Origin of the sequence: Magnetococcus marinus MC-1, from assembly GCF_000014865.1 — a bacterium.
Taxonomy (GTDB): domain Bacteria; phylum Pseudomonadota; class Magnetococcia; order Magnetococcales; family Magnetococcaceae; genus Magnetococcus; species Magnetococcus marinus.
This window is the reverse complement of sequence record NC_008576.1, coordinates 2,580,446-2,695,788: the sequence shown is the minus strand read 5'-3', so window position 1 is coordinate 2,695,788 and position 115,343 is coordinate 2,580,446. Positions and strand designations below refer to the sequence as shown.

Genomic DNA, 115,343 nt, shown 5'->3' with positions numbered 1-115,343 from the left:
GTGATTGGCGACCGGGCCGCGCTGGATTTTGATAGCAGGGGCCGCTTGCTTGAGATCGACAATAGCACCCGCAGCGAGGGGGGTAGTGACACCATTACCGCGCTCAATGGCAACCATCTCATCTTTGGTGGCGCCGGTGGGGATAATATCACCTCGGGTTCGGGTAACAGCACCATCGTTGGGGATGTGGGCAAACTGAGCTTTGATGCTTCGAGCCGTCGCCCAATCGAGGTGGATACCGGCTTTGACATTGGCGGTGCAGATACCATTAACGTGACCACCGGTAGCAATGTGATTATTGGGGGTGTGGCGGGGGATCAAATTACCGCCACCGACGATCAAGCCAGCCGCAATGTGGTGTTGGGGGATACAGGTACCATCAGCTATGCCTCACCGGATGTGCTCTCTAGCCTGATCGCCGCCCCGCAGACCGACACCAGCGGCGCGGCTGACACCATCTCCCTGGGTAATGGCGATAGTATTGTGGCCGGCGGTTTGGGTCAGGATGTCATCACCATCAGCGCGGGGCTCTCTACCGCATCCAACTATCGTTACATCCTTGGCGACCATGGTGCCATGACCTTTGATGTGGCCGGTGAGCTTGTACAGTTAGAGACCACCGACAGCGACAGTGCCAATGGGGATAATGATACCGTCACCATTGCGGGTGTTGCAGACAGCCATAATATTGGCCTGAACATGATGGCTACGGGTATGGGGGATGACAGCGTAACCATCGCCGGAACCACCACCAGTGTCGATTTTATCCTGGCCGATAACGGTACCATCGTGCGTAACGATGGTTCGACAGCGGCTAACTATGCGCTGCGCAGTGTGACCTCTACCCAGTTGGATCTGGGCGGAAACGACACCATCCGCACCGCCAATGGTGACAAGGTGATTGTGGGTGGTTTTGGTCAGGACAGCATCACGGTGCAGGCCACCAGCAACTCCAACCGCCATATCGGCGGGGATAACGTGGCCATTGCCTATGACACCATGGGCGGCATTATCCAGATGGAGACCACCGACACGGTGGCTACCACAGGGGCCGAGGATAGCATCACCATCGGTCTGGATGGAGACAGTTCCGATCTGGGCATTAACGTGGTGATCGCCGGTATGGCCGACGATACGGTGAACGTATTGGGCAGCACCACCAGCCGCGATATATTGCTGGGGGATAGTGGTCTGATTACCTGGAACAGCTACGACATCACCCAAGGCCAAGCGTTGCGCAGTGTCACCTCCACGCTACGGGATCTGGGCGGGAACGACACCATCCGCACCGCCAATGGTGACAAGGTGATTGTGGGTGGTTTTGGTCAGGACAGCATCACGGTGCAGGCCACCAGCAACTCCAACCGCCATATCGGCGGAGATAACGTGGCCATTGCCTATGACACCATGGGCGGCATTATCCGGATGGAGACCACCGACACGGTGGCTACCACAGGGGCCGAGGATAGCATCACCATCGGTCTGGATGGAGACAGTTCCGATCTGGGCATTAACGTGGTGATCGCCGGTATGGCCGACGATACGGTGAACGTATTGGGCATCACCACCAGCCGCGATGTATTGCTGGGGGATAGTGGTCTGATTACCTGGAACAGCTACGACATCACCCAAGGCCAAGCGTTGCGCAGTGTCACCTCCACGCTACGGGATCTGGGCGGGAACGACACCATCCGCACCGCCAATGGTGACAAGGTGATTGTGGGTGGTTTTGGTCAGGACAGCATCACGGTGCAGGCCACCAGCAACTCCAACCGCCATATCGGCGGGGATAACGTGGCCATTGCCTATGACACCATGGGCGGCATTATCCGGATGGAGACCACCGACACGGTAGCTACCACAGGGGCCGAGGATAGCATCACCATCGGTCTGGATGGAGACAGTTCCGATCTGGGCATTAACGTGGTGATCGCCGGTATGGCCGACGATACGGTGAACGTATTGGGCAGCACCACCAGCCGCGATGTATTGCTGGGGGATAATGGTCTGATTACCTGGAACAGCTACGACATCACCCAAGGCCAAGCGTTGCGCAGTGTGGATTCGACCCTCTATGTGGAGCTGTTTGGGGGCAATGACACCATCCGTACCGCCAATGGCGACAAGGTGATTGTTGGCGGTTTGGGGCAGGATGGGATCACTGTTGAGACCAACAGTGACTCTAAACGTCAGATCAGCGGCGATAACGTTAGTCTAACCTATGACACCTATGGGGAACTCTACATCCTACAAACGCTGAACCAGAAAGACGACCACGGCGATAACGATACCATTACGGTGGGTATCGAGGATGACACCAGCACGTTGGGTGAGAACATCATCACCGGCGGTATGTTTGATGACATCATCAAAATTTGGAGTACCACCACCAGCGAGGATATGATCTTTGGTGACAACGCCTATATCCTGCGTGCGCAAAATGAGGCGAGCAGCAGCGATCAAAACTGGATGTTGCAGGCTAAGACCTTGGTCAATGACAAGGGGGGTGACGACACCATCATCACCGGCAGTGGTGGCAAGGTGTTGGTGGGGGGCTTTGGGGCAGATTCCATCAGCGCCATAAATGGTGATCATCTGGTCATTGGTGATAATGGTCAGTTGGATTATGACAAGGATTCCGAGAACGGCATCCTGCGCAAGATGCAGAGCTTGGATAATGTGATCGGCGGCGAAGATACCATTACCCTGCGTGAGGGCTTTAAGGTGGTGATGGGGGGTTACGGGGATGACGAAATCACCGTCTACACCGAAACCGTAGCAGCTGCCAGTGGGGTCAAGGATCTAACGGGTATTGTCAGTGTGGCATCGGTGAGTGAGCTAGAGGCCAAAGGGCGCACCGGTCGTTATATTACCGGGGATAACATGGAGGTGGATTTTGACCTGCATGGTGGCCTGTATAAGATCCAGAGCAATGATGCGGTAGCGGCCATGGGTGGGGATGACACTATCTCCATCGGTAATCGTGCCACCACCAACGATCTTGGCTATCAGGTGCTCATTGGGGGTATGGCGGCCGACACCATAACGGTGGAAGATACCAGCACCTCGCAAGATGTCATCTTTGGGGATAACGTCTATTACGAGCGCTCTACTTCCAGCTATTTCCATATGGATATCAACAGCACCCTGACCAATCAGGGTGGTGGCGATACCATTGTGACGGGCCAAGGGGAAAAATGGATCGTGGGTGGTATGGGGGCTGACACTGCTGAGGTGGTCTCCATTAATCTGACCGATGAGACTCTATTCGCCGGGGATTCGGTGGATATTACCTTTAGCCGCGCCAAGACTGGCAACCTCACCTCGATTACCAGTACCGGGCTCTATTTTGGTGGTAATGATGCGCTGGTGGTGGGGGATGGGGATGTCACCTTTATTGGGGGTAAAGACAATGACAGCCTGATTGTGGATAGCACCGGGGCGACAACGGCTGAGGTGCTGGCTGGTACGGCGGGGGATCCGCCCAATCAGCGTTTTGCCTTTGGTGATAACGTCTATCTGGAGTACAGCCTGGATGATGCGGGCAAAGAGGCGCTGATTACCATCAATAGTGAGGATACCACGGCCAGCACTGGCGGTGATGACAGCCTGCTTATTGGTCCAACGGGCTCGTTGGCCGGGGTGATGGGTGAAGTCATTGCGGTGGGGGGTATGGGTGCCGATACCATCAATGTTTCGGGATTGACGGCGGACACGGTGGCGGCGGGGGATAATATCAATATTACCCGTAGTACCGAGGGTTATTTAAAAACCATGCGCAGCTTGCTGCCGGTTGAGGGTGGTGTGGATAACATCTCCCTTTCGGCGGGGGATCATGTGGTGATTGGCGGGATGAGTGGGGATACCATCCTCACCGGTAGCGGCAATACCATCGCCATGGGGGATTCTGGTTCGCTGGTCTTTGATTCGGACACTGCGCCGGTCTATTGGGGCTCGGTGGACAGCTACGACGATCCCACCCTGACCGAGGCCCAAGAGCAGGCGGTAAAGCGGGTTAATCGCTGGGGTATTTTGCAGACCCTCAGCAGCTTAGGCACCACCAATGGTGGGCATGACACCATGACTTTGGGCCAAAAGGGAACCTCTTTTGATGGCAACAAGGTAGCGGTTGGCGGTATTGGTAATGATACCATCACTCTCTATGGGACCCGCTCTTATGTGGAGACGGATGCGGCGGGTAATGCGGTGGAGAATGTCGATGGTTCCAACACCATTGTCGTGACTGAGCGGGCGGTGGCGGGGGATAATGCTACCATGAGTTTTGGGGCGGATGGTCTGATTACCGACTTTGCCACCGGCGATAGCAACATTGCCACGGCGGGGAACGACACCATTAAGGTGGATGTTTCTAATGATCCGGTGATTGATCCCGACTATGTGGATGGCGATATTGGTACCCTGGATATGTATTTGACCACCGAGTTTAACGTGTTAGCCGGTGGTTTGGGGAATGATGTGCTGGAGGTGGTGGGTTCTACCGGCATGCGCGAGGTTATCTCTGGGGATAACTTGCTCTATCAACGGGGCACCGCCAGCCAGAATTATAACCATCTGTATGCCGAGGTAAAAAGCTCCAGCAGTGGTGGAACGGACACCATTAAAACCGGCAATGGTGAAAAGCTGATTTTTGGTGGGGTTGGCAACGATACCCTGACCGTATTGACCACGGCGGTGGACCATTCCATTGTGTTTGGTGATGCGGGCAAGGTGGCTTATGACACCAACGCCACGGGGGCGGTGTCGTTGATTGCCTCAATTCCTGAAACCGATGATGGCAACGACACGGTTACGGTTAAGAATGGTGATCTTTATCTGTTTGGGGGCGGCGGTACGGATGCTTTGACCGTCAGTGCCAACGATACGGCAACCCGGGTAGTGATGGGGGATAGTGGTCAGGTCAATATGACGCTCTACAGCTACACCGATGCTGATGGTGTTACCCAGACCATAGGTGTACCCAACTTTATCCAGGTTAATGACGCCTCGACCACCAATGAGAGCACTCGTATTGATACCTTCACCTTACCCAGCAAGGGGGATAACCTGATCATTGGGGGCTTGGGAACGGATCTGTTAAGTGGTGCTCAATTAGGGGTGGATTCCATCATTCCGGGCACCGGCTCGATTCAGGTTTCGTTGGCCAACAGTGCGGATCCTACCGGGGCGTGGAGCAAGGTTGTTAGTGTGGTGGTGTTGGGCCAATACAATGAGATGGGCATAACCGACGGTACCTATGTATTAAGTCAGGATGGGGTGGATACCCGTCCGGAGACCACTGCCACCGGCAGCGGTGAGGTTACCGAGGATGGCACCCAGAGTGTGACGGGCTATCTAGGGTTGGATGCCTTGAATGGAGGTAAAGCGATCTTTACCGAAGCCACCACCACGCTGCTGTATGGCACGTTAACGGTTAAGAGTGATGGGGGTTGGACCTACACCCTCAACAATAGCAGCAGCGCGGTACAGGCGTTGATGAGCGGCAATGACCGGCCAGAGACGTTCCAGGTTAATACCACCGATGGCCAGCAGACCACCGTGACCATACGGGTTAAGGGTGCGGACGATGTTTCTACCCTGACGGGCAGCAGCAGCGCGTCTCTTAATGAAGATGATACCAGCGCGGTTAGTGGTACCCTGACCGTGGTGGATGCGGATGTGATTGATGCCACGGTGACAGCGGCCACCAGTGTGGGTACCTATGGTACCTTTAGTGTGGGTAGTAATGGGGTATGGAGCTACCAACTGGATAACAGCAAAGCGGTGGTGCAGGGGTTGACCCAGGGTCAACAGGTGAGCGAGAGCTTTACGGTACACACCAGTGATGGTGGATCCCAAAGTTTGACCATGAACATTACCGGTCGCCAGGATAGCGCGGTGGTGGGCAGTGGTACAGGCAGCGTGACCGAGGATAGCACACTGAGCAGCAGCGGCATGTTAAGCGTGAGTGACGCCGATAGTGGTGAGGCTGCCTATGTGGCGAGTACGCAAACCGGCAGTTATGGTAGCTTTAGTTTGGATAGCAGTGGGGCGTGGAGCTATCAGCTCAATAACAGCGCCAGCCAGGTGCAGGCATTGATCATGGGGCAGCAGGTAAGTGAGAGCTTTACGGTTGCCACGGTGGACGGTACGGCCAGCAGTGTGGTGGTGACGGTGGTGGGGGCGCAGGATGCGGCCCAACTGGGCGGTGTGCAGAGTGGTGGAGTGGTTGAAGATGGCCAGCTTAGCACGGCGGGTCAGTTGACCATTAGCGATGCCGATGCGGGGCAGAGTCTCTATCAGGTTGCCAGCACGGATGGTATGTATGGTCATTTTGCCATGGATAGCAGTGGCGCATGGAGCTATGTGCTAAACAATGAACTGGCTGCCATACAGCAGATGATCGCTGGGCAAACCGTGCTTGAGAGCTTTACAGTGAGCAGCAGTGATGGTACTCAGGCGCAAGTATCGGTTACGATTACTGGTAGCCAGGACAATGCTGTGATTACCGGTGAGGCGGCTGGGCAGGTGAGTGAGACAAATGATGACAGCCAAAGCATGGCCACCGGTAAGTTGAATATTAGCGATCTGGATAGCCAACAGGCGCACTTTGTAGGGGGGCCGCAGGCCGGCCAATATGGTGCGTTTACCCTGCAAGGGGATGGTAACTGGACCTATGTGCTGGACAATCACGGTGTGGCAATGGCTGGCTTGGGAACGGGCGATGTCGTGACTGAAACCTTTACGGTTAGGTCGCTGGATAACACAGCCGAAACCACAGTAACCATCACCATCAACGGTTTGGATGAGCCGCCCACGGCCGAAGAGATTGAGGCGGCACGTCTGGCCGAAGAGCAACGTTTACAGCAGGAACTGCAAGCGAGCAATGATCTGTTGCAGGGGGCCATTGGCGCTGAAGGTGGTAATGCCGGCGGCACCGCTCCTCCCCCCCCCAATGGCAATCCCGCTGATGGTGCGCCGGGTGATCTGCTGGGTGCGGGTGGGGCTGCTGCTGGGGGTGCAACAGGTGGCACCACCGGCGGTGGTACGACAGCAGGCACAGGCGGCGGTGGTTTGGGTGGTGGTGGCTTTGGTAGTGGTGCGCCGAACACCAGTGCCGGTGGATTGACCGGTGGATTTGGCGGCACAGCCACAGGCGGCACCGTTACAGGTGGCACGGGCGGCACGGGTGGCGCAGCCACAGGCGGCACCGCTACGGGTGGCACCGCTACGGGTGGCACGGGCGGCACGGGTGGCACCACTACGGGTGGCACCGCTACGGGTGGCACCGCTACGGGCGGCACGGGTGGCGCAGCTGGTGGTACTGGTGGTGCAGCAGCCGGAGGTGCAGCCACGGGTGAAGCAGGTGGCACCGCTACGGGCGGCACAGGTGGCACGGGTGGCGCAGCCACAGGCGGCACCGCTACGGGTGGCACAGGTGGCGCAGCTGGTGGTACTGGTGGTGCAGCAGCCGGAGGTGCAGCCACGGGTGAAGCAGGTGGCACCGCTACGGGTGGCACAGGCGGCACCGCTACGGGTGGCACCGCTACGGGCGGCACGGGTGGCGCAGCTGGTGGTACTGGTGGTGCAGCAGCCGGAGGTGCAGCCACGGGTGAAGCAGGTGGCGCAGCTACGGGCGGCACAGGTGGCACCGCTACGGGTGGCACCGCTACGGGCGGCACGGGTGGCGCAGCTGGTGGTACTGGTGGTGCAGCAGCCGGAGGTGCAGCCACGGGTGAAGCAGGTGGCGCAGCTACGGGCGGCACAGGTGGCGCAGCAGCAGGTGGTACAGGTGGCGCAGCTACGGGTGAAGCAGGCGGCGCAGCTACGGGTGGCACAGCTGGTGATGCTGGCGACACGGGTGGCGCGGCGACTGGCGGTGATGCGAATGGCGGCGCAGCCGGTGGTCCAGGAGTGGATGGCGGCGCAGCTGGTGGTCCAGGAGCGGATGGCGGCGCAGCCGGTGGTCCAGGAGCGGATGGCGGCGCAGCCGGTGGTCCAGGAGCGAATGGCGGCGCAGCCGGTGGTCCAGGAGTGGATGGCGGCGCAGCCGGTGGGCCAGGAGTGGATGGCGGCGCAGCCGGTGGTCCAGGAGCGGATGGCGGTGCAGCCGGTGGTCCAGGTGCAGTCCCTGAGGGTGGAGACCCCGCAGGAGCGAACGGGCAGGGTGGGGCTGCTCAAGATGGCCAAACCAATGACGATAACACCGATGACGAAGCCCCGGCCGATGGCGAAGCCCCGGCAGAGGGTCAGCCCCCAGCTGATGGCGAAGCCCCGGCAGAGGGTCAGGTTCCAGCTGATGGCGAAGCCCCGGCAGAGGGCCAAGCCCCAGCCGATGGCGAAGCCCCGGCAGAGGGTCAGACTCCAGCCGATGGCGAAGCCCCCGCTGAGGGTCAGCCCCAGGATGGTGGCGGTCAGGCCAACAATGCCAGCGGTACGGGTGAAGCAATCGCGGGCAGCGCCGCCCTAGCCGCTGCCATGGGTGGTGGTATGGGCCGGATTCAATGGGGTCAGCCCGCAGAACGTGGCCATGACAGCAGAGCAACGGCCCAAGCTAAAGTGGCAAAACGGGGACTCTTTCAGCGTGTAACACGTGGTTTCAAAGCATAATTATTAACCCACTGGAGTAGTATAAAAATGAGTGAAGTCAAAGAAGGTACCAAGGTAACACCCGAAGCTGCCGGCAACCCCAAGATTGTGTGGGATGACAGCAGCATGGCAACCAGCTATGCCAACGTCTGCAATGTGCTGGGAACCCGCGAAGAGATCATGGTCCTGTTTGGTGCCAATCAGGCTTGGCAGGCCGATAGTAAAGAGGTCACGGTTAATCTGTCTAACCGTATTGTGCTCAATCCCTATGCTGCGAAACGCTTGCAAACCATGTTGGAGATGGCTTTAAAAGAGTATGAGACCCGTTACGGTCAGCTGAAAATTTAAGAAAAATAGACCCATAGCGGGTTGTTTAGTCGCGTTTTGGCCCATGCACCCAACGGTGCATGGGCCTTGCTTTTGACAGAGTGAGATCCCATGAGTGGCGACGTTCAGGAATGGACCACCGATCTGTGGCAACAACTGCACACGACCCACGATGACGCCCAGTTTATCGAGGTGTGGATGCATCTGCTGGCGCGTCAGGCTGGCTCGGTGACTCAGGGTGTATTGGTGATGGGCGAAGCCAACAGTGGCCCCTTTTTACCCGTCGCTTTTTGGCCTCCGCAAAAGCCATGTGGTGCGGCCTTGGCCGCCGCCTGTGAACAGGCTATGGAGATGCGTCTGCCCCTAACCCGACAGAGCAGCGCCGGGGGCGTGCTGGCGGTGCCCATTATCCAAGATATGGATCTGTTGGGGGTAGTAGGGTTGGGTTTTCAACAGCCTGCGGTACCCGCGCAGGCTAAATTATGGATTCAATGGGGGCTGGGCTGGCTTTGGAGCCGGGGTAATCATGGCGCGGAGGCGGGCAGCGCCAACAGCGCCCTTAATGAACGTCTCATGCGCGCACTCAATTTGATGATGAGCGCCTTAGAGGCAGAAAAGGCGCAGGATGCCTACCAGATTACGCTCACCGAAGCGGCGGTTGAGCTGGGGTGTGATCGGGTCTCTTTAGGCTTTGGCAAGGGGGGCATGGTGCGCTTTGCGGCACTTTCCCATTCGGCGGATTTTTCTAAAAAGATTGATCTGGTGCAGGATCTCGAAGCGGCCATGAACGAGGCGGCCGACCAAGGTCTGCCGGTGCTCTACCGCCGTGAAAAACCCCAGCAGTTGGAACAGGATGAAAGCACAACGGTGGTGCGCGAACACCGCGCCCTGGCGCAGCAACACGGGAATCGGGTGCTCTTTTCCGTGCCCTTTTTTGTTTCCGAGGAGCAGTATGGGGTCTTTTTGTATGAGTGGTCGGATGATGAAGTGGATGCTACCGCTCAACAACTCGCCATGGGATTGCCACCGATTTTGGGCCGGGTGTTGCTGGAAAAACGGGAGAGCCAACGACCTCTGCTTCAGCGTGTGGGCAAAAGCATAGGCCATTGGTTAGAAAAACTGCTGGGTGCCGGGTATGTGGGGTTAAAACTGTGGTTTATCGCCCTGCTGGCCACGGGTCTGTTTTTTACCCTGGCAACCGGTATGTTCCGGGTGGCGGCGGATGCCAAGTTAGAAGGGGCGGTGCAGCGGGTGGTGGCGGCTCCCTTTGACGGTTTTGTCGCCACAGCCTCGGTGCGGGCCGGGCAGTATGTGCAGGAAGGGGAGCTGTTGGCGACCCTGGATGATCGGGAAATTGCCCTGGAGCTCTCCCGCTGGGAGAACCAGCAGATTCAATTTTTAAAGCAGGCGCAAGATGCCCAGGCGCAACATAACTCGGCTCAGGTGCGCATTGCTTTGTCCCAGGCCAAACAAGCCGCCGCGCAGCGGGATCTGGCACAAGAAAAATTGCGACGGGCGCAGCTTACCGCCCCTTTTGCCGGATTGGTGGTGCGGGGGGATCTGAGCCAACGTTTGGGCAGCGCGGTGCAAAAGGGTGAAATGCTGTTTGAATTGGCCCCCTTGGCCAGCTACCGGGTCGTATTGCAGGTGGAGGAGGCTGATATTGCCCAGGTAGAGAGTGGGCAACAGGGCGAGCTGATTTTAACCGCGCTACCCAACGACCGTTTTCCTATCAAAATCAATCTTATTACCCCCGTAGCGGTGGCCGACCAAGGCACCAACCGCTTTCGGGTCGAAGCTGAATTGTTGGATGGGGTGGCGTTGGTGCGCCCCGGCATGGAGGGGGTAGGTAAAATTGAGATTGAAGAGCGTCGTCTGTTGTGGATCTGGACACGGCGCTTTGTGGATTGGTTGCGCCTAAAGGCGTGGACCTGGTTGGGTGTTTAGGGATGAGTTCCGCGCTCTTTTCAACCTCCTGGTATCGGGTTGCCAAGCTTAAACCCAAGCTACGCAGTCAGGCGCAGGTCTACCGGCACCTCTATCGGGGGGAGCGCTGGTATGTGATCCAAGATTTAGCCAGTGGCCGTTTTATGCGCATCAACCCCGCCGCTTACCGAGTGGTGGCGCTCATGGATGGCATACGCACATTGGAGAATATCTGGCAAAACGCCTGCCTCACCTTGGGCGATGAAGCACCCACCCAGGATGAGATTTTACAACTGCTCTCCCAACTGCACCAATCCAATGTGCTGCTCAGTGACCGCAAACCCGACCTAGAGGAGCTCAATCAGCGCAGTGGGCGGGTGAAAAAGATGAAGCTGAAACAGTACATCTCCAACCCCTTATCCCTCAAAGTTCCGCTGTATGATCCTGATAAATTGTTGAATTTGATGGTGGGTTGGGTGCCGTCCTGGGGGAAAAAACTTCTGCTGTTGGGCTGGCTGGCGTTGATGGTGTGGGGCGGGCTGTTGGTGGCCTATTATTGGGAAGCCCTGACCGAAGATATGATCTCGCGGGTGTTTACCCCAGAAAATGTGTTGCTGCTATGGTTTATCTTTCCCATCGTTAAGTTGATCCATGAGTTTGGTCACGGCCTGATGATCAAACTGTTGGGGGGGCAGTGCCATGAGATGGGGGTTATGTTTTTAGCCCTGATGCCCATCCCCTATCTGGATGCCAGCTATGCCATGAGTTTGCGGCACAAGGGCCAGCGCATGCTCATTGGTATGGGGGGCATGATGTTGGAGCTGGCGGTGGCGGTGGTAGCCATTGCGCTGTGGCGTGAAGCCTCACCGGGTTTAACCAAGGCGATTTTGTACCAGACCATTATGCTGGCGGGCATGACCACGCTGATTTTTAATATCAATCCCCTGTTGCGTTTCGACGGCTACTATATTTTGGCGGATTGGTTAGAGATTCCCAGTCTGGGGAAAAAAGCCAATCAATATTGGGGTTATTTAACCAGCTATTATCTGTTTGGGGTGCGCCGTGGTTTAGAACCCCTGCCGTTAAGTAAGGGCGAGGCTCCCTGGTTGATCTGCTTTGGCTTGGCCAGCTTTGGCTACCGTATGGTTATTGCCGGGGCGATCATCTTTACTGTGGCGGCGCAATTTTTTTTCGTCGGGGTGCTGCTGGCCTGTTGGGCGGGTTATAGCATGCTGGTATTGCCAATTGTAAAAGGTTTGCAGCATCTCTTTTTCAGTCCCACCCTCAGGGGGCATCGGGGCCGTGCGGTGGGTTTGGTGGGGCTGTTGGTGGGTGGGGTGCTGCTGGTGTTGGGGATGCTCCCTGTGGGCTCTTCTACCCTGACCGAAGGGGTGATCTGGATGCCCGAGCAATCCCGCGTGGTGGCCCCCATGCCCTGTTTTGGTGAGCGGGTGGTGGCTACGCCTGGAGCACAAGTCCAGGCGGGCGAGCTGCTGTTGGTCTGCGATGATGTACAGATTCGTAGTCGCCAAACGCAGTTATTGGCACGGCAAACCGAGCTGGAAAATCGCTTGGAGCTGGCCCATACGGACCCCTCTAAAGTGACCAGTCAGATTGTGCGGTTGGAATGGGAACAAGTGGTTAAAGAGTTGCACGACAATAGCCAGCGTTTGCAACAGTTGAAGATGTATGCTGCCCACGCCGGTCGGTTTGCCATGCCCTCGCCCCAGGATTTTGTGGGGCGCTATATCACCCGTGGTGATCTGCTGGGTTATGTGTTGGATCCTGCCCGCTATTCACTGGTCACGGTGGTACCCCAGGGGGCGGTGGATCTGGTGAGCAACCGCACGGTGGGGGTGGCACTGCGCAGTGTGGATCAAGTCCAGCGTCTGATACCGGCGCGTATTATCCGGCAGGTTCCAGCAGCCAGTCAGGATCTACCCAGTATGGCGCTCTCACTGCAAGGGGGCGGGGAGATTGGTTTAGACCCCGGTGCGGGGGGGCAAGCAGGGGGGCAGGCTCAGGCCATTGTCTCGCTGTTTCAATTTGAGCTGGCTTTTGAGCAGAGCATCCGCCCGCAAACGCTGGGCTCACGCCTCTATGTGCGTTTTGAGCACACCCCAGAGCCGCTGTTGATGCAGTGGTATCGAAGCTTGCGACAGACCTTTTTAAAACGGTTTGCGGTGTAATCCCATGTTTAATCTCTCCCTCCATGGCGATCCCTATCCGCAACAGCCGGGCCATTTGCAACTAAGCTGGTTGGACCGCATGGGTGAGCGGGTACGGTTGGCGTGGATGCGTCACAAGCAGGTCAATGGTTGGGTGTTGGGGCGCATGGCGAAACGGGTGCTCAAGGCGCAGACAGAGCGGGAGTCTATGACCCCTGAGGCGTTGCGCGAGGATCTGCAACGGCTCACCCTCGCGCTGCGTAGGGATGGCTTGGAAGATGCCTTGGTGGAGCAGGCTTTTGCCCATGTGCGGTTGACGGCGCAACGGGTGTTGGGCATGGCGCACTTTCCTGTCCAGCTTAAGGGCGGCTACATCATGCTCATGGGCTATCTGGCCGAGATGGATACCGGGGAGGGTAAAACCTTAACCGCGACACTGCCCGCCGCGACGGCGGCCTTGGCGGGCTTTACGGTGCATGTGGTGACGGTCAATGAGTATCTGGCCCGGCGGGATGCCCAGTTGATGACCCCCCTTTATCGCGCTTTGGGAGTGACCACCGGGGTGGTGACTGAGAGCATGGATAGCGATGAAAAGCAGCTGGGCTATCGAGCCAATGTGGTCTACTGCACCAGCAAGACCCTGGTGTTTGACTATTTGCGGGACCGTATTCAACTGGGCGAGCGTATGAAACCCATGGCCATGGCCTTTGATGCCCTGGTGGGGGGTGGGCGGGGGCAGGTTATGCTGCAAGGTTTGCAGTATGCCATTGTGGATGAGGCCGACTCTATCTTTGTGGATGAAGCCCGCACCCCCTTGATTATTTCAGCCCCCAGTAAGGATGCCAGTGAACTGGCGTTTTTGCACACCGCATGGTCACTTTCGCAGCAGTTGCAGCAGGGGCAGGACTATACTTTGTCGGGGGAGGAACCGCCCCGTATCACCGAGGCAGGTTCGGCGCAACTGGCCCAGTTGTGCGTGGATTTGCCACCGGTGTGGCAGGGACAGCACCGACGGGAAGAGGCGGTGGCACAAGCCTTGACGGCCCAACACAGCTTTGACCGGGATGTGCATTATATCATCCGCGATGATAAGGTGATGGTGGTGGATGAAACCACGGGCCGGGTGATGCCCGACCGCGCCTGGGAGCGGGGCTTGCAGCAGTTGATTGAAATTAAGGAGGGGGTGGCTGTTACCCCCCCTAAAGAGACCTTGGCGAAGATAAGCTTTCAGCTCTTTTTTCGGCGGTTTTTGCGGCTCTCGGGTATGAGTGGCACCTGCCGCGAGGTGGGGGGGGAGATTGCCGAGGTCTACGGATTAGGGGTGGTGCGGGTGGCGCCCAACCGACCCAGTAAGCGAAAAAATCTGCCCATAGCGCTCTATGCGTGGCGAGCTCAGGCCGATGCGGCGGTGGTGCAGGCGGTGCGGCGCTGTCACATGCTTGGGCAGCCGGTATTGGTGGGAACCCGTTCCATTGCGGCGTCTGAGCTGTTGAGTCAAAGCTTTAGCGAGGCTGGTTTGCCGCACCGGGTGCTCAATGCCAAACAGGATCAAGAGGAAAATACCATTATTGCCGAGGCAGGCTATAAAGGTGGCATTACCATTGCGACCAACATGGCGGGTCGGGGCACCGATATTAAGCTTTCCAAAGAGGTTCAGGCGTGTGGTGGCTTGCATGTGATCTTGACCGAGCGTCATGATAACCGCCGGGTGGACCGCCAATTGGCTGGCCGCTGTGCCCGGCAGGGGGATCCGGGTAGTTGGCAGGAGATTCTCTCTTTAGAGGATGAACTAACCCAGAAGTTTCTACCCCTGTTGGGTCGCACGCTTAGGGCATGGTTGGCGCTTATGCCCCACTTTTTTTTGGCGCGTTGGTTGGGTATGGTGTACTACCGGTGGGCGCAATCCTATGCAGACCGGGGCCATCGGCGGGTGCGTCGTCAGCTCATGAAGACCGATTTTCAACTGAGGCAGTCGCTCTCCTTTACCGGGGAGATGGAGTAGGGCTTATGGTGCGTCTGGTGACGCTGGGATGTGTGGGTTTAGGGCTGTGGCTGGGCAGCGTGTCGGTGCATGCGCAGACGGCCGATGGCTTGATGCAGCAGATGGAGCAAAATCAAGCACAGATGCCCCCTGCAACAGCGGAGGATGAGGCCATCTCATGCCTGATTGAACCTTCGATGCAGGCTTCGCTTGGTACTCAAGTCGAGGGGGTTTTGGAGCAGGTGCTGGTGGACCGGGGGGATAGCATTCGTCAGGGGCAGTTGTTGGCGCGGCTCAATGTTGGGGTGGAAAAGGCGGCGGTGGCTTACCAGGAGGTTAAGGTCGCGTATGGCAGTCGCCGGGTTGAGCGCAATAAGATGCTCAAGCAGCAAAAATTGATTTCACCACAGGATTTGGATGAAATTGTGACAGAGCGGGATCTCAGCGAACTGGAGCTGCTTGAGCGTAAGGAGCAGCTTAAATTACGCCATATTTATGCCCCGTTTGATGGGGTGGTGATGGACCGCATGCGTGATCCGGGGGATATGATCAAACAAGAGCTGATTATGAAGGTGGCGCGTATTGATCCCCTTTATGTGGAGTTGGTGGTGCCCGCGACCCAGTTAAAAGCTTTTCATAAAGGTGAACCGCGCTGGATCGAAATACCGTTGCTGGGGCAGTCGTTTCAGGCCCATGTTTCAGTCATTGATCAAGTGGTGGATGCCGCCAGTGGCACCTTTAGGGTCAGAATGGTGCTGCCAAATAATAAGCGTAGACTGGCGGCGGGGCTAAGATGTAAACTAAAGCGCTGATAGTAAGGTCGTTTGTTGCCCGTAATTGGGTGTGAGACTGGGTGAATGGCACCAATATGGTGTGCCAATGGTATAATTGGGCCTGTTTAGACCAAAAAAAATAGGGTTTTACGATGAGCTTGCCAGCGACACCGCCGCGCCCCATGTATCGACATCCCTTATGTCACGCCACCCTTGTGTTGGGTGCGACCGTGCTGCTGACCGTGCCAGATGCCTTGGCGGTTCCCACCAATGAAGAGGCTAAGCGCCTCATGGATGGCATTAGCCGGGAACAGGCCCTGCATATTCCTGCGATGCAAAAACTGCCCAAGCTGGGTGAGCGTACCATCATACGCGCCAATATGCCCCGCCAGCGCACCTCTTTGAACAGCCTTAAATTGACCGTGGATGGTTTTCGCTTAGAGGGACACCCTGGTGTAGATTCCGCAGCGGTGGATGAGGTGATCACCCCCTGGAAAGGTCGGGAGCTAACCTTTGCCGAATTTGAGCAGATGGTTCACGCCGTGGCGGCATTTTTGCGAGAGAATGGACATCCTGACGCGCAAGTGATGATCTCTCGGGCCAATATTAAAAATCGCAAAATGTCGGTGGCGGTGCGGGGTTTGACGCCGGCCTCGGTCTTTTTAGCCAAACAGGTACCCGTCAAGGTGGAGCCCCGCATTTTTGTGGACCGCTTTGAAGTGACCGGTTTAACCCTGTTGGACGAGGAGGAGCTTACCCAAGCACTGGAGCCCTACAGCGGTCGCTATTTGACCGGTACCCAGATGCAGGAGGCCGCCGATGCCATTGCCAATGTGCTACGGGGTAAAGGTTACAAGGTTGCGCAAGCCTTTATGCCGCCCCAGCGGGCAGATAGCGGTATTTTAAAAATTGAGGTGCTCGAAGGGGTGGTGGATCCAGCCAGTGGGGTGAATGGCATTGTGGTAACTGGGGCGGGTAAGCGTATTCGTGAGAGCCTCGTCCAGGCCCATTTGGCCACTGGAGTTGAAGCGGGTAAACCGCTGAATGTGCCCGCCTTGGATAAAGCCATTCGACTGGCCAAACTGCGCCCCGGCATCGAATCCATTAAAGCCGATCTCTCCCCCGGCAGCACGCCGGGTACCACGCAGGTCAATGTTAAGGTAGAGGAAGAGAATCTCTTTAGCGGTAGCCTTGGTTTTGATAACTATGGTTCAGCGTATGTGGGTGAGCATGTGGGGCGGGGTACGGTCAACATCAATAGCCCCTTGGGTTTTGGTGAGCGGTTTAGCTACAGCCACGATGTCGCCACAAAAATGAAAACCCAAAAAGCGGCGTTTAGTGTGCCGGTGGGCACGCGGGGCTCGCTGGCCGCCGCCTATGGCAAAGTGGATATGAAAATTGGTCAGGACCTGTCGATTCTGGACCTAACCAGCAGCTCCAGTACTTGGTCGCTGGATGGCCGTTATGCGGTGCTGGCGGAGGAACGGGACTCGCTGTTTGCCAGTCTAAGCCTGCAAAGCAAGCAGATGTGGAACGATATGGGTACCTATAAGCTGAACCATCGCAAGGTGGATGTCGCCAGCTTGGGGGTGGAGGGCAGCCATTTGACCGATGCTGGTAATCAGGTTAACTGGAGTGTCACGGGGAGCTTGGGTAATGTGGATCTCTCTAAAAACCTCTCCAACCAAGCGACGGACGCCATCACCGCTCGGACCGAAGATTTCTTTGGTAAAATCAATTTCAGCTATGATCGCGCCGCACCGCTGGATGCCGCAGGTAAGTGGAATTTTCGCTCTAAGGTGCAGGGGCAATTGGCCTCTAAAAACTTGGATAGTGGCGAGAAAATGTCATTGGGTGGTCCAACTGGCATACGCGCCTACCCGGTGGGTGAGGGCTCTGGCGACCATGGCTTGATCGGTAATGTGGAACTGCACCGCTCCATGGGTAAATACTACTCTTGGGAAACATCGCTGTATGGCTTCTTGGATGCCGGTTACATCATCCAAAATGCCGAGATGTGGAGCAATGCGCTAGACGCGGGTATCCCCAACGGTTATGCCCTGTTTGGTACGGGTTTGGGGGCCACCGCCAGTTATAAAGACCAGGGCGGCTTTAATGTGATGCTGGCCAAAAAATTGGGTAAAAACCCTGCGCCAGATAGTGATGGTTCCGATGCGGATAATAAAACCGTTGATCCCCGTTTGTGGATCATTGGCGACGTGAAATTTTAAGGGTAGGGGTTAAACACCATGAAACGCGTTAAGAACCCTCTATTACAGCCCCCCAAGTCGTTGTTGGCAACCGCCGCTTGGCTGATCGGTATGAGCCCGCTGTGGGTTATGGCTGACCCTGCGGTGGATGCTCTGCCCAGTGCAGCCACCATCAGCCATGGCTCGGCCACCACGGTGGTGAATGGGGCCACTATGACGGTGAATCAGGCCAGCCAACTGCTCATCAATAATCGCCAAAGCTTCAATATTGGCTCGGCGGCAGCGGTGGTCTACAAGCAGCCCTCAGCTTCGGCCTTGGCGGTGGAGCGGGTGTTGGGGGGGAATGCCTCACAAATCTTTGGTTCGTTGCAATCCAATGGGCAGGTGTTTTTGCTCAATCCTGCGGGGGTGGTGTTTGGCCGGGGTCATTCGGTTAATGTGGGGGGAATTGTCGCCTCTACCGCCAGCCTTTCGGATCAAGATCTTATTGCGCAACGCTACCGTTTTGAAAATCCAGGCAGTGGCACCATTCTTCAGGAACAAGGCAACATCATTGCGGCCCAGGGCGGTTTGGTCTCTTTTATTGCCAGCAACATAGAGAGCCAAGGCACCATTGCGGCCCCCCAGGGTGATGTGGTGTTTGCCGCAGGTCAACAGGTTGAGCTTAATCTAACCGACAGTGGTTTGGTGAGCGTCTCTGTGGATGGGGCGTTGGCTCAGGCGCAGATTGACCATTCTGGCGCGATTGTGGCCGATGGTGGGCGGGTTTGGATGAGCGCCCACGGGGCGACGGGAGCTTTGCAATCGGCCATCAATCTAACGGGTAAAATACGGGCCAATACCATCACCCAACGGGAAGGTCAGGTGTGGATTGATGGGGGTGCTGGGGCGGTTAATGTCACCGGTAGCGTCGAGGCGCGTGGTGACGACAGCGGCGAGCAGGGTGGTAAAATTGTTATCACCGGGGGGGATGTCACCTTAACCGGTGCGCGGGTAGATGCCTCGGCTGCGGCTGGTGGGGGTGAGGTCTACATCGGTGGTGGCTGGCAGGGTAAAGATGCCACCATCCGCGAGGCCAAATCGGTCACGGTCAAGCAGGAGAGTGTGATCACCGCCGAGGCCACCGAAGCGGGTGAAGGGGGCACCTTGGTGCTGTGGTCGGGGGGTTTAACCCAAGCCAGCGACTCAACCCTAAACGTTGCGGGTGCCGGTGGCGGCAAAGGGGGCTCTGCGGAGACCTCGGGGCATGATCTACAAATGGATGGCAGCAACCAGTTGATGGCCGGTGAGGGGGGGGCGTGGCTCTTTGACCCTTATAATCTGACCATCTCTTCCACCACCAACGACACCAATGTCACCACGGTTGGCGGGACCATTACCACCAATGCCACCGGGGCTATTGTTAAAAGCACCTCCATTGAGACCCTGCTTAACGCAGGAACCAGTGTGACCCTCTCCACCAGCGGTGGTGGGGCTGAGAGTGGCAATATTATCATTGATGCGGATATTGCCAAAACCAGTGGCGGTGACGTTACCCTGACCTTTGCGGCGGATAACGATATTACCCTGAGCAGTGGCAAGGCGATCTCTTCGACCACCGGTAAACTGGGTATTACCTTTGGCTCCAGTGTGACCGATACGGGCACCGTGACGCTGAATGGCTCCATCAGTACCAATGGTGGGGATGTCATTTTTAATAAACAGACGGTTTTGGCCTATGCCACCCCGGTAACCACATCCTATATTGCCAGCAATACCAACGCCTCAGGCAGTATCACCTTTCACAAGGCGGTTAGTTTAAAAGCCAGTGGTTATTCGGTCACTCTGGCCACCTCGGGTTATCTCAATGGTTCGGTTTACGATGGTGCCGGTGGTGCGATTGACTTTAAAGGTGCGGTAACGTCTGGTGCGCCCAGCGGCACCATTGTGCCCCAGGCATTGACCCTTCAGACCTCGGGTACCACAGCCGGCACCGTCACCTTTCGGGATGATCTGGGTACCGCCGCCGCTCCCTTGGGTAAGTTGACCTTTACCGGTCCGACCAAAATAAGCTTTGACACCGATTCAGCGGATGCCAGCGAGGGGGATTTAATCTATCTCATGGGGACCTCGGGAACCCTGATTAACGCCTCCAACACCACCGGTGCAAATACCCGTTTGGAGTTTAAGAGTACCAACTTTTATATCAATGTGACGGGTGGTACCATTGGCGGCACCACCGGTTGGGCCAGCTATAACCAAGCGTCGTTTGATATTGGGGTGGCCGATAATAACAGCGGCACGGAGCGCAATCTCTACATCACCGCGCAGCGCTCCATTGCCATCAGTAACTATAGTATTGATGGCGTGACCAATGCGGACACAACTAAACTGAATATCTATCTGGACACCTTCGACGCAACCCAGGGTGGTACTCTTCAAGGTGGGGGTATTCGTCTCTCTGGGGCGACCATTACCACCAACGGCGGTAATATCGTGCTCGGGGATACGGCGGCTACCGGGACCACCACCAACTTTGCGGTGGGTGACCCTGACGATACTTCGGGTACCCACGGTATTGAAATTACCAACTCCAGCATTACCACCGCCAATGGTAATATTACCATGAGTGGTCTTGCGCCCACCTCGGGTACGGGTGGGGCGGGGGTGTGGATCTATAATGGGGCCAGTCTCAATGCAGGGGATGGGGCCATTACCATTAAGGGTACGGTTTCAGCGGCCTCTACCTCCGACAACAAAGATGGTGTGATTATTGGTGAGGGCAGTAACAACCGGGTAACGATTAAAACCACCAGTACCGGGGCCATTACCATTACCGGCGATGTGAGCGCGGTCACAGCAGCCACTTCGGGCAACCGTTATGGTGGGGTGATTATTGCCCAGAATGCCCTCATTCAAAGCGTGGGTGGTGCCATTAGCATTACCGGTACCGGTGGTAGCGCCTATAATGATGATGACTCCTATATTGGCGATGAAAACTACGGCATCTATATGGAGACCAATGGTACCTCCATTATTTCCCAAACCGGTGATATTACGTTAAAGGGTAAAAGTGGCGGTAAAACCGGCTCCTATGGTTTGGAGTCTGCGGGTTATTTGATGTATATCGGCCAGAGCCATGAGTCGGGCGATAGCTCGACCTACTCTGGCATCATTACCCTTATCGCGGACGATATGCTCTTTACCAACGACTCTACCAGCCGTTTGCAGGTGGATACCACCGGTGAAGTGCGTATCAATCCCTTGAGCACGGCCACCAATATTGAGTTGGGCACCACCACCGGGCACACCAGTCTTTACCTCAAGAGCACCTACTTTTCAGGCAGCTATAATGTGTTTGATGAAGGGGCTACCGACATTACCATCGGTAAACAGGACGCCACGTCGACAGCTTTGACCGGGACCTTGACCATTGCTTCTTCCACCACCGTGCGGGACAACCTAAACTTGGTGATGACCGGAACCGGTGGCAATGTGGTGATAACCGGTGCCTTAACCGTGGCCGGAACCAGTACCAACCGGGTGTTGGCCATCAATACCCAAAATGGTGCGACTGGTGCGGGTACCATCTCCGTGGATAAACTGCATCTGCTGGGTAGTGGGGCTTACAGTCTAACTGGTTCCAATGTCGTCAACACCCTGTCAGCAGATTTTACCGGTGGTCAGCTTTACCTCATTAACAGTCAGGCGTTGGATGTGGGTACCGTAGCCAGCACCAGTTATGGCACCACCACCACCGATAATGGTATTACCCAGGATAACCAAAATGCCACCCTTAAGCTGAGCAGTGGTAACTTGACCATTAGCCAGAATGTCAATGTGGGAACCGGCATCATTGGGCTGATTGCCGAGAGCGGTACCATAGCCGATAGCGGTACGGCGGTGATCACCGCCAACCAGTTGGGTTTGAACAGCTCCGGCTCGGTGACATTGGATAATGGCCATGCAGTGGTCAATATTGGCGGTACGGTGGGTACCACCAGCAGTGGTGCGGATCTGACCTATGTAAGTACCACCGGCATTAATATTGACAAAATTACCGATGGTCAAAGCAATGTCTATACGGGTCTAACCGTAGATGACCAATCCTATCTGACCGCCAGCAATGGTACCATTGTGCAGGACGAGGCCAACAGCGCCCTCTATACCGCAACCAGCACCTCCATGAGTGCTACGGGTATGATTGATCTGGGGCTCTCCAACGCGATCTCTAATATAGCCGCCGCTTCGACCGGTGGTTATGTATGGGTTAAAAACAGCAAGGCCCTGACGGTAACAACCGTGGGGTCGGTGACGGGTATTACCTCTGCGACCAGCGGCGTTACCTTGAACACCACCAGTGGTGCCATTACGGTGAGTCAAAATATCACCGCCAGTTCCGGGGTGGTGAGTTTGGATGCCGACGCCGGTGCCGTCAATGAGTCGGGCACAGCGATTATTACGGCTGATAAATTAATGGTGCAGGCAACCGGTAACTCCACCTTGGCCAACAGCAATGTGGTGGACCAGTTCTCAGCCAATGTGACGGGGGATCTTACCTATACGGCGGCGGCGGGCATTATCTTTGATGGCATTACCGATACCGAAGCGGTCACGCTAAACGGGGTAACGGTCACGGGCAGCGCCTTTATTACCGCAGAGAATGGTAGCATTACCCAGACATCCGCTAAAAACGCGGTGGTGGCGAGTCTTTATCTAAAAACCACTGGGGGTGGGATTACCTTAACGGACACCACCAACGACATCACCACCTTGGCGGTGGAGACCACCACAGCCGCCTCGGCTGTAGAGATTGTGGACGCCGATGGGGTGGAAATTGGCACCGTTACCGTAAACAGTGTGGCAAAAACCGGGGTGACCACCAACAATGGCAACTTTACCCTGACCGCCACCGCCGACACGGGGGATGGTGGCCATATCACGCTAACGCAGGGCGTGAGTTTGGGTAGTGGCACCGGTATTTTGATTACCAACAATGGTGCGGTTAGCGATACCGGCAGCGGTAAAGTGAGCATGGCCAGCCTCTACATTAAAGCGGCCGATAGCAGCGCTTTGGATAATACCCTCAACGATGTGGATAATCTGGCGGCCCTGCTCACGGGTACCAGCTCAACCTTTACCTTTGCCGATGTGGATGACCTTAAAATCACCACGGTGAACAGTCAGGCGGGCATTACCACCGTGCAGGGGGATGTGGTATTGACCGCCTCGGCAGATGGGACCTCCACCAGTGGTGATTTGACGGTGGATGCCAACACCACCATTACCACCAACAATGGCGGGACTAAAGCCAATATTACCTTAAAATCTTTACAGGGTAGTGTGGTGGAGAGCGCTTCGACATCGGCCTTGGTGGGGAGTGGTTTGCAGGTTTACGCCAAAAACAGCACCAACTTAAATATTGGTAGCCATACCATAGACACCTTGGCGGTCAACATGACGGCGGCCAGTGCGCAATTTACCTATACCCAAGGACAAAATTTAAGCATTGGCACGGTCAATGGGGTCACGGGTATTACCACCAACGCCGGAAATGTCAATGTGGTTTTGACCAGCGGCAATTTAACCCTGGATCAATCCATTGGTACTGGTTACACCACGGGGGCGGGCAGTGGCGCGGTGGTCTACCTCAACACCACCGGCAGTGGTAGCATAACCGAGAGCAGTGGTGCCACCATTACCGCCTATCAGTTGGTGGCGCGGGCCAACACGGGGGCAACCCTTTATCAATCCAACCAAGTCGAGCAGTTGGCTGCCTATGTGAGCAACGGTAGCTTGACCTATAAAGATACCGATTCGGTGACGGTCACGGCCATTACGGTTTCGGAGTGGAACAGCGGTACATCGGCCTTTGCGGACCAAAGCTATAGCGGCACGGATACCTCAGCGGCCAACACAGAACAGCATATTGAGGTAAGCAGTGGTGCCCTGACCCTCGCACAAAATCTTCAAGCGGGTACCAATCTGATTAGCCTGGATGTGGGTGGTGCCATAACCCAGACAGGCGGTGCCATCACGGCGGGCCAGTTGCGGATGCGTGCCAATGGCGTGATTACCGTCACCCAGAGCAGCAATGATGTGAATTCATTGGCAGCAGTGCTGACCGGCACCACCGGCACCATCCATTTTGTGGATACGGATGATCTGGCCATCACCACCCTGACTGGTACCCTGGGCAGCAGCAACTTGACCACCGCCGGTATCGACAGTTCGGGCAGTAATGGTGAAAGCTACCTTAAAAGCGGTGGTGCCATGACCATGGATCGGGCCCTGACGGTGGGGACCGGCATTCTCACCCTAGAAAGCGGCAGCAGTATCACCCAAAGCAGCAGCAGTACCCTTACCGCTTCATCTTTACAGGTGATAGCTCTGGGCAATGTTTCCCTGCTTGAGGCTAATGACGTCAATACGTTGGGAGCCAGTGTCTCCGGCAGCTTTAGCTTTGAGGATAGTGATGACCTGATTCTTGGTTCTGTGACCAGTACCCTCTCGGCCAACACCACCAGTGGTGTAACCACCAGTGCCGCGAATGGGGATCAATTTATTAAATCCACCGGGAGTTATTTGACCCTCAGCCAAAATCTGGCGGCAGGGACGGGCACGATAACCTTAAAGAGTGCCTCCACCATCACCCAGAGTGCTGGGGCGGTAAGTGCGGGGAGCTTGCAGATCATTGCGGGGGGGAGTGCCTCCCTGCTGCAAACGAGCAACAATGTGAGCAGCATCGCCGCCTCGATCAGTGGTACCGGTAGCAGCTTCGCCTACTTGGATGCCGATGGTTTAACGGTTTCCAGTGTGACCCGCACCTTGGATGGTGATACCCTCGATACCCAGGGCATTACCACCGCCAGTGGTGAAATTTTTGTGATGAACAGCACCGGCACCCTGACCCTGAGCAATGCGGTTAGCGGCAGTGGGCAGACGGTTAGCCTGGATTCAGTCGCGGGGGGCATCACCCAAACCGCAGGGGTGGTTACGGCAGATAAACTGCGCATCCGTGCAGCCGGGACGGTCACCATGGGGCAGGAAAACGAGGTGGCTACCCTGGCTGGTTACTCCACCAGCGGCAGTTTCACTTATAAAGACGCCACCGCTTTTAGCGTGGGTTCTGTGCTGGGAACGCTGGGCAACTATGCCAGCTCTGGCGATAAGTTGACCACCGGTTTGACCACCAGCAACAGTGATGTCACCCTCTCTAGCACGGCTGGGGTGATCGCTCTAACCCAGGCCCTGAGCAGTGGCACCGGTAGTATGAGTGTAACCGGTGGGGGTGGGGTAACCAGTAGTACCGACTTAACCGCAGCCACCTTGGCCCTGGCAGCGACCACCGGCAGCATTGAGCAGAGTAGCGGCACCATGAGTGCCACCACCTTGAGCCTGACTGCCAGCAATGGGGGGATTACCCAAAGTGGGGGTAGCATAACCGGTACCACGGTTAGCCTAGCGGCGGGTAGCGGGGGTATTACCCAGAGCAGCGGTACCATTCAGGGGACCACGTTGGCCTTGGGTGGGGGCAGTGGCGGCATTACCCAAAGTGGCGGCACGGTGACGGCCACTGGCTTGGTGATTACCGCCAGTGGCAATGTGGCCTTGACCCAAACCAGCAACGATGTGGATACATTGGCGGCCAATTTAACCGGGGGCACGCTCTATTTCCGTGATGCCGATGATGTGACCGTGGGCACGGTTTCAGGCACGTCAGGTTTAAATGCCACCGATGTTATCTGGGTGCGGGCCGCAGGCAATTTGAGCATCAGTTCTGGGGATGAGGTGGTCAGCAGCGGTTCGGGCTCCTATGCGGTGGTCTTGGTCTCTGGGGCATCGTTTACCAACAATGATAACAGCGACGCCATTCAAGCCGCCAACAGCCGTTGGTTGGTCTATGACATTAACCCTTCGTTTGAAAATCGGTTTAATGGCTTGGCCTATAGCTCGCTTCGTTTGGAAACCTATTACGATACCCTGCCCGAGAGTCAGGTTACAGAATCAGGCAATACCTATTTGACCACAACCCGTAAGCTTGACCCACAATCCTATATTCCACCGGTCGAAGCGACACAGAGTGCTTTGGTGACCCAAGATGTCGGTTCGGTGCCGAAATTGCCTGTCAATACCGGTAGTGTAACGCAGAAAATGAGCAGTGAGGGTGCCTATGCGGTGGATCTGGTGCCTCAGGAGCCCTTTGGTTTGGTCCCCGATCGAGCGCCTAAGGGTCAAGCACCGGCTGGGGCCACTACGGTGGTCGCGACGGCTGCCACCAACATTGTGCTGCTGGATGTTGAGTTGCCTGCTGGGCGTCGCTTTGTTATCGATATTGAAGATTATGTGGGTGAAAAAGGGAGCATCGGCAGCATTGGTGTCGCGGGCGGCGGGGCGTTGCCCGCTTGGTTGACGGTGGATGCCGAGACCGCTACCCTGTCGGGTACGGCACCCATGGATATGCAGGAGCCTTTAACCCTGAGCATCCAGGTGTTGGGGCCGGATGGTAAAGCGGTTGGCGAGATTAAATTGACCATTAATCCGGGTGCGTCCCTCGACAGCTAAGGCTGGCTAGGCACCGTGTGCAAAGGGGAGGATCTACCGATCCTCCCCCTATCTATTTTAAGGGTGGTTGTGTCATGTCTGTTGTAAAAACATGGATGGTTCTATTTTTAAGTGCTTTATTGTGGATGCCCTTGGCGCAGGCCAAGGAGGATCCGACCCCCAAGCAAAAGCCAACGGCGTTTCAGGTGGATGGCTATAAAGGGGCCAAATTTGGCATGTCGGAAAAAGCCCTGCTGGCGACCCTCAAAAAAGAGTTTCCCGAGGCTTATAAGGATCTTGTTACCGTTGAGCATAAGCATAATCAGCAAAAGGTGTTTTCGTTGCGCTTGGAGAACCTGATTGAAGGGGCCGGTCCTGCGGTTGTTACCTATTTTATGGGGTATCGCTCCAAGCTGTTGGTGCATGTCAATGTTACGTGGGGTGATCTGGTTATTCCCGATAGCCAAGCCAAATTTGATGATCTTAAGGTGGCCGCCGATCTGTTGACCAACTACTTTCAGGGCTATCGCTTTAAGCCAGACTCCCTCGTGGTGGGTAAGATGCAGAGCAAGCAAGATATTCTGTTTTTTAAGGGGCGGGATGATAAAAACCGCGAGCTACGCTTGCAACTGAGTGTGCGTGGGGTAGAGAGCGGCCAAAAAGATAAAGCGGGTAAACCGGTGGTGGAGCCCCGTAGTTTTCTCCAGCTTTCTTACATTGCAGATCCAGAAAATCCAGATATCTACCGTATCCAACCCGGTGCCTTTTAATCCATGTGGCCAACATCGGAAGAGTGGTTGCACGCCACCGACCGCCAGGGTAGATGGGTTAAAACCGCTCCGCGTTCCCTGTTAATGGCAGAGATCCGTGAATATTCTCGGCAGCATGGGGAGGCCCCCATGGCGCTGCCGGTGGTACACATTATTCTTATGACCCGTGAAGGTCAGTTGCGCCTGGTACAGCGTGGGGATAAGCCAGAAAATCCCTACATGTGGGATAAAGCGGTTGGTGGACATGTGGTGTGGCAGGATCCCGCGCTACCGTTGAGCGCATTTGAAGCCAATGTGCATAAAGAGATGGCCGAAGAGATCGGCCTGCATAAGATTGAAATCGCCGCCAACCCCTTGGATTTTATAGAGCGCTTGCATGGTGGGGGTGTGGACCTGCAACAGCAGGTTCTGTTACGCATGATCGACTACGACCCTTGGCAAGGGGTTATGGTGCAGGTTAAGGCGGGCCAGCCTTGGGTTAAACGGCTTAATGTGGCGGTTTACGCGGGGTTTTATGAAGGCCCTATGCAGTTTGTGGATGGTGAGGCGATTGCCACCTGTAGTGTGGATCCCCACGCTTTGCGAGCTGCGTTAATCGAGAACCCGTGGCGTTATAGTGATGGTTTGCGCGTGGTCATACAGCGCTATTTGCCGTTGCTGCTGGTGGGTACCCAACAAGAGCGCGTTGCCAAACAAACCGGCCCGGTAAAACGAGACAACCTGGAAAGAGTATATGAATAAGCCTGAGATGGCCCAACAGTGGCGGCTGGATAATCTCTATGAAAATCTGGATGATCCGCAGATTGAGGCAGATCTGCTGGATTTAGAGCAGCGCTATGCGGCCTTTTTTCGTCAGTTTCGAGGGCAGTTGTCCAGCGATCTTGGGGCGGCCGTACGGGCCAACGAGGCGCTGAGTGAGCGCAGCGGCAAGCTCTATCTCTATTTGCATTTAAGGATGTATGCAGACCTTAATGACGAAGCGGTGAAAAAACGGCTGTTTGAGGTAAAAACCCGGCTGGATCGAACCTTTGGTGAGCATGCCTCGTTTTTTACCATTGAGATTGCGCAGATGGCTGAAGAGAGGTTTCAGGCACGCTTGCAAGAGCCCGATTGTGCCTTTTTCCGCCCATGGTTGGAGCAGGTACGGCGTAATTTGCCCTATATGCTGAGCGAAGAGGTGGAGGGGGCACTGACCAAGCGTTCAGCCTTTGGTGCGGAGAGTTGGGCGGAGTTCTATGATGAGGTGGAGGCGGATTTGCGCTTTGATTACCAGGGGCGCGCGCAAACCTTGACAGAGATGCTGCACACCCTCAACACCAGTCAAGATGGGGAGCAGCGGGCCGAGGTGCAGCGCTTGGTCAATCAGGGTTTGCAGGGGGCGTTCTCCAAATTTTCGGCGCAAACGCTCAATATGGTGGTGGGTGCCAAACGTATTGAGGATCGTGAGCGGGGTTACAGCCACCCCATGCAGGCCCGTAACCTAAGCAATAAGGTGCCTGATGCGGTGGTGGAGGCCCTGCACCAAGCGGTCACCACCCAGGCGGCGCCCTTGGCCCAGCGTTATTATCGTTTAAAAGCGACCCTGTTGGGGCAAAAAACCCTGCGCTGGAGCGACCGCAATGCACCGCTGCCCTTTACCGCCAATGTGGAGATTCCCTATCACGAGGGGTTGGATCTGGTGCTGCAAGCCTACCACAGCTTTAGCCCGACCTTGGCGCAAATGGTAGAAGCTTTTCAGCAACAGGGGCGCTTTGATGTGGCGCCACGTCCGGGCAAGCAGAGCGGCGCGTTTAACTATTCGGTGGTTTTGCCGGGTGGCGAGCCGGTATCCTACATTTTACTCAATCACCAAGGTTCCATGCGGGATGTCATGACCCTCGCCCATGAGGTAGGGCATGGTGTACACGGTATGTTAGCGGGCCATGCCCAGGGTGCCTTGATGGCCAGTGCCCCCATGGCCTATGCTGAGACGGCCTCCATCTTTGGGGAGATGACCACCTTTAACTTTTTGCGTGAACGTTTGCAGCAAGCGGGGGATCACATCGGTCTGTTGGCGCTGCTGACCGGTAAGATTGAGGATATTTTAAACTCCGTGGTGCGGCAAATCGGTTTTTCCAACTTTGAGCGGCGGGTACATGGGGCCGATTCACGTCTTTCTGCGCATGAGTTGGATGCGATCTGGATGGAGACCACCCAGGCTCTCTATGGGGCTGAAGGGGAGGTCTTTACCTATGCCGATAGTAACGCTTTGTGGAGCTATATCAGCCATTTTCACCGCCCTTTTTATGTTTATGCCTACGCCTTTGGTGAGCTGCTGACCCAAAGTCTATATGCCAGCCGGGCAGGGGTAGGGGCGGTATTTGAAGCCAGCTATTTGGATCTACTACGCGCCGGGGGGACTAAGGATGTGGTGGAGCTGCTGAAACCCTTTGCTCTGGATCCGACCGATATGGATTTCTGGCAGCATGGCATTGATATTAGCCTCGGTGCATTGATTGCAGAGGCCGAGGTGGTTGCCAAGCAGGCTGGGGTGCTGTAGGCCATGGACAAAGCCGGAAAAGAGACCCCCTTTTGGGTACAAAAAACATTGGCCCAGCTTAACGCCCATGAGTGGGAGGCGCTGTGTGATCGCTGCGGACTTTGCTGTTTGGTCAAAGCGGAGGATGAAGAGGCGGGGGATATCTACCTGACCAGCTTGATCTGCCCCTTTTTTGATCTTAAAACCAAGGTTTGCAGCTGTTATAGCCAGCGCAAACAGCAAAATCCTGATTGCAGCACCCTAACCCCTATGACGGTACAAACCTATGATTGGTTGCCCGATCATTGTGCGTACCGTCTGGTTGCTGCTGGTAAGCCTTTGCCCACGTGGCACCCCCTGATCAGTGGTCGCCATGATACTGTAGTCAATGTGATGAACTACTTTAAAGGGGTGAAGATTCGCCATCTGCAACCCCATTCAGACCTGGAAGATTATCTGATCCTGGATCCCCCAGAGGGGTGATTATGGGCCAATTAAGCGCTTAGCAGGCGCGGGTTTTGGTGTCGAGGGTGGCGGATGGAATAGGGCGTATGCAGCGGCGGTTGCGCGAATCGTTTTATGCTTGAAATTGCGCGGGCCAAGCAGGCAGAAAAAAAGGGACACATCCCCAGGATGAGTCCCTTTTTTTCTGCATCCCACCGTTTCTCGGCGGTGTTATTTTTTAACGGCCCTATTAGGCAGCGGCGTTAAAGACCTGTTCAAAGCGATCCAGGTTTTTATCAAACTTATTGATCAACTGCGAAGCTTTGGCTCGAAACTCCATGGTGTCCAGGTTTTCGTCATCTTCATATTTACGCAACAGCTTGTGCAGTTTGCCAATGAGCTTTTGGGAGTCACCGACACAATCGGCACACTGTTCAACCAAAGCGTCCTCGGAGGCACCTTCCAGGGCTTTGTTGCCTTGAAGTTGGTGCATAAGGGTGTTCTGTTGGATCATATAGGCCATGATGAAGGTCTTCAGGGCCTGGAGGTGGCAAAGGGTTTTTTCGGGCACATTCTCGTTTTTACACTTGGCGAGCAAGGCTTTTAGATGGTCAAATTCTGGACTCATGTTAGACGCGGCAGGCATGGATTCCCCCTGGATTGGGCGATTGGGTTAACTACTGATCTGTTGATCTCTGCCCATAGATTATGCCCTTCTGTCAGGGGGTGCAAATCAAAAAATTCGAAACCGGCAAAATTGATTTTTTTAAATATATCAGTATATTATTGATTTATTAAAATGATATGTTTGAATATAATAAAATACCCTTTTGGCCCATGGGTATAGAGATTTTTGGCCAAAAGGGTAGGGGGAATAAGGGGGACTTACGGGGCAAAACGCCCCGCTTAAGGGGTGTGGGGAATATTGTAGAATTTTTGCTCTTCAGGGTTAGGGATGACCCCCAATTGCAGAATTTCGGCAATCTCCTGCATCCCCATGGGTACGGTTTTGGAGATTTTAAAATCCAGGCGCTGGGCAATTTTGCTAAAGTTGACCCGATAATCCCGTGGATCTTCTTTTTTCTCTATGCGTTTGATGCGGGCGTTGGGGTAAACCTTTAAAAGCTCGTTTAGGATCATGCCTTTGGTATAGTTTTCGGCGGTATCCCCGACATTAAAGACATCGTAGGCGACCTTTTCGCGGGGGGCCTCAAGTACCGCCAGCATAGCCCGGGAAAAATCGGCCACGTGGCAGTAGGGGCGCCAAAACTGCTCACCAAACACCACCAGCTCTTTATCCAGGGCCAACTCTTTGGTGAATTCATTAACGGTTAGGTCAAAGCGCATACGGTGTGAGATGCCGTAAACGGTAGCAAAGCGTAGGGCGGTGGGGCAAAAATCTGGGCTGGGATCGCTCTCCAACAAAGTTTTTTCAAATTTTACTTTAAGTTCCGCATAGAGGGAAACCGGCGCGAGGGTAGAGGTTTCGGTGACAAAGCCGCCAGGGTCGGCCATTTTCCCGTAATTGCTACAGGTCGAGGCAAAGATGAAGCGTTCTACCCCATGCTGCTTGCTCGCTTCTAACAGATCAATGGAGGCTTGCCAATTGGTCTGCTGGGCCAGTTCTGACTGGCGGGCACAGGCGGGGTCTCCCACAATGGCGGCGAGGTGGATCACCCCATGGAATTGGGTTTGGGCAAACAGCGCTTGCATGGCTTCGCGATCACGAATATCCCTTTTAGCCAAGCTAAAATGGGGGTGTTCCCAAATATCCAGCAGTGCCTCGCCCCCAAACATGAGGTTATCTACGCACACCACACGGTAGTTTCGCTCCAGTAAGCGCCGTAGCAGAATAGAGCCGACATAACCGGCTCCACCAGTGACCATCACGGTTTTCATAGGGGGACCTCACTCTATAGGGCAAAAGGGGCGCGCGTCCGCCCGTTAGGGTTAAGTGTTTAGTTGGGCAAGCATCTGTTGCGCCGCTTGGTTGCTGGCATCTTGTGCAAGAATCCGCTGTAACTGCTGCTGGCAAGCTGCGTGGCGCTGATTTTTGAAGAGCATTTGTGCATATTTTAAGCGGGTTAACAGATCTTGTGGGGCCAGCTCCAAATAGTGGTCAAAAGCCACTTTGGCGGCTTCTGCACGGCCTGTCAAGCCAAGCATGGTGGCGTAGTAGGGGAGCTTGCTGGGGTTAAAGTTAGCCATGGCCTCCAACACCGGCAAGCTCTCTTCAATACGGTTTTGTTTGAGCAAAATTTGCAACATGTGAGTCTGGGCCTCTTCAAACAGCTCTGGCCGTTCAACTTTGGCGTAGCAATCCATGGCGGCCTCTAGCTCGCCTTCAAGCTCCAAAATATAGCCCTGCGTGAGTTCATTCAGAGCATGTTTAAACTCAAACTGACTGTTCATCAAACCGTTGCGCAGATCTTTTAAGGCTTGCATGCTTTGATGCCGGAACAAATTTCGTAATTTATTGCGGGCTGTTATGATGTTGCCACTGGTCGCCAACACCAATTTAAGCTTGGCTTCTTCCTGGCTCAACTGGTTATCAAATTGCGCTTGCAAAAGGGCAAAGCGGCTGCGCAACTTGTCGGGAAAGCCCGCTAAATCGATTTGCTGTCGTTGGGTAAAGAGGGTAAGGCGGTTGGGCTGGGCATCCTCCTCCCACTGACGCAGCAAATTTTTTAGATTGGGTTTGGGCTTCTCTTCCTCTATACGCATCTGTACCCGGTGGATGGTTTCGTTGAGTAGTTGAACCGCTTGCTGTGCACCTTGTTTGTAGGCTTGGTAGTAGCGCTCGCCGGTTAGCTCAATCTCTTCGTCGGTCCAGGCTTTCTCTTTATCGGCACGGATCAGGCGTAAAAAGGATTGAATGCCCCACTGTTTGACCAAAGTCGAAAAGGTTGGGTGTTGCTTATCCAGCGTCTCTTCAATTTGATCCATGCGCAGCTTGGCCGAGTAATCACCCGGTTTGCCCTTTTTACCAAACAGCCGTTTGTTGCAAACCAGCGCCTCTTCGGCCAACTTGCGCACTTGGCTAATCTCATTGCGAGCATGCAGCAGTTCTGTTAGCACAAGTTCGTAGTGGGCCAATCTGCTGGCGCGGGTTTCTGGTGGAAGTTGCTCTTGCAGATAGGTTGTTACCGGTTGGGCCATGGGGGCAAAGTTTAGAGTATCCCAACCCAGATGAGCGACCCGTTCAATTTTGGCCGCCTGTGGAGCGGGATTGATGAGTTGACACCCCTTCTCTTCAGCATAGGCCGCAAGGTAGGCCAGCGAGGGGATGGCACTATAAAAATCAAAACGGCTCTCGGCTATGTCACCGGCATTGGTTTCAACCCGAAAACTGGAGTCGGCTAAAAAGGGGCCAATCTGGCTCTCCATGGAGCCTTTGGCATGGGTATAACCCTCTTTACTAAAACAGAGATCAATTCCGCACAAAATGATTTGGCTAAAGCCCATATCAATGGCGCAGCCAATGGCTTGGTGCGAGACGGTAATGCCGGGGTAGCTGGGCAGTTGATTTTCGCCGTCAATCTCATTTTTCCAGGGAAAGAGTGGACCAATATAGGCACTGCGTCCCCGCCACTGACCCAGCAGCATGGGGGTCACGTGGTAGAGGTTGACAAAAAAACTCTTTTCCCAAAAATGCAGCATCTCGTGGCTGTTATTAAAAGAGACCTCATGGGGATCAATCGAGAAAATAAAATCGGGGGTGATCTGCTCTTTCAACAAGGTGCCGGCTATACGGGCTACGGCAATCACCACCAGCTTGTCGCGGTTGGCTTTAACGTGCGCTAAACTCTCCAGCAGCGAGGGACCACCAGCAAGAATAACCGCTGTTTTGCCCTTAAATAGACCGTGTAGCTGTTGGGCGCGCAAACGGTTTTCGGCAAGGTTTTTTAGCCCGGCATGGGCAAAAATCTGGTTGCCGGTCTGCATTTTGACAACCGTGCTAAATTGTAAAAATTCGTTGGTTAAGCTATCCCATTGCCCTAGATAGTGCGGGTGCAGAGCATCTTGAGCCCCCACGGACTGAACCCGGTTAACCGCGTCTAAAAACAGGTAGTCCGAAAAGTTAAAAGCCTCTTTGGCGCGCTCTAGCCACTGCGCCATAGAAACCACATCCACACGCCCAGGGATGGTTTTGGGTAAGAGCTCTTCTTGTTGCAAGCGTTCCAGCACATCTTCTAATTCAATAAACAGTACCCGGCTGGTGGTATCTTCGGCGTGGATATGCTCTAAAATATAGTGGACCAATAGACCGGAGTCGGTCCCCAACACGATGGTTAGCTTATCAGGGCCCCATAGGGCTTTACCGTAGTGCTGCTTAAAATAGGCGACCGAACCCATGCGGGAGAAAGATTCTCCATTGATGCCTTGCAGATAGCGTTCGCCAAAATTATTTGTGAGTATCTGACCAAGATCGAAGGAAGTCGTCTCATTCATGATGTTTTAGCAACCATAGCGGCTAGGGGTGTGAGGGAGCGCATGGGGTTATGCTCTCAATTTTACAGGTATTGCAAAAAATGTACCCTTGCGCTCAAACAAGAACAGCCACCTCTGGAGGGTGGCTGTTCTTGGCTCTTGGTGTGGAATGCGTTGGTGCCGGCCTAGAGAGAGCTGCTCGTTTAGGTCTCGGCATCGGGCGCTGTGTGGTGTTGCAAAAACAGATTATCGCGGGAAACTTGGCACCATTTGGCGCAATCGGCTTTATCGGCGCCGCTACTGACCAGTTCAAACACTTGGCGTTTTTGCTCGCTTTGCCAAATGCTTTTAAAATCTAGCGTATGGATGTTGCCATAACCACTATCACGGTACCAATGGCGAAAACAGGTGTTGAGGGTACCGGAAAAATCCATATTGGTACGAAATTGAATGCCATCACAGCGATCCCAATTGGCCGGAGGCAGCTGTTCAGACTCCCCGGCCTTAGGAAAACTCGCCCAGCGGACTTCAACGCGGGGATCTTTGGCGGCCTCTTCCAGGTAGGGGAAGATCTCTGCGGTGACGGGGTTTTTTTGACCATCCCGATTAATCCGATTGCGGATGATTAAACGGTCCATCTCAAGCTTTTGAAACATGGTCAACAGTTGCGGCAGTGAGCGCCAATTATCGTCATAAGTGACCATCTGCATGGCCAAACGTACCGGCAATTGATGGGCTTGGCGGTAGGCGAGAGCTGCGGTCAAATTTTCATTTAAGCGGATAAAATCATCGGGTTTACCACGGTGGATCTGATGGTAGGTCGCTTGGTCGCCGCCATTGACGCTAAAACGTGCCCAGGTGGTGTAGGGTAACAGGGTGGGTATGCGTTTTGGTGTAAGGGGAATGCCATTGGAGCTAAAGGTCATATCTAACCCAAGGTGATGGCCATGCTGTAAAAACTGTGAAAAATCGCTATGCAGCAAGGGTTCACCAGAGCCTGCAAAATAGACTTCGCGTCCACCCATCGCGTGAAAATCATCGAGAAAGCGCAAAAAAAGCGCGGTATCCATCTGTTTGGTGCGGTCATAGGGAGAGAAAAATTGGGGCCCACAGTGGCTACAGTTATGGTTGCAACCGTCTACAATGGAGACCTCGATGGCGATAGGAGCTGGATTTTTACCGGCTTGCCAAGCGGCAATGCGGTCAGGATAATCCTCCAGCTTTCCGCCACCAATTTTAACTTCCGTGCGCATGGACAGTGCTCCCTGTTAGACCGGTTTGAAACATGGTAAAACTTTGGCTGAGTTATATGACCACAAGCGTAGATTGGCTTTGCCCCAGAATGCCGTGGCAAAAGGAGGGTATAAGACCCCACAAACCCAATTTTTAAGCCCTTTTCAGCCACGATTAAAGGGTCGTTAGGCTTGACCTCACGCTCTGCGCGGAGGTAAGACAACCTTATAGAGGCCCATTGGGTATACTCTAACCGATACAATTTTGGCCTTATAATACCCTTATCGGTTCCCTATGCCGATGGATTAACCGGCTTCATACGCGCTTTTGTGCATTAAGGTGCTGGATGTGTCCAATCTTTCGACTGTTTTGACCACACCCTGTGCCATGATCGCCTACCCATGTCCCACTGGGGGCTGTGCGCGCTGGTTTTGCTGTTTGGATCGCCAACACCAGCTCATTTTGGTGGATGAAAAACTGGGTGTGCTGGCGCGCTTTGGTCAAACAGAGCCTGGTTCTCGGGATGGCGATGCAGCAGGGCAAGCCTGTTTTGACACCCCCACCTCTATAGGTTTGGGGGGGGATTTTTTATGGGTTGTGGATGGAAAAGAGCAAAAGCGCTTACGGCGGTTGGACTTGGTGGAGAATCAGGTTGCCACGATGAGACTTTCCATGCCATGGCAATGTGTGAGCGTGGATGGGGGGGCTAACCTGTGGTTGTATGATCCTGTTGGCCATAGGTTAGGGGTTTGGTCGGAGCCAACCCTGCGGGGGGCTGGGCAGCTTGTTGAGGGTAAAGCCACATGTTATGTCGCTTTACCCAAAGCCTGTTTCTCTTGGTTAAAGCCTATGGTTTGGCAGGGGCAGCATGGGGTGGTTTTGCTGGGTAGTGCAACGCCTAGTGTGCTTTTTGTGAGCAGCCGTGGAGCTGTGATAGAAATCGCCCGTTTGCCGGTGAAATATGGTAGTGTTTCGGATGGTGTTTGGGATGGGCATATCCTATGGCTAGCTGTAGACAATATAGACAGGCCGCTGGTAGGGCACCGGTTGCTGGATGAGTTTATGGCTGTGCCGACGCCCCCCCTGTATGGAAAGAGGGTGCGTTCTGTGTCAGTGGCTGAGCAGGGGCGGGTTATGCAACTGTCGGTAGAGGGGGACGGTGCCGCATTGCTGCGTTGGCGGATTGGTGGGGTAGCGATGCAGCCATGGGCGCTTGAGCTAGGGTAAGAATAATCCATTTTGGGGTGGGTGAAGAGGGGGCAAACATGGCATGGGGTGAGCGTAAAATGTGTGACCGGGTAGCGGTGCAGCGACAGCTGATGAGCGTTGCGGTTATGGTTATGGGCCTATTTATGGGGCAATCTTCAGCTATGGCCGAGGATGCCCTGAGTTTGGCAGAAAAAGGCGTTTTAGCCAGCAGTAAGGGCGAGCAAGAGCAGGCATTGGAGCTTTTTAATAGGGCTTTGTCGCTGGGGCAACTGGATAAGGTTGGTCAGGCGGTGGTCTTGAGTAACCGTGGCGAGCTTAACCTGGACGAAAATCTTTTTGAAGAGGCGCGCAAAGATTTTATTGAGGCGCTCAAATTATGGCCCCTGACCCATAAGGCCCGTTTAGGGCTTGGTCAATTGGCGGTGATGCAAGGCGCGTGGCAAGAGGGTGCCGAGCAGCTACAGCGCTACGTGGATCAAGTCACTCGTTACCGCCGGAGTGAGGGTTTGCTCTGGTTACATCTTGCTCAGCTTGGCATGCAGAAGGGGGACGCAGCAGCCCTTTTTAAAGGGGATCAAGCCGCCCAACAGCGCACGCCATGGCAGCAAAAAATTATGGATTTTCACCTAGGCAAGTTGGAGGCAGCCAAGTTGCTGCAAGAGGTGCAGGGTCATCGTGCGCAGGCTGCTTATCATGTCGCGGTGGTTGCCCAGATAAAGGGGGATTGGGCGGCGGCAAAGCAGAACTATGTCGTGGCAGCAAAAGATTCAACAGGGGGGCGCTATGGGGCAGCAGCCAGACAACAACTCGTGTTGGTAGAGAGTCAGTTAGCCCAACAACCCACCACTGAACAACCGGCAGCAGCGGTGAAGGCCGCCGCCGAACAGGCTGCCGCCGAACAGGCTGCCGCCGAACAGGCTGCCGCCGAACAGGCCGCCGCCGAACAGGCCGTCGCCGAGAAGGTCGCCGCCGAACAGGCCGCCGCCGAGAAGGTCGCCGCCGAACAGGCCGCCGCCGAACAGGCTGTCGCCGAACAGGCTGCTGCCGAACAAGCCGCCGCCGAACAGGCCGCCGCCGAACAGGCCGCCGCCGAGCAGGCCGCCGCCGAACAGGCCGCTGCCGAACAGGCCGCTGCCGAACAGGCCGCCGCCGAGCAGGCCGCTGCCGAACAGGCCGCTGCTGAGAAGGCCGCCGCCGAACAGGCCGCTGCTGAGAAGGCCGCTGCCGAGCAGGCCGCTGCCGAAAAGGCTGCTGCCGAAAAGGCCGCCGCCGAACAGGCTGCTGCCGAAAAGGCCGCCGCCGAACAGGCTGCTGCCGAAAAGGCCGCCGCCGAACAGGCTGCCGCCGAACAGGCCGCCGCTGAACAGGCCGCCGCCGAACAGGCTGCCGCTGAAAAGGCTGCTGCTGAAAAGGCTGCTGCCGAAAAGGCTGCTGCTGAGAAGGCCGCCGCTGAGAAGGCCGCCGCCGAACAAGCCGCCGCCGAGCAGGCTGCTGCCGAAAAGGCTGCTGCTGAACAAGCCGCCGCCGAACAGGCCGCCGCCGAACAGGCTGCTGCTGAGAAGGCCGCCGCCGAACAGGCTGCTGCCGAAAAGGCTGCTGCTGAACAAGCCGCCGCTGAGCAGGCCGCCGCCGAACAGGCTGCTGCTGAGAAGGCCGCCGCCGAACAAGCCGCCGCCGAACAGGCTGCTGCCGAAAAGGCCGCCGCCGAACAGGCTGCTGCCGAAAAGGCCGCTGCCGAACAGGCCGCTGCTGAGAAGGCCGCTGCTGAGAAGGCCGCCGCCGAGCAGGCTGCCGCCGAGCAGGCCGCTGCCGAACAAGTAGCCGCCGAACAAGCTGCCGCCGAACAAGCCGCCGCCGAACAAGCCGCCGCCGAACAAGCTGCCGCCGAACAGGCTGCCGCCGAACAGGCCGCTGCCGAACAAGTAGCCGCCGAACAAGCTGCCGCCGAACAAGCCGCCGCCGAACAAGCCGCCGCCGAACAAGCTGCCGCCGAACAGGCTGCCGCCGAACAGGCCGCCGCTGAGAAGGCTGCTGCTGAGAAGGCTGCCGCCGAGAAGGCTGCCGCCGAGAAGGCTGCCGCCGAGCAGGCCGCTGCCGAACAGGCTGCCGCCGAACAGGCTGCCGCCGAGCAGGCCGCTGCCGAACAGGCTGCCGCCGAACAAGCCGCCGCCGAACAGGCCGCTGCCGAACAAGCCGCCGCCGAACAGGCCGCTGCCGAACAAGCCGCCGCCGAACAGGCTGCCGCCGAACAGGCTGCCGCCGAACAGGCTGCCGCCGAACAGGCTGCCGCCGAACAGGCCGCCGCTGAGAAGGCCGCCGCTGAGAAGGCCGCCGCTGAGAAGGCCGCCGCCGAACAGGCTGCTGCTGAGAAGGCCGCCGCCGAACAAGCCGCCGCCGAACAGGCTGCTGCTGAGAAGGCTGGCTCTGCGGGTGCGCTACCCCCAGAAAGTAAGCTTGAGAAAGGGATGGTGCCCCCTAAGCAGAAAACCATAGCTGAGGTTTATATGGGGGGATCGGGTGAAAAACAGGCTCTGCTTGAGCCCGCAAGCCCTCAGGCGCTAAGCGATAGAGCTAACGGAGAGGAACTTTACGCTCCCCAACCTGCGATGCAGCAACAGAGCGGAGCTCCTTTAACCAACCAAGCCGCGCGCTCTGAGCAAACGGCTAGCAGCCCTACCGAGCCAGTGCCAACAGCCACAGAAATCACCACAGAGACCGCCACGGAAAACGAGCGGCTAAAACAGGTTATTCTTAACGCGCCGGTGCTTGATCTACCCCAACCCGTGCTTGAGCCCAAAAGCATCCCTGCACAACCCGCTACAGAAGACAAACAACCCATTCCACCTGCCGCATCAAGCCCCGCAACCTCCACACCCCCCAAACAGGTTGAACCCACACAAAACCCAGTAACCGTACCTGCGCTTCCACAACCCGATGAAGTGCAAAGCAAAAATTATAATAATGTCTACGTCATTGATCTGGGATCCTATAGTAACATGCAGTGGTATGAAGAGAACCTACAGCAGGTCAAAGAGGCCCGGCTTCGCTATTATGTGCATACCATCAGCCATGACAACACCCGCTATAAACGCCTGCGGGTCGGCCCGTATACCACCAAACAACAGCTCAATAATGCTTGGCGAACGCTCTTTCTAGAGACTGACCTGCGGCCAGCCCGCATCCTAAAATTGGTGCAACCCTAAAGCGATGCTTTAACATCGCTTTAGAATCCTTGTAATTTCATAGGTATAGATCATAATTCAGCCGCCCAATTTTTAGGCCGTAAAAACAAAAACAGGCGGTGGCGTTTCGTAGAGAGCGCAGACAGCGCACACACCTCGGCGGCACCCATAAATCATGCTCTTCCATAAACCATGAATGGCATAAGCCCGGTAGCGAACGTCACAATTTACCCAAACCACGTTCAACTCAGAACGTCGCCCATCACCAACTCTCCCTATCTTTAGGCAATCGCACAGACAGATAGGCGGCAAGCGCTTCGTATCGCCCAAACCACGCTCAACACCAAACAGCCGATCCCCAACGCCATTAGATTCGCAAGACCCACGCTTTTGCACAGCGCATGCAAGGGCCAAGAGGTTGTTGTGTCGGCATAGCCCAGCAATCACCTGCCACAATCTTTAGGCAATCGCACAGACAGGCGGTGGTGCTTCGTATTGCTCATACAGCGCATCAATTTTGGCAGCACAGATAAAATCATTCTCCGATAAGCCATGAATGGCATGGGTCCAGTAGCGAACTTCGCAGCTTGCCCAAGCGACGCTCAATACAGGATGGTGCCCTTCGGTGTTGGCCACAAAGGCCACCGCATTGGCAAACCCCATGCTTTCATGAAAGTCGTTAAAGCTGAAACTGCCCACGATTTCTGTTCCATCTTTGTTTAACTGCCAACCATCACTCAAGTGCTGAATCTGCGCCTTAGCCGCTTCCAAAGAGAGCTTTGGAACGCCGCCTTCGCAAGGTAAACAGCGCTTGTTACGTAAGCTGTGCATGGTGTCACCCTTAAAAAGAGTTGTTCATTGAATACTCTGACCGCGCAACAACCCAATGGTTGCAGCTTAATCGGTTGCTTGGCCGACCTTCGCAGAGAAAAAAAGAGCCCCCAAATGGGAGCTCTTATCCACCAGTGTAAAAAACACAGGATTTACTTATCAACGGCGGCAAACACTGGACCCCAGGTCGGAGCCGCATCGTTGATCTTACGCTCTTCAAAAAAGGCGCTGAAAATATGCTGCTTGGCTTTCATGGCGTTACCTTCGGCCAAAGCCTTTTTAGCAACCTCGCCATGCTCAGCGGTCTCTTCACCTACTTCAGCCACATCTTCCCAATAAGCATTGGCTTCAATACGTGTATTTACTGTATCGGCCAGTGCTCGTGCCTCGATAACAGAGTTGACCTCATAACGACCAAAGGTCATCGGCCAACCTTTTTCAGCCCACTGCTTGGAGGTCGCAATAGCCCCATCCAACAACTGGTTGAGTTCGCTGCTCATATCAATTTCCTCTAGGTACGATCCAACGGCTTGTGCCGTAAAAGCCATAATGGCCGGATTGTCTGAGCTGGAAAAAACCACTAACCGCTGAATCAAAGCTAGGCATTAATCCAGTTTAGGGTCAATGGCCATTGTAACTGTCTCTGGTGGCGTAACGATAAATCAACCATGGTCGCCAATGGCACAATGGTTAAGACTCTACCCAACAGTGGGTTTGCACCCCTTATCGTCCATGCTCCATGCGGTGGTCCAATCCTGCTAAAAACCGAGTATTATCCACAACCCTCGGTCAATCTTTTATAACAGGATGAAAAGAGCGTTAAAACCAATAACGTCCCGCCCCACCTAACACCGATGCGACAAGCCCCAGACCCAGATTGATGGTAACGATCAAACGTATCTTAACCATATACATAGCCGCTTCCGGAATTAACAGCTCTTTGGCCATGCGGCGAAAGGCGCGGTATGGAAACAGATACATGTATGCGAACAGTCCAATCATTACCAAGCCGATGGCTTGCATAAAATGAATGTGGTATCCCACAGCTTTCATGCCACCCATTTCCATGAAGATAGCCCAGTATCCGGTTACAGGGAGCATAACCACACTGATCCATACCCATAGAAAAAATCGGCTAAAAACCCCAGACCACAATAAAATACGCTGCTCGGGAGCAAGCGCTAAAGTAGCGGGGCGTAAGAAATTATGCGCAAAAAACATGCCCCCAACCCAGATGATTGCAGCCAGTAGATGCAAACTAATGGTTATGGACATGTTCCCTCACATCGTGCCAGCAGATCGAAAATCTTCATAGTGGACAAGGGGGTGGAGCATGCTCCACCCCCTTGAACCATTAATTGCCCATACCCATGTCAATGTAACCGGTGGGGCAGACTTCCGAACAGATATGACAACCAACACAACGCTCGTAGTAGGTGAACATCACCTCACCCTCAGCATTACCCTTAAACTTGGTAATGGCATCCTGGGGGCAGAAGAGCATGCACTGGTTACACTCAAAGCACATACCACAGCTCATGCAACGATCGGCCTCTTCCTTGGTGGATTGAGCAGAAAGTTGTTGCAAAGTCTCTTCCCAATTGCCAACCACGTTGGCAGGGTGAACAATCTTGCGCTTGGCTTGTGCTTTTTCGACAAAAAAATCAGACTTCAATTTATCGAACTTAACCACATCCTCGCGTGCCGCCTTGGAAGGCAGCTTGCCACCCTTAAGGAAGGTGTCCATCGCTTCGGCGGCCTTACGACCATGACCAATCGCGGTGGTTAGCAGATGAATCTGCACAGCGTCACCACCACCAAACACATTGTCCATACCCTTCACTTGGAAGTTATGGTCAACTTGTAAGAAAGGGGTACCGTTGGTGCAAGACTCAAAACCGGCCATGTCGGTGGTTTGACCCACAGCCCAAACCACCATGTCACAGGCTACCGTCGCCTCAGAACCGGCTTTTTGCTTATAACGCATAAAGGGAACAGCATGGTTCCAACCATCTTCACCCTTCTCTTTACGCGCCATCTCGATCACTTTAATGCCCGTGATCGTGTCACCTTCACCCGTGATCTCCAAGGAACCGGTACACATTTTCATGTCGGTCCCTTCTGCCAAAGCTTCGTCATACTCAAAAGCCGAGCAGTTCATCTCTTCCCGGGCTACGCCGGAAAGTAAGGTGGCTTTGGAACCAAGACGCAGGGCCAAACGGCATGCATCCATGGCCACGTCGCCGTCACCAATGACCACAACGTTTTTACCAACCTTAACCTTGTCCGCACCGCCCGCTTCAATCCCACCATTGATTTCAAAATCACGCAGGAAATCAATGGCAGACTTCACAAGAGCTTTGCCTTCGCTGCCGGGCAGGGGAATGGTACGCCCCTTTTGTGCACCCACAGCCAAAAACACCGCATCATAATCTTTGCTCAGCTGCTCAAGGGTGATGTCTTTACCGATGGTCACACCGGATTTGACCTCTACACCCAAGTCCAAAATACGCTGAACTTCCGCATCGATTACAGCACGGGAGACACGATAACCAAGAATACCATAGCGGAGCATACCGCCCAGCTTCTCGTCACGATCAAACAGCGTGACCTTATGCCCACGCATCACCATTTGGTAAGCGTTGGAAAGACCCCCAACACCACCACCCACCACCGCAATATGCTTGCCGGTAGAGGCGACTTCAGGCTTGTCAAACTTCAGCCCTTTTTCGATGGCATACTGACCAATGGCATGCTCGATAGCATTAATGCCAATGGTCTCATCACGGTACTGACGGTTGCACCCACCCTGACACGGGGCAGGGCAAACACGGCCCATGACAGCAGGAAAAGGATTTTTGCGGGTTAAACGCTGAAACGCAGTGGCGTAGGGATCGTCAGAACCCCAAACACCGCGCACAATGTTGTTATACCCACGAATATCCTCACCTGCGGGACATGCACTGGTACAAGGCGGTACACGCTCCTGATAAGTGGGGCAGTAACCGCTGGCCTCACCATAAGCAACAATCTTGTCGGTACCCTCTTCAAAGGAGCACTCATCAAACTCCCATTGGGTAACCGATTCCAAGTACGGATTCGTCATAACCATCGTGAAACCTCCTTCCTAGACCGCTTAGAAACGGATGTGAGCGGACTGGTTGAAGGAGTTACGAGCGTGACGATAGTTATCGATCATGTACTTGTCGAAGGGCAGACCGGTCACCTCAAAGAACTTCTTCCAACCGATACGTTCGGCCCATTCACCCACACGTTCCCAATCACGGCCACCCTCTTTGTAGGCTTTGATGATGGTGAGAACCTTCTCAGCCACTTCAGGCCAACGCGCGGTGTTATTCGGCAGACCATGGGCAACCAACTTCATGTTGGTGGGTCGGGAACGGGTGTTGGCGTTCTTACCACCGATCCAGATAGCCAGTTTGGAGTACTCAGGATGGTTGATCTCCATCGCAGGGCACGCACCAAAACAGGCGCCGCAGCAGATGCACTTCTCTTCAACCACCATCAACGAAGGCTTACCGTTGACTTTGGTTGGACGAATGGCGGCCACAGGGCAGCGTGCCACAGTCGAAGGCATCTCACAGGTCGATGCAAGAATGTCGTGGTTGATGCGAGGCGGACGGGTATGCTGCACCACAATCGCGATGTCAGCCTGACCGCCACAGTTGATCTCGCAGCAAGAGGTGGAGAGTTTCACCCGGTTGGGCATCTCTTCACGCTTAAACTCATCATACACCAAGTCCATGATGGACTTCACCACACCAGAAGCGTCGGTTGCAGGAATGTCACAGTGCAACCAGCCCTGGGTGTGGGCCATGGAGGTAATGGAGTTGCCAGTACCACCCACAGGGTGGCCAGCAGCCTCAAGAGCCTTAATCAAGGGCTCAACATTGGCCTCTTTATCGGTGGTCATCTCAACGTTGTTACGCACGGTCCAACGCAAAAAACCATCGCAATAGGTGTCCGCAATGTCGCACAGGCGACGAGCGATATCCACCGTGACTTGACGGTGGGTACCCGCTTTGACGGTCCACACTTCATCCCCAGTGTGGGAGACATGGTGCAGCACGCCAGGACGGGGACGGTCATGATACTTCCACTGACCATAGTTTTTCTGAATGGTCGGATGCAGCATGTCCCAGTAAGTGTGGGGACCGGATTCTACGGTTTGATATTCACGCTTAGCCATCTATCTAACTCTCCCGAGTGTTCTTAGCTTTGGGGATTGTCTCGTTTAACCCACACTGATCAATCAACCTACTTTTTCGTAGGGAGCCTTGAAGTAGGGGTTGTCGCGGGGCTGAATCACCATGTCGGGGTTGGCTTCCAAACCGACAGCATCAAGGAATTGTTGCATGCCAACGCGCTCGATGGTCTCACCAACGCGCTCATGGTCCAGAGCGTTCTCGGCCCAGTAATCAATCATGGAGTCGATCATGTCGATAAAGGCTTCGATATCGTCTTCGTCTTCCATCTTCATGAAAGGCACCATCACGGAACCCAGCATGTTACCAACCTTCAGGTGGCCTTTACCGCCAACCAGCAGGGCAATACCACGCTCTTTACCCGGCGAAAGGGCCTTGGTCATCACGTTCAAGCAGTGCATGCAGCGTACGCAGTCACTGTTGTTGATGGTGATGGACTTGCCATCTTCGTTCATGACGATGGCATTGGTGGGGCAGCGGGTGATGACGTTGTTGGTCAAATAGGCTACACCACGGGTCTCGATAAACTTAGCTACTTCAGCTTCGTCAACCTGGATCTCGTCTTTCCAAGTACCGATCACAGCATAGTCAGAACGCTGGATGGCGTTGGCGCAGTCGTTACCACAGCCAGAAAACTTAAACTTGGCTTTGTAAGGCAACTGGGGACGGTGGGTTAGATCCGCAAAATATTTAAGCACTTTTTCGTGCATCTTCAGGGTGTCATAGCAGGCCATCTCACAACGAGCGGGCCCGACACAGGAAGCACCAGTACGTACCGTTGCGCCGGCGCCACCCAAGTCCCAACCCAATTTGTTGAGATCGTCAAACAGCTCTTGCACATTGGCTTGAACAACGCCTTGCAGCTGCAAGTTGCCGGTTTGACCGTGCATGGAGATGATGCCGGAACCGTGCTTCTCCCAGATATCCAACACTTCACGCAGCGCTTTGGTGCTGTAGTGAAGCCCTGGGGGAGGCTGGATGCGCATGGTGTGGAACTCTTTCGCTTCAGGGAAGAGTTCAGGCACCATGGAGTAGCGGCTGATGATACCAGCGCCGTACCCGTGTACACCTACCACGCCACCTTTCCAGTAACCCATGCGGGTTTCATAGGAGTAGTTAAGCTGGTCGAGCACACCACGAACCATGGTATTGCCAGTGCGGTTATAGAGTTCTTTGAACCCGGAGATGAAACTGGGCCAGGGTCCCTCTTCGAGGGTGTCCAGATTCGGGGTGGGGTTCAGCTTGTTTTCAGCCATAGTGTCGTTCTCCCAACGGCATTGTGGAGTGGTTGGCACAGGTATCGAATTCCCGAATATTATAATTTACTACTACACTTTGCACTCAAAGGTAAAGGGGAGGTATTTCCTTTTTTTGTACGGTACCTTTATTTTTTTGATGAAACCCGTACGTATAGGACCCCTGATTCTACGATATTTTGTTTCTAACATGTTGTGATATAAGGATACTTCTTTTACAATGGATACGTATCTGTGCAGGGGCGGGGGAAGAAATTATTTTTTTTAAGCAAACCCTTGCTGACAGAGACCGGATCACACATTTCTTAAAAAGATGCCACTTCAGCACAATTGGTACTTGGTTCCCCAGCCGTGGAAAGGCTAAACTACAGCCTGTTTCGTTGGGATGTGTGGAACCGTGCGTAGGATTGACATTTGCGCATGACATGATTTCCTGTAGTGATAGGGAATATAGCTTTTTTCGGGTTTCGTCAAGCCTGTTGCGCATGGGAGTCTTTCGTGCTTTTTGACCATCATATCATTGAACAGGTGATAACGCTATGGAATCGTGCTGATCGCCACCGTAGTGGGCTGCGTTTTGACCATGTAAAAACGGCCATGGAGACGGTCTTTTTAGCCGGGCTCAAACGGGAGGAAGATCGCCCGGTACAGGTGAGTGTGGCCCTGTTGGAGCCTGATTTTGAAATTGAACACGGCAACCCTGGGGATAATGTGGAGTTGCGCCTGAGTAAACGGTTGCCCTTTACCGTGGACTCGCTGGTCAAACTTGCGCCCGCTTATGACCCCACCACCACCTCCATTGTGGTGAGTGTTAACCCAGATGATGCGCAAACCCTAGAAATTTGGGGGGCGGTCTTTTCTAGCAGACGAGGACGCACCCGTTTTGATACGGAACCCTTTAAACAATCCCCCCCAGAGGCGCTGATCATAAGCACCATGAAGACCGGTTCAGTGGCGGTATTTCGTGGTGGCAGTGTCATTGCCCGTTTTAACTCGGGCCGATTTAGTGAACCTACTCCCACCCCCTTTACCTCTAGCCTGATTGGCTGGAGCTTGCTGCGTGGGGTAAAAGCCCAAAGTCAATTTCGCCGTTCTGGTATTCACTATTGGGAGCTATACCGCGATTTTATTGATCGTTTGTTGGTGGAGTGTAGCCGTCGAGGCCATGGTGGTACCGTCATCTGGTTGCCCACTGATCGTACGGTTCCATCCTTGGATTGGATTAACCAAAAATATGTGATGCATGAGACCCAAGAGGGCGCCCCTTTGCTGGAGGAGCTGTGCCACCTTGAAGCCTTGCAACAAAAGACAGAAATGGCCAAACAGCGGGGGGAAGAGGGGGCCAATGTGCTGGTCTTGTCCCAGACCATCCACGAGGTCAAACGGCGCATTGTGGAGCATGTTGAAATGCTCGCCCAGCTCACCAGGGTGGATGGTGCCTTGATCATGAACGACCGCCTACAGCCGCTCTCTTTTGGTTCCATTTTGGAGGCACCACCGTGGACCGGTAAAACCCTCTACGGGCCTGACAATGACGGCTACCCCACCTTTCATGTGGATCTGTTGCAGTACGGTACGCGGCACAACTCGGCAGTGGCCTTTATTGGTCGCAATCCTGAAACGGTGGCCTTTGTCCTCTCGCAAGATGGCCCCGTGGCGGGCATAACCGGTAAAGATAAGGATGCCCTCTACTGGTGGCCGGACTGCTTGAGTAACCTTTGGGCGGTATAGATCTCCCTCATCTCACGGGGTGCTGGGGGGATCTAGGGGGCAGGCGTGGTTCGCCCTTGGGATAAGCGGTTGGCCGAGGCTATCCGGTTCCCTGTGTGGAAGATGGGCTTAAACACGCTGCGGCTAGGTTTCGTTTTCAAAGCTAATGCGTGGGTCGACCAGCACGTAGGTAATATCGGTGAGCAGTTTGGAAATAAGCCCCAATAGGGTGAAAAAGTAGAGCGTGGCCATGACCACCGGGTAGTCGCGGTTGATCACCGAGTCATAACCCAGCAGTCCAAGACCATCGAGGCTGAAGATGGTTTCGATGAGCAAACTACCGCTGAAAAAGGCCCCAACAAAGGCGGAAGGAAAGCCCGTCACCAGCGGGATTAGGGCATTGCGGAAAACATGCCCATAGAGCACTTGCCGTTCGCTAAGGCCTTTGGCGCGGGCGGTAATGACATATTGCTTGGAGATCTCCTCCAAAAAGCTGTTTTTGGTGAGCATCGTCATCACCGCAAAGGAGCCGACCACCGATGCGGTGATGGGCAGCACCATGTGCCATAGATAATCGCCGATGCGGGCTGGCCAAGAGAGCGTTTCCCAGTTATCCGAGACCAAGCCTCGGAGTGGGAAAATATCCCAAAAACTGCCCCCGCCAAACAGCACCAGCAGTAAAATACCTAAGACAAAACCAGGGATGGAGTAGCCCGCCAACACCAGGATGGAGGTTGCGGCATCAAAACGGCTGCCATGGTTGACCGCCTTGCGGATACCCAAGGGGATGCTTATCAGATAGGTGAGCAAAAAGGTCCATATACCCAGGGAGATAGAGACAGGTAACTTCTCCATAACCAAAGCCGTGACGCTCTTATGGTGGTAGTAGGATTCACCAAATTCAAAGGTTAAAAAATTGCCAACCATATGGATAAACCGTTGGTAGGCGGGTTTATCGAAGCCGTAGAGCTGTTTTAATTGCTCGATCTGCTGGGCATCCAACCCCTTGGCGGCCCGATAGCCCGCGCCGCCACCGCTGCTTACTTCGCCGCCACCCGCCTGATTTTGCGACATGAGCGAGACCATGCGTTCTACCGGGCCACCGGGCACAAACTGGATGACCGCAAAGGTGATGGCCATAATACCCAGCAAGGTGGGAAAAATAAGCAGCAAGCGACGCAGAATATAGGTAAACATGCGCAGGCTACTCCTGATGCTGGGCGCCGGGTTTTACCCACCAACTCATGACCCAACTGGAGGGTTGATAGTAGAGGGGCAGGGTGGCTGGGTGCTCAAAATAGTTGTAATAAGCAAGCCTATGGTAGGGTATGTGCCAGTTGGGGATCACATAATAACCGGCCCTCAAGACGCGGTCCAATGCGTGGGTGGCGGTGAGCAGCTCTTCCCGGCTTTTGGCGTAGGTAATCGCATCCACCAGCGCATCCACAGCAGGGTTTTTCAGGCCAAGCAGGTTATTGCTGCCCTCTTGGTCGGCGCTTTGACTGTGCCAATAGCCATATTGCTCATTGCCCGGTGAGAGGGATTGGCCAAACGAAGAGACCACCATATCAAAGTCAAAACTGCGTATGCGGCGGGTGTAGAGCGAGGCATCCACGGTGCGATAGTTTAGGGTGATGCCCAGTTTTTGCAAGTTGGCCACCATGGGGGCCATAATCCGCTCAAAACTCGCTTGAACCAGCACCATGTCGATGACAAAGGGCTGACCATCTTTAACCAGTTGGCGCTGGGGGTTCAATGCCCAGCCCGCCTCTTTGAGTTTTTGCATGGCTTGGCGCAAATTGCCGCGCAATCCTTCTGGTCCCGACGTGGTGGGTGGCTCCACGGCAGGGCCGAATACCGAAGCAGGCAGTTCGGCTTTCCATGGGGTGAGCAGGGCTAATTCGGCTGGGGAGGGTCGATCTTTGGCGGCCAGCTCGGAGTTATCAAAATAGCTGGCTGTGCGGGTGTATTGATCATAAAACAGATTTTTGTTGCTCCACTCAAAATCAAAGGCCAACGAGAGCGCTTGGCGAACCCGAATGTCCTGGAACATAGGACGTCGCAGGTTAAGAACAAACCCTTGCATACCTTGCACATTTTGGTGGGGTAGGGTGGTTTTTATGATTTTGCCTTGGTCAAAGGCAGCGCCCACATAGTCCCTGGCCCACTGTTTGGAGTGGTAGACATGCACAAAATCAAACTCCCCCGCCTTAAAGGCTTCTAGGGCGACGGTGGCATCCTTAAAATATTTGATCACTACTTTTTCAAAATTATACAGGCCCTTTTGGGTGGGCAGCTGCCAACCCCAATAGTTGGGGTTGCGTTTGTAGGTGATGGTTTTGCCGGCATCCACACGATCCACCACATAGGGGCCGGAACCGACCGGAGGGGTTAAAGACGCTTCACCAAAGGGGTGTTGGGTGAAAAAGTTTTTGCTTAACACCGGTAACTGACCGGTTATCAAGGGCAACTCCGGGTTTTTTTGGGAAAAGTGAAAGACCACGGTGTGATCGTCCAGGGCGACTGCCTTTGCAATATCCCGCCAATAGCTGCTGTAATGGGGGTGGGCCTGGGGGCTTTTTAAGATCTCCAAAGAGAAGAGCACATCGGCGCTGGTGACAGCCGAGCCGTCCGAAAATGTTGCAGCAGGGTTGAGACGATAGGTGACAGACAAACCATCCTCTGCCACAAAAACTTCCTTGGCCAACAGCTCGTATTGGGAAAAGGGTTCATCCAAGGCGCTGGTGGCAAGGGTCTCAAAGACCAAACTGCCCAGCATGTCGGGGGCTTCCCCTTTCAGGGTAAAGGGGTTCATTTTATCAAAACCGCCCAGGGACCACATGGTCAGGGCACCCCCTACAGGGGCGTTGGGATTGACATAATCAAAATGTTTAAAATCAGCAGGATATTTTAAATCTCCCCAGCGGCTCAGGCCATGATCTGCAAAAGCGTGCATGGGGATGAGGGTAAGGAGTAATAACCAGCCTATTTTTTTCATGATTGCCCACACAATTTATGGTTAACTTAATGCCAGAAGCCCTGTGCAGCATGGCGCTAAATAGTCAGGAATGCAAGGTTAGCCAAGGCAATTAAGGATCAAGCGATGGCCTCCATCAAAGTAACCCTAAGCAGTGCCAAACCCCACAGCCAGGTAAGCCCTAACCCGGAACGCTTAGCAGCCCGCGGTTATCACCGCATTCGCCCTGCGGCGGTGGCGGGGATGTTTTACCCAGCCCAGGCCGACGCATTGCGTCAGTTGGTGCGTTCTCTCTTGCAACAGGCCCCGAAACGGCATGACCAAGGGGAACCCCGCGCCTTTGTGGCCCCCCATGCAGGCTACCGCTACTCGGGCTTAACGGCGGCTTATGCTTATAACACCCTACAGGCAGCCCCCAAAGAGCGACCCCGGCGGGTGTTTTTGCTGGGGCCCAGTCATCGGGTGGCCCTGCATGGGGCCTCTTTGGGTAACTACGATGCCTTTGAGACCCCCTTGGGTCTGGTTGAGGTGGATCTGCCCTTGGTTGAGCGTATGGCGGCCCAGGAGAGCGATCTGGTATTGGACAATGCGCCTCACGCTCAAGAGCATTCACTGGAGGTACACCTGCCCTTTTTACAAGAGAGTTTGGCTCATTTTCGTTTGGTGCCCATGGTGTTTGGTCGCATTGAACCAAGCCGAGTTGCAGAAATTTTAGCCAAATATAGGGAGGCTGATGATCTTATTGTGGGTTCGTCGGATCTTTCGCACTTTTACGACTACGACACCGCCGTGGGCTTGGATCATACCTGCAATGAGGCAGTGCTTAACATGGATTTACAGGCCATGGCCCAATGTGAGGCGTGCGGCAATATTGCCATTCGCGCTTTGATGCAGACGGCCCAACACCAAGGGTGGCTACCGGAGTTGGCGGACTATCGCAATTCTGGCGACACAGCGGGGGATAAAAAGCGGGTGGTGGGTTATGCCAGTTATCTGTTTATGCAGCCAGAACAGGCAAAAGGATCGCTGGCCCCATTGCCGCCATTGGTGCGGCGTCATTTGGCCCAAGTGCTTAGCGGAGAAGCAGGGCTAAGCGCAGAACAGTTGGTGCAAACTCAGCCTCAGCTTGGGCAACCGGGAGCCTGTTTTATTACCCTGACCAAACAGGGGCAGTTGCGGGGTTGTATTGGTTCGCTACAGGCGCACCGCAGTTTGGCAGAAGATCTGTTGGCCAATGGGGTGGCGGCGGCATTAAAAGATCCCCGTTTTCCTGCGGTCAACCGAGAAGAGTTGGACCAACTGCGGGTGGAGGTGTCGCTGCTTACCCCAGCGGTAAAGTTGGAGTATCGCGATAGTGCCGACCTGTTGGAAAAGCTTAAACCAGGGGTGCATGGGGTGATTCTCTCCATGGGCACGCGGCGCAGCACCTTTTTACCCCAGGTGTGGGAGCAGTTGCCAACCCCAGAGCTGTTTTTAAATCATCTTTGCAAAAAGGCCGGTTTGCAGGGCGATTGCTGGCAACAAGGGCCAGAAATCTCCGTCTATACGGTGGAAAAGGTCAAAGAGGGCTGAGTGTCAAAGCGGCGGATTGATGAGCTAGCAGGGAAATCTGGCAGGGTTGGTTGCGTTTGGGACGATTGCAAGAGGGGCGCTTATATGGTCTAATGTGGCGCTTATCTATGCAACAAAATGGTTTATCGACAAAGACCCCGTTACTTCACGCCTCCTTGGGAGCCTCTGTAAGGTTATGACCGCCCCCCTAAGCCTCACCACACGTATTGGTATGATCGTCTTTCTCTCCGCTTTTATTGTGGGCCTTTCTGCCACCATCGCTACGGTGGCAGAGCTGCACCAAAAGGGGGATCGTGAAGCCCAGGATGCCATCAACCGCAATATGCGGGTGGCTTGGCATGAAGTGAAAAAAATAGGCACCACCTATATGCTAAAAAAGGACGGGCTCTATGCTGGAGATTTTCGTCTGAATGGTCATAATGAACTGGTGGATACCATCTCTACCCTAGTGGGTGGGACCGCGACGGTTTTTATGGGGGATACCCGTGTGGCGACCTCTGTAAAAAAGGCCGATGGCAACCGTGCCACGGGTACCAAGTTGGCTCGTAATGCCGCTTATAGGCATGTTTTTGAGGAAAAAACCCCATTCCGTGGGGTGGTAGAGATTCTGGGCACCCCCTATATTACCGGTTATGATCCCATCTTGGATGCCAAGGGCGATGTGGTGGGGATTCTCTATGTGGGCATTAAAACGGCGGAGTTTTATGCCTCCATTGAGCAGGTGCAGTACTGGATCATCGGTATTACCCTGATTTGCGGTAGCTTGGTGGTATTGGTGACGGTGTTTTATGTGCGGCGCATGATTGGGGCCCCGATCAACCATGTTGTCACCATTCTCGGTAAGGTGGCCCAAGGGGATCTAACCGTCAATTTACCCCCTTCTGCAAGGGAGGATGAAATTGGGCGCACCATTGAAGCAACCCGCATCATGGTCAACAGCCTGCGTGAAATTATTGACAGTATGGGGCGTACAACCAAAAGTCTCAATGGTGCAACAGGGCAACTGAGCAGTATATCGAGTGATTTAAACCATAGTTCACTCTCCCTAAGTGGTCACGCCTCACAAGTGGCCAACGCCAGCCAAGCGATGCACAACACTCTAAGTCGTGTCGGTAATGCCAGTGATGGTATGAACCGCGCCATGCAGCAGGTTTCTGAAAGTGCCGTGGAGATGGGTCAAAATATGTCGACCATCTCAGCCGCAGCGGAGGAGGCCAACGTCAACCTATCCACCGTGGCCTCCGCCACGGAAGAGGTGACGGTGAATATGGATGAGGTCAATTTGGCCGCCCAGCGCACCGGTGGCAATGTGACGGAAGTGGCCAACTCGGTGGAGGCCCTAACGACCACCATTGATGCTGTGCGTAACCGCTGTGAAGAGGCCAACCAGGGTGCCGAAGCGGCATCCAGCACGGCAAAAGAGACCTATGGGGTGATGGAAGCCCTTGCCCGTTCGGCCAAAGAGATTAACAAGGTGGTTTCGGTAATTAACAATATTGCCCAACAAACCAATATGTTGGCACTTAATGCTTCCATTGAGGCCGCTGGGGCGGGGGAGTCAGGTAAGGGGTTTGCGGTGGTGGCCAATGAGGTTAAGCAACTGGCCAGTCAAACCAGCGAAGCCACCAGCAGTATCGCGGCCCAGATTGACGAAATCCAAAATCAGAGCCGTCAAGCCGGCAAGGCGTCGCAAAATGTGGCGGAAATCAATGGTAAATTGGCAGAGGTGATTGAGGATATTCTTAGCGCTGTGGAAGAACAGAGCGGCACTGTGGCGGCGATCTCTCGCTCCATGGCAGAGGTCAACCATGAAACCCGCGAGGTGAGCCACCGGGTGGAAGAAGCCACCGCAGGCTCCCAAGAGGTGGCCCGTAGTGTACAGGAGATCGCCCTGGGTATTAATGAAGTCACCCAGAGCGTGGTACACGCCTCCACAGGGGTACAGGGCATGGTTCAGCTGGTCGCTAACTCATCCCAAGCCAGCCGTGAAATAACCCAGCAGGTGCAGGCCTCCTCACAATCGGCGCAGAAGGTCGCCCAGAGTATGGGCGAGGTCAACGATGCCGCCCAGCGTATGACCCAACTGAGCGGTGCAGTACAAAATCAGGCGGTGAATATGGGGCAAATTGCCAATGAATTGGGCCAGATTCTAAACCGATTTAAAGCGTAGGGTTTACGTTGTGGCAAGGGCTTAGGGGGCTGTCCTAGCGTAAATTTTTTGAGATTTTAATCAGATAGACGATACGGCCAGGATTTTGTGAAGGTGCATCCAAAAAAGTCCGATAGAGGGTAGGGTGGGGTAGCCATGGTGGGCGAGCGCATCCGCCTATCCAGGGGGCATGGGTCAAACCTTCACGTCTTTCTTGGGAGTATGGATGTATGGCAGGTTTTCACACCCATTTGACGGTGGGTTCTGTGGCATCGGGCATGGTCGCCACGGGGCTCTATGCGGGGGGCGTGGCAACCCCGCTGGAGGTCGCGCTCTATTTTAGCTGTGGGGCGGTGGCCTCTCTGCTGCCCGATGTGGATTCGGACCGTTCAACCATCCTTAGTGTGGTGTTTACCTTGGTGTCGGTGTTGCTGGCATTTGGCTTGTTATTTGGTCAACCGGTGACACAAGGTTTGTCGGGTTTAGAGCTCTTTTTACTCTGGGTCGGTCTCTTTGTGGCCATGCGTTTAGCGGTTTTTGAGCTGTTTACGCGGGTGACCGTGCATCGGGGCATTTTTCACTCCATTCCTGCGGCAATTTTGTTTGGGGCACTCACCGTTCTGTTATTGCACCATGCTTTTCATCTCTCTGTGCTAACGGCATGGGTGGCGGGTGGCTTTATTGCCGGTGGTTTTGTGCTACATCTACTGCTGGATGAAATGTATAGCATTCAGTTAACCGGTGCCCGTGTTAAACGCTCTTTTGGCACGGCGTGTAAACTGTGGAGCCGGGATCTCTATGCAACCTTAGCCCTCTATGCAACCACCGCTGTGGCGCTATGGTTGACGCCGCGTACGGAACTGCTGTGGGAGGGGCGGGTCTATCAACTGGCTTGGTACTCGGTTTGGAATAGCTGGATGCCCTAAAGAGGTAAGCAGGGGCGGCCAAAACGCTTACGTTGCTTCCTGCGGCTTCTCCATGGAACGTGTGTCTCGTTAGCGGGTTAGGGCGGTGTGGCGCTGATTAAGGGGCTGGATCATAAAAAAAGGACCGGGAGCAATCCCGGCCCTTTTTAGTGGAAGGTCGCCCAAGCTATTAGAGGTTGTTGAATACCTTGGGGTCATAGCTGATCTCTGCATGTTTACGGCGCCAAGCCATAAAGGCTTCGCGCATTTCATTGCCCAGCATGTTGGTAAACATCGCTTGAAGTTGGCTATTGGCGAGCATATCGGTGTCAACCGTGCCGGGGGTGACTTCGAGCAATTTTAGGATATAGCGATGATTTCCCTCGCTGATAACCTTTTCGTAAATCGGCTTGTCCAGCGCGATACGGAAGGCTGCTTGACGCACGTTCGCAGGAACCTTGCTCTCTTTATCCATTGCGGTAAAGGGGGCCGGAGCCTGGGCTTGGAATGGTGCGTGGCTTTTGGCAACCTCTTCCCAACTGCTGCCGCTGTTTAAGGCTTTTAGGGCATTATCCATTAGCTCTTGGGCCTGGGTTTGAGCTTTTTCCTGACGATAGGCAGCCAGTAATGCGGCACGTACTTCGGCCAAGGGTTTTAAGGTGGCGTCCTCATGGTCGGTTACTTCCAACACAAAATAGCGGTTGTTGGCTAGCTCCACCAAGGTGCTACGTTCCCCTTTCAGGGTAGAAAAGGCCACTTCATGAAACTTGGCTTCGCGTTCGATAGAGACCGTTTCGTCAAGCTTGCTGAACTCAATCCAGCCGGTCTCCTTAAAGCGCAGGTTTAGCTCCTTGCCGATGGTGGCCAAGCTATCGGCGGTGGCGAGCATATCTTCCAACGCAATCGACTTGCTGTAGATCGCTTCGCCAGCGCCCTCTTGAAAGAGTTGTTCGGCAATTTCGGGTTTAACCTGCTCAAAGCTACGGGTGCCAGCTGGATCAATATGGTCAACCAGGATCAAGTGAAAACCAAAGGGGCTCTCCACAACCTCCGAAACCTTGCCCTCGGGCAGGGTAAAGGCGGCCTCTTCAAAACGCTCAACCAAGCCGCCCCCCCGTTGGAATACCCCCAATTCCCCCCCTTGACTGGCGGTGACATCTTCTGAGAGCAGTTTGGCTACCTCGGCAAAGCTTTCACCGTTAGCAATGCGCTGCTTGGCATCCTCAATCTTTTTCTGGGCCGCTGCTTTGGCGGTGGCATCGCCGGCCTTGAATTTGGCCAGGATATGCCGAAGTTTGCGGCTTTCCAGGGTCTTGTACAGCGGTTTATTGTCATCATAGTAGGCGATGATTTTGGCCTCATCTACTTTCAGCTCGTCGCGCACACTCTCGGCATCCAGCAACAGATAGCGAACTTTAACCCGCTGCTTGATGGAGTAGGCATCGCGGTTGTTTTCTTGATAGGCACGCAGGGCTTCGTCACCAGGATCATCCACGCTGGCTAGGGTTGCTTGGTCCAACATCAGCAGCGCCACCCGTCGTTTTTCGCTCTCCTGCTTGAGGGCATCATCTAACAGCAGGGTGGGTGTGGTGGCTACTTGGGTCAAACCCTGGGCAAGATGGGCCCGAGCGTGTCGTACCAGAGTATCCTGCTCAAAGGTTTTGGGGTCGAGCCGGTTTTGCCGCAGCAATTGCCGATAGAGGGCATCGTCAAACTTGCCCTTGAGCTGAAAGGTGGGATCCTCGGCGATGGTCTTTTGTAACCCCTTGGGGGAGAGGGTTAGACCCATCTGCATGGCACTATGCAGCATGAGTTGTTCGTCCACCATGCGTTGCAAAAACTGTTGGCGCAGTTGCTGGCGAATCATTGGATTATCCAGGGGCAGATTGCCCAGGCGCTGTTTCTGTTCACGCAGAAAACGATCAAAGGATTGCCGAATATAGCCTTGGGAAGCCGACCAATTCTCTACCGTCAACACCGGTGTATCACGCCCGGCATTTCTAAGTCCCTCGATCCCCCAGACGGAGAAAGAGACGGCAATCAGAATCAGCAGGATTTTGATGACCCAGCTGTTGGCGCTTTTGCGCATTACGTTGAGCATGCTGCCCACTCCTAGGTTCTACAAAAAACAGGTCATTTAAGATTGAGTAATGCGCTACTCTAGCTATAGCGGCATCCAGGTTCAACCTCTGACGCGCATAAGGCATAAAAAGAGCTTGCTGCGGGTGGGCGAGGAGGGTGGCTGGAGGGTCTGTGATGCTGTATGGTGGGGATCGCTGGTTAAAGGTGAAGAGTCCCTTTATTTCCGGTCCATAGCTGGGGTATTCTAAGCAGCTTACTAGGGGTTGTCGCCGATTTTTAATCAGGGGCGGGGGCTGGACCCTGTAATAGTGGTCTAAAGGATTCATACGCTTAGGGATTGTCTTTCACCATGTTCCTGTCGTGAGGCCCTGTTTTGCAAGGGTGGCCACCCATAAAAAAACAAAGCACCCTGCGGGTCTGGCTTTATGAAGGGGCAAGCCCGATGAAGGAGCAAGTCCGGCTGCTCATGGTGTCCCAGCGGATCTATGTCACCCTGGACTCTACGCTAAAAAGTGCGTGAGAAGATGGCACACTGCCCCTTGGCCGGGTAGTCGCGGCTTATCTTTGTAAGGATTAAGGTTACGCCATGTATATCATCCGCGGTTTGATCAATCTTCCGGATCGCTTTCGCGGGGCAGTGCTGACCATTGGTAATTTTGATGGGGTTCATCGGGGTCATCAGCGCCTCTTTGCACAACTTCATGCGTTGGGACAGCTGCACCAAGCGCCCACCATGGCCATGACCTTTGAACCGCACCCCCGCCGGGTGTTGCGTCCTGAGCAGCCCCTTGATCGCATAACCGGGGTACGGGGTAAGGCGCGATGGATGGATCAATATGGTCTTGATGCCATGTTTATCTGTCGTTTTACCCGTCAGTTGCAGACGATGCCCGCTGAGGATTTTGTGCGGGATTTGCTGGCCCATGGGCTAGGCATTCGCGAGGTGGTGATTGGTGAAAATTTTCGCTTTGGTAGTCATGGTCGTGGCGATTTTAACACCTTGGCGAACCTGGGGCAGCGCTATGGCTTTGGCGCGCACAAGGCGGAGCTGCTGTTAGAGGGGGGGGTTAATGTCTCCTCCACAGGGGTGCGGCAGGCAATTCGGCAAGCGGATTTTAAAGCCGCTGAAGCGCTGTTGGGTCGTCCCTTTGAGATAGAAGGGCGGGTGATCGCCGGCATGCGGCGGGGCCGAGGATTGGGGTTTCCCACGGCCAATGTGGCCCTTTACCACCTATTATACCCCCCTGTTGGGGTCTATTTGGTGGAGGCCATGGTGGAAGGGCTCTGGTGTCCGGCCATTGCCAATATTGGTAGCAATCCCACCTTTGGGGACGAGGGATTGCATATGGAGGTGCATATGCTGGTTCCGTGCAGCGACCTTTACCATCGAAATCTACGGGTAAAGTTTCACGCCTTTGTGCGTGGTGAACATAAATTTCCGGATGTCGAGGCGTTAAAGGCGCAGATCGGTGCCGATGTGGCAGCGGCCAAGACCTATTTTAATCTGTAGAGCATAATCCTATAAGGGAGCCTATGGCCCCGGGGTGAAGGAGCCCTTCATGGCGTACAAAGATACCATCCAATTGCCCGAGACCGAACTGCCCATGCGGGCCAACCTGCCTCAGCGGGAGCCAGAAATTTTGGCCAAGTGGGCGCAGATGGCGCTCTATGAGCGTTTGCGTGAGTCGGGTCAAGGCAAACAGCCCTTCATTTTGCATGATGGCCCCCCCTACGCCAATGGTCATTTGCATATGGGTCACGCCATCAACAAGGTACTCAAAGATATTATCTGCAAATCGCGGCAGATGCAGGGTATGGATGCGGTTTATGTCCCTGGTTGGGACTGCCACGGCCTACCCATTGAGCTTAAGGCGGAACAAGAGCTGAAAGCCGAGGGTAAAGAGAAAGAAGAGATTGACGTGGTGGCGTTTCGCCAGCGCTGCCGCACCTTTGCCGGCAAGTGGGTAGAGACCCAAAAGGAGGAGTTTCAGCGCCTGGGCGTCTCCGGTGATTGGCACAATCCCTACCTGACCATGGACTATCGTTTTGAGGCGGATATTGTGCGGGAACTGGGCCGTTTTCTGCACAATGGCGGGCTCTACAAAGGGGCCAAGCCGGTCTATTGGTGTACCCATGATGTCACGGCCCTGGCCGAGGCCGAGGTAGAGTATCAGGATCATGAATCCACCACCATCTATGTTAAATTCCCTTTAGCGGCGGAGGCCTCTCTGGCCGACCTGCATCCAGAACTGGCGGGTAAATCGTGCAGTGTGGTGATCTGGACGACCACCCCTTGGACCATCCCTGCCAACTTGGCGGTATGTCTGAATGGTGATCTTAGCTATGTCATGGTGGAGATTCTCAACCCGGCTGATAACCACAATTTGGCGGTGGGTGAGCACCTTCTGCTGGCCGAAGCGTTGTGGGAACCGACCTTACAAGCGGCTGGCCTAAACCCAGAGCGTGACGCGCGGGTGGTGGTGCGGTTAAGCGGGGCCGATTTGGAAAACCGTCGCTTCCGTCATCCCTTTTTAGAGCAGGATGCCCCCATCTTGTTGGGGGATCATGTCACCACCGAGGCGGGTACGGGCTGCGTGCATACCGCGCCCGGTCATGGTGCCGAGGACTATGAGGTGAGCCTGAAATATGGCATTCAGCCCTATAATCCAGTGGATGATTATGGCAAGTTTGTGGAGGGCACACCCTTTTTTGCCGGTGAGCACATCAAAAAGGCCAATCCTCAAGTGGTGACGCTGTTGGATGAGCGAGGAGCCTTGCTTGCCAGCAGTAAAATTAACCACAGCTATCCCCACTGCTGGCGTTGCAGTACGCCGCTGATTACCCGCGCTACGCCTCAGTGGTTTATCTCCATGGAGATAAACGATCTGCGCAAAAAGGCGCTGCAAGCGATCAAGGATACCAGCTGGATCCCCCATTGGGGTGAGGAGCGCATCCACAACATGGTGGAAAACCGACCCGATTGGTGCGTGAGCCGGCAGCGTACCTGGGGGGTACCCATTGCGGTGCTGAGTTGTACCGATTGTGGCCAAATTGTGCGGGATGAGGCCATTACCGAAAACATCGCTGTGGCGATGGAGCAGGCCGGGGCCGATGTGTGGTTTGAGAAAGAGGCGGCCCAATTTTTACCGGCCGACTACCGCTGTAGCGGATGTGGCAGCCAGCACTTTAAAAAAGAGTCAGACATTTTGGATGTGTGGTTTGATTCCGGTGTGACCCATGCGGCAGTGTTGGAGCGGCGGCCCCAACTGCGTTGGCCGGCGGACCTCTATCTGGAGGGGTCTGATCAACATCGTGGCTGGTTCCATTCATCGCTTTTGGCCTCGGTGGGCACTCGTGACCGGGCGCCCTACAAGGCGGTATTGACCCATGGTTTTGTGGTGGATGGTAAGGGCCACAAAATGTCCAAATCTCGTGGCAATGTCATCGCCCCAGAGAAGGTGATTAAACAGTATGGGGCAGATATTCTACGCATGTGGGTATCCGCAGAGGATTATGCGGGGGATATCCGCATTTCAGACGAGATTCTCAAGGGGCTGTCGGACGCTTATCGGCGCATCCGCAATACCATACGCTATCTGATTAGTAACCTCAGTGGGTTTGATGCCGCTGAGCACACGGTGCCCTATGGGCAGTTGCTGGAACTTGACCGTTGGGCGTTGGATCGGGTGGCTCGACTTATCCGAGATGTAGAAAAGGCTTATACCGACTACACCTTTCACCGGGTGTATCAAAGCCTGCACTATTTCTGTGGGGTAGAGATGGGAGCCTTTTACCTGGATATTATCAAAGACCGTCTCTACTGTGACGCCCCGGATTCGGTAGAGCGGCGCAGTGCGCAGACGGTTATGCACCATATGCTGGAGACGCTGGTGCGTCTGATGGCACCAGTTATGGCCTTTACCGCCGAAGAGGTGTGGCACTATATGGCCGGTGAGCGGGAGGCCTCGGTGCATTTAGCAGCCTTTCCAAAAGAGCATCCCGAGTGGTATGACGATGCCTTGGCGAAACGCTGGGAACGCTACCGGCAGGTACGTGCTGAAGTCTATAAAAGCCTGGAAAAAGACCGGGTGGAAAAGCGCGTAGGTTCGTTCATGCAGTCCACCGTGACACTTTATTGCAGTGAGGAGCTGGCGGAGTTTTTAAGCCAATTCAGCGCGCAAAATAGCCGACTGTTCATTGTTAGTCGGGTGGATATCAAGCCCCTTGCCGAGGCCCCTGCTGAGGCGGTTGTTTCGGAAGAGATTACCGGGCTTAAGGTGTTAACCGGGGTTTCTGGCAGTGATAAGTGTGTGCGGTGTTGGAATTTTGATCCAGGCGTGGGCGCTCATGACGATCACCCAGAGCTCTGTCCTCGCTGTCGTGAAGTGGTGTTAGAGATGGGTCTGACTGGACCAGACGCATGATTCGGTTTGGCCTGTTGGCGGCGCTGATGACACTGGTGCTGGATCAGCTGAGCAAAGTTTGGGCTCAGCAGGTTTTAGTCAACCGTGGGATAGAGATCATGCCAGGCTATTTTGATCTGACCCTGGTGCATAACTTGGGGGCGGCTTTTGGCATGTTCACCAACTTGGCACCCTTTTGGCGTCAGTTCTTGTTGGTTGGGGTCGCGGTGGTGGCCTGTATTATGATTCTCATGATGCTACGCAGTGCCCAAACCCGCTATAGCGCAGCGGCGTTGGGCATGATTATGGGTGGTGCGATGGGGAATTTGCTGGATCGGGTGCGTCTTGGTTGGGTGGTGGATTTTATTCACCTGCATTGGCAGACGCTCTCCTGGCCGGTTTTTAATATCGCAGATACCGCGATCACCATTGGGGTCGCCATGATTTTGCTAGAGGGTTTTGGGGTTGGGGTGCCGCGCTCAAAATCAACTTTGTAGGAGGATCCTTCTTGGTGAAAGAGGAATTTAAAAGGATGGGACAGACGATGAAAGCAGGATGGATCGCAAAGTTGGGTTTGACCTTAATGGGATCGGTGATGCTTGGTGGTTGTGTGTTGGCAGATTTTAGTATGCCTTGGGAAAAAAAGGTAGAGGCCAGCGATATTCCCACCCGTGAGCCGCTGGAGATTCCACCGGATCTGTATAAACTGCCCGATGCTAACTATAAACCGCAAAAGCCGGGTTCCGCCGCTGAGGTTGATGCATCCACCCAGGCGGGAGAGGCCGCCAGCCAAATTTTATTTGGTGAGGGTCAGGTTGGGGAAACACCGTCACCGGACGACCGAGTTCAGAGTGGCCGTAAAAGCCAAGAAACATTGCCGGACTGGCTGAATCAATAGTTGCAATCGCTGCTGTCTGATTGCGGGCGCGGCCCACATGCTTTGGCTTATGTAAGGGGCTAAGCATGTGGGCCGCGGCCTGCTTCATCCCCCATCGTGTATGCTCCCCACTCTTCTCTTTCTACGTTGCCCCCCCTTCCCTTTGCCGGTTGATGGCATTACTCTGAGTTGCAAGATAGGCTGTTCTATCCCCAACGATGGAGTAGAGTTCATGGGCTTGGTCCGTGTTTTTTGGTTGATGCTGGGTCTGTTTGTGCAGGTGGCGATGGCGGCTGAAACGCTACCTGAACATCAAAGCTACACGCTGGATAATGGTTTGCAGGTGGTGGTGATCCGCGAGGGGCGCGCACCGTTGGTGGTGACACAGGTGTGGTATCGGGTGGGTTCTTATGATGAACAGGAGGGTATAACCGGTATCTCCCACATGCTGGAACATATGATGTTTCAGGGCACCGAGCGCGTGGCTCCGGGTCAATATAGCAAGCAGATCGCCCGGCTAGGTGGTCACGATAACGCCGCGACATCCCAAGATTATACTTTTTATTACAGCACATTGGCTAAAGAGCATCTGGCCACGGCCCTGCAATTAGAGGCCGACCGCATGCGTAACTTAGTGCTGACTGAGGCAGAGTTCCAACAGGAGAATAAAGTGGTGCAGGAGGAGCGCCGCATGCGGGTTGAAAACAGCCCCCAAGCGCGCATTCAGGAGCAGTATGGGAAAATTTTGTACGGGCAGCATCCCTACAGTCACCCGGTTATTGGTTGGATGTCCGATGTGCAGGGGTTGAACGTCGCTAAGCTAAAGGGGTGGTATCAACGTTATTATGCGCCGAATAATGCCACACTGGTGGTTGCTGGGGACGTGGATTTTGAGCACACACGCCAGTTGGTTCTCCGCTATTTTGGTCCGTTGCAGGCGGATGCCAGTGTACAGCCGCCGGTGGTGGCGCCATGGCAACCGCACACTCAACGGCAGGTGTTAAATTACAGCGATGCGCAGGTTCGCCGGGCAACTTGGATGGCCAGTTGGCTGGTTCCTCACAATGGGGGTGGGGCGGATCAGCGGGAAAGTTACGCGCTTAAACTGGCGGTACAGCTGTTGGATGGGGGTATCTCCAACCGTTTGCAGCGTTTGACGCAGAGTGCCGGGGGGCTGGTTAATGCGGGTGCCAGTTATAGCATGTTTGGGCGTGGCCCAGCTTCGTTTAGCCTGTATGCCATGCCGCAAAAAGGGGTTAGCATGAAGCAGGTCGAGGCGATGATGATGACGGAAATAACCCGCCTTGCCACGCAACCCGCCAGCCCCGATGAGCTGCGTAAGGTTAAGAATGGCCTGCTAGCCAGTCAGATTTATGCTAGGGATTCGGTGCAGGGCATTGCCAACGTGGTGGGCCGTTTGAACGCTTTGGGTTTGGAGTGGCAGAGTTACTATCGGGATTTTGAGGCCCGTGTAGAGCAGGTGACACCTGAAGAGATTCAACAAGTGGTGCAGCGTTATTTACAACCCCAGCAGGCATTGATTGGTACCCTCACACCCGCGCTTGAAGAGACCGCGCAGGAGAATCAAGGATGAGCAAAATCAGATTATTCCGTTTTTCCTTGGTGGTGTTGGGGCTGCTGTTTGCACTGTTTCTCACGCCGGTCCATGCGGCCCCCCAGGTGACTCGGGTGGTGCTGCCCAACCAGTTCCACGGGGTATTGGTAGAGAGCCATAGCAATCCCATGGTAGAGGTGTGTCTGTATATACGGGCCGGGTCGGTCATGGATCCGCAGGGGCAAGAGGGCACCGCCTATATGTTGGGTTGGTTGATAAATGAAGGGGCAGGGCAACAGGATAGTACCCAGTTTCAGCAAGCCATGGACAACTATGGAATAACCCTCAATGGCACAGCCAGCCGGGATTATCTAAAAGTGACCATGCGGGCTTTAAGTAAGGATATGGTCTACGCCTTTGAGTTGTTGGGTGCGGCCATTAATCAGCCCCGTTTGGATCAAGAACCCATTGAGCGGGCCAAACGAGAGATGGTGGCCAGTTTTGAGCAGAACCGCGAAGATGCCGATGTACGGGTGGAGGAACGGCTAGAGGCGCTGTTGCTGGGGCAACACCCTTATGGGCGACGGGTGGAGGGGGATCCAGAGAGCATTACCAAGATCTCGCGGGAGGGTTTGCGGCGTTTTCATGCCCAGGCGATGCGTGGCCCCAACATGGTTTTGAGTGTGGCGGGAGATATGCGACCTGAGCAGTTTATGGCGCTGGTGCATCAACATTTTGGGGGGCTTTCAGCCGATCCTGGCCCCTTTGGTGCGACCATTCCCACCGTTGCCTCCCCCGTACCTCAACCCTGGCAGGTTGAGCATGTGGAAATGGATAAAGCTCAGAGTGTCATTGCGGTGGGATGGCCAGGGCCCAACCGTCAACATCCGGACTATTACGCCATTACGGTGTTGGATCATATTTTGGGGGGATCAGGGTTTGGCAGTCGTTTGACGGAGCGCTTGCGCGAAGAGCAGGGTTTGACCTACTCGGTCTACTCCTATTTTTCACCGTGGGAAGGGCAGGGGATTTGGCAGGTTGCTATGGCGACCAAGCCGGAAAATGTGCCCCATGCGGTGTCAGAGATCCGTACCATTCTCAGTCAACTGGCCAAGGATGGGGTGCAAGAAGATGCGTTAAAACGGGCGAAGGAAAATCTATTGGGTGGGTTTCCCATCGCACTGGACACCCTTGGCAAGTTGGCATCAACGTGGGGTTTGATCGGCTATTATAAACGGGGCTGGGACTATCTTGATCAGTGGCCTAAGCGTATTGAGCGGGTTACGCAAGAAGATATTCAGCGGGTGGCGCGCAGCTTTTTTCAAGAACCTAAGATGCGTGTCGTTACCGCGGGGCGGGCTACCCCCTAGGGGAAGAGGGGCTAGCGTATGATTCTGTGTGGGGCGGCTTTTCACCAAGCCGCCCCTTTTTTTTGGGTGGTGGGAGAGAGGCATATTTTGTGCTTAGCAAACCTTGGTGCGGGGGTGGCAGCATGTGTCAGCCTGGGTTATTGGCGCCGTTATGGTCTCCATTTTAAGTGCGTGAGATGCGGTTATGAAAAGTAAAACCACAGGGGCAATGTTGGCAGGGGGGCTTTCCTCTCGTATGGGGACGGATAAAGCAATGCTGCTTTGGAAGGGGATTCCGCTATGGCAGCATGTTTTTACCCGCATGGCTCCACAAGTGGCCTCTTTGACACTGCTTTATAGTGGCAATCCCACCATTTTTCCTGAGGGGTTGCCCATCACGGCGGATCTGCGTCGCGGCCATTTGGGGCCCTTGGCCGGAGTAGAGACGGCGCTTACCCGTATGCGCACAGAGTGGTTGTTTACCGCGCCGGTAGATCTGCCGTTGCTGCCCCGGGATTGCGTGGCGCAAATGGCGTTGCGTGCCAAACAGGGAGATGTGTTGGTCGTGTGTGCAGAGAGTTGCAACCGAATTCATGGTACGGTGGCCTTGTGGCACCGTAAAGTGTTGCCCAACGTTCAGCAGGCTTTAGATGAAAAACGCTATGGGGTGTTGGATTTTTTGCGTCAAACAGGTTTTGCAACCTGTAGTTTTATGCGCCGGGATGATGGCGTTGATCCCTTTCTAAATCTTAATCGTCCTGAAGATTTTCAACATCTTCCAAAAGATTAACCCCCACGAAAAGCAACCCCGCTGAGAGCATGGAAAAGGGTGGCAAGGTGACAGCTTGCCCGCTTTGTTGGCATGGGTATCAGCTTTTTCTTATGGTGGGCATCGCTTTTTCTATATACTGATATTCTATTTTTCAATGAGCGGTCGGGCACGGCCTGTGATCGGGCTGCTTTCAGGTGTACAGGGTCTATCCTAAAGAGTGGGGTGCTATGTTTGCCAATCCGACAGGGATGCTGCTGAGATTTGCCTACCGATTTATGGTACGCATGCTCTTTGCTATGGTTATTGTACTCTCTTTGACCATTGCCATGTTGCAGGTTGATAGCAGCCGCCAAGAGGTTTTTACGCGCCTAGGTACATGGGGCGGATGGCAGTTGAGTATGGAAAAGCTCAGTGTAGGATTGGGCCATCTACGCATGCTGAGGGTCAATTTACAGACCAAAGATGGAACCTCTTTTGTCAGTGATGATGTGGTGTTGAGCTGGGGGTTTTTGGATCTGCTGTTTGGTCGGCTTAGCCATATGTCGATGGTCAACCCGGTGTGGCATTTTGGTTTAGCGGATGCGAAACGACCCGGTGTGGTGGGGCCCGATGCTTGGGGCCGCATGTTACAAGATGAGGTTGCTCCCCCGATCTTTTGGCTGTTTGCTTTGCGGGTCAATGAGCTGAGCATTGAAAATGGAGAAGTGGTGCATTCAGGTCAGGGGGAAACGGGCTGGCGCATGCACTCGGTGCGGGTGTTTGGTGAGCATTTAACCCAGGACGAAGGGCAGCTGGTGTTTGCGGGCGAGAGTGATCCGGCGGGTGTTTTTAGTGGCCATTTGCGTTGGGATGATGAGCGCTATGTGGTGCTACACACCCGCGACATGACCGCTAAACCGTGGTTTGGTCTGCTTAATATTGGGGTGACCCAGGGGGTGGCAAATCTGGACTTGGATCTACGCATTAAACCCGGCAAGGCGGTAAGTGCCAATGGTCAACTGGACCTGCAAGGGGTGCAAAGTGTGGATCATTGGCAAGGGGCGACAACCCTGTTTTTGACCATGCGCGGTGGCCGTTTGCACTGGAACGGTTCTGGACAGGTGACCTCTGCCGAAGGGGTACGCAAGCCGTTGTTGATGTCTGGCACGCTGTTTCATGAGCGGGAAGAGTGGAATATTAACGATGGTACCCTCAAACTGGGGGGCATGTTAGACAGCCAAATGCGGGTGCGTTGGAAAAAGCTGCCAGAGTGGCAAGTCACCACCGAGCTGCACAGCCCGATGAAATTAATGGCGTGGATGAACATTGCGGTACCCTTGCCAGAGGGGGCCAAATGGATGCAGCGCAAACCTTGGAAGATCACCGCCCATGGGCAAAATACCGGGCCCAATTTGATGTGGGGGGTTGAGGGGGTTTCGGGGCCAGACCGACTTCAATATGGTGAAATCGAGGCAAAGGAAATCCATACGACGCTTCAGGCGCGTGGTAAAGCCAACCGGTTGTTGGAGCCTATTCAGATTAAAATGGAGACCCAAGCGGTTGATTCACCCTATGCCGCCATGCGCTATGTGCAGGGCAGTACTGAGCTGGTGCGGGGCGAGCATGGGGGCTGGGCGATGAACGGCTTTCGGGTTGGGGGTGAAGTTCGCGCTCAAAAGGGACGCTTTCAATCTTTTTCATGGCGGGGCGATGCCCAAGGTGCCGCGCAAAATCTGCATGCGCTTAAAAGCGTTCTGCATTGGCATGATGCCCGGTTGGAGATTTCCTACAGCCATGCGTCGACCGGGAGCCGTTTTTCCGATGCAGGTTGGCGGTTGGAAATTCCCGAAACACACCCATTGGCGGTAAGCCGCTTAACCGACCTGAGCGGGCGCGCTTTGGGTAATGGTCAACTGCATGGGCTGCTGCAAGTGTGGCGGGATCATGCCCTGTGGAAAAGTCGCGCGACATGGCGGCTTAGTGACTATGCATGGCTGGGCGACACACAACAATTAGAGCTGTCAGACGCTGGGCATAAGATTGCTTTGCACGATGTGGCGATGGGTGGGCGGCTTAAATTGATCTTTGATCCAGAGTCCCAAGGTCTCTCTGTGCAAGTGGAGGGGGAAGTACCATCCGGCAAGTGGTCGGTGGATGGACACAACCATGATTTTGCGATGGAGAGCCCAGAGTTTAATGTGCAAATTCGCAGTGAAGAGGGTTGGCATCTGCATCGGGTACCCTTTCACATGACCGGTTCTAGTCATCAAAAGGGGGTAGGTTTGCTGCGTTGGGACCTTAACCATGAGCCAGATAATCCCTGGTCGGGGGAGATGTGGGTTGAGGCGGGTCAACTGGGTCATCTTTATGCGAATTATCTGCGCCCCGTGGTCGCCAAGCATTGGCCGGATTGGCAAAGCAGCGAGATGGATGGGCGCTTGGATATGGCCTTGCAGTTTGAGGATCTCCATCAATGGCGCAACGGCGGTTTGCGGGGTGAGGTCAAACTAAGTAATGGTCGCATAACGGGTCCCAACCACAATTGGCGGCTGCACGGGGTGCAACTGGTGTTGCCGCTCATGGCACAAAGCCCAGCCCAGCCACTGTCGATTGAACACTCTATGCTGGAGGTCGCGCAAGCCAGCGTGGGCACGCTAAGGATCGCCCCTTTCCATGGCCAACCTAGGCTGATTCAAGGGGTGGTGGATCTGCAAGAGCCTTTAAGCTTACAGTTGGAACAGACACCGTTGACGCTGCATCAACTGCAATTGCTAGGGCTGTATGGGGACGATCTGCAACTGCAAGCCGATGTCGAAATACCCTCCCTTGATTTACAGTGGTGGGGTAAAAAATTGGGCGTGCCGTATGTCACGGGGACGCTGGGTGGGCGGTTGAGCGAGGTACGTATTGACCATGGTGAATTGAGCAGCAAGGGCACACTGCACGGGCGCTTGTGGCAGGGTGAGCTAGCGGTTGCAGAGCCCCATATTTATGATTTGTTTAAAGCGGCCCCCCAGTGGGGGGCCAGGGTACAACTGCGCAATGGGGATCTTCAGCAGACCAGCGAACAGTTGCAGTTGGGTAAAATAGAGGGGCTATGGCACCTCAACCTGACCAATTTGCGCTTACAAGGGCTTACTCCAGTGCGTATGCAGGCCGATTTTAATGGGGGTCCACAACATGCGCAGCAGCAGCGGGTCGGTGCCGCGTTGTTGCGTAACTTGGCGATCTTAGCCGGGCAGAGTGACGCTCAGATTAAAGCCGGGGTGATGAGTCTGTTTGATCAGTTTCGCTATACCCGACTGGGCGGGCATTTAAAATTAGAAGAGGGCATGTATACTCTGACAGGCTTTCAAGATGAATACGGCAGTGGGCCCTATTTGCTGCGCGGTGGTCCCTATCCACCGCGAGCGGACATCACGCTGGATGGGGAAACCATAGAGGCTCGGTACTTCGCCGAACGGTTACAGCGTTTGACCCTGGTAACACCAAAAAAATCGGATCAACCGCCCCAATAGTGGCATGGGTAGCGTAAAAAAGGGGAAACCTTGGATAAAGGCTTCCCCTTTTTTTATGCTCCAAGCCTATGAAACCATTGAACTCTGTCAAAGAGTGATCGCTTGAAATAGAAATAATGAGTGTTACAGCAACAAAAATGTTGATGTTTCAGAAATTGCTGTGTACCATCACACCATCTTTTAGAGAATAAGTATCTTAAACAACCTATGCTGTAGGAGTGAGGAATGGCTCAGATCACGTTGAAGGGTAACCCCATCCATACCAATGGCGACTTGCCTTCCGTAGGTAGCGCTGCCCCAGATTTTGTACTGACTGGCACCGATCTGAAAGAGGTTAGCCTCAAGGATTATGCAGGCAAAAAAGTTGTACTGAATATCTTTCCTAGCCTAGACACCCCTGTGTGTGCGGCGTCGGTTCGTCAGTTCAACAGCAATGTGGACAAGATGGAAAACACGGTGGTGTTGTGTATTTCCCGCGATCTGCCTTTTGCGCACAAACGCTTTTGTGAGACCGAAGGTCTGGCCAGTGTTGCAGGCATGAGCGAACTGCGTGTGGTTGAATTTGGCGAAGCCTATGGCGTGCGCATCGTTGATGGTCCTTTGGCCGGTTTGTGTGCTCGTGCGGTGGTGATCTTGGACGAAACAGGCAAAGTTGTTTACACTCAGCAGGTGCCTGAGATTGTAGAAGAGCCCAACTATGAAGCTGCCTTGGCTGCTTTAAAATAAGGCTTTAGCGCTGCCAGCTTATCCTGGTGGTTACCGTAAAAAAAACCGTGCATAGTCATATGCACGGTTTTTTTTTATGGCGGTGGTTTAGGGTTGCGGATAAAGAGGGGATACCCGTAAAACATTAAAAAAATTCTAAAAAATTTTATGGTGTAGGATTTCTGTGGGCGGTTTTAGGTGATGTTTTTCAAAGGGGAAAAGGTTGCTTCTGTCCGGTATTAACATTTTTGATGGAGGATGCAGTTAAAATCTATTACTATGAATCCCATCAATGTTGAAATAAGAATTATAAGGGGTTGGCCGCATCTACGTGACCTGATTCGTCGCTGGATAGGCTAATCTATGGTATGCCAACCAACTTCGGGATATGGGTTGAGTCTCTGTATGATCGGAGTGTTGGGCGTGTAACCGTTAAGGAGGTAGAGATGAAGAACATTCGTTTTGGGGCGGTTTGTGCTGCTGCGGCCTTAGCGGTAGCAGGTATAGCCTGGAGCGGTGGTGCTCAGGCAGCAGAATATGTCATCAAACTATCGCACGTTGTTTCACCCCAGACCCCTAAGGGCAAAGCCGCCGATATTTTTGCCCAATTGGTGAACGAACGCCTGCAAGGCAAGGTGCGTGTCGAGGTTTTTCCCAGTTCACAACTTTACGATGACAATAAGGTCATGGAGGCCATGCGCCTGTCGCGTAGCAAAACCGTGGGCTTGATGGCGGCCCCATCGCTTTCTAAATTTGTGAAGTTTTCTGGACAGTTGCAGGCGTTTGATCTGCCCTTCTTGTTTGACAGCATTGGCGATGTGCACAAATTGGTGGATCATCCTGTAGCGGATAAAATGACCGATCCGTTGAAAAGCAAGGGGTTGCGAGCCTTGGGCTTTTGGGACAACGGCATGAAGGTATTTTCGATCAAGGGGCCTAAACCCTTGATGGATGTGCCTGATGATTTTAACGGCATGAAGTTTCGCATCCAAAGCTCGGACGTGCATTCGGAGATGATCAAGGCACTGGGTGGCACACCGCAGAAACTCCCCTTCAAGGAGGTCTATACCGCTTTGGGGCAGGGTGTGGTGGATGGACAAGAGAATGCCTGGTCCAATGTTTACTCCAAGAAGTTTCATGAAGTACAGGACTATATCACCGTTTCCAACCACTCCTACCTGGGTTATCTGTTGGTTGTGAGTGAGCAGTTCTGGAGCAACCTGCCTGCGGAGATCCGCACAGAGCTGGAAAAAGCGGTGAAAGAGGCCACCATGGCCAACCGTCGTTTCGCGGCAGAAGCTGACAGTGGCGACCGGTTAAAAGTGGAACAAGCTGGTTTTGCTAAAGTGGTGGATATGCCTGTAGAAAAGCGTAAAGCTTGGCGTCAAGTCACCATGTCGGTGGAAGATAAGTTTCGCGATGAGATTGGTGCGGATCTGCTGAAGGAGATCCACCAAGTGCTGGATAACTAGAGAATGGTCGAGAGGGCCGGGTGGTTGACCATCCGGCTCTTTTTTTTCGGGGGGATGCGCATAAGCTAGGTAGCGGAATAAGGAAGTTGAAAGGAGAGGGATGGTCATGTTTGTCAACCCTATGCGAAAAATTGATCGAGCCCTGGATTGGTTGGAGCGTGTGATCATCACCATCGGTCTGGCTGGGGCTACCCTAATGATGTTTGCGAATGTGGTCGCTCGCTATGTGTTTGATTCGGGTCTGACCTGGGCGCTGGAGGCTGTTCAATACACGGTGGCGTGGGTGGTACTCATCGGGGCGGCCCATCTGGCGAAAGCGGGTGGGCACTTGGGTATTGATATTATGGTGGAAAAATTTTCGCCCCAGTGGCAACGCCGTTTGGTGTTGTTTGCGTTGGGCAGTTGTCTGCTCTTTGTCGGGGTAGTGTTCTACTACTCTGTGATTTACACCGTGGAAATTCGCGCTTTTGGTGATTTATCGGAGGATTTGCGTATCCCCCAGTGGATTCCCTATCTAAGCATTCCCCTGGGTTTAGCTTTGATGTTTATGCACTTTGTGCGCATTGGGGTGGATATTTGGTGTGGACGTGCCATCCGCATCCACAAGCGCGAGGGGCAGGAGCTTCTGGAGGATAAGCGATGACCGTTATACTCCTCTTTCTTGGTTTGATCTTTTTGTTGCTAATCGGGGTGCCCATTGCCATCAGCCTGGGGTTATCCAGCCTGCTGTTTGTTTTGTTTGCCGGCGAAGATCCCTCCATGGCGATTACCGTTGCGCAAAAGCTCTTTAGTACCATGGAGCACACCACCTTATTGGCGATTCCGTTTTTTATTCTCTCGTCACACTTTCTCACCACGGGCGGGGTTTCGCGCCGTTTGATTGAGTTTGCCAAAGCGCTGGTGGGTTGGATGACCGGTGGTCTGGCCATGGCGGGGGTGGTCTCTTGCATGTTGTTTGCGGCGATTTCGGGCTCTTCTCCGGCCACGGTGGTTGCCATTGGCTCAATCATGATACCGGGCATGATCTCGGCTGGGTATGACAAACGCTTTGCGGTGGGGGTGATCGCCACCTCGGGCTCGTTAGGCATTTTGATCCCGCCCTCGATCCCTATGATTGTCTATGCCGATGCGGTGGAAGAGTCGGTGGGGAAAATGTTTATCGCGGGTATTTTGCCGGGTCTATTGATGGGCTCTATGTTGCTGCTGGCCACGTGGGTTGCGGCCAAACGTATGAACATGCCCAAAGAGCCTTGGCAGGGATTTTCCCACCTGATCAAGACGTTTTTAAAAGCGTTTTGGGGCTTGTTGCTGATCGGTATTGTGGTTGGTGGCATTTATGGAGGGATCTTTACCCCCACCGAAGCGGCCGCTGTGGCGGCGGTCTATTCCGCCTTTATCGCGCTGTTTGTGCACCATGATATGGGGTTCAAGGAGATCCCCAAGGTGATGTTGGATTCTGCCAAGATGACCGCCATGTTGATGTTCATCATCGCCTGTGCCATGATCTTTGCCCATGTGTTGACCGAGGAGCGCATTCCCCAAGAACTGGCGGCCCAGGTGATGGCGAATAATCCATCGCCTTACATGTTTTTGCTGTTGGTGAATGTGATCCTATGGTTTGCCGGTGATTTTATGGAACCCTCGGCGATTTTGCTTATTCTATCGCCGCTGTTCCATCCCATCGCTGTGAGTTTGGGTATTGATCCGATCCATCTAGGTATTATCATGACCACCAATATGGAGGTGGGTATGATCACCCCACCGGTGGGGCTTAATCTCTATGTGGCGGCAGGTTTGTCGGGTATGAGTTTGGGGGCTGTCACACGCGCGGCGATGCCGTGGATGTTTGTGCTGATTGCCGCCTTGGTGGTCATTACCTATGTGCCATGGTTGAGTTTGGTGTTGGTCAATCTGCTTTACGGTTGATCGTGCGCAATCTGTGTAGGGTTCGGTTGGTGACAACCAACCGAACCCTTGCGGTTACGCAACCGGTGGAGGCAAGTTTTTTTCGGTTAAGGACCGCTCGACGTGCAGCAAAGCTTTCCCCTCACAGGTTATATTGACCTGCATGCGCATATTCTACCCGGTTTGGATGATGGGGCCAGCACGATGCAAATGGCTCTCGATATGGCGCGAATGGCGGTGGCCGACGGCATTACCTGCATGGTTGCTACCCCTCACTTAAACCCACTGTCGGCTTGGAATAACTCGGCTGAGGTGGTCCGTCGTGCGCTTGATACGCTACGCACCCATCTTAATAAAGCGCAGATCCCCTTGCAGGTGGAGGGGGCCGCAGAGCTGCGCTTGACCACAAAAACCCTACAACAGTTGCAGTCCGGTTATGCGCCACTGTTAAGCCATGGGCCGGGTCCATGCCGGTATGCATTGATTGAGTTTGCTCACACTGGTTTACAGGGGGCCGAGCTGTTTATGACCGAACTGTTGCTGCATCGTGGTTATACCCCGGTGATCGCCCACCCCGAGCGCATCCGCACCTTTCGCGAAAATCCGGACCGACTGGAGCCTTTTATCAAACTGGGTTGTTTGACCCAAATAACCGCCAGCGCCATCTGTGGCAGTTATGGGGATGGGGTGATTCAATTGGTGGACGGCTGGATGGAAAAGGGATGGGTCCACCTGATAGCCAGCGATGCCCATAATATTCACCGTCGTCAGCCGGCCATGCGGGATGCCGGTCGGTTGCTGGCGGCGCAATTTGGTCATGAGGCCGCCCAACAACTGCTCATCACCCACCCCCAAGCGGTGTTGCAGGGGCAGCCGTTGGGGTGAAAGGTGGTTGGGGTCAAGGCGAGTGGGCATCTTTAGGGTGCCCTGTTTCTCACTTGCAGGTCGATGAATGGTAGCGTGCGCTTTAGGGCAGCTACTAAGGTAAAAGCTGTGCAGGGTTAGGGGTATAGCCCTGTCAAAATGAGCATGGGTAACAAAGGTGTCGACGCACAGCGCTGGAAGGGGACCAAAAGTGCCCCGTTGTTGAGTAATAAAATGAACTTTTCAAAGGTTTGTGGTACTAATGGTACATAATGTGAGGCGATGGGTTGGAATGATAAGTTATAGGTCATGAGCTTTGTCACATTGGGAGAGGGGGATGCCATGCAGATGAATGGTCGTGGATTCGCCCTAATGGTTCTGGGAGACGAACGTGCTTAAACAAGAATTTTCACAAGCGATCATTGATTCGGTGCATGAGATCTTTCTCGCCTTTCTTATGCTGGAAGTGACACCTGGACCTGTTATTGCCAAGCCTGATTTTCAGCCTTACATACCACCAGATTCTGAAGCGACTGCTTTGGTGGGTTTTGGTGGCAGCGTCAAGGGTGGTGTGCATCTTTCTTGCCCTATGTATGTGGCGGCGGCGCTGGCGGGTTCCTTTGCGGGGGAGCGTTACGAGGATCTTACAAATCCCGAAGCCGCCGATGGCTTTGGTGAGCTGTGCAATATGGTGGCAGGTGGATTGCAGACCCGTCTGGGTGAAAAATATGGGGAGATTGCACTGACCCCACCCACGGTCATCACCGGTACCAGTTATGCGATGCAGTACTCGACCAAGTTGAGCAGCATCAAGCAGTATTTCAAGGTTGAACATGGTCCCTTCTTTGTAGAGGGATTCTTTGAAAATATCCGGTTAGAAGAGTAATCCGGGCCTCCCTAAGCAAGGGGCCAAGGTTTAACAACAGGCTTTTCGTGACATGCTGGGCCCATGTGGGCAAAGGAAGCTTGTGGCCCTTTTCTACCCCCCTGCAAAGGCGTTCACAGGAGGGTCTATTGGCGGGCCTTGTTTTGCAGTTGTATCGCCGCTTTGGTTGAAAAAAGCCGCCCTTTTGGGCGGCTTTTTTAATTCAGCAACGCTGTGTGGGTAGGCTGCTAAGCATTCTTACCCAGTGTGGCGGTGTGCGTGCGTTACTTGAGTTCTAGAACCTCTTGAAAGGCAACCTCTTCGGGACGTTTAAGGATTTGTGCCAGTGAGTCTGCCAAACAGATTTCCACCTTAAACGGTGCGACCGCTTGGATAAAGAGCCGCTTGCCTTCTAAACCGGGGTGAAAGCGCAGGCTGCGTTCTTGAATCTCTGTCGAGCCCCTTTGCAAGGTGCCCAAGCCGGCTTGCGGCGAGGTGGAATAGGTTAGGTTGAAAACGCCACGGGTCGGTACCCCAAGCTCCCGATACTCAAAATAGGGGCTGTTTTGTTTAAGTATGGGGACAAAATTGGTTTTACGGATGCCCCCTACAAAGAGACGAAAGGGGGCCTCGCCACTGCTGTTTTCATCGGTTGGACCGGTGGCCAGCAAGGGTTCACCAGGAATAAGCTTCAGCAAGCCGATGGCCACACCGGTTTTAGCGGTGGGTTTGTAGGGATTGTTGACATCACCCACGGGCGGGCGATGCACCACATAGCGCATAAACGGCACATGTTGTTGCACCCGCTCCAAGACGGGGTTTTTGCGTACGCCGTTGGGGGGGGGCTCCCAGCCGTGCATCTTTTTTTGTAGCAGCATGGTAAACAGCGCCTGCACCAGGTGGGAGCGACAGGAGTTACCTGCTTGCAGAATGTGTACCTCTTCAGGGTGTTCATTAATCTCTTCAAAGGCCCCTTTGAGGGCGATGAAAAAGCGTAAGATACCCTTGCCAACCCGGCGCACCAGATAGTGATTAAGCTGGTTACGGTCGATTTGAAAAGTCACCGTGACCTTTTCACGATCCCGGTTGAGTAGCTCCAACTCCAACTCTTCGATCCGTTTGTCGGGGGGCAAACTCTGGGCGTTGGGGTCGATATCAAAGTTTTCACTGGTCAGGGCCATGCTCAGGGCATCCCCAATCAGGTCGGTGTGGCGGCGGCAGCGGTCATTATCGCTGTTGGCGGAGCTTTTGGTGAGTATATCGGTGTCCACATGCCACTCAAAGCTCTCCCAATAACGGCGCACCGCTGCCATCACCAATGAGGTGTTGGTCTGGGCCACGTGGGAGGCTTCGACAAACAGTTCATGCCCAGGGAAAAGATCAGCCTCCACCGGACGTGAGAAAGAAATTTTATGGGTACGGCAGGTATCTAGGTTTTGAATAAAGGTGCGGTAAGCCAGTTGTGCGACCAAATTTTCCCCACCCAGATACATATCCCCACTGGCGCCAAAATGGCGGATTACCGCCTCGTAGCCCTGCAACTCCTCCTCTTCAAAAGGGGTGCGGTAGAGACCAAAATCAAAATCTGAGCTACCGCCACCAAAATCAAATACCGCAAAGGCGTTGCCTTTGTCTGTGGATTCAATGCGCAGTTCACTCAAGGCGCAGGCCGCATAAGCGGCGGGTTCCGAGGCTTCCTCTTTAACCACAAAACGGCGCATGCTTGGGGTGTTGATCAACGACAGCGGTAAACTGCGCTGTAGACCCCGCGCAAAGGCGTTGAGCATGCGCTGCTTAACATCTTTTGGATAGGTGATGGGGAAGGTCATGTAATATTCGAGGAACAGACCATTGGCCCGGTGGTTAATATAGAGCCCTAGGTAGTAGGCATAGAGCTCAATGGGGTCCAGCGGGTCATCCTCGGCCACGGTAATATAGGTTTGCGGTGCGGGCATGGGGGTAGAGCCGGGCTTGGCAATGATCTCGCTGCCGGTCTGTTGATCGACGATACGCAGTTCGTCCTCGCTCTCAGCACGCAGGGGCCACTGTTTAATGCCGGTGAGAATGCTGGCCACCACATTTTGTGCCGATTGATTTTCGCGCAACTCTGCCAACGCTTGATGGGAAAAATGAAAATCGTCCCAACTGACCAAGGGTTGATAGGCTTCGCTGTTCCATGCCTCTAAGATTTTGGGAAGATTCAAAAAAGCCAGTACCGTAGGGTTTTGATAATCCTTGGGCTGGGGCTTTTGGAATAGGTCGGCCATGCCCACCCGTAGCAGTGTGGTTTTACCATTTTCACGACAGGCTACCACCGTGGAGCTGGTTCCAAAATCAATGGCAACCACCCCATCGCGCACATCTTGTTCGGGGTTACGTGCCTCCCAGGGACTCTCTAAGCTCACCTCTTGCCAGCCATCCCCGGGTGGCTTTTCCGGTTGATAGAGCTCCCACATTCCCTTGCCCATATCGGTTAGGGTTGAGGGCTCCAAGACCGGCAAACGCGCCCGCACATAGTCCGATTCTAACAAGCTGTGTTGTAAGGCGCGTAGAGAGGGGGGCTTGGGGGTATCGCTATTGCGCTCGGGGTTTAGTGACAGGCTAAGTTCATAGAGCTCTTTGAGCTTATCTTCAATGCCATCAATACCGGTTGGCACCAAGGAGTTGGCCACAATAAAGCTAAAAATATCCCGCTGGTTGACCCGGTGGATGGGCAGAATGGTCTGCATCTCCTGAGAGGCCCCACTGCGCCCCGAATGACCGAGGGTAATGGTCTGGTAGCCTACGCCATCCTTAGAGGCGGTGGCCGAAAGTACCGTGGCATCTTTAAGCAGGGCATGGCTGTAGAAAAGGCTCTCCATGGAGATGGTGCGCAAGTGGTCAATATCTGGCACCTCCCAATGGTTAAAGGCATAGACCCGTAGCTTAGAGACGTAACGAAACATCTCGTCAGGGCGTCCTTTAAATTGGTAAATCAGCCATAGGCAATTAAGCTGGTTGTCATAGTGGAAATAGCGCTGCTTGGTGAAGGTGACAAAGCGTTGTGCTGTCAGCATCTCCACGATTTCACGCTTGAGGTTTTGTAATTTCGCTTTGGTAGTGGCATCCATCTCCCCTTGCAGTTGAGGAACCAGACGCTTCTCTTGAAACCAGAACTTGGAGACCTTCATAGCATTTTCCACCGAAAAAGGGGTCGCGCACGACGCCAGACACGCCCTTGATGAACAGGTTGACACTTTGCCGCAAAGCTTTGAAACGCAAAAAGTGTGCAATCAGTGAAAGTATATGAAAATAATGGATAAAGTTATGAATTTAGGGGATGTTTTCCTGAACGCACCCCCAGCGGCAAGAGGTTGCCGCCAAGAGTGTCAGTTCCTTGGCGAGGGGGCACGCGCTGCATCAACGGTCGCTTTAGCCGCAGGGCCGGGCGTTTGTGTAGCCCAGCATCGCTTTGTAGGATTGAGCTTAGGCGCACGTTTCTTTAGTATGGGGGGATAACTCATAGAGCTCTGACACGTTGGTCAGGGCGCAATCCAGGGTCTCTCAATGCGCCAATGCAGCGATTGCGGTAAATGGTACAATCCCGAGCAAAAATCACGCTGCCCATCCTGTGGTACGGTTTCACTGGTCTGGCGGTTGGTTTTTTTAGCTGGGGCTCTCGTGTTTATTGTGCTCACGCTTCTACTGTTTGACTATATGGCGACCAGCGGGACATGGCAGGTGCATGGCGGCTGATGCCCGCTCAGTGGGTTTCTGGCATGCCTTTGCCTAGATAGACCAAGGTCACCTCTGGCCATACCGTGCTTAGTGCGGCAAATACCTCGTGGGTGGCGCGGGCTATGTCGGTATGGTCTTCAAAAAGCAGCAGCGCGGTATCGGCAATAAATTGAAATAGGGGCCATTCGCCCACATCATCCAGATAGGCTTTGCATAGAGTGTAGGCCCAAAAGGGAATCTCCTCCTCAAGTTCAAAGCGGGCGGTATAGCGTTGCCGGGCTAGGGCTGGGCCATCTTCCACAATCACCACCCATGGGCTGGTGGCACGGTCTTGCCACTGGGCCAACTGTTCAGGGGGCATGCCGTCGCTTTGTGCAGCCCAACGCGCCAGGCGGGAACTGGTGGCCGGGGGAAGGGGGATCTCTTGCTCATGTTCACTCATGGTGACAACTCCTTAAAATCAATCCATAGCCATTCTATGTAACACTTACTGGGCCATGGCCGCCAGGGTTTCATAGAGTTGGCGAAAATCGGCAGGGGGTGGGCGTTTAAAAGACATCTCTTCACCAGTATGGGGGTGAATAAAGGTTAAGGTGTGGGCATGCAAGGCTTGGCGCTGAAACTGGTCAAAACGCTGACGATGCAACGGGGGCCAGTGGCTGGGCGCTTTATGCTGCGCTCCGTAGAGGGGGTCTCCCACTAAGGGATGGCCAATATGGGTCATGTGTACCCGGATTTGGTGGGTTCGTCCGCTCTCTAAGCGGCAACGGATCAGGGCAAATTGGCCTAAGGGTTCGAGCACTTTATAGCGGGTTGCCGCAGCCCGCCCGCCCTGTTCGACCACCGCCATTTTGGTGCGGTGGATGGGGTGGCGTCCGATGGCCCCCTCGATGCGTCCCTGTGCAGGTTGGGGTATGCCCCGGGTGAGCGCCAAATAACGACGCCCAATGGTGCGTTGTTCAAATTGGCGCGAGAGGTGGATATGGGCATGATCCTGTTTGGCGGCCACCATGATACCGCTGGTCTCTTTATCCAGCCGGTGCACAATGCCTGGGCGGATCACCCCGCCAATGCCAGAGAGACCTCCATGGGGGTTGTCTGGCGTGCCACAGTGGTACAAGAGGGCATTGACCAAGGTGCCATGGTTGACACCGGCACCAGGATGTACCACCATACCAGCCGGTTTATTTAGGACGATTAGATGTTCATCCTCGAACAAAATCTCCAAGGCAATCTCTTCGGGCAGGGCGGTAGATGGCTCTGGCTCGCTGGGATAGATGATGATGTGCTGTCCAACCCGGACTTTTTGACTGGGTAATTTAGCCACCTCATGATCCACGATCACGCGTTCCTCTTTAATCCAACGCTGCAAGGTAGAGCGCGTAAGGTCGGGAAAGTGGCAGCAGAGTGCCTTGTCCAAGCGTTGCCCCGCATCGTCTGCATGAAGCAGGGTGGTCAAGGGCGCAGTCTCATCAAGTTCAAACACAGGAAATTGACTCCATGGAAAACGCAACGCAAACAGGCCAAGTGGAACAGAGTAAGGGCATTAAGTTTTTAAAAATTGGTGTGCTGGTGGGTGGTGTGGCCATTTTACTGATGTCCATCGCATTGGTGGTTATGGTTGTGCAAAAAAAGAGTACCAGTCAAGTGGCCTCTGCGCCGCTCCATGCCCAGCCCATGGCCCCCTCCAGCCAAACGCCCGAGCAAGCACGCTTAGGGCAGAGCCCAACCACGCAGACAAGTCCCTTGCAGATAAGCCTGCCCCCTGGGGGCAAAATGGCTCAGATTGCCACCACCCCCGCTGGTCTGGCCGTCTGGGTGAGTACCCCAGAAGGCGGCGAAATGCTTATGTTGGATGCGCGTGGTGCTCTCCTGCAACGGGTGCAATTTACCCGCGAAGCCCCCCACGCCTTACCCTGAGGCTCGGCTGTGGAAAGGGTCTTAAAGCGTGCCCAACTCTGCTCTGTTTGGTTGGGTAGGGGCTCAGCCCCGCCATGCTCCCCGTTGCGCGTTCCACATAGCCCGGATAGCCAGCCTTGCAGCCCTACATTAACAAGGGCAGCAAGGCTGGCTTGCGGTTAAGCTTGTTGCGGCTTTAGGGCATGTCCAAGATAGTTGACTTGGGTATCATCACTTAAACGCCAAGTGGCATTTATGGGATTGTACGAGAGCCCTCTAACCGCTTGCATCTCTAAGCCATTGCTCTGTAGGGCGGTGCGTAACTCAGATGGTTTAACAAACTTTTCAAATTGATGGGTGCCTCTGGGCAGCCATCGTAAAAGATATTCCGCCCCCATGATGGCAAACAACCATGACTTAGGGGTACGGTTAAGTGTGGCAAAAAAGAGGGTGCCACCAGGCTTGAGCAGGTTGGCACAATCCCCAAGAAAAGCGGTCATGTCGGGCACATGTTCCAGCACTTCCATGGCCAAAACCACATCAAAGCTTGCGGGTTGGGCTTCGGCCAACTCAGCGGCAGATTGCATGCGGTAACTTGCGCTTGAGCCACTTTCGGCTTGGTGAGCCGTCGCAATGCCGATGATTTTTTCAGACCGATCGATGCCAACTACGTTGGCCCCGTTGTCCGCCATGGCTTCCGCCAAAATTCCCCCACCGCAGCCAATATCCAGCAGGTTAATGCCGGCCAGATCGCCCTGAGCCGAACCTGTAAGGATCTCTTTAATATAGCCGACGCGGGCGGGGTTGATCTCATGCAGGGTGCGAAACTTCCCGGCAGGATCCCACCACTCGTGGGCCATGCGTTCAAATTTTGCAATCTCGTCCAGATCCACATTACTGCCCATCATTATCCTCCTCATGTCGAGCAGATTGCTCGGCATGCTCTTTGCTTGGTTTAACGGTGCGTAACTGTGCGGCTGTAACCGTGCGGCTACATGTGCAGCAAAAAGTGCTGCTGTTTACAGCAGCCCCTGTCGATCACTCTATATAGGCACACTGCCGGCTTAGTGCGTGTGTTTGGTTCCTAACCGTAAAAAGGGGTTACTATACCTCGACCAGCGGCAAAGGAACATGGTTCTCAACCTTTTTTCGAGACCTGAATGCCATGCTTACGGATGACAACATGGAACTCATGGACATACACCGCCGACTTAATCGTTTGTCGGATGTGAATCGTCGTCAACTGCTACAGCTTTTGGCTCTGACCTCTGGTGGTATGTTACTGCCAAATCTTGCTGAAGCATCGCTGGGGCCGAATCAAATCAAAGATATTCGCGTCTGGACCGCCCCTGATCACTCCCGTGTGGTGTTTGATCTGGAACGCCCGGTTAAACACACCCTGTTTCGCTTAAAAAATCCTGACCGAGTTGTATTAGATATTGAAAATGCGATTCTTTCTCAAAGCACAAGCCATTTAAGAATCAAAGATCCGGTGGTGCGGGCGTTCCGCATGGGTATCCCCCGGCCAGATACAACCCGCGCCGTCTTTGAGCTTAATGAGGAGGTGCGCCCTCGCTCGTTTTTACTGAAGGCGACTAAAGATCGTGGGCCACGCTTGGTGATAGATCTTTACCGCAAGGGCGAGCTGGAGCGTCAGGCGAGGTTGGAGCGTGAGTATGACCCGTTCCGTAATCGCACCCCGGTACGTGAAAATATGGTGGTGGTGATTGATCCCGGTCATGGCGGTGAAGACCCTGGCGCAACCGGTCCTTCAGGTGTCAGAGAAAAGGATGTGGTTCTGACAGTCGCCAAAAAACTGGCGGCCATGGTTAACGCCACACCCGGTTATGAAGCCAAACTCACCCGTGAAGGGGACTATTACGTCTCATTGAAAAAGCGGGTTGGCATTGCCCGCCAATATGACCCTGATCTGTTTATGAGTTTGCACGCAGACTCCTTCCGTATTCGTTCGGCACGGGGTACTTCCGTTTACTGTCTTTCTGAGCAGGGTAAGCCGACCCCGGATCGTGCCATTAAAGATCTGGTGGAGCGGGAGAATAGCACCGATTTGGTGGGAGGGGTTAACCTGGGCAAGGTGGTGGATCCTGAAGTTGCCGGTATTTTGATGGATCTGTCGCAGCGCGACTCGTTAAACCGTTCCTTGGTATTGGGGCGTAACCTGTTAGACTCGCTGGATGCTATGCCCCAGGTACGGTTGCACTACCGTAATGTCAAGCAGGCGGGCTTTGCGGTCTTAAAAGCACCTGATATTCCATCCGTATTGGTTGAGTTGGCCTTTTTATCCAACCCCAATGAAGAGATGATGATGAAAAAAGAGAGCTACCAAGCCACGCTGGCGGCTGGGCTGCTCAAAGGGGTGGAGCGTTTCGCCAAGGCATCCCGAGAGATCAGCTAGTACACGCCGCTGTCACGTACCATCGGTTACACGTAAAGGCCGCTTCTTCCCCATGAAGGAGCGGCCTTTTATGTTATGGGTTGGCGCACGGGTGGGGGGATGGGATTGGCCACGATGTCGGGGTTGTGTCAAACAGGTAAGTGGGATGGGTCGCGTGTTGTAAGGGGCGTTGTCAGTAAAGCTCCGATAGGCTGGCAAACAAGAGGGGATCAAGGGGATGAGCCTAACCTCATAGGGGCGGCCAATTAAGATCGAAGGTTGCTCTAATAGGGTGGGGTGAAGGGGGAAAACTCTTTTGCCAGGGTGAAGGGGGTTGGCAGGATAAGTGAGGGGGCTGGTGAATGTCTGGTGGAAGGTTGCCAAAGCTGCATAAAAAGGGGGGGCACAATGGGGTTGAGCCCCCCTTTTTTATCACAGTTTATAGCGTGTAGCTATTTGGCCATACGGTTTACAAACTCAGGGTGAAGACCAAGATTATGGGCTGTTTGGTGAATGCCATTACCGCTAAGCAGGTGTAGCGCGATCTGTTTTTTGACCTCTTCAAAGCGCCACCAATCGGGATCATCCATCATAAAAATGGTACGGTCGCAAAAATGGTCATTGCAGCGAAAACGCTGACGTCCATGGCGGTCCTTGCCAAATTTTATGACGTCCAGGCTGCCACAGTCAGGACAATGTACGTGGACTTCCATGGTTGCCATATTTTCCTCCAAATCGTGATTTTTACCGGCGGCCTTGGGTGATAAACATCAGCAGCGGGCCAGCCTCTGTTACCTTAGATAAGATTGAGTTGTTAGCCGTGACGGCGTGGTTTAGTCGCGCGATGATGAGCCGGGCTAGGGGTCGTTGTTAAGCGGCTCTCTGGGGTGCTATGGGACGGGTGTTGTAGGGGGCGTACCATAGCAGCGCAATAGTTTTCCTGGGCGCACACAGTTGTTGCGCAATCCTGTGAGGGTGCGTCGACGTGCAGGGGTGTGGCAACTGTATGCATCAAACCGCTGGCAAGCTGTTCGGCTTGCGTTAGATCGTTGTTAGGCGCACCGCGCGTAAGCATAGGGGTGGGGATTCGACCCAGAGTCTGCATGACTTTTAAAACGGTTGAAGCAGGGCTGTTGGAAGCCATGGGTTGTCTCCTGAGGGTGAAAAGGCGTCATAGGCGGTGCTGACGCAGATGGAACATGGTACGAAGTAGCAAACATTGCGCCAGCTATCTGGATGGGCTTAATTATGGGCCGTTTATCCAAGAAGCAACCACTCAGCAGAGGCTCGCTGTGTAAGCTAGCGCGGTTCGAAGTGGGCTGTTGTGTAGCGTTAAACCGGTGTTAAGGGTGCGGCTGTTGCGGTGTGGCGTGGCCAGAGGGCAGGGTGGCGCGAAGGATTATTATCGGTAGGGGCTTTTATGCCGTAGGGCGGTTCATGATGGGTGTTAGCATGGCCGTTGAGGGGATGGCCTCTGTGATTTTTTGGAGAAGTGTCAAAAAACAACGGCTAAAATGGGGCAGAGAGCCGAACCATTCATGGTGTTGTAGGTAAAAAAAACGCAAAATATAACAATGAGATGGTAAAATATAATCAGCAAATGCTGGACGCCGATAAAAAACCGTCATAATGTGCTAAACCAAAGTCAGGGTTCAACAAACCAAACCTATTTGGTTGAACCAACGCCGTGCAGGGCCTGTTGGCGCTATTTAGTTCACCAAAAACAAGCAAGCGAACGCTGAAAATATTCGCCTTTGTTATGGTGCCCGCACAAAAAGTAGGTTATATTCTTGACTTGAAAATGGGATGGCTTGGCTATTCCCTCCGGTTTTGAGTGCGTTGTATCACAGATACGTTCAAATATTTGGGGTCTATGCTGCCCGACCAATGGGGTGGGTGAGCCACAAGCCCCTTAGATAATATGGACCAGTTAAGAGGAATGCCATGACCAAGTCACAGTTGATCCAAATGATCGCGGAGCAACATAATTTATCCAAACAGAACGCCGAATTGGCGGTTTCACTGGTGTTGGGAGAAATTGTCAAGGCTATGGAACGTGGGGAACGTGTTGAACTGCGTGGTTTTGGGGTGTTTGAGGTGCGCCATCGCCAATCCCGCCAAGCCCGTAACCCCAAAACAGGTGATTCCGTGGCCGTATCGGAAAAACGTGTGCCCTTCTTCAAGGCTGGTAAAGAGATGCGTGAACGGGTTGACCACTAACGGTTAAGCCCTGCTGCGGATGCTTTAGTATGCTTACAGCCTTTTTTTGTAAAAGGTTGTCAGGTTTGATGGCCTCTCTGGCAGATGAAGAGAGGCCATTTTTGTTGTAGGGTATTGTTATCAGGTAAGTCATTTAAACCCGCAAAACCCAAGGTGAGCTGATCGTTTGTGTTTCGGCTTGGCTTGGCGTGTGTGGTACGAATAAAGAGAGCTCTCTCGGTTGGAGAGCGCCATGCTAGGGCCAATAGGCCGTCATTAACAAAGGATACAAGCGATGATGCGTTTGATTAAACCCTCTGCACTGGCCTTCTGTCTGGTGGTTGCTATGACGCCCGGATTTGGCATGGCAGGCAAGCTGGAGAGCAGCAAGGATAGACTCTCCTATGCTCTGGGGGCCGATTTGGCCGATAGCATGACCGAGAACGGTTTTGATGTAGATCCAGATATTTTAATCATGGGGCTGCGGGATAAATTGGCAGGTCAGGCGCTGCAAATGAGCCCTGAGGAGATGCAAAAGGCCATGAAAGAGGAAATTTTGCGCCGCCGTGCCCTGGTGACGGAAAAAAAAGATAGCCTCAAAAAAGATAATCTAAAAGAGGCCGAAGCGTTTTTGAAAGAGAATGGCCGCAAGCCAGGTGTGCGGACCACCATGTCGGGGTTACAATACAAAGAGCTCAAGGCAGGTACCGGTGCTAAGCCGGCCAATCGCACCGCTAAAGTTAAGGTGCACTACGAGGGCCGTTTGTTGGATGGTACCATTTTTGACAGCTCTTATAAGCGTAACGAGCCTGTTGAGTTTACGCTGTCCCAAGTGGTTATGGGCTGGACCGAGGGGCTGCAATTGATGAAGACGGGCAGTATCTATGAACTCTATCTACCTCCCCACTTGGCCTATGGCGAAGCAGGGCGTCCCCCTGTGATCGCCCCGAACAAGCTGCTCATCTTCAAGGTGGAGCTGCTTGAGGTTAAATAAATTTGGATAGGTTGCAGGCAACTCTGCAAGGCTAAAAAAAAGCCACCCCATTGTTTGGGTGGCTTTTTTTTATGGGGCGAGCACGCATTTTTGCCCTTCATGGTCGTTGGTTTAAGCCTGTTCCAGCGCTTGTTTGGCCTGCTCTTCCAGGGTCTCGATCTCCATGCTGAGCGTTTCCCACAGTGCCCAGGCTTTGCTCAGGGCTTGTTCCGTTTGGGTGCTGCTCTCCAACAGGTTTTTTAAGCGCTCTTTTTGACCCTCTTCATAGAGGCTGCTGTCGGTGAGGGTGGCGTCAATGCGGGTTTTGTCGGCTTCAAGCTGCTGGATGTTTTTTTCGCACTGGTTAAGCTGGCTGCGCAGGGGCTTGGTGCGTTGATGCAGCGCATTACGGATCTGCGCCGCCTCGCGTTTGCTCTCCTTAGAAAGGGCGCGGGCTGTGGTTTTGTCTTGCACTCCATTCGGCTGGGAGGCTGTCTCTTGCAGCACAAAGTGCTCTAGGTAATGATCCAGATCCTCTCCTAAGGGGTGCAACTGATCCTGGGCGATGGCAACATAGCGGTCACAAACACTCTCTAACAGAGAGCGGTCATGGGAGACCAAGACAAAGGTACCCTGATAGGACTCCAAAGCCTCTTCTAGTGCGGCCCGTGAGGGCATATCCAAGTGGTTGGTGGGTTCATCCAGCAATAAAAAATTGGCCCCACTCAAAAATAGCCGCGCCAAGGCCAGCCGTGCCTTTTCACCACCGGAGAGCACAGAGACCAATTTTTCGACCCGTTGACCCGAAAACAGGAGCCCCCCAAGCACCGTACGCAGTTGGGTCTCGGTGGTTCCGGGCGGGGCAACCTCGCGGGCTGACTCTAAGATGGTATCCCCAAGACGCAGGGACTCCAGCGCATGCTGCGCAAAAAAGCCCGGCTTGACCCGATCCCCTGGCATAACCACACCCGCGGTTGGTTGCAACGCACCACACAACAATTTTAGCAGGGTAGATTTACCACGACCATTGGGGCCAAGCAGCCCAATGCGCGAGCCTTTGCTGATCTCTAATTGACAGTTTTTAAACACCTGCGTGGAGCCATAGGCCATGCTCATTTTATCAATTTTCATCACCTGACTGGCACACGGCGGGGGATCGGGCAAGCGGATAACGGGGGCGCTGCGTCCCTGGCCTGGGAGCTCCACTTTTTGCGCCTCCAGCTTTTCCATCTGCTTAACGCGGCTCTGCACCTGCTTGGCTTTGGTGGCCTTGGCGCGAAAACGGCTGATAAAGCGCTGCATGGCTTCTAACTTATCAGCTTGTTTGGCGGCCTGTTTGCTCAATAACTCCGCTTGCTCAATCTTCCAGTTCATATAGGCATCAAAACTGCCTTTGTAGCGGGTGAGCTTGCCATCCTCCAACTCAACCGTTACCCGCGTGGTGCGCTGTAGAAAATCACGGTCATGGGAAATGAGCATGTAAGCCCCACTCAAACCTGCCAGATAGCGCTCCAGCCATGCCACCGACTCCAGGTCCAAGTGGTTGGTTGGTTCATCCAATAACATGAGGTCAGGGGCCGAAAAGAGCAGCTGGGCCAGGGCAACCCGCATGCGCCAGCCCCCAGAAAAGGCATCCAGCGGCTTTTCTAAATCGGCGGTTGAGAAGCCTAAACCCAACAAAATAGCCCCAGCGCGGGCCTCGGCACTGTAGGCATCCAGATCTTCCAAGGCATGATCCACCTCACCCAGACGCATGACCCACTGGTGATACGCATCATGCTCAGGGTGTTCAACCATCTTGCTATGTAGCGCTTCGCGTTCATTATTAAGTGCCACCAACTGGGGCAGACCGCCCAGGGTTTCTTGTAAAATAGAACGGTGCGCTGGGGTAAGCTCCTGACGCAAAACACCAATGCGCATGTGTGGAGGGTGACGATCCAGCCGTCCACCATCCAAGGGTTCAACCTCCTCAATAATGCGAAAGAGGGTGGTTTTGCCCATACCATTTAGTCCAATCAAGCCCACCTTTTCCCCTGGATGAATAACCAGATCAGTGCCGCTGAGAATGATGGTAGCACCATATCTTTTTTCAACTTTTTCCAGGTGTAACATGGGGTTCCCCGTTGCTAATGGCGTAATAAAGGTGGTGATCGATGCAGCTATGCACAAAGGGGCCTATCATACGGTTAAAGCAGCGTGGTAGCGAGGTATCATCAACATAGCCGTAGGCTGCGTGGTCCAAAAGGTGGTCTAGGGGAGTAGGTGCAGAGGGCTTGGCCTAAAGCGAAGCAAAACCGAGCAGAAGCGCTGCCCATAAGCAGGGCTTGAAAGCACACGCTGAGTGGGGCATCATAAATCCGGTTAAGTACCCTTCCTTTGAAAAGGGTTCGCACGCCATTTAGGCTCCAAGAGAAGCGAGTGCTGCGGGTAGCGATGCGGTGCTTGTTAACCCAAAGCCGCAGCGACAGCCTCCGATTCATCCTTACCATGCCTGTTCAGGGTGGTGGTCCAAGAGTCGCCATAAATTAAGGTTGTATAGGGCTATGGAGAGCCTTGTCAGAGGGGATAATCCCCTCTTTTAAGTTCGTGGAGCAACGATGCATATGCAAACGGTTTGGATTACGGGCGCCCAGGGCCAAATGGCGCGGGCACTCTACCAGCAGACTCCCCCCGGCTGCGCGGTGCGCTGTTTCGGTCGCCAGCAGTGGGATCTCTCTCAACCGGCTAAGCTGGAGCTGCCGCGCCAAAACCTGCCCCAACTCTTAATCCACACCGCCGCCATGACCGATGTGGATGGGGCAGAAAAAGATCCACACTTGGCGTTTGCCCTTAACGGTACGGCGACGGAGCGTCTCGCCCAATGGTGTGCGGATTATGGCATTGCCATGCTGGCCCTCTCCACCGACTATCTGTTTGATGGACAAGCTACGCGCCCCTACCGCCCCGATGACCGGGTAAATCCCTTATCGGTCTATGGGCGAAGTAAACAAGTCGGCGAGCAAGCCATTCAAGAGATTTTAGGCGACCAAGCCGCCATTATTCGCACCGCTTGGCTCTATGATGGGGGCAGTGGCCGCAATTTTTTAACCACCATGCTGCGCTTGATGGGGCAGGGAACCACACCCTTGCGTATCGTAGAGGATCAGTGGGGGGCACCAACCGCATGTGATGCGCTGGCCCGGGTGGTGTGGGCCTTGGCGCAGCAACTGCTTGACCAAGCTCATGGTGGTGGGCTCTATCATTGGAGTTGCCAAGGGCAAAGCAGTTGGTTTGAATTTGCTCAGACCATTCAGCAAATAGCCCTGGAAATGGGTTTATTGCAACACCCGGTAGAGTTGCAACCCATCAGCGCGGTCCAATATGGGGCCCCAGCCCCGCGTCCGGCCTATTCGGTGTTGGATAGCACGCTGCTGGTGCAACGCCTAGGCACTGTGGCGCAACCGCCACCCTGGCAGCAGGCTTTGCGGGCGGTGATGCAGGCGATGCCACCGCTTAAATGAGCGTAGCGCGGTATCACCAATAGCCGCACAAAAAAAGCAACCCCACGTCAAACGACGCAGGGTTGGTTGGAACGTGAAGGGCGGCTACGTGAGCCGCAGCACACCCGGTCACGTTCCTTGGCATGTGTTGCACCAGACCCCGGTTAATTAGCGTGAGCGCAGAGCGCAAGGGCTTCATTTGGGGGAAGTTGGGGTCTTTGCTCCGGTGCGCAGAAGTGCTCGATCCCGTGCGGGGTTACCCACAACGGGTGGCATGTCACTCCTGTTTTAATAAGGCCATGACATTTTCATGGCCTTTGGCACGGGCCAGCTCAAGTGCTGATTGCCCCCACCAGTTGGTCGCTTTGGGATCAGCTCCCGCAGCCAGTAGCTCTGCCACCAAGGTGGCGTGGCCGTTTTCCGCTGCCCACATCAGATCGGTATACCCTTTGAGGTCCCGATTTTCGTCATGCACATCGGACATCACAAACGGGTACTTAACCTGACGCATGCGCAGCTCTGCATTGGGTGCGTCATAGTGCACCGGTTGGGTGACTGCCTTGGTCTGTTGCTCATGCAGCGAAGCTCCCGGTAGGGAGATCATCCCGGTAAGTAACAGACCAGGGGCAATCAGGATTAGACCGGTAAAGCGTTTCATGGCCGGTTCCTCCTAAAAATCGCACAAAGGTGGCTGTGCGGTGGTGGTTTGTGCCTGTTTCTCAAAAGAGAGCAGACAACTCACCTATCTCAAGAGGCATGCCAACAGATGAAAAATTTTAAGTATATGAAATACTAATGAAAATATAAACAGATGTGGTTAAAGATACGACCGAAATAGCGGTAAATGCTGCCTGTCGTCGGTAAATGGGAACTTTTTGCCTAGGAAAAAAACAACACAGTTATAAGAACGCGGCCAGCAGAGTGCCCATCATGCGGTTGAGCGCGCTGGGCAGTGGTTTGCCAAGGTACAAGGCGGCAAAGGCAGGGTGGTAAGGGATTGCCTCATCCGCTTGTGTTAGGGAAGCAACCGCAGGAAGCTGGCGTAACGGGGCAAGATCCTCCCCCTGATGCTGATTAAAAACCAGTAGGTGGGAGAGTTTAGCATAGGGCTCTGTGTGCAACAGCAGCGCCAGTCGCTCCAACGCCCAGAGATCCGGTGGGCTGGGTCGGGTGGGGATGATTAAAGCATCGCACCCTTGCAGCATCTGTAGGGTATTTTGGGTCAAGCTTGGTGGGGCATCAATGAAACAGAGGTCAAAGTGATCGGCCAGCCTGGGGAGTAGATCCGGCAGGCTCTCTTGCAACTGCCCTCTTACTTGCAAAGGCAGGTGTTGAAGCGTGGGGGCATGGAGCTGCCACCACTGTGTGGCGGTGCCTTGGTTATCCACATCCACCAACATAACCCGCTGCTGTTGCTGGGCAGCATAGAGGGCACAGGCCATGGCGAGGGTTGACTTGCCTGTGCCACCCTTTTGATGGAAAAAACAAATTTTTAACATGATGTGGTGACTCCGACTGCGGGAGAAAAGAGTATCTCCATTTTTGCGGTGCAAACGACGACACTTTGCGCCATGATTGTGCCTGATTTTAAGGTTAAATGCACCTAAACCCAATGCGCCCCTGCGCTCGGTTGAAAGGATGTCTGGATGGATGCCAAGGGTCTGATCCAACAGATTGCCCGTAAACGGAATCTGAGTATTGCTCAGGTTACGGAAATTGTGCAGGATTTACTGGATGGTGTGGAGGATTGCCTTAGCCGTCATGAACCCGTTATCCTGCCCGAGTTTGGGCAATTCGCCGTTAAGAAAGTGCCTCCATGGCTGGGGCGGCATCCTCAAACAGGGGAGATGATGAAACTGCCAGGGAAAAACGTCCCCTTTTTTAAATCAGACAGTGAACTGCGCAAACGTCTTAATGGGGGCCGCGACTGGCAAAACATGCCCCCCATGCCGCGCCCCCCTGGGGATGAAAGCTGACGGCGTATTCCTGGATAAGCGCCGCTTGACCGTGAGACGCCTAAAAATAAAAAGCCCCGAACCAAAATGGTTCGGGGCTTTTTGTAGGGTCCTAGCGTGTGGCCATGCGCATTACATGCTGCGCAACGCCGTTAACACGCTATCCATGCTGGTTTTGGCGTCACCAAACAGCATGCGGGTGTTCTCTTTGTGAAAGAGCGGATTTTCCACCCCGGAATAGCCGGTTGCCATAGAGCGCTTGAGCACCACACAGGTACGCGCTTTCCACACTTCAAGAACAGGCATGCCATAGATGGGGCTGCCCGTGTCATCCTGGGCACCAGGGTTGACAATATCGTTGGCACCAATGACCAGCGAAACGGTGGTGCTGGGGAAATCTTCGTTGAGCTCATCCATCTCCAACACGATATCGTAGGGTACCTTAGCTTCGGCCAGCAACACGTTCATGTGACCGGGCAGGCGTCCTGCAACAGGATGGATACCAAAACGGACCTTGATCCCTCGCTCACGCAAAATTTTGGTAATCTCGTAGACTGGATGCTGAGCCTGGGCCACCGCCATGCCGTAACCAGGCACAATGATCACTTCAGAGGCGTCGTTGAGCATTTCAGCAACTTCGTCATGGGAGGTCGCAATAACCTCTTGCGGAGCCCCATCCGCGGCACTGCTGGAGCTGCCACCGGTCTCGCCAAAACCACCCAGGATCACGCTTATGAACGAGCGGTTCATGGCCCGACACATGATGTAGCTCAGAATGGCACCCGAAGAGCCCACCAGCGCACCGGTCACAATGAGCAGGTCATTGGCCAGCATAAAGCCGGTCGCCGCAGCGGCCCAGCCCGAGTAGCTGTTCAGCATAGAGACCACCACCGGCATATCCGCGCCGCCGATGGCCATAACCAGATGCCAACCGATAAAAAAGGAGATCAGCAGCATGACAATCAGGGGAATCAAACCCATGGCCATGGAGCCGGACTCCATGAAAACCTTGCCCAGCACCACGCTGATAATGATCAAACCAAAATTGATCATATGGCGCATAGGTAGCATGAGAGGTTTGGACTTGATGGTGCCTTTAAGTTTACCAAAAGCCACCACCGAACCGGTGAAGGTGAGACCACCGATAAAGACCCCTAAGAAGATCTCGATTTCATGGATAACTTTGTGCGCATGGGAGGCAAAGTTGTGCTCACCCATGTAGCTGGCAATACCCACCAATACTGCCGCCAAGCCCACAAAACTGTGGAGTACGGCGACCAGTTCGGGCATTTCTGTCATCTCTACCTTGGCAGCCAAGAAGGCGCCAATGGCAGCACCGATGGCCATGGTACCGGCCAATACGGGATAGTTGGTAACGTGATCGGAGAAAGCCGTGGCCAAAATGGCGATGGTGATGCCCAGTACGCCATACATGTTGCCGCGCTTGGCGGTCTCCTGATTGCTCAATCCGCCGAGGCTGAGAATAAACAGCACAGCCGCTGCGATATACGAGACGGTGAGAATACCTTGAGTCATGGGTTCAAACCTCGTCTAAACGCGTTCTGCGCGTTATTTCTGGAACATTTTCAACATACGCTGGGTGACCAAAAAGCCACCAGCAATGTTGATGGTTGCAATGAGCACCGCAATGCTGGACAAAAGGGTCACCGCCAGTGAGCTCCCAGATAACTGAAGAACCGCCCCAATGACGATAATACCCGAAATGGCGTTAGTCACCGACATCAACGGCGTATGCAGAGCTGGCGAAACATTCCAGATCACCATGTATCCGACGAAGCAGGAGAGTACAAACACGATAAAGTGCTGTAGAAAATCGGCTGGTGCACCATAACCAACGCCAATCAATGCCAAAGCGGCCACACCAAAGGTGGTCAGACGGCTACGGTTTCTGGCACGGGCTACCGCAGCATGATCCACCACCACAGGCTCAACGTTTTTGCTCTGCTTAGGTGCAGCTTGGGCGGCCACCTTGGGTGGGGGGGGTGGCCAAGTGATCTCGCCATCTTTGACAATGGTGCAGCCACGAACCACATCATCATCCATATCCACCACCAACTGACCATCTTTTTCAGGGGTCATGTCGGTAATAAGGTGACGTAAGTTGGTGGCGTAAAGCTGGCTGGATTGAGTCGACATGCGGCTAGGCAGATCGGCATACCCAATGATGGTCACACCATGCTTAACCACTTTTTCATGGGGCACGGTGAGAACACAGTTGCCGCCGGTTTCTGCCGCCAAATCCACAATGACACTACCCTCACGCATGGACTCAACCATGCCCTCGGTGATCAACTTGGGCGCCGGGCGACCGGGGATCAACGCGGTTGTGATGATAATGTCCACTTCCATGGCTTGTTGGGCAAACAGCGCCATCTCGGCTTTGATGAATTCTTCACTCATCACCTTGGCGTAGCCGCCTTCACCGGTGCCGTCCTCTTCAAAATCCAACTCCAGGAACTCAGCGCCCATGGATTTGACCTGATCTTTAACCTCAGGGCGGGTATCAAAGGCGCGCACAATCGCACCCAAGCTAACCGCAGCGCCAATGGCGGCCAAACCCGCAACACCGGCCCCAATAACCATGACCTTGGCGGGGGGGACTTTACCGGCCGCGGTAATCTGCCCGGTAAAAAACCGACCAAAATTATTGGCTGCTTCAATGACGGCGCGGTAGCCGGCAATGTTGGCCATGGAGCTTAGTGCGTCCAGCTTTTGCGCACGGGAGATACGGGGTACCGCATCCATTGCATGTACAGTGACTTTGCGCGCTTGAAAGCGCTGCATAAGATCTTCATTCTGGCCAGGCCAGATAAAGCTCATGAGGTGGCTGCCTTGGCGCATCATATCCACTTCATGCGTACCAAGGGCTGTGTGGGCCTCTGGGGCTCGTACCTTAAGGATAAGGTCTGAGCTGGCCCACAGGGTTTTGGCGTCGGCAACAATCTCGGCACCGGCTTCGCGGTAGGCGTCGTCCAAAAAGGTCGCCTCAGTGCCTGCGCCGGTTTCTACCTGTACGTCATAACCGAGTTTGCGCAGCCGTTCAATTGAGTCCGGCGATGCGGCGACCCGGCGCTCACCAGGATGGATTTCCTTGGGGATACCAATCTTCATGGGTCTGACTTCCTCCTAAAACGAGTGCAGAGGGCATGGGATGACACGATCCATTATCAGTATATGCTGAAATTGGGAACCTACTGGTATTTTCAGAAAATGACAAGCCTATTTCTGAAAATTATGTAACGAGATTGGCCCAATGATACAACATATGGCTATCTCAACAAACCTCGATTCGCGTTGGCATAAAAGGTTTGTAACGCGGTTTGCCTTGGTCTGTGTTGAGGGATAATGGAAAAGGGTTCTCCCGTACGGGTACCAATTTAACCAATCAACCCCATGTAAAAACAAAGGGTTTAAAGAGTGTGCGTGGAACGTTTGCATCAATCACCCGTGGCCGGTACGGTGTCCGGTTAGGCGTATCCGCAAGGGTTATTTGTGCCGATCATGGACAAGCCACACCGCATATTTTTGCAGTTCACCACGTAAAATGGCGGTGGCCTCTTGATTTTTAACCTCATCCACATCCATTTGAAGGTTAAAATCGGTAGCTAAGTCCTCGATTAGCCGCTCGATGGTTTCGTTTAGTGTGGCTTTGGACTCTTCAATAATCTTATCGATACCGCAGCTCATGGATCTCTCCTGATAAACAAAATGGGCACCTCGTTTGCGGGTGCGCACGCTTTGGTTGGTTCACATCCGTCACCCTGCTTTTTTATCATGCTTCGGGTAACAGGCAAAGGGTTGAGTTCCATTTAACGCTGCCGTCTGGATAGGTTCAGAGCCTCTCTTCCTCTCACAAAACGGAGTCCGGCATAGGCACCACATCTGCGAATATAACGATCCGTAAGTATTAAACTAAGAGCGAAAAACAGGGTATGCTAAGCCAAGCCGGCTACAGTGTTGGGGGTTGGTCTGCCATGGGGGTCTAGGGTCACAGATTTTTTTGTTGGTTGGGTGTAAAAAATTGGATTTTAAACGGGAATGTTATAGAATATGCGGCTGAATGGGTTAAAAGGTATGGTTGCGACATCGGCTCTCTTTCACACATAAGCGTGAATTGGGCCGATCATGGCCCGGTAAGGGCTGCCAAAAACCATCCATGTTCAATGGAACCGGCTTTTTACCAGGGTTTAGTGGTCTCTCTATTATTGCCGGGGTGGAGCTTGGCTCCGTTCGGTTACGTGTAGGACACAATAAAGTGGCTTGGGTATAAATTCGGAAGAGCTGTTCCCTTAATTTGACACTAGGATGGCTAGGTGTCGTGTTTTCAAGGATTGTATGGATGAACTGGAACGCGTTGAGCTTTGGGAATAAAATTCTACTATCCATCGCTGTGGTGATGGTGGTGGGTTTTTCAATTCTGTTTGTTGCAGTGGATATTACCGTTGAGGGCGATGCGGAAGCGAATCTCATTTCCAAGTCGCGGGAGTTAACGGAACAGGCGCTGGGAGCTCAAGCCTATATCTCCAAGCTTGGCGCAAGCGGCTCCTTTAACCACGAGTTGCTCCAAGAGGCGCAGGACGCGCTGAAAAAAAATAATGCCAAAACCCAGAGTGAAATTATCGAGCTCGCTCGCACCACGCGCTACTATCAAACCATCCCTGTGGTCGCGGGTTGGTCCATTGGCGCTTACAAAGCAAAAGAGATTGAAGAAAAAGATAAAGAGCGCAGCTGGAGCTTTCGAGTTACCCGTGTTGGGGCACGGAACCCGGAAAATGAGGCTCAGGGCCTAGAGATTGAGATGCTCAATGAACTGCGTAGCACCAAAGCCGATGAAATTTTCCGCTATGATCGCGAAAATAAAGAGTTTCGCTACATGCGTCCCGTGTTTATGAGCAAAGAGTGCATGCTTTGCCATGGTACGGTGGAGGATTATCCCGAGGGCAATGGTTATGACCCTTTGGGTATCAAAATGGAAGGGTGGAAAGTTGGGGATATGCGGGGCGCCTTTGAAATTATCGCCCGGCTTGAGCCAATGCAAAAAACGGTGGATCATATTCTATATGAAGTGCTGGGTTTGGGTCTGCTGGTGATGGTTATGATTGGCATCGCCTCTACCGTCATGTTGCGTAGATATGCTGTCAATCCGGTAAAGGCCATTCAGCATGCATTGGATCGTATTGCCGAAGGCGATCTTACGGTGCAATTGCCCAAAGTCACTACCCGCGATGCCATTGGTTTGGCTGTTGAGGCAACCCAAAATACCGTGGCCACTCTGCGCGAGATGTTTATCAAACTGAACGAAAACGCCAAAAGCTTGAAAAACTCTGCGGGTAGTATGTCCAAAGTTTCTCAAGAGCTGGCAAACGGTGCCACCGATTTGAAGGGGCGTGCGGTCCATGTCACCCAGTCGGCTCAGGAGATGAGTCAGCGCATGGGGGTTGTTACCGAGTCAACCAACCAGATGATGATGAATATGAGCACCGTCTCTGCCGCTGCTGAAGAGATGGATGCTAATATGAGCACCATCTCTGCCGCTTCGGAAGAGGCCAGTGTCAATTTGACTACGGTTGCCGCAGCAACGGAACAGGCTGCGACCAGCATGAGCCATGTTAACGATGCCTCGGTGCGTATGAGCACCAACGTGCAGAGTGTGGCACTTGCCATTGCGGATTTAACCCAATCTTTCGGCGTGGTGCGCAACCAATGTGAACATGCCAGCAGCGAATCGGGTAAAGCGGCCGATAATGCCCGCAGCAACGCCTCGGTTATGGAAAACCTAACCCAGTCTGCCCGTGAGATTGGCAAGGTGGTCGAGGTGATCAACAGCATTGCCGACCAAACCAATATGCTGGCCCTTAACGCCTCCATCGAAGCGGCCGGTGCGGGTGAGGCGGGTAAAGGGTTTGCGGTGGTGGCCAATGAAGTTAAAGATCTGGCCCGTCAAACCGGTGAAGCAACCCATATGATCTCTGAAAAGATTGATGAAATTCAGAGCCACTCAAAAGCGGTGGCCAACCGGGCCGATCAGGTTTCACGTACCATCGCGCTTATTGATGAATCCAATCAGGAAATTCTGCACTCGGTGGATACCCAAAGCGATGCGGTGGTGGAGATCACCCACAATGTGCAAGGGGTTACGTTGGAAACCGAGGAGGTACATCGTCGGGTGAGTGAATCCAACGATGGCATCAATGAAGTTAGCCGTAATGTATCTGAGATCTCCATGGGCATCTCAGAAGTTACTCGCAACGTGGGTGAGGCCAGTCAGGGTATTGGTGAGATCACACAATCGCTGTCGGTAACCACTCAAAATGGCCGTGAGATTGCGGAAAATATTGAAGAGGCCTCTCAGTCAGCCAAACAGGTGGCCGATACCATGAAAAATGTCAACCATGCAGCGGATAACCTGAGCCGCATTAGTGGTGACGTGCAGAGCAACTCATCGACGGTAGCCAGTGTGGCCGACCAGATGGTAACGGCATTGGCGCGGTTTAAAATTTAACGCGCCGTGCTTGCGAGTTGTAAAACAAAACACCCGGCTGCTTTAGCCGGGTGTTTTGTTTTAGAGGGGTATACGGGTTAGGCATGCTGCTTGGGAAGGCTTTGGCTTTTTTCATGGGGGCAATGACGCTGTGAAAGGGTGTCTGTTGAGGGGAAACGGAGTATAGTGCCTTAGCTGGTCTATGCAAAATACCATGAGGAGCTGCTATGTTTTCTCCCCAACGGGCACCCAGAGTGCTTGCGGTGATCCCCGCGCGCTGGGCCTCTAGCCGGTTTCCTGGCAAACCACTGGTTGAGATCGCAGGTAAAATTATGATCCAGCGGGTGTGGGAACAAGCCAGCCGCGCGGCATGTGTGGATGCTGTTGTGATCGCAACCGATGATGCGCGGATTGAACAGGCCTGCCATGCGCGGGGCATGCCGGTGGTGATGACCCGGGATGACCATCCCACCGGTACGGATCGTCTAGCCGAAGTGGCACAGCAGCAAGAAGCGGATATTTACCTCAATGTGCAAGGGGATGAACCGCTCATTAATCCTGATACCATTGATGCGGTTGCCCAGTGCTTGTTGGATGCACTACCTCGAGGAATTGGTCTGGCGACGGCCTATATGGATGGAGCCAGCCAAGCGCAAAAAGCATCGCCTTCCACGGTGCATCTGGTACCGTCCATGGATGGCTGTGTGATTACATTCAGCCGTCTGCCCGTGCCACTTGATTTTCAGGCGAGCTTTGACCATAAAGTCCACGTGGGGCTCTACGCTTTTACCCGGGATGCCTTAATGGAATTTGTCGCCTTGGAGCGGGGGCCTGTAGAGCGTGCGGAGAGCATCGAGCCCTTGCGCTTTATTGAGCGGGGAAAACGTATTGCCTGTGTTAAGGTGCCGGGAGGATCTGTGGGGGTGGACCACCCCGAAGATGTGACCCGCGTAGAAGCGCTCTTAAAGCGCCATGGGTTAGCCTAGGATTGTGTTATTTGTCTAGAACCGACGAGGGTGCATCATGCGTGTATTAATTACCGGAGCAGCGGGTTTTATTGGCTCGGCACTGAGCCGTAAGCTGCTTGATCGCGGGGATGAGGTGATCGGTATTGATAACCTCAATGATTATTATGATGTCACGCTCAAACAGGCGCGGCTGGCGCGACATGTAGAGCACCCTGCATACACCGATCTACGTGTGGATCTGGAGGATAGCCAGGCTGTCGCCCAGGTTTTTGCAACCCATAAACCTCAGCGGGTGGTCAATTTAGCCGCTCAGGCTGGGGTACGCTATTCGCTGGTTAATCCCCATGCTTATATCAATGCCAATGTGGTGGGTTTTCTAAATATTCTGGAAGGATGCCGTAACCATGATGTGGAACACTTGGTCTACGCCTCGACCAGTTCTGTTTATGGGGCCAATACCAATATGCCCTTCTCTGAGCATAGTGGTACCCAGCATCCGGTCAGTCTCTACGCAGCAACCAAAAAATCCAATGAGATGATGGCCCATGCCTACAGCCATATCTTTCGACTGCCGGTGACGGGTTTGCGTTTTTTCACGGTTTATGGGCCGTGGGGACGGCCTGACATGGCACTGTTTATGTTTACCCGTAAAATGCTGGCAGGCGAGCCCATTGATGTGTTTAACCATGGGCGGCACATGCGGGATTTTACCTACATTGACGATATTGTGAATGGTGTTGAGCGGGTATTGGACAAAATTGCGCAACCCAACGAAGCTTGGACGGGACAAAATCCAGATCCTGCAACCAGTCTCTCCCCTTACCGTATCTATAATATCGGCAATAACGAACCAGTCGAACTCATGCGCTATATTGAGGTGTTGGAGTCTACCTTGGGCATTGCAGCGAAGAAGAATTTTCTCCCCCTACAAAAAGGGGATGTTCCCGACACCTATGCGGATGTCAGTAATTTGGTTGAAGATATAGGCTACCGTCCACAAACCACGGTGGAGGAGGGCATCGGTAAGTTTGTCGCGTGGTACCGCGACTACTACCAAGTTTAGAGCCTAAGCGGCCAAGGCCAAAGAGGGTCTATATCTATTTTGGGTTAGATCGAAGCAGAGGGGGGGGCTGTTGTAGATGGGGGTTCCTTTGAGAAACCCCGTTAAAGTGGGATGTTAAGGTTGAAACAGGCCCTTTATGGATTGGCCGTGCGTTACGCTATTTTTTGACAGGCGTAACCTTACCCTTCGGCTGATTCAATGAACCCTATCATTGAGGTGGGTAGCCGTGTGGATGCGGATAGCTCGTCCGCGTTTAAGCTCAGTGCGTTAGTTCAAACAGTTTGTCAAAGCCTGCTAAGTGAAAGAGCCTGATCATCTCCTCCTCAAGGCCAAAAATCTGGATCGAACAATGGGGAAGATTGTTTTTTAGGATCAAAAATAGTCCTAATTCAACGCTGTTGATCGCTTGGATATGTCTCATATCAATGCGTAGTTGGGCACTTTTTTATATGTGCAGAGAAATTTGCTCAAAATCGTTATGTGCTTGGGGACCAAAAGGGGGGCGCAGCTCCAGCACATAGTGGTCTCCATGATCAAACAGCTGTGTGTTGCGATTTGTAAGATTTTGATTCATTTGAATGCGCTTTGTCTGCAAGGCTACTGTTGTTAACCCACCTATCGGATACCCCATTATGCGGTATTTTACCCGAAAATGGGTAAAAAAAGCGTCAAAAAGAGACAATTACATCACACAAAATCTATTCAAGACGAGCCATCCTTGTGGCTTCTTGGTAGGGGGCGTGGTGTGGATCGCTCTCATGTGTAAGGATTTCATCGTTTAGGGTAGAGCTTTTGCGCATCATTAAGGGGTAATCTGCGGCGGAGGAGACGCACCTGCATCGGTAATGTGCAAGGGGGAGCAGCTTGATTTGTGCTGGGTTTTTCCTACCGAGTAGGGGCTTTCAGGGGATGCACCTGTTGATGGGCAAGGCGCGGTATATACCGCCCTTAACCCGCACTATCGGGCTCTAAGGCCCCGGCTTGACCCTGAGTAATGGCGTTACGGGCCAAACGATCCGCCTGCTCATTACCGGCGTGACCTGCGTGTCCTTTAATCCACTGCCAGGTAACATCCCGGTTTTGGCGTGCGGCATCCAGGCGTTTCCATAGGTCGACATTGAGCACGGTATTGCCATCACTTTTTTTCCAACCCCGCACTTTCCAGCCATGGATCCATTTGGTAATACCATCTTTCACATAAGCAGAATCGGTAATAATTTTGACACGGCTACCCTCAGGTAGAGGCTCTAGGGCATGAATGGCGGCTAACATCTCCATGCGGTTATTGGTTGTCTGGGGTGCCCACCCCATCTGATCCGCCATCTGTTCTCCATAACGACCATGCACCCCCCATCCACCCGGTCCGGGGTTGCCACTGCATGCCCCATCTGTATAAAGAATAATCTCCATATCGGGGGCGAGGCAAGGCAGTGGGGCATTGAGTGTGGGGGGGAGGGCGGGTGGGTTGAGCAAAGATGCCTCGGCCTGTGCGGGTTCTGACGGAGGGCAGCTAGCCTTAGCTTCGAGTAACAGTTGCTGGACCTCTTTGCCGACGGTCAACAATTCGGCTGTGGCACGCTCCATACGGGCTTGTAGCGCTTCAATACGTTGACTCAGCGTCGGGGTTTGTTGGGGCACAGGTTTGCCTCCTTCTTTACGGGTCATGAATCAATCTCAGAGCAGCTGGCCTAGCCTGCTAGATGGCGTGCCAGATGGGATATGCTTTAGCGTACGCTAAGTCGGTTGTCATGGGTAAGGGTTTGAATGACTTCCAACAAGCGTTTTTTCTGAATGGGTTTGCTCAGGTGGAGATCTCCCCCCGCCTGTTCGATCTGTTCGGCTTCTTCCTTCATCACATGGGCGGTTAAGGCGATAATGGGTGTGCGGGTGGTCATCTTTTGGCTGCTTTCCCATTGCCGGATCTGACGGATCGCTTCATACCCATCCATAATGGGCATTTGAATGTCTGTCAAGACCAGATCAAAGGGTTGTTTTTTAAATTCTTCCAGTGCTTCCAATCCGTTGCTGGCCATGACCAATTTGTAGGGGGATTTTTTTAAAAAGGCTTCAATGAGAATACGGTTATCGTCGGAATCATCGGCCACCAAAATGGTTAAAGCCCGTTGCGGGGAACTGTGCACAACGGTTGTGGCGGGGAGTGAGGGTGGCGGGATCCGTTCTGTGGGCGCTTGGGGTAAATTTAAAGAAAAATAGAAACGAGACCCTTTCCCCAACCTGCTTTCCAATTGGATCTGTCCATGCATCAACTTAACCAGCCGCCGAGAGATGGTTAAACCGAGGCCACTGCCGCCATATTTGCGGGTGGTGCTGGAGTCCGCTTGGGTAAAGGGTAAAAAAATCTCTTGCTGGCGTTCCTTGGCAATACCAGGGCCGCTGTCAAAAACAGAAAAACAGATTTCATCCTCTGCCATGGTTTGTGCGGAGAGTTCAACAAAGCCCTGTTTGGTGAACTTAATGGCATTGCCCAGCAGATTGAGCAGCACTTGGCGTAGGCGGGTAGGGTCTCCCATAACCCACTGGGGCAGGCTTTCTGAAAAATGGCCGCGCAGTGTAATGCCCTTAGCTAAGGCCGAGAAGGTAAACAGCTCCTCGACTTCCTGTAAAAGTTGATGAAGGTCAAAAGGGGTGTGTTCCAGTGAAAGATGCCCCTCTTCAATTTTAGAAAGATCAAGAATATCATTGATCAGGGTGAGCAAGGCCCGACCCGAATTGCCAAGAATATTAACGCACCAGTGTTGCATTTCAGTTAGGTCGGTCTCTTCGAGCAGTTGACCCATGCCCAAAATGGTATTCAAAGGGGTGCGAATTTCGTGTGACATGGTGGCCAAAAAGGTGCTCTTGGCACGGTTGGCCGATTCAGAAATTTGCTGTGCGTGACGCAGTTGTGTTTCCAATTGTTTACGCTGACTGATATCCCGTACCACAGCCGAGAAAAAATGCCGCTCAGCGCCTTGCCAATAGGAGACAGAGACCTCAATGGGGAAAACTTCACCATTGGCACGTAAGCCGCTAAACTCATAAATACTATCGGAATTTTTAATTTCACCAGAAGCGATGACCTCTGAAAAATGGGAAAGGAATGTCTCGTGTAGTTGGTCGGGTATAAGACGTAGCAGGGGCGTATGTAAAATGGTCTGTTTGGGGTAACCAAAGATGCGTTCGGCACCATGGTTCCAAAAAATCACATGGCCCTGTTGGTCAGCGGAGATGATCGCGTCACTGGCTCGGTCGAGCGCAACGGTGCGTTCACGCAGTGTTTCGGCAATTTCATCATGGGCCGTTTGCAGGGCATGTTCCTTACGCTGCAACTCTGCCATGGTGCGTTGCAGGCTTTTTTCACGCTGGAGCAGGCGCATATAAGACAAAATCCGGTTGAGTAATAGATTTTCATCCACCGGTTTGGTCAGGTAATCCACGGCCCCAACTTGGTAGCCTTGTTTATAAAAATGCTCTGAACGGTAAATGGCGGTAATAAAAATAATGGGGATATCGCGCGTGCTGGCTGACATTTTGAGCAGGTGGGCGGTTTCAAAGCCGTCCATGCCGGGCATTTGAATATCCAGCAGGATGAGGTCCACCTGTTGTTCGATGGTCAGTGCCAAAGCTTGCTCGCCCGAGTTTGCTTCGAGTATGACCACGTGCTCTAACCCACCCAGGATGGCTTTCATGGTGTAGCGATTGGCGGTGGTGTCATCGACAACCAAAATATGAAAGTTAAACGCCGACACAAAGTTCTCCAGCCTACTGTTTAAGTCGATATATTCGCATATTAGCACTTTCTGGTTTAAAATGTCTCTCTCCATTTCCACCGCTCAAACCTTCTGTGGGGCCGAGCATAAGAATACCATCTTGGTGTAGGGAGCGGGCAAACAGATCCATGACTCGGTTTTGGAGTGTGCCATTAAAATAAATGATAACATTGCTGCAAATAATCAGCTGAAAAATATTAAAGACACCATCGTTGACCAGCGTGTGTTGGCAGAACAAAATTTTCTGTTGCAACATCGGTTGTACTGAAAAAAAGGGACCGTGGGGTACAATGTAGTCATCAAAATTGTGCTGACCGCCACTACGTTGGTAGGTTTCACGAGCGGTTGGCAGTTCATGACTAGGGAAGAGTCCATTACGGGCCTGCTGTAAAAAAATGGGGTTAATATCGGTGGCATAGATTTGGCTGCGTGTGAGCAAACCCGCCTCATGTAGTAAAATGGCAAGGCTATAACAGGTCTCACCGGTGGCACAACCGGCCAACCAGATACGTATGTGTGGAAAGCTTTGTAAATAGGGAAAATAGTTTTCCACCAAATGGGCAAGCTGTTCCGGATGGCGAAAAAATTGGGTCACACCAATAGAGAAGGCTTGCAACAAGCGGTCAAAACAGTCCGGCTGGGTGAGCACTTTTTTTTGAAAACGGAAAAAACAGGCCGAGCCCGATTCGCTGACCATTTTCTCAATGCGCCGCTGCTGTGTCCCTGTGGCATAGTCTTGAAACGCATAACCATAGCGGCTCTCAACACCCTGCAAAAAACAATCAACAACCCATTGGCTGGGCGGCAGTTGCGGCTGAGCGGCGGCGGCAAAAAAACTGGCGATCTCTTGCCAAGAGAGCCGCATGGAAAAAGGCGCATCCATCATTACCTGTTCATCTGATGTGACCCCTTTACAGTCACTGCTTTGCTGCTCGGCTAGGGCCAACCCATGCCGCTCTTTGATCAACCCCATGGCCTCTAGCCCATCTTCTCCTTCTCCCCCCAGGAGCGCAGCCATGAGGGTCGGGCCATACTCATAGGCCAAAGACTCAAAGAGCTCTCCAATAGAAGGGCGGGCACGCCCTTTTTCTCCATCGCAGGTAAGATAGACCAAACCATCGGTAATCCGCATGTTGCGACCGGGTGGGGCAAGGTAGATGGTACCCGGTTGAACCGTCGCAAGATGGCGGGGAATAAGCAGCCGATAGGCGGTGGTGCTTTGCAGTAAAGGGTCCAGCAGGGCGATCTCGTGCTCAGACACATGCGAAACAATGAAAAGCACCAAATCACTTTTTGGTAGCCGTGCAACGATGGCGAGAATTTTCTGCAAGCTCTGAATTGAACCGCCTAGCGCCAGAGCCTGTATGGTGGAGGGCTGTATGGGGGGATTGGGTTGGGAATAGTGGCTCCCTTTAAAACGAAAGGGTAGGCCCAAACGGTGCAAATCTTGGGCGAGGCTCGAGTGGTAGATTATAAGGGTGGTGTGATTCGTGGGTTGGTTAAGTTGGGCATGGAGCGCCGTCAAGGTTGTTGCGGTAAGCACCGCGGCATCATAAAAGATGATCTCGGTTGGCCCAGCATGGGGCTGGGCGATGGCCTTTAATAAGGCTTTTTCAAGGGTTTTATCCAGCGGCCCAAGCAGCGATATCTGCCGTTTACCCTCTGGTCGCTGGTCAATGAACAGGCTCACACGGTCCTCTTTATCCAGGTTTGCACCATGTTGATCAAGATTTCATAATCGACGGGTTTCGAAAGATAATCATTGGCTCCGGCATCTAAGCATTTCTGTTTATCTTCTTTCAACGCTTTAGCTGTCAGTGCGATAATCGGTATTTCACAGTAGCTGGGGTTGGCGCGAATCTCATGAATCGCCTCATAACCATTCATTTCTGGCATCATAATATCCATCAAGATCAGATCGACCGAGTGCTGTTTAAGTATTTCCAATGCTTTGAGACCATTGAGAGCTTTATGCACCTCCGCGCCATTTTGCTCCAGCGAGGCTGTCAGCACAAACAGATTGCGAGGGTCATCATCCACCGCCAAAATGGTGTGTCCTTCTAACCGATTTTGGCCAAAAGGGTTAACCTTGGTGATGCCCGCCCGAGAACGCTTTTGGGTCGTTGAGGTAAGAAACCGCTCAATGCTACGTAGCACACGGTCACTGGCCTTAGGGGCCTGTTGAATGATGTGTTCGGTTACGTCATGCAGCTCACTCAACTGCTGCTCGTTCAAACTACGGCTGCTGTAGATAATAATCGGCAGCTCTGGCTGATGCTGGCGCACCTGCTGGCAGAGTTCCACACAGGTCATACCCTCAATATCGTAGTCGGTCAAAAACAGGTCGAAGGGATGCCCTGCGGTTTTTGCTAAAACCTCTTCAGGTTTTTGTACAACAAGTTGTTGCATGCCAGCGTTCATCGCTTTTTCGGCAATGAGGTCTTGTTGCAGGGCAGGACCTTCTAAAATGAGCAGGGTGTGGTAGTTGGCGGACACGTGTTGCAACAATGTCCGTTGAGCTGTGGCAATTTGGGCATCATTGACCGGTTTTTGTAAAAAGCCGATGGCTCCTTGGTCCACCAAGGCACGCTGTTTATCCTTGGCCGAAATGATATAAACCGGAATATGACGTAGCTCCGGTGAGCGCTTGAGTTGCTCCAGCACCTCCTCTCCCCGCATATCGGGTAGACCAAGATCAAGGATAATGCCCACCGGATGATGGCTCTTGGCGACTCTTAATCCCTCGCGACCATCATGTGCTGAGAGGGTATCCAAGCCTTGCGCCTGATTGATGTAAGAGATGTTTTCCACAAACAGCAGATCGTCATCAATCACTAGGATCTTAGGCCGCCCCTTGAGCAAAAATCTGGAGGGAAGCGGCGGCATCAAGGTGGGCTCGGCGGTTGGTCCGTTGGTCTCAGAGAGCGGTGCGTTAGGCTCCGTTTGCCCGTGCTCGGTGTTCTCATGAGGGTGGGCTAAGGGCAGCAGTAGGGTAAATTGGCTGCCTTTGCCCTCTTCACTATGCAACTCGACCTCTCCCTTTAAGAGGGTGGCAAAGCGATGGGTAATGGCGAGCCCCAACCCCGTACCCCCATACTGACGCGAGATGGAACCATCCATTTGACGGAATGCCTCAAAGATATAGGGCATTTTATCTTTAGAAATGCCAATGCCGGTATCCGTCACACTTAGGCGAATGGGGTATTGTGGATGATCGCTTTTGGCCAACCTTAAAATAACCGAACCCTGGGCGGTGAACTTGATGGCATTAGAGAGCAGATTGCGCAGAATTTGCACCACCTTTTGGTGGTCACTGGTAAAGCAGCCTTGAAGCTGATCATCAAAGCGCAACTCAATCTTTTTCTCCTGGGCGCTATCCCGGAACAAGGGCTCTAACTCTTCGACCAATTCTTGGCTATGCACGGTTTCTAAGTGCACCTCCATGCGGCCAGCTTCCACTTTGGAGAGGTCTAAGATGTCGTTGATCAAACGCAATAGATCGTTACCCGCATTATAGATCACCCGCGTCCGCTCGATACTCTCTTGATCCAACCTGCCGGTTTCATCACGTGACATTAAATTTGAGATTAAAATAATGGCATTGAGAGGGGTGCGCAGTTCATGGGACATGTTGGCCAAAAAGTCAGATTTAAATTGACTGGCTTCCTCAAGCTGTATAGCCCGCTGATTGAGCTCATGCTGAGAGTGTTGCAACGCTTCGTTATTGATACGCAGCTCTTCGGCTTGTTGTTGCAATAGTTGTTGCTGATGCTCCATCTGCGTATTGCTCTGTTGGAGCTCTTCGGTTTGCTGTTGTAGCTGCTGCTGTTGCTCTTCAAGTTGGGCGTTGGCAAGTTGGAGCTGGTGGCTTTGGGCCTCGGCACGTTGAGTCGCAGCCTTCGAAAGTACCAGTAGGTTGGCAATACGCTCACGCTGGAGACTGGTAAACAGAGTGGCCGCGATTATTTGGCAAGCGGCATCTAAAAATTGGCGATGCTGTGTGTTAAGTGGGTTAAGGGTCGCCACTTCCAACACCCCTTGTAGACGGTCCTCGTAGAGCAGGGGTAGGGTATAACTGTTGCGGGCACTAAAGTTTGCAACGCCACTGCTTAATTGGTCCGCAGGAGGCGTGAGGCATTCCAACAAAATGGGCTTTTTTTGTGCTGCGGCTTGTCCAACCGTGCCCTCATTCATGGAAAACCGCTGTTGCCCTTCATCGTGTTGGGTAAACATATAGCGGCCGACCAACAGCAGTGGCTTATGGGGTTGCGTCTGATCGTCATAGATATAAAGGCCACCGCGACCTGCCTGAATAGCCTCCCCAATCAAGGTGATGGCTTGTTGGGCCAAGGTCTCGGGGGTTAAATCACCGGAAAGGTCGTGGGTAAGTCGATTCAAATTTTCGTTATGCCATTCACGCTGGCGTTGCTGTTGTTCATTGAGCTGTAGGGCGAAACTCATGTTATTGATGGCATTGCCCAACACATCATATTGGGAGAGTATTTTTACGCGTTGGGCATAGTTACCCAAGGCAATGGCATTGGCTTGATCGGTGAGGGCCTGCATGCTCTGCATCAAGCGTTGAGTCGAGTCGATCATGCGCCCCATTTCATCAGCATGCGGGTAATGAATCGGTGTGACCGTTACTTTGCCCTGGCCGAGTTGTTCGAGCTGCTCTGTCATGGCGAGCATGGGGGTAATGATGGAGCCGATGGAGTAACGAATGGCACCGACAACGGCCAATAGCGTAAGGGCCAAAATGATGAAAAAAATGGTAACAAAGTTACTGCGTTGGACGAGCGCCTCTTTGCTATCGATAAAACCCAATAAAAACCAATACTTGGTGCGATCATGAGGGTCGGGATAAATTCTCTGGAAACTGACCAAGTGTTCAAACCAGTCTATGGAGCCTCTTTCCAGGTCTTTGATTTTGGCCAAGAGTTGGGGGTGTTCAGAGGCGCAACCTGCCGAGTGATTTAATAAATGGCCCCAGCTTTTTCCCGCTTCTGGGTGGTAGAGATAATATCCCTCTGGAGAAACCAGATAGTAGCGACGATAGGCATCCATATTGGCATGGTGGATAAAATCCAAAAAGGCGTTTGCCAAGACGTGGATGACCATTACGCCATATTTGACACCGTTTTTGCCGTAGACCGGCTGGGCAAAGCGGATGACGGGCACCACCGGTTTTTCAATTTTGTCGTTAACTTTATTTAGAGTCAAAGCAGAGACATAAAGCCCATCTTTGGGTAGCGCATGCGTGGCCGTAAAATAGTCGGACTGCTCTCTGTTGGGTATTAATGGGGTGGTGGCTAAAGCCTGCTCATTGGTGGCTTCGGTACTGTGGACATGGATCTGTTCGACCCCCTGATTATCTAGAAAATCGATGGCTAAATAGTCGTTGCGGGCCTCCAATAAGGCGCGAAAAGTATCTATTGTGGCGTTTTTCCAGAGCAGTGTTTTGTCAGCCACACCAAGATCGTTCCAGTACAGATAGCGGTTAAGGGCGTAGTAGTTAGAGACAAAGTGGAGATCCTTGGGTACCCCACTCAGATAATTGGCAATGGATTGAGAGAGCGCACTGGCTTGGTTAGCAACCACGGTTTGGGCTTTTTCTCGATAGGCCTTGCTGGCATGGCTGTAGCCGTAAAACCCCACCGCCGCAAGGGAGAGTAAAACCACCATGTAGAAGAGCAGGGTAAATTTCGCGCCCACCCCAAGGCGAGAAAACAGGCTAAATGGGGTGGGTAGGTGAAAAGATAACGACCTCATGGCGGGCCCTTTTTAACGTACAGTCTGAATTTGTTGTAACTTACGGGTAATCCAACGGATGAGCTGGTGCACATCCGCAGGCTTTTTATTGGTATAGAACTTTGCCTGTGGTGTTACCTCGGTGCTCAGATCCAGAGCGGCTTTAATGGTTTGCAGTTCAGCTAGACACATACCCACCATATTAAACACATCTGCTGGCTCGATGGTGCGTTGATTTTTAAAAGAGGTAAAGTCGGTGCGGGGGATAACCATATCTCGTTGTAAACGCTGTATTTCCTTTATTAACCCAAAGGTAGCATCCATGGAATCCATAGGCGTTATGTTCTCAAGCTTAGCCGGTGGAAAGGTGGTATTGTCCAGTTGCAGATGGCTGATCAGTGTATTGACATCTTCGTAAACACGCATGGCCTCGGCAAAAACCGATGAGGGGCTGATGGGTGCGTGATTAAGTTTATCAATAGCCAGTGAAATTTGATGGAGTTTATTAAAAACATCAGTGGGCTGTTTGCCGACCTCCGCTTTGGCTGGTGAGACCTTTTCATCGACACCCAGACGCTTTTTAATGATCGCAATTTCTGTGAGAATGCGTTGAGTCTGTTCATAAACCAGTACCGGATCCAGTTGTTGTACTGGCTGTATGGCGCTGGGAGGAATGGTGGGCAGCCCGTGTTTGGAGCGTAAGAGATTGAGTTTTACCAGGATAAAATAGGATTTTTGCCAGACATGGCGCGGTTGCAGATTGGCAATAAACGGCTCAAAAAGTTCCGGTTTGCCAGGAATGATAAAATACTTTGAGAGTATGGCCAGCTCTTTTTCGATCTGCACAGCCTGGGTATAGACTTCAGAAGGAGAAATTTTATGATTTGTATAGCCGACCGATGGCATAGGAAACATAATCAGCAGCAACGCTGCGGCACTCCAAGTTTGCAGTCGTACAAGAAGGCGAGACATGCAGCAAACTCCTAACGTAGCGAGAGCTTGAAAAATTCAGTCTTGGCAACACGCTCATATTAAGCGGCCAAAGCATACCGACATGGTAGCTGAAATCGAGCGATAAGGGGCGTGAAAATCGACATTTTATGAATGAGGCTTGGGCTTTAGCCTGCTTTTGTTGTTAATATGAAAGAAGGGGTTAAAGCCATTCGATAAAGTTGGCGACAAACACGATTTTATGGGGGCCGTCCGCAAATCAAGGAGCATGGGGGAGCAAGACTCAATAAAGGGGGTATTCAGCCCAATGCCTATTTTATTTTGGATCAAGCCCCAATCGTCGTATGCTGTGTACGGGGCAATTTCACCTGTCAACGTTAGGGAGCATCATTATGGAGCGTCGTACCTTTATTAAGGGAACTCTCACCACGGCGGGCGCTGCGGTGGCCTCTACGTTATGGGCAGAATCGGCCCAGGCTGAGCCGAAACAGCCCCGTATTGAGCAATATCGTAAGCTGGGTAAGACCGATATTAACATGAGCGACATTAGCTTTGGTGCCGGGCGCTTGAGCAGTGCCTCGCTGGTCTTGCGGGCGATTCAACGGGGCATCAACTATATAGACACCGCCCCCGATTATGGCCCCAGCGAAGCGGCCATTGGTGAAGCCCTGAGTAAATATAAACAACGGGATAAGCTGGTGATAGCCTCTAAATTTTGCCAACCCGGTTATCATCTACCGTTGGGTTCCAAAAAGGCAGACTATATCGCGGCTGTGGAGGGCAGTTTAAGGCGCATGGGTTGCGACTATCTGGATGTGGTGTTTACCCATGCCCTAGGTAGCGATAAAAGCCTGGAACAAGAGAGCCAGCGCCTGCACGATGGCGAGATGTTGGCAGCCTATGCCGAGCTGAAACAGCAGGGCAAAGTGCGCTATTTAGCCACCTCTAGCCATGGTCCCTACAACATGGAGACGCTGCTGTTGGAAGCCGTGAATGGTGGGTATTATGATATTATCATGCCCGCCTTCAATTTTATGAAGTTTCCCCGTTTGGAGCAGGTGATACAAGCCGCCCAACAAAAGGGAGTGGGGGTGATCGCTATGAAAACCCTCGCTGGTGCCAAGGATAGCCTGGGGGAGCGGCAGGAGGGCAGCTTTGAACAGGCGGCCTTTAAGTGGGTGCTCAAGCATCCGCAGGTGGCGGGGTTGGTGATCTCCTTCCGCAAAACCAGCGAGTTGGATCTTTTTTTGGGGGCCTCTGGGCAAGCCTTTGCCATGGCGGACCAAAAGGTTTTGGATCGCTATGCTGCCCTCTATGGCAACCACTACTGCCGCACCGGTTGTAGCGATTGTGAGCGTAGCTGTGAAGTTGGGGTGCCGGTGGGGGAAATTTTGCGTCAGCGCATGTATTTTGAAGATTATGGTGATGAAAAATTGGCGATGCAGCTCTACAGCCGCCTCTCCACCAATGCCCAAGCCTGTGTTGGCTGCGATCAAGCGGCCTGTGCCGGGCAATGTCGCTATGGGGTGCCCATTCAAGCGGCCCTGGTGGGGGCGCACCGTATGTTGACCCTGGAGTCTTGATCTTGACCCCTGGGCGTGCCCCTGCTCCTCAGCCCGCCAAATGGCTGCGGGGCGTTCTTTTAGGGCTGTTGCCCACTATGGCGCTGGGTATCTGGTGGCATGGCCAGCGCCATGTGCCAGAGCGTGACGCCTCCTTCATGCAGCGCGGTGCGCAACTTCCAGAGCGTTCTATGCCCAGTCGCGTGTTGACGCTGGGCCAGTTGGGCAGCCCCCGCCACTACAGCGCCGAAAATCTCTATGAATACATTAATGGCCATGCGGAGGCCTTTATTTCGGCGGGGTTTGTGGCTCTGGAGGTGCTTGAGTACGCTCCAGAGGGGGCCGATCAGCCGCAATTGGTGGTGGATATTTACCGCATGGGGGCGTCGTTGCAAGCCTTTGGCATCTTGCAAGATGAGGTGGGGGAACAGGATCAAGGGGTGCAGGTGGGGGATATGGGGTATAGCAGTGGCGATCAGCTACAGTTTATCCGTGGTCCCTATTTTGTCAAATTAAGCCGTTTTAGCCCCACCCTTGAGCTACTACCCGCCGCCACAGCCATGGCCAACGCCTTGCAGGGGCAGGGCGCGGCGCTGCTGTTTCCCTTTCCGGCGCTGGGGCAACCCCAGGGCATTCGCTATATCCGCAGTGATTATCATGGGCTGGAGTTTTTGCAGGGGGTGGTGGAGCAAACCTTTATGGTGGCAGATACCCCCCTAAAGGCCTTTTTAATACGTCAACCCCAGCCCCAACTGGCGCAAACCTTGGCCAAGATGAGTCGCTTTTATATGGACGAGGCGATTGTGCAAACCCCCCTTGAGTATCAGGGTATGCCCTACAGCGTGGTGGAAGATCCCTATGAGGGGCGCTGGTTTTATGTCGCCTTTTACGGCCATTTGTGGGGGGTGTGGGGCGAGCCTGACGCGCATCATCTGGATGCGTTGCACGCGGTGTGGCAACGTCTACAGCGGGGGGAGCAGCCATGAGTGGCCGGGGCAAACGCAAGCCGGGGGAGGCCAAAACCCGCCGCCTGTTTTTACGGGATGGGCTGATCACCGGTGGTTTGGCGGTGGGGGCGGTTGCCGGTGGGGGCTGGCTCTATAGCGATACCCCTATGCCGGTGCGACAGGCAAAGGTCGCGACACTGCCCGACTATCGGGTGGCCGTATCGGCCCACTATCCCGTTTTGTCGGTGGTGCGTGGGCAGGATGTGTGGGCCATGGCGTCGGAGTCGGTGGCGCGTTTGGGGGGGATGGGGCGCTTTGTACAAAAAGGGGAGTCGGTGCTGCTCAAACCCAATGTGGGGTGGGACCGTTTTCCCGAGCAAGCGGCCAATACCAGGCCGGAGTTGGTCGGTGCGCTGGTGCGTTTGTGCCAGCAGGCAGGGGCGGCGCAGGTCTATGTGAGCGATCTTTCCTTGAATGATCCCCAGCGCTGTTTTTTTCGTTCTGGCATTGAAAAGGCCGCTCAGGAGGCTGGGGCCAAGGTGTTGATACCGGGTCGAGATGGCTTTATTCAAACCGACATGGGGGGGGAGGTGCTGGGGGTGTGGCCGGTGCTGGAGGTGATGCACCGGGTGCAACGGGTGATTAACCTGCCCATTGTCAAGCACCACTCGTTAAGTCACTGTACGCTCTCTATGAAAAACCACTATGGGGTGATCGGCGGGCGGCGTAACCGGCTGCACCAAAACATCCACACCTCGATTGTGGATCTGGCCGCAGCGGTCAAACCCACCCTGACGGTCATGGACGCCACACGGGTACTTATGCGCAATGGTCCAACGGGGGGCAATTTGGCAGATGTGTCACAACAAAACACGCTGCTGGCGGCAACGGACGAGGTGGCGTTGGACAGTTATGCCTTGAGCTTTCTCAACCTTACCCCCGAGCAGGTACCCTACTTG

At 53.7% G+C, this 115,343-nt stretch carries 72 protein-coding genes and 1 pseudogene (2 of these 73 running past the window's edge); 44 read left to right on the top strand and 29 right to left on the bottom strand.

The genetic code is table 11. The features are described 5' to 3' along the window. The 12 genes from MMC1_RS11160 to MMC1_RS11105 all read left to right on the top strand — a co-directional run. Positions 1-8,607, top strand: partial view of a pentapeptide repeat-containing protein gene (locus MMC1_RS11160; RefSeq protein WP_041641177.1) — the end only. Its footprint begins 36,126 nt before the window's first position; the window shows 8,607 of its 44,733 coding nt (coding positions 36,127-44,733); the start codon falls outside the window, past its left edge; the stop codon is at positions 8,605-8,607. Between the two features lie 27 nt (positions 8,608-8,634). Next, complete coding sequence (locus MMC1_RS11155) at positions 8,635-8,934, top strand: DUF3467 domain-containing protein (protein WP_011713807.1); 300 nt, start codon at positions 8,635-8,637, stop codon at positions 8,932-8,934. Between the two features lie 90 nt (positions 8,935-9,024). Continuing rightward, on the top strand, positions 9,025-10,860 hold the full coding sequence (locus MMC1_RS11150; protein ID WP_011713806.1) for an efflux RND transporter periplasmic adaptor subunit: 1,836 nt from the start codon (positions 9,025-9,027) through the stop codon (positions 10,858-10,860). Between the two features lie 2 nt (positions 10,861-10,862). Further along, positions 10,863-13,028: a PqqD family peptide modification chaperone gene (locus MMC1_RS11145; RefSeq protein WP_011713805.1), complete on the top strand. Its 2,166-nt coding sequence runs from the start codon at positions 10,863-10,865 to the stop codon at positions 13,026-13,028. 4 nt (positions 13,029-13,032) lie between these two features. After that, positions 13,033-15,009 carry a preprotein translocase subunit SecA gene (locus MMC1_RS11140; RefSeq protein WP_011713804.1) on the top strand — a complete coding sequence of 659 codons (1,977 nt, stop codon included), beginning with the start codon at positions 13,033-13,035 and terminating at the stop codon, positions 15,007-15,009. A 5-nt stretch (positions 15,010-15,014) separates the two neighbouring features. After that, a complete protein-coding gene (locus MMC1_RS11135; protein WP_011713803.1) occupies positions 15,015-15,800 on the top strand; it encodes an efflux RND transporter periplasmic adaptor subunit in 786 nt (261 codons plus the stop codon). Between the two features lie 113 nt (positions 15,801-15,913). Next, positions 15,914-17,992, top strand: coding sequence for a POTRA domain-containing protein (locus tag MMC1_RS11130; RefSeq protein ID WP_011713802.1), 2,079 nt, complete (start codon positions 15,914-15,916; stop codon positions 17,990-17,992). An 18-nt stretch (positions 17,993-18,010) separates the two neighbouring features. After that, positions 18,011-26,515: a beta strand repeat-containing protein gene (locus MMC1_RS11125; RefSeq protein ID WP_011713801.1), complete on the top strand. Its 8,505-nt coding sequence runs from the start codon at positions 18,011-18,013 to the stop codon at positions 26,513-26,515. Positions 26,516-26,589: 74 nt separating this feature from the next. Then, the gene (locus MMC1_RS11120; RefSeq protein ID WP_011713800.1) at positions 26,590-27,264 is read left to right on the top strand and encodes a hypothetical protein; all 675 of its coding nucleotides are present in this window, start codon (positions 26,590-26,592) and stop codon (positions 27,262-27,264) included. A 3-nt stretch (positions 27,265-27,267) separates the two neighbouring features. Then, complete coding sequence (locus MMC1_RS11115) at positions 27,268-28,005, top strand: NUDIX hydrolase (RefSeq protein ID WP_011713799.1); 738 nt, start codon at positions 27,268-27,270, stop codon at positions 28,003-28,005. Then, complete coding sequence (locus tag MMC1_RS11110; RefSeq protein WP_011713798.1) at positions 27,998-29,803, top strand: M3 family oligoendopeptidase; 1,806 nt, start codon at positions 27,998-28,000, stop codon at positions 29,801-29,803. The genes MMC1_RS11115 and MMC1_RS11110 overlap by 8 nt, the downstream gene beginning before the upstream one ends. Before the next feature lie 3 nt (positions 29,804-29,806). After that, complete coding sequence (locus MMC1_RS11105) at positions 29,807-30,265, top strand: YcgN family cysteine cluster protein (protein ID WP_011713797.1); 459 nt, start codon at positions 29,807-29,809, stop codon at positions 30,263-30,265. Between the two features lie 211 nt (positions 30,266-30,476). On the opposite strand, the gene MMC1_RS11100 is transcribed toward MMC1_RS11105, so the two are convergent. The 4 genes from MMC1_RS11100 to MMC1_RS11085 form a co-directional block, all read right to left on the bottom strand. Next, positions 30,477-30,872 (bottom strand): hypothetical protein, encoded by a 396-nt coding sequence (locus MMC1_RS11100; RefSeq protein WP_011713796.1) that lies wholly within the window; start codon positions 30,870-30,872, stop codon positions 30,477-30,479. A gap of 260 nt (positions 30,873-31,132) precedes the next feature. Further along, positions 31,133-32,125: an NAD-dependent epimerase/dehydratase family protein gene (locus MMC1_RS11095; protein WP_011713795.1), complete on the bottom strand. Its 993-nt coding sequence runs from the start codon at positions 32,123-32,125 to the stop codon at positions 31,133-31,135. Between the two features lie 51 nt (positions 32,126-32,176). Beyond that, on the bottom strand, positions 32,177-34,678 hold the full coding sequence (locus MMC1_RS11090; protein ID WP_011713794.1) for a motility associated factor glycosyltransferase family protein: 2,502 nt from the start codon (positions 34,676-34,678) through the stop codon (positions 32,177-32,179). 182 nt (positions 34,679-34,860) lie between these two features. Continuing rightward, positions 34,861-35,910, bottom strand: a complete 1,050-nt coding sequence (locus MMC1_RS11085) for a radical SAM/SPASM domain-containing protein (RefSeq protein ID WP_011713793.1) — start codon at positions 35,908-35,910, stop codon at positions 34,861-34,863. A 328-nt stretch (positions 35,911-36,238) separates the two neighbouring features. Between MMC1_RS11085 and MMC1_RS11080 the strand changes: the two genes are divergently transcribed. Both MMC1_RS11080 and MMC1_RS22085 read left to right on the top strand, forming a co-directional pair. Next, positions 36,239-37,117: a hypothetical protein gene (locus tag MMC1_RS11080; protein ID WP_011713792.1), complete on the top strand. Its 879-nt coding sequence runs from the start codon at positions 36,239-36,241 to the stop codon at positions 37,115-37,117. Positions 37,118-37,155: 38 nt separating this feature from the next. Next, positions 37,156-40,302, top strand: coding sequence for an SPOR domain-containing protein (locus MMC1_RS22085; RefSeq protein WP_011713791.1), 3,147 nt, complete (start codon positions 37,156-37,158; stop codon positions 40,300-40,302). 438 nt (positions 40,303-40,740) lie between these two features. Here MMC1_RS22085 and MMC1_RS11070 read toward each other — a convergent pair whose 3' ends face one another. The 6 genes from MMC1_RS11070 to dsrA all read right to left on the bottom strand — a co-directional run bounded on the left by MMC1_RS11070 (position 40,741) and on the right by dsrA (position 46,594). After that, entirely contained in the window at positions 40,741-41,112 is a 372-nt protein-coding gene (locus MMC1_RS11070) for a 4a-hydroxytetrahydrobiopterin dehydratase (RefSeq protein ID WP_011713790.1), read from the bottom strand. 152 nt (positions 41,113-41,264) lie between these two features. Then, a complete protein-coding gene (locus MMC1_RS20105) occupies positions 41,265-41,612 on the bottom strand; it encodes a hypothetical protein (protein WP_143711410.1) in 348 nt (115 codons plus the stop codon). A 319-nt stretch (positions 41,613-41,931) separates the two neighbouring features. Further along, complete coding sequence (locus tag MMC1_RS11060; RefSeq protein ID WP_041641172.1) at positions 41,932-42,387, bottom strand: CopD family protein; 456 nt, start codon at positions 42,385-42,387, stop codon at positions 41,932-41,934. A 79-nt stretch (positions 42,388-42,466) separates the two neighbouring features. Further along, entirely contained in the window at positions 42,467-44,224 is a 1,758-nt protein-coding gene (locus MMC1_RS11055; RefSeq protein ID WP_011713787.1) for an NAD(P)-binding protein, read from the bottom strand. Positions 44,225-44,248: 24 nt separating this feature from the next. Beyond that, positions 44,249-45,322 (bottom strand): dissimilatory-type sulfite reductase subunit beta, encoded by a 1,074-nt coding sequence (dsrB, locus tag MMC1_RS11050; protein ID WP_011713786.1) that lies wholly within the window; start codon positions 45,320-45,322, stop codon positions 44,249-44,251. 63 nt (positions 45,323-45,385) lie between these two features. Beyond that, on the bottom strand, positions 45,386-46,594 hold the full coding sequence (dsrA, locus tag MMC1_RS11045; RefSeq protein ID WP_011713785.1) for a dissimilatory-type sulfite reductase subunit alpha: 1,209 nt from the start codon (positions 46,592-46,594) through the stop codon (positions 45,386-45,388). A gap of 498 nt (positions 46,595-47,092) precedes the next feature. On the opposite strand from dsrA, the gene MMC1_RS11040 reads away from it, so the two are divergent. Next, on the top strand, positions 47,093-48,325 hold the full coding sequence (locus MMC1_RS11040; RefSeq protein WP_011713784.1) for a putative sensor domain DACNV-containing protein: 1,233 nt from the start codon (positions 47,093-47,095) through the stop codon (positions 48,323-48,325). A 123-nt stretch (positions 48,326-48,448) separates the two neighbouring features. Here MMC1_RS11040 and MMC1_RS11035 read toward each other — a convergent pair whose 3' ends face one another. Both MMC1_RS11035 and MMC1_RS11030 read right to left on the bottom strand, forming a co-directional pair. Further along, on the bottom strand, positions 48,449-49,501 hold the full coding sequence (locus MMC1_RS11035; protein ID WP_011713783.1) for a microcin C ABC transporter permease YejB: 1,053 nt from the start codon (positions 49,499-49,501) through the stop codon (positions 48,449-48,451). A 7-nt stretch (positions 49,502-49,508) separates the two neighbouring features. After that, positions 49,509-51,302, bottom strand: a complete 1,794-nt coding sequence (locus tag MMC1_RS11030; protein ID WP_011713782.1) for an extracellular solute-binding protein — start codon at positions 51,300-51,302, stop codon at positions 49,509-49,511. Between the two features lie 105 nt (positions 51,303-51,407). Here MMC1_RS11030 and amrB point away from each other — a divergent pair, with 105 nt between their 5' ends. The 3 genes from amrB (at position 51,408) to MMC1_RS11015 (ending at position 55,928) form a co-directional block, all read left to right on the top strand. After that, positions 51,408-52,853 (top strand): AmmeMemoRadiSam system protein B, encoded by a 1,446-nt coding sequence (amrB, locus tag MMC1_RS11025; RefSeq protein ID WP_011713781.1) that lies wholly within the window; start codon positions 51,408-51,410, stop codon positions 52,851-52,853. A 175-nt stretch (positions 52,854-53,028) separates the two neighbouring features. Continuing rightward, complete coding sequence (locus MMC1_RS11020; RefSeq protein WP_041641169.1) at positions 53,029-55,023, top strand: methyl-accepting chemotaxis protein; 1,995 nt, start codon at positions 53,029-53,031, stop codon at positions 55,021-55,023. 209 nt (positions 55,024-55,232) lie between these two features. Further along, complete coding sequence (locus MMC1_RS11015; RefSeq protein WP_011713779.1) at positions 55,233-55,928, top strand: metal-dependent hydrolase; 696 nt, start codon at positions 55,233-55,235, stop codon at positions 55,926-55,928. Between the two features lie 169 nt (positions 55,929-56,097). Here MMC1_RS11015 and MMC1_RS11010 read toward each other — a convergent pair whose 3' ends face one another. After that, positions 56,098-58,008 carry a SurA N-terminal domain-containing protein gene (locus MMC1_RS11010; protein WP_011713778.1) on the bottom strand — a complete coding sequence of 637 codons (1,911 nt, stop codon included), beginning with the start codon at positions 58,006-58,008 and terminating at the stop codon, positions 56,098-56,100. Positions 58,009-58,575: 567 nt separating this feature from the next. On the opposite strand from MMC1_RS11010, the gene ribF reads away from it, so the two are divergent. From ribF to MMC1_RS10940, 14 genes are all read left to right on the top strand, one after another. Beyond that, entirely contained in the window at positions 58,576-59,499 is a 924-nt protein-coding gene (gene ribF, locus MMC1_RS11005) for a riboflavin biosynthesis protein RibF (RefSeq protein WP_011713777.1), read from the top strand. A 49-nt stretch (positions 59,500-59,548) separates the two neighbouring features. After that, positions 59,549-62,413 carry an isoleucine--tRNA ligase gene (gene ileS, locus MMC1_RS11000; protein ID WP_011713776.1) on the top strand — a complete coding sequence of 955 codons (2,865 nt, stop codon included), beginning with the start codon at positions 59,549-59,551 and terminating at the stop codon, positions 62,411-62,413. Then, the gene (gene lspA, locus MMC1_RS10995) at positions 62,410-62,889 is read left to right on the top strand and encodes a signal peptidase II (protein WP_011713775.1); all 480 of its coding nucleotides are present in this window, start codon (positions 62,410-62,412) and stop codon (positions 62,887-62,889) included. The genes ileS and lspA overlap by 4 nt, the downstream gene beginning before the upstream one ends. A 47-nt stretch (positions 62,890-62,936) precedes the next feature. Then, entirely contained in the window at positions 62,937-63,290 is a 354-nt protein-coding gene (locus tag MMC1_RS10990; RefSeq protein WP_011713774.1) for a hypothetical protein, read from the top strand. Positions 63,291-63,501: 211 nt separating this feature from the next. After that, positions 63,502-64,863: a M16 family metallopeptidase gene (locus MMC1_RS10985; RefSeq protein WP_011713773.1), complete on the top strand. Its 1,362-nt coding sequence runs from the start codon at positions 63,502-63,504 to the stop codon at positions 64,861-64,863. Then, positions 64,860-66,194, top strand: coding sequence for a M16 family metallopeptidase (locus MMC1_RS10980; RefSeq protein WP_011713772.1), 1,335 nt, complete (start codon positions 64,860-64,862; stop codon positions 66,192-66,194). The genes MMC1_RS10985 and MMC1_RS10980 overlap by 4 nt, the downstream gene beginning before the upstream one ends. 184 nt (positions 66,195-66,378) lie before the next feature. Further along, a complete protein-coding gene (mobA, locus tag MMC1_RS10975) occupies positions 66,379-66,963 on the top strand; it encodes a molybdenum cofactor guanylyltransferase (protein ID WP_081436271.1) in 585 nt (194 codons plus the stop codon). A gap of 209 nt (positions 66,964-67,172) precedes the next feature. After that, on the top strand, positions 67,173-70,442 hold the full coding sequence (locus MMC1_RS10970) for an AsmA family protein (protein WP_011713770.1): 3,270 nt from the start codon (positions 67,173-67,175) through the stop codon (positions 70,440-70,442). Between the two features lie 225 nt (positions 70,443-70,667). Continuing rightward, positions 70,668-71,168, top strand: a complete 501-nt coding sequence (gene tpx, locus MMC1_RS10965; RefSeq protein WP_011713769.1) for a thiol peroxidase — start codon at positions 70,668-70,670, stop codon at positions 71,166-71,168. Positions 71,169-71,593: 425 nt separating this feature from the next. After that, positions 71,594-72,619 carry a TRAP transporter substrate-binding protein gene (locus tag MMC1_RS10960; protein ID WP_011713768.1) on the top strand — a complete coding sequence of 342 codons (1,026 nt, stop codon included), beginning with the start codon at positions 71,594-71,596 and terminating at the stop codon, positions 72,617-72,619. 106 nt (positions 72,620-72,725) lie between these two features. Further along, positions 72,726-73,262, top strand: a complete 537-nt coding sequence (locus tag MMC1_RS10955) for a TRAP transporter small permease (RefSeq protein ID WP_160162699.1) — start codon at positions 72,726-72,728, stop codon at positions 73,260-73,262. Beyond that, a complete protein-coding gene (locus MMC1_RS10950) occupies positions 73,259-74,545 on the top strand; it encodes a TRAP transporter large permease (RefSeq protein ID WP_011713766.1) in 1,287 nt (428 codons plus the stop codon). The genes MMC1_RS10955 and MMC1_RS10950 overlap by 4 nt, the downstream gene beginning before the upstream one ends. 102 nt (positions 74,546-74,647) lie before the next feature. Next, positions 74,648-75,409 carry a tyrosine-protein phosphatase gene (locus tag MMC1_RS10945; protein WP_011713765.1) on the top strand — a complete coding sequence of 254 codons (762 nt, stop codon included), beginning with the start codon at positions 74,648-74,650 and terminating at the stop codon, positions 75,407-75,409. Between the two features lie 370 nt (positions 75,410-75,779). Beyond that, a complete protein-coding gene (locus MMC1_RS10940) occupies positions 75,780-76,274 on the top strand; it encodes a chemotaxis protein CheX (RefSeq protein ID WP_011713764.1) in 495 nt (164 codons plus the stop codon). A gap of 263 nt (positions 76,275-76,537) precedes the next feature. On the opposite strand, the gene MMC1_RS20100 is transcribed toward MMC1_RS10940, so the two are convergent. The 3 genes from MMC1_RS20100 to MMC1_RS10925 all read right to left on the bottom strand — a co-directional run bounded on the left by MMC1_RS20100 (position 76,538) and on the right by MMC1_RS10925 (position 81,456). Continuing rightward, positions 76,538-79,423, bottom strand: a complete 2,886-nt coding sequence (locus MMC1_RS20100; protein ID WP_011713763.1) for an acetate and sugar kinases/Hsc70/actin family protein — start codon at positions 79,421-79,423, stop codon at positions 76,538-76,540. A 572-nt stretch (positions 79,424-79,995) separates the two neighbouring features. After that, on the bottom strand, positions 79,996-80,412 hold the full coding sequence (locus MMC1_RS10930; RefSeq protein WP_011713762.1) for a hypothetical protein: 417 nt from the start codon (positions 80,410-80,412) through the stop codon (positions 79,996-79,998). A 45-nt stretch (positions 80,413-80,457) separates the two neighbouring features. Then, positions 80,458-81,456, bottom strand: a complete 999-nt coding sequence (locus MMC1_RS10925; RefSeq protein ID WP_011713761.1) for an RluA family pseudouridine synthase — start codon at positions 81,454-81,456, stop codon at positions 80,458-80,460. A 14-nt stretch (positions 81,457-81,470) separates the two neighbouring features. Here MMC1_RS10925 and MMC1_RS10920 point away from each other — a divergent pair, with 14 nt between their 5' ends. Further along, a complete protein-coding gene (locus tag MMC1_RS10920) occupies positions 81,471-81,890 on the top strand; it encodes a hypothetical protein (RefSeq protein ID WP_011713760.1) in 420 nt (139 codons plus the stop codon). A gap of 158 nt (positions 81,891-82,048) precedes the next feature. On the opposite strand, the gene ubiG is transcribed toward MMC1_RS10920, so the two are convergent. After that, entirely contained in the window at positions 82,049-82,774 is a 726-nt protein-coding gene (gene ubiG / locus MMC1_RS10915; RefSeq protein WP_011713759.1) for a bifunctional 2-polyprenyl-6-hydroxyphenol methylase/3-demethylubiquinol 3-O-methyltransferase UbiG, read from the bottom strand. A 278-nt stretch (positions 82,775-83,052) separates the two neighbouring features. Between ubiG and MMC1_RS10910 the strand changes: the two genes are divergently transcribed. Further along, complete coding sequence (locus MMC1_RS10910; RefSeq protein ID WP_049757664.1) at positions 83,053-84,285, top strand: N-acetylmuramoyl-L-alanine amidase; 1,233 nt, start codon at positions 83,053-83,055, stop codon at positions 84,283-84,285. Between the two features lie 431 nt (positions 84,286-84,716). On the opposite strand, the gene MMC1_RS10905 is transcribed toward MMC1_RS10910, so the two are convergent. Continuing rightward, positions 84,717-84,986, bottom strand: coding sequence for an IS1/IS1595 family N-terminal zinc-binding domain-containing protein (locus MMC1_RS10905; protein ID WP_011713757.1), 270 nt, complete (start codon positions 84,984-84,986; stop codon positions 84,717-84,719). Positions 84,987-86,205: 1,219 nt separating this feature from the next. Here MMC1_RS10905 and MMC1_RS10895 point away from each other — a divergent pair. Next, positions 86,206-86,484: pseudogene (locus MMC1_RS10895) on the top strand (integration host factor subunit beta); the annotation flags it as partial. A gap of 274 nt (positions 86,485-86,758) precedes the next feature. Further along, entirely contained in the window at positions 86,759-87,457 is a 699-nt protein-coding gene (locus tag MMC1_RS10890) for an FKBP-type peptidyl-prolyl cis-trans isomerase (protein ID WP_011713755.1), read from the top strand. Positions 87,458-87,568: 111 nt separating this feature from the next. Here the strand turns inward: MMC1_RS10890 and MMC1_RS10885 are convergent, their stop codons facing one another. After that, entirely contained in the window at positions 87,569-89,548 is a 1,980-nt protein-coding gene (locus tag MMC1_RS10885; protein WP_011713754.1) for an ABC-F family ATP-binding cassette domain-containing protein, read from the bottom strand. A 485-nt stretch (positions 89,549-90,033) separates the two neighbouring features. Here MMC1_RS10885 and rfbD point away from each other — a divergent pair, with 485 nt between their 5' ends. Beyond that, positions 90,034-90,936 (top strand): dTDP-4-dehydrorhamnose reductase, encoded by a 903-nt coding sequence (gene rfbD, locus MMC1_RS10880; protein WP_011713753.1) that lies wholly within the window; start codon positions 90,034-90,036, stop codon positions 90,934-90,936. Positions 90,937-91,192: 256 nt separating this feature from the next. Here rfbD and MMC1_RS20095 read toward each other — a convergent pair whose 3' ends face one another. Next, on the bottom strand, positions 91,193-91,573 hold the full coding sequence (locus tag MMC1_RS20095) for an ankyrin repeat domain-containing protein (RefSeq protein WP_011713752.1): 381 nt from the start codon (positions 91,571-91,573) through the stop codon (positions 91,193-91,195). A 241-nt stretch (positions 91,574-91,814) separates the two neighbouring features. Further along, positions 91,815-92,414 carry a ParA family protein gene (locus MMC1_RS10870; protein WP_011713751.1) on the bottom strand — a complete coding sequence of 200 codons (600 nt, stop codon included), beginning with the start codon at positions 92,412-92,414 and terminating at the stop codon, positions 91,815-91,817. Positions 92,415-92,561: 147 nt separating this feature from the next. Between MMC1_RS10870 and MMC1_RS10865 the strand changes: the two genes are divergently transcribed. Further along, on the top strand, positions 92,562-92,891 hold the full coding sequence (locus MMC1_RS10865; protein WP_011713750.1) for an HU family DNA-binding protein: 330 nt from the start codon (positions 92,562-92,564) through the stop codon (positions 92,889-92,891). Positions 92,892-93,002: 111 nt separating this feature from the next. Here the strand turns inward: MMC1_RS10865 and pntB are convergent, their stop codons facing one another. The 3 genes from pntB to MMC1_RS10850 form a co-directional block, all read right to left on the bottom strand. Continuing rightward, entirely contained in the window at positions 93,003-94,406 is a 1,404-nt protein-coding gene (gene pntB / locus MMC1_RS10860) for a Re/Si-specific NAD(P)(+) transhydrogenase subunit beta (RefSeq protein ID WP_011713749.1), read from the bottom strand. A gap of 33 nt (positions 94,407-94,439) precedes the next feature. Continuing rightward, positions 94,440-96,002, bottom strand: a complete 1,563-nt coding sequence (locus tag MMC1_RS10855) for a Re/Si-specific NAD(P)(+) transhydrogenase subunit alpha (protein ID WP_011713748.1) — start codon at positions 96,000-96,002, stop codon at positions 94,440-94,442. 375 nt (positions 96,003-96,377) lie between these two features. Next, on the bottom strand, positions 96,378-96,578 hold the full coding sequence (locus tag MMC1_RS10850) for a hypothetical protein (protein WP_041641166.1): 201 nt from the start codon (positions 96,576-96,578) through the stop codon (positions 96,378-96,380). Between the two features lie 652 nt (positions 96,579-97,230). Between MMC1_RS10850 and MMC1_RS10845 the strand changes: the two genes are divergently transcribed. The 3 genes from MMC1_RS10845 to MMC1_RS10835 all read left to right on the top strand — a co-directional run bounded on the left by MMC1_RS10845 (position 97,231) and on the right by MMC1_RS10835 (position 101,403). Beyond that, positions 97,231-99,393, top strand: coding sequence for a methyl-accepting chemotaxis protein (locus tag MMC1_RS10845; protein ID WP_011713747.1), 2,163 nt, complete (start codon positions 97,231-97,233; stop codon positions 99,391-99,393). A 206-nt stretch (positions 99,394-99,599) separates the two neighbouring features. Then, a complete protein-coding gene (gene kdsB, locus MMC1_RS10840) occupies positions 99,600-100,358 on the top strand; it encodes a 3-deoxy-manno-octulosonate cytidylyltransferase (protein ID WP_011713746.1) in 759 nt (252 codons plus the stop codon). Between the two features lie 37 nt (positions 100,359-100,395). Next, positions 100,396-101,403: an NAD-dependent epimerase gene (locus MMC1_RS10835; protein ID WP_011713745.1), complete on the top strand. Its 1,008-nt coding sequence runs from the start codon at positions 100,396-100,398 to the stop codon at positions 101,401-101,403. 948 nt (positions 101,404-102,351) lie between these two features. On the opposite strand, the gene rnhA is transcribed toward MMC1_RS10835, so the two are convergent. The 5 genes from rnhA to MMC1_RS10810 form a co-directional block, all read right to left on the bottom strand. After that, complete coding sequence (rnhA, locus tag MMC1_RS10830; protein ID WP_041642486.1) at positions 102,352-102,813, bottom strand: ribonuclease HI; 462 nt, start codon at positions 102,811-102,813, stop codon at positions 102,352-102,354. 314 nt (positions 102,814-103,127) lie between these two features. After that, positions 103,128-105,152: a hybrid sensor histidine kinase/response regulator gene (locus MMC1_RS20090; RefSeq protein ID WP_011713743.1), complete on the bottom strand. Its 2,025-nt coding sequence runs from the start codon at positions 105,150-105,152 to the stop codon at positions 103,128-103,130. A 13-nt stretch (positions 105,153-105,165) separates the two neighbouring features. Then, positions 105,166-106,863 (bottom strand): CheR family methyltransferase, encoded by a 1,698-nt coding sequence (locus tag MMC1_RS20085; protein WP_011713742.1) that lies wholly within the window; start codon positions 106,861-106,863, stop codon positions 105,166-105,168. Beyond that, a complete protein-coding gene (locus tag MMC1_RS10815) occupies positions 106,860-110,945 on the bottom strand; it encodes a response regulator (protein ID WP_011713741.1) in 4,086 nt (1,361 codons plus the stop codon). Before MMC1_RS10815 ends, MMC1_RS20085 begins: the two co-directional genes overlap by 4 nt. Before the next feature lie 12 nt (positions 110,946-110,957). Next, complete coding sequence (locus MMC1_RS10810; protein ID WP_011713740.1) at positions 110,958-111,896, bottom strand: hypothetical protein; 939 nt, start codon at positions 111,894-111,896, stop codon at positions 110,958-110,960. A 371-nt stretch (positions 111,897-112,267) separates the two neighbouring features. On the opposite strand from MMC1_RS10810, the gene MMC1_RS10805 reads away from it, so the two are divergent. The 3 genes in view from MMC1_RS10805 to MMC1_RS10795 are tightly spaced (at most 2 nt apart) and all read left to right on the top strand, a layout consistent with a single transcriptional unit that may run on beyond the window. Beyond that, positions 112,268-113,458 carry an aldo/keto reductase gene (locus MMC1_RS10805; protein ID WP_011713739.1) on the top strand — a complete coding sequence of 397 codons (1,191 nt, stop codon included), beginning with the start codon at positions 112,268-112,270 and terminating at the stop codon, positions 113,456-113,458. 2 nt (positions 113,459-113,460) lie between these two features. After that, entirely contained in the window at positions 113,461-114,423 is a 963-nt protein-coding gene (locus tag MMC1_RS10800; RefSeq protein ID WP_041641165.1) for a DUF6599 family protein, read from the top strand. After that, positions 114,420-115,343: the 5' portion of a DUF362 domain-containing protein gene (locus MMC1_RS10795; protein WP_011713737.1), read on the top strand. 75 nt of this gene lie beyond the right edge of the window; only the first 924 of its 999 coding nucleotides appear in the window; the start codon lies at positions 114,420-114,422; its stop codon lies beyond the right edge, outside the window. Before MMC1_RS10800 ends, MMC1_RS10795 begins: the two co-directional genes overlap by 4 nt.

Bases quoted from the DNA above. Each gene is read 5' to 3' on its own strand.
- MMC1_RS11035 (WP_011713783.1), bottom strand. From the start codon at position 49,501: ATGTTTACCTATATTCTGCGTCGCTTGCTGCTTATTTTTCCCACCTTG.
- mobA (WP_081436271.1), top strand. From the start codon at position 66,379: ATGAAAAGTAAAACCACAGGGGCAATGTTGGCAGGGGGGCTTTCCTCT.
- MMC1_RS10810 (WP_011713740.1), bottom strand. From the start codon at position 111,896: ATGTCTCGCCTTCTTGTACGACTGCAAACTTGGAGTGCCGCAGCGTTG.
- MMC1_RS10920 (WP_011713760.1), top strand. From the start codon at position 81,471: ATGGAAAACGCAACGCAAACAGGCCAAGTGGAACAGAGTAAGGGCATT.
- MMC1_RS10865 (WP_011713750.1), top strand. From the start codon at position 92,562: ATGGATGCCAAGGGTCTGATCCAACAGATTGCCCGTAAACGGAATCTG.
- MMC1_RS11105 (WP_011713797.1), top strand. From the start codon at position 29,807: ATGGACAAAGCCGGAAAAGAGACCCCCTTTTGGGTACAAAAAACATTG.
- MMC1_RS10890 (WP_011713755.1), top strand. From the start codon at position 86,759: ATGATGCGTTTGATTAAACCCTCTGCACTGGCCTTCTGTCTGGTGGTT.
- MMC1_RS10970 (WP_011713770.1), top strand. From the start codon at position 67,173: ATGTTTGCCAATCCGACAGGGATGCTGCTGAGATTTGCCTACCGATTT.
- MMC1_RS20100 (WP_011713763.1), bottom strand. From the start codon at position 79,423: ATGAAGGTCTCCAAGTTCTGGTTTCAAGAGAAGCGTCTGGTTCCTCAA.
- kdsB (WP_011713746.1), top strand. From the start codon at position 99,600: ATGTTTTCTCCCCAACGGGCACCCAGAGTGCTTGCGGTGATCCCCGCG.
- MMC1_RS11125 (WP_011713801.1), top strand. From the start codon at position 18,011: ATGAAACGCGTTAAGAACCCTCTATTACAGCCCCCCAAGTCGTTGTTG.
- MMC1_RS10980 (WP_011713772.1), top strand. From the start codon at position 64,860: ATGAGCAAAATCAGATTATTCCGTTTTTCCTTGGTGGTGTTGGGGCTG.
- MMC1_RS11155 (WP_011713807.1), top strand. From the start codon at position 8,635: ATGAGTGAAGTCAAAGAAGGTACCAAGGTAACACCCGAAGCTGCCGGC.
- MMC1_RS11130 (WP_011713802.1), top strand. From the start codon at position 15,914: ATGAGCTTGCCAGCGACACCGCCGCGCCCCATGTATCGACATCCCTTA.
- ubiG (WP_011713759.1), bottom strand. From the start codon at position 82,774: ATGGGCAGTAATGTGGATCTGGACGAGATTGCAAAATTTGAACGCATG.
- MMC1_RS11030 (WP_011713782.1), bottom strand. From the start codon at position 51,302: ATGAAAAAAATAGGCTGGTTATTACTCCTTACCCTCATCCCCATGCAC.
- ribF (WP_011713777.1), top strand. From the start codon at position 58,576: ATGTATATCATCCGCGGTTTGATCAATCTTCCGGATCGCTTTCGCGGG.
- lspA (WP_011713775.1), top strand. From the start codon at position 62,410: ATGATTCGGTTTGGCCTGTTGGCGGCGCTGATGACACTGGTGCTGGAT.
- MMC1_RS11150 (WP_011713806.1), top strand. From the start codon at position 9,025: ATGAGTGGCGACGTTCAGGAATGGACCACCGATCTGTGGCAACAACTG.
- rfbD (WP_011713753.1), top strand. From the start codon at position 90,034: ATGCATATGCAAACGGTTTGGATTACGGGCGCCCAGGGCCAAATGGCG.
- MMC1_RS11055 (WP_011713787.1), bottom strand. From the start codon at position 44,224: ATGGTTATGACGAATCCGTACTTGGAATCGGTTACCCAATGGGAGTTT.
- MMC1_RS22085 (WP_011713791.1), top strand. From the start codon at position 37,156: ATGGCATGGGGTGAGCGTAAAATGTGTGACCGGGTAGCGGTGCAGCGA.
- MMC1_RS10835 (WP_011713745.1), top strand. From the start codon at position 100,396: ATGCGTGTATTAATTACCGGAGCAGCGGGTTTTATTGGCTCGGCACTG.
- MMC1_RS10960 (WP_011713768.1), top strand. From the start codon at position 71,594: ATGAAGAACATTCGTTTTGGGGCGGTTTGTGCTGCTGCGGCCTTAGCG.
- MMC1_RS10985 (WP_011713773.1), top strand. From the start codon at position 63,502: ATGGGCTTGGTCCGTGTTTTTTGGTTGATGCTGGGTCTGTTTGTGCAG.
- MMC1_RS10990 (WP_011713774.1), top strand. From the start codon at position 62,937: ATGAAAGCAGGATGGATCGCAAAGTTGGGTTTGACCTTAATGGGATCG.
- MMC1_RS10870 (WP_011713751.1), bottom strand. From the start codon at position 92,414: ATGTTAAAAATTTGTTTTTTCCATCAAAAGGGTGGCACAGGCAAGTCA.
- ileS (WP_011713776.1), top strand. From the start codon at position 59,549: ATGGCGTACAAAGATACCATCCAATTGCCCGAGACCGAACTGCCCATG.
- rnhA (WP_041642486.1), bottom strand. From the start codon at position 102,813: ATGGAGATTATTCTTTATACAGATGGGGCATGCAGTGGCAACCCCGGA.
- pntB (WP_011713749.1), bottom strand. From the start codon at position 94,406: ATGACTCAAGGTATTCTCACCGTCTCGTATATCGCAGCGGCTGTGCTG.
- MMC1_RS11015 (WP_011713779.1), top strand. From the start codon at position 55,233: ATGGCAGGTTTTCACACCCATTTGACGGTGGGTTCTGTGGCATCGGGC.
- MMC1_RS11095 (WP_011713795.1), bottom strand. From the start codon at position 32,125: ATGAAAACCGTGATGGTCACTGGTGGAGCCGGTTATGTCGGCTCTATT.
- tpx (WP_011713769.1), top strand. From the start codon at position 70,668: ATGGCTCAGATCACGTTGAAGGGTAACCCCATCCATACCAATGGCGAC.
- MMC1_RS11085 (WP_011713793.1), bottom strand. From the start codon at position 35,910: ATGCGCACGGAAGTTAAAATTGGTGGCGGAAAGCTGGAGGATTATCCT.
- MMC1_RS10850 (WP_041641166.1), bottom strand. From the start codon at position 96,578: ATGAGCTGCGGTATCGATAAGATTATTGAAGAGTCCAAAGCCACACTA.
- MMC1_RS11100 (WP_011713796.1), bottom strand. From the start codon at position 30,872: ATGCCTGCCGCGTCTAACATGAGTCCAGAATTTGACCATCTAAAAGCC.
- MMC1_RS11120 (WP_011713800.1), top strand. From the start codon at position 26,590: ATGTCTGTTGTAAAAACATGGATGGTTCTATTTTTAAGTGCTTTATTG.
- MMC1_RS20095 (WP_011713752.1), bottom strand. From the start codon at position 91,573: ATGAAACGCTTTACCGGTCTAATCCTGATTGCCCCTGGTCTGTTACTT.
- MMC1_RS10905 (WP_011713757.1), bottom strand. From the start codon at position 84,986: ATGGCAACCATGGAAGTCCACGTACATTGTCCTGACTGTGGCAGCCTG.
- MMC1_RS11110 (WP_011713798.1), top strand. From the start codon at position 27,998: ATGAATAAGCCTGAGATGGCCCAACAGTGGCGGCTGGATAATCTCTAT.
- MMC1_RS10885 (WP_011713754.1), bottom strand. From the start codon at position 89,548: ATGTTACACCTGGAAAAAGTTGAAAAAAGATATGGTGCTACCATCATT.
- MMC1_RS11115 (WP_011713799.1), top strand. From the start codon at position 27,268: ATGTGGCCAACATCGGAAGAGTGGTTGCACGCCACCGACCGCCAGGGT.
- MMC1_RS10950 (WP_011713766.1), top strand. From the start codon at position 73,259: ATGACCGTTATACTCCTCTTTCTTGGTTTGATCTTTTTGTTGCTAATC.
- MMC1_RS11020 (WP_041641169.1), top strand. From the start codon at position 53,029: ATGACCGCCCCCCTAAGCCTCACCACACGTATTGGTATGATCGTCTTT.
- MMC1_RS10910 (WP_049757664.1), top strand. From the start codon at position 83,053: ATGGAACTCATGGACATACACCGCCGACTTAATCGTTTGTCGGATGTG.
- MMC1_RS10930 (WP_011713762.1), bottom strand. From the start codon at position 80,412: ATGAGTGAACATGAGCAAGAGATCCCCCTTCCCCCGGCCACCAGTTCC.
- MMC1_RS10955 (WP_160162699.1), top strand. From the start codon at position 72,726: ATGTTTGTCAACCCTATGCGAAAAATTGATCGAGCCCTGGATTGGTTG.
- dsrB (WP_011713786.1), bottom strand. From the start codon at position 45,322: ATGGCTAAGCGTGAATATCAAACCGTAGAATCCGGTCCCCACACTTAC.
- MMC1_RS11135 (WP_011713803.1), top strand. From the start codon at position 15,015: ATGGTGCGTCTGGTGACGCTGGGATGTGTGGGTTTAGGGCTGTGGCTG.
- MMC1_RS11140 (WP_011713804.1), top strand. From the start codon at position 13,033: ATGTTTAATCTCTCCCTCCATGGCGATCCCTATCCGCAACAGCCGGGC.
- MMC1_RS11090 (WP_011713794.1), bottom strand. From the start codon at position 34,678: ATGAATGAGACGACTTCCTTCGATCTTGGTCAGATACTCACAAATAAT.
- MMC1_RS11145 (WP_011713805.1), top strand. From the start codon at position 10,863: ATGAGTTCCGCGCTCTTTTCAACCTCCTGGTATCGGGTTGCCAAGCTT.
- MMC1_RS11070 (WP_011713790.1), bottom strand. From the start codon at position 41,112: ATGCACAGCTTACGTAACAAGCGCTGTTTACCTTGCGAAGGCGGCGTT.
- dsrA (WP_011713785.1), bottom strand. From the start codon at position 46,594: ATGGCTGAAAACAAGCTGAACCCCACCCCGAATCTGGACACCCTCGAA.
- MMC1_RS10855 (WP_011713748.1), bottom strand. From the start codon at position 96,002: ATGAAGATTGGTATCCCCAAGGAAATCCATCCTGGTGAGCGCCGGGTC.
- MMC1_RS20105 (WP_143711410.1), bottom strand. From the start codon at position 41,612: ATGAGCAGCGAACTCAACCAGTTGTTGGATGGGGCTATTGCGACCTCC.
- MMC1_RS10845 (WP_011713747.1), top strand. From the start codon at position 97,231: ATGAACTGGAACGCGTTGAGCTTTGGGAATAAAATTCTACTATCCATC.
- MMC1_RS11010 (WP_011713778.1), bottom strand. From the start codon at position 58,008: ATGCTCAACGTAATGCGCAAAAGCGCCAACAGCTGGGTCATCAAAATC.
- amrB (WP_011713781.1), top strand. From the start codon at position 51,408: ATGGCCTCCATCAAAGTAACCCTAAGCAGTGCCAAACCCCACAGCCAG.
- MMC1_RS10815 (WP_011713741.1), bottom strand. From the start codon at position 110,945: ATGAGGTCGTTATCTTTTCACCTACCCACCCCATTTAGCCTGTTTTCT.
- MMC1_RS11060 (WP_041641172.1), bottom strand. From the start codon at position 42,387: ATGTCCATAACCATTAGTTTGCATCTACTGGCTGCAATCATCTGGGTT.
- MMC1_RS10805 (WP_011713739.1), top strand. From the start codon at position 112,268: ATGGAGCGTCGTACCTTTATTAAGGGAACTCTCACCACGGCGGGCGCT.